The following is a 112,531-nucleotide window of genomic DNA, read 5'->3' on the forward strand; positions in this document are numbered from 1 at the left end:
GCTGAATGGTGCCGTTTTTTACGAAGACACCAATGAGATGGTCTTGGTGCGCGACATCGATCTCTTTAGTTGTTGTGAGCACCATATTCTGCCAATCATTGGGCGAGCCCATGTCGCCTACATTCCCAATGGCAGGGTCATTGGCCTGTCAAAAATTGCCCGCATTTGCGAGATGTATGCGCGGCAGCTACAGGTGCAGGAGCGCCTGACCCAACAAATTGCAAATGCTTTGCAAGGACTCCTGAAACCGCAAGGGGTGGCTGTGGTTGTTGAGGCCACCCATATGTGTATGGTGATGCGAGGCGTACAAAAACCGGGCTCTTGGACGGTCACCAGTTCAATGCAAGGGGTGTTTGCTGAAGATGCCCGCACCCGCCAAGAGTTCCTAGATCTGATCCGCCACCAACCCTCCTTCCGCTAGTCTGATTACCAGACGAGGGGGAGAGGACACCTTTCTCCCCCTTTTGTGGGAAAAACTGAATCCCTAGGCCAGCTCTTGCTACTTGCCTCAATTATTTTCAGAATTTCTGCCTTTGAGCAAATTCAGCCATTCCTCAACTTGAGCCGCTGCAATTTGCCGGCATCCCAAGCCAAAGGCAAGGGCGATCGCCACCGCAATAGAACCAAAGAGCAAGCCAAAGGCTAAATTGACAATGCTCGTTGCAATGCCCATCTGCTGCAGAGCCATTGCCCCCACAAACGTCATCGTTGCTAGCCGTGCCGCCTGAGCGAGAAAACGCCCTTGGGAGGTGCCAGAACTAGCAACAAGCCGAAATACTAAATTGGCAAAGTACAACCCTACCGCTAAGATCAGCGTTCCGACCAACACCCGACCAATCACCACTACTAGGGCAGTGACAAAAGCACTGAGAGCAGGAATATCCAGTACATCAACGGCAGCGATCGCTCCAAATAACAAAACGCCAACAAAGGCAACGATGCCCATCACTTCTGAGGGCTGTCGCCAGCGCTGCTCGGGTGCCTCCGCAGGCTGAGACTCCTGAGAATCCACCATCGGACGCTCTAGACCTAGCCAGACCAACACTTGATCAAAGCCGATGGTTTGCAGGAAATTGGTAACCGTCTCCGCCACAAAGCGGCCAATTACATAGGCCAGCAGCAGAATAATGGCTGCAGTAAAAATTTTCGGCAATGCCGTCAGCACTTGGTTTAGCATTGCCGTTGCCGGTTCCGTAATGGCCACGATTTGTAGCGCATCAAGGCTAGCGATCGCCGTCGGAATCAAGATTAAGACATAGACAATCGTACCGATGACCGTTGCTAGGGATTCCCCTAAACTGGTTTGCCCTAGACCGAGGCGCTGACCAATGCGCTGAATTCCCATGGCCGTCATTAAGTTAATGACTAAACTGCGGACAATGCGGGCAATAAACCAACCGACAACCGCGATAATCACCGCCTTAAAGACAAAAGGCAGTGCGCCTAGAATATCATTCAAGAGATTTTGTACAGGCTGCAATGAGCCTTGCAGATCAAGCACCCCCAAAATTAGGGGCAGGAAGAAAAGAAAAACAAACCAATAGAGGGTATTTCCCAACATCTCAGCCACAGACATGGTGGCCGGCCCCTCTGAGGAACCATTCCCCTCAGATTCAAGGGGGAGTTGACGATCCAAATTCAAAGAACGGGCAGACTGAGTGACCACCATTTTCGATATAGTTGCTACTACCCAAGCTACATCCGCCAGCAGGATCGCTGCCCCCAGCTTTGGCAGGAAACTAAAAACTTGATTGAGAAACGCATTGAGGGGCTGTGACACTGTCGTCAAGCGCAGGGCATCTAAAAAGGCCACCACCGCCAGCAAAAGAATGACCCAGAAAACTACTGCTGCCAGAATCGCAGTCACTGATATGCTTTGGAGCGACTCATTTCCACCAAAGAATTGGGTCAATCGTTCATCAACCCGCATTCGTTTCAAAACCGAGCGTGTTATCTTTGCCAGAATAGTGGCAACAATCCAGCCAATGAGCAGCAAAGCAACTGCAATAATGACTTGCGCTAAAAGGCTCCCCAAATTGTTGAGATCAAAAGCTGGATTCACTGAATTTTCACCGACAATTTGGGAAGTTTCTTCAGTATTAACTTGAGCCAACAAGCCTTCAATAGGGTTCTTAGATGAAAACCTTAAAATAGCTAGGTTAAATGTATCACGCATTACAACCGTCCTCAATTCAGACACACCCTTATCAATGCAAAATTCAGTCCTAGGATATCTAAAAAGTAGCGTGATGTCATTGAAAAACGTTTTTAGGTACTGAGATATTGAGATATGTTAAAAAATCCTAACTGTGGTCACTAGCAAGGAATCAGTTGGCTCGCTCTGAAACAAGCAGCTACAACTTGTTATCAAACACAAAAATCCCCCACCTAGAGGCAGGGGAGCTGACAAAATTTAACTTAACTTAAGTAGATCAACCGAACTTGGCTGCGGTTGAGGCAATCAGGAAGGCCGCATAGGTCAAGATGTAGCCAACGCTGAAGTGTGCCAGACCCACCAAGCGGGCTTGCACAATCGACAGCGCCACCGGCTTGTCTTTCCAACGCACCAAGTTGGCCAAGGGAGTGCGCTCATGCGCCCACACCAAGGTTTCAATCAGCTCTTGCCAGTAACCACGCCAGCTAATCAGGAACATGAAGCCTGTTGCCCACACAAGGTGACCAAACAGGAACATCCATGCCCACACCGACAGGTTATTGGTGCCGAAGGGGTTGTAGCCATTGATGAGCTGGGAGGAGTTCAACCAGAGGTAATCCCGCAGCCAACCCATGAGGTAGGTAGAGTTTTCGTTGAACTGAGCCACATTGCCTTCCCAGACACCAAGGTGTTTCCAGTGCCAGTAGAAGGTAACCCAGCCAATGGTGTTCAGCATCCAGAACATGGCCAGATAGAAGGCATCCCATGCAGAAATATCGCAGGTACCGCCACGGCCGGGGCCATCGCAGGGGAAGGCATAGCCGAAGTCTTTCTTATCTGGCATCAGTTTGGAGCCACGGGCATCCAACGCACCTTTGACCAAAATCAAGGTGGTGGTGTGCAGACCCAAGGCAATGGCGTGGTGCACCAAGAAGTCACCGGGGCCAATCGTCAAGAACAGAGAGTTGGTGCCACTGTTGATGGCATCGAGCCAGCCGGGTAGCCAGACATTGCCGTAGTTCGGCCAAGCGGTGCTAGCAATGCTATCGGGGTTCGACAGCAGCGTATCAAAGCCATAGAGCAGTTTGCCATGGGCCGCTTGAATGAACTGAGCAAACACCGGCTCAATGAGGATTTGCTTTTCGGGGGTACCAAAGGCCACCACGACATCGTTGTGGACATAGAGACCCAAGGTGTGGAAGCCCAAGAAGAGGGACACCCAGCTTAGGTGGGAAATGATCGCCTCTTTGTGTTGTAGTACCCGATCCAACACATTGCCTTTGTTTTGGGCTGGATCATAGTCCCGCACCAAGAAGATAGCCCCATGGGCAAAGGCACCCACCATCAAGAAGCCAGCAATGTACTGGTGATGGGTATAGAGGGCAGCCATCGTGGTGTGGTCTTGGGCAATGAAGGCATAGGGTGGCAGCGAGTACATGTGCTGTGCTACCAAGGAGGTGATCACGCCCAAGCAGGCCAAGTGCCAACCCAACTGGAAGTGTAGCGAGTTGTTATAGGTTTCATAGATGCCTTGGTGAGGCATGTTGAAGGGACCTTCCACCTTCGTGCCAAAGAAGTCCTTGGCATCCATCATCTCTTTAATGCTGTGGCCAATCCCAAACTGGGTGCGGTACATGTGACCCGCCACAATAAAGAGCACCGCGATCGCAAGGTGGTGGTGCGCCATATCCGTGAGCCACAGGGACTCCGTTTGGGGATGGAAGCCACCCAAGAAGGTGAGAATCGCCGTTCCAGCACCCTGTGCCGTGCCAAAGATGTGGCTAGCCGTGTCAGGGTTTTGGGCATAGACACCCCAGTTGCCCGTAAAGAAGGGCGCCAAACCAGCGGGGTGGGGCATGGTGCTCAGGAAATTATCCCAGCCCACGTGCTGACCACGGGACTCCGGAATGGCCACGTGAATCAGGTGACCCGCCCAAGCCAAGGAGCTAACGCCAAACAGACCGGCCAAGTGGTGGTTCAACCGCGATTCGGCATTTTTGAACCAAGAGAGGCTAGGACGGAATTTGGGTTGTAGGTGCAGCCAGCCGGCAAAGAGAGCCAGCGAAGCCAGAATCAGCAGGAAGATGGCACCTTGGTAGAGGTCACCGTTGGTGCGCATACCGATGGTGTACCACCAGTGATAGACACCGGAGTAGGCAATGTCCACAGGGTTAGCAGCCCCCGCTTGGGTAAAGGCATCCACTGCGGCTTTGCCAAATTGAGGATCCCAGATCGCATGGGCGATGGGACGGGTGTTGACAGGGTCTTGAATCCATTGTTCAAAGTTCCCCTGCCACGCAACGTGGAATAGGCTACCAGACACCCACAGGAAGATGATGGCCAGATGCCCAAAGTGGGAGGCAAAAATCTTCTGGTAAAGATTTTCCTCGGTCATGCCATCGTGGCTTTCGAAGTCGTGAGCCATGGCGATGGCGTACCAAATCCGGCGTGTGGTCGGATCCTGTGCGAGGTCTTGGCTAAACTTCGGAAATTTAGTTGCCATAGTTGGTTATCTCCTCCTCGCCCCTATCCTACAGAAATAATCCGAGCTAGGAAGAATGCCCAAGTAGTGGCAATCCCCCCTAGGAGGTAATGGGCTACACCGACGGCACGGCCTTGAATAATGCTCAGGGCACGGGGCTGAATGGCCGGTGCAACTTTCAGCTTGTTGTGGGCCCAAACAATGGACTCAATCAGCTCTTGCCAGTAGCCACGACCACTGAAGAGGAACATGAGGCTGAAGGCCCAAATGAAGTGAGCACCCAAGAACAACAAACCATAGGCGGATAGGGCTGAACCATAGGAGCCAATCACCTGAGAAGCTTGTGCCCACAGGAAGTCCCGTAGCCAGCCATTGATGGTGATGGCACTTTGGGCAAAGTTACCGCCCGTGATGTGAGATACCGTGCCATCGGGAGCAACAGTACCCCAGACATCCGACTGCATCTTCCAACTGAAGTGGAAAATCACAACAGAGATGCAGTTGTACATCCAGAACAGACCCAAGAAGACGTGATCCCAACCGGAGACTTGGCAGGTACCGCCACGACCGGGACCATCGCAGGGGAAGCGGAAGCCCAAGTTGGCTTTATCGGGAATGAGGCGAGAGCTGCGGGCAAAGAGGACGCCCTTCAGCAGAATCAGCACTGTCACGTGGATGGTGAAAGCGTGAATATGGTGCACCATGAAATCGGCCGTTCCCAGAACAATGGGCATCATGGCGACTTTGCCACCGACAGCAACCACATCACCACCAAAGGCAACACTAGCGGTGGCAGCAGCATTGGGAGCCGTACCACCGGGGGCTAGGGTGTGTAGGTGTTGTACCCATTGGGCAAAGACAGGCTGAAGCTGAATGCCAGTGTCGGAGAACATATCTTGGGGACGACCAAAGGCACGCATCGTGTCGTTGTGGACGTACAGACCAAAGCTGTGGAAGCCCAAGAAGATGCACACCCAGTTGAGGTGGGAAATGATGGCATCGCGATGGCGCAGTACCCGATCCAGAACGTTGTTTTGATTCATGGCCGGATCGTAATCACGCACCATGAAGATGGCACCGTGGGCAGCACCACCCACAATCAGGAAGCCGCCAATCCACATGTGGTGGGTAAACAGCGACAGTTGGGTTGGATAGTCGGTGGCCAAGTAAGGATAGGGGGGCATTGCATACATGTGCTGCGCCACAATAATGCTCAGCGAACCCATCATGGCTAGGTTGATCGCCAGTTGGGCATGCCAAGAGGTGGTCAGCACTTCGTACAGACCTTTGTGGCCGGCACCGGTGAAGGGGCCTTTGTGGGCTTCAAGAATCTCTTTGAGGCTGTGGCCAATCCCCCAATTGGTGCGGTACATGTGACCGGCAATGATGAAAAGGACAGCGATCGCCACGTGATGGTGAGCCGTATCCGACAGCCACAGGCCACCGGTAACAGGGTTCAAGCCGCCGTTAAAGGTCAGGAAATCCGAGTAGGCAGCCCAATTAAGGGTGAAGAAGGGAATGACGCCACTCAAAAAACCCCAATCCACTTTGGGATATAGGTCGGCCATCAAGCTGGGGTTAAGGATAAACTCGTGGGGCAAGGGAATATCCTTAGCAGCAACCCCTGCATCCAAGAGTTTGTTGATGGGTAGCGAGACGTGGATCTGGTGACCTGCCCAAGCCAAAGACCCCAAGCCAAGCAAGCCGGCGAGGTGGTGGTTGAGCATGGATTCCACGTTTTGGAACCATTCCAGCTTAGGAGCGCGCTTGTGATAGTGGAACCAGCCTGCAAAGAGCATTAAGCCAGCCATGACCAAGCCACCGATTGCGGTGCAGTAAAGCTGGAACTCATTGGTGATCCCAGAGGCACGCCACAGTTGGAATAGCCCCGAGGTGATTTGGATGCCGTGGAAACCACCGCCGACATCACCATTGAGAATGCCTTGACCCACAATGGGCCAGACCACTTGAGCACTGGGCTTGATACCGGTGGGATCGGCCAGCCAAGCCTCATAGTTTGAGAATTTTGCACCGTGGAAGTACATCCCACTCAGCCAGATGAACACCACAGCCAGATGGCCGAAGTGTGCACTGAAGATCTTGCGGGAAATATCTTCAAGGTCGCTCGTGTGTGTATCAAAATCGTGGGCAAGAGCGTGGAGGTTCCAAATCCATGTGGTGGTTTGGGGTCCTCTGGCCAAGGTGCGGTCAAAATGCCCGGGTTTTGCCCATTTTTCAAACGATGTGGACACCGGGTCATTGTCAACCACGACTCTGACCTTTGGCTCTCGCTCCGGTGGACTGATGGTCATCGAGTCTCTCCTCTCTCTTAGGCAAGGAAGGAACGAGGGCATTCACCTCGGCAATATAGAAAGATCTTTAGATCAATGATTGTGAAGAATCGTGAATCTAAAGACCCAGAATGGAACGATAAAGCCCGTTCAGGAGGCGAATGCTCAATTCAGCATTATAGAAGGGGAGTACAGACTTTGCCGATAATTAACATTATTTAAGATGCTTGAATTCTTGACATGATTGTGGGGGTATAAATGCATAATATATGCGCTATCATATCCATTGATTTAATACAGGTGGCCGTGGCTCAATTCCCTGTAGAATCGGCTTTTGGGGCGATCGCCCCCGACATGTAAATTGTTTTAAGTTTTATGACAAAAGTGATTATTTGTACCACTGATGCGCCTAGGCCGGTCGGCCCCTATAGCCAAGCCGTGCGGCAAGGGGAATGGGTCTTTCTCGCAGGGCAAATTGCCCTTGATCCAAAAACGGGTGAGATTGTTGGTGGCGAAGATGTCAAGGAGCAAACCCGCCAAGTGATGGATAATCTCAGTGCTGTCCTCAAGGCCGCCGGTAGCGATTGGTCACAGGTGGTGAAAACAACCGTGTATCTTGCAGACCTCAATGACTTCGCCGCCATGAATGAAATCTATGCTCAGTACATGGATGCTGAGACAGCGCCTGCCCGTGCCTGTGTGGAAGTATCGCGCCTGCCGAAGGGAGCCAAGGTCGAAATTGACTGCATTGCCTACTGTCCTACAACGGCCTAACGGCAATCACCGAGGCACGGAAATTATACTCTTTGCCCTCTAATTCTACGGGCGTTCCCACTTTGATGGCCATATTCCCTAGCACCGGGCCATTGTTCGTGATTTGGCCTCGGCCTTCGAGGGTCAGGAGCAAGTTGCTACTGTAGGCCATCTCTGGGCGGGGATCTGGCAGCGCTTTAACCGACCCATCGGGCTGGGAAACAGTAACTGTGCGCGGCAGAACCTGGACATTTTTCACAGTAATTTGGCCGTAGGGCTGGTTGCGAATAATAAAGTTGGCGGTACTGCTCTTGGGAATTAGGTCTTGGGGAGTGGGAGTACTCAGACCCAGAACGAGAACATCTACTTCAATGGGTTGGGCAGCGGTCATTTGTGCCAACGAGGTGCCCGATCGCCCCGGCAGGAGGAACAAGCCCGCCAAAACGCACAGGAGAACAAGCCCTGCCCCAAGGTCTAGAAGACTCAGCTTGCCAAAAAGACGGCCATAGCGATCAATGAGTTTCATCGGCACTCTAGCTTAAACCCGCAGCAACATCCTACCACACGGGTTCTCCCTAACCGGCTTGCCAAACCCAGAGTTCCCCTTGGGTGCCCCCGGCGGCTAAATACGATCCCTTGGGGTGCCAAGCAAGAGTTGTGAAGTATTCTTGGGCACCTTGCAGTAACTCCTGCGGTTGAGTTTGCTGCCAATAACACAGCCATCCCTCATCGCCACTGGACACGAAGCCTTGACCTTGGGGATGAATAGAGAGGGCGCGCACAGTGCCACGGTGCAGATCCAGCACTTGGGGTTGCCAGCCGCTTGCATCCTCGCTGAGGCGCCAGAGGATAATCCCCTCTTGGGAACTGCTCAGGAGCTGGGGGGCTTGGTTGGCGGTTTCCAACCAGTGAAGATGCCGCACTTTACCGGGAAAGCCCTGCATGTGCCACGGATACTGATCGCCCCAACGCCAGACAAAAAGGGTGTGATCCATGTTGCTGGCCGCGAAATATTCCCCTGTGGCGGACCAGGCTACGCCCACTGTCGCAGACATAAACCCCAATTCTTGGGGATCGGCATCCCAATCTTTAGCCGACCACACCCGCACACCGCCATAACCGGCAACGGCCAAAGCATCACCCGTAGGTTGCCAAGCCAAAGCCAGCACTGACGAGGCCGCAAAATCAAGGGTGGCAATGACATCGGCTTGAGCCGCATCCCAAATCTGGACGTAATGACCAAGACTAAAAGCAACCCAAGGCAATGTGGGATGCCAAGCCAGTTGATCAATCCAGTGGGAACCGTAGTGGAGCACCTGAAGATTCTCAGGGTGAGCTAAGGAACCAATGAGTACCCGTCCCTGCTCTCCCGCCGCTGCCCACCACTGGCGATCGCTGGCCACCGCGAGGATCGTTAAGCTTTGATCGGTCGCCGTTTGCAAGATGAGTTGCTCACCCACCTCTGGATCAATGTGATAGACCTCTCCTGCGGCGGAAGCGGCCAACAGATGGCGATCGCCCCACGCCAAGGCGGTGACGTACTCTTGAAGTTGGGTTTGCCCTAGTGGGATCAGAGAATTCACCAGTCACGCCCCTAGTGGAGGGTGTCGAAATAGATCTGAATGCCGACAATCATGGCAAACATGAGGACAATAAACAAGCTGATGATCAGCCAGTGCCCCGCTAAATTCACGTCAAAGATCTCACCATAAATGTTGTAGAGCCGGTCAATAATGCCTTCTGCTTGGCCAATGGCTTTTTCCCGCTTCAGCATCCAGTTAGAATACCGTTCTTGCCAAATCTGCAGATCATCCTTGTAGTTGGTCATCTCCTCTTGGAAGGTGGCAAAGGCGGCTGGGGTGGTTGGCGTTCCTGGTTCCGTGGGCTTTTGCGGTTCGGCCTCATCAAGAGCTGGGGTGTAGTAGCCACGAACCCCCGGGAAGTAGCAGGTCTTAGAGAGTTGGGCACCCGTGCAACGACAGCTTTCGGGGGGATGGGTTTCATTGGGTTTCGTCCAGCAGGGATCCAAAGCGACATCCTTGCCCACTTTTGTAATTGTGACAAAGGCTTCAAAGGGCCACTTGGTTAGGGTAAAGACATTCATGACTTGGCCAATCGGATTCATCTGGGAGGGGGCAATAATCCCGCCCCCAAATGTGACTTGGGGAATAATAAAGAGAATTAACAACAGGGGGGCGATCGCCATAGACCAGACCGAGCTTACTGTCCAAGTCACGGATGCGATAGCCAGTGTCCGTCTTAACAATTTCAAAGTGATGCCGCGAAATGGTCGGATAGGAAATCACAATTTCGTTGTGGGGCGATCCCCCTACCCGTACCGTGGGTTGCAAGAGTGGAAATTCCTCGACGGAAGCGGGCGTACTCATTTGCAGAAAGGGGGATGATTCTTGATCCGAGGCTAAAACCGTTGCCTCATTGCTATGGGATGCCATGGGACACAGGATCAACACACCGACGGTTCCCCTTCACGATAACAAGTGTCCTTGAGTCTTGGGGAAGGCCTAGACTAAACCGTTACGAAGTGCAACAACCGCCGCCTGCACACGGTCATCCACCGCCAACTTGTTCAAAATACCCCGCACATGGGTCTTGATAGTATTTGGACTGAGAAACAGCTTACTGGCAATTTCAGGGTTACTATAGCCTTCCACCATCAGCTTCAGGACATCCAGTTCCCGCTGCGACAGGTGATAGTCCATTGTCGGTTGGGGCGGATGCAGGTGCTGGATCACATGGCGGGCAATCTGGGGATCAAGGTAAGTGGCTCCTTCTTGGGCAGCAGCGATCGCCATCAGTAATCGCTCAACGGTTTCTCCCTTGATACAGTAGGCATCGGCACCACTAGAAAGGGCAGCAACAGCTTCAAGAGCCGATTGGTGGGAGGTAAGCATCACCACATGAATGTCAGGAAATTCTCGCTTCAGCCGTTGGGTGGCGGCAATCCCGTCTAGCCTTGGTAGGCCAATGTCCATAATGACCACTTGCGGCTGCAACTGCCGTGTCATATCAATGGCGCCATAGCCATCTTCGGCATAACCCACCACAGCAAACTGCTCTCCTAGGGCTTGTCCTAGCCCCAGTTGCATCATTGGATCATCTTCCACAATCAGGAGCCGCAGCTTGGGTGCCATGGTGGGCGGGGAAGTGCATTAACCGAGACCCGGAACGTTCAAGCCACCTGTTAACTCTTCCATCCGTTCCCGCATGGTAGCGGTGGATTTTTGGTAGGCATCGCGCATGGCAGCGGTCACCAAATCAGAGAGCACTTCAGCCCCTTCACTCAGGAGATCTGGGCTGATTTCGACGCGGCGGGGTTCTTGGGTACCACTCATAATCACTTTGACGGCACCCCCCGCTGCTTGACCCTCAATGTCCATTTTTTCGAGGTCTTCTTGCAGCTTCTTGGCGCCTTCTTGAACTTGTTGTGCTTTCTGGATGGCTGCGGCCAGCTCCTTCATTTTGCCAAGACCGAAGCCAAAACCCTGTCCCTGTGCCATAGTGTTCCTTCTATACAGTGCGGACTATTGACTGCTATCTTATCACTGTCTTGAGAAGGGATTAGCGCGCTGCACGGGCAAGGGCATTGTAGAGACCATTGAGGACGGGAGGGGAAGGGAGGGGGGGCGAGTTCTCGAAAATTTGCATCGGAGTAAGATTGGGTCGACCATAGAAGCGGCTGCTGCTTCGGCGGTCAAAACTAATATTGGCGCCTTCTAGGGCAACGCCGGCAAACAGACCCGCACTGCGTGTGTAGGAAAAGACTTGGGGACTCGGATCCGTAGGACTGACGACTTCGCCACCCACAGGGCCTGCCGCAACGGAGACATTGCCGCCTAGACGAAAGGACTGCGCCAAGCTGCGCATGACGACGGATTTATCCATGAAGGCCAGCACCACATCCGTGGATTGGGCACCAATTTGCAGGCCAAAGCTCCCGCCGGTCATTGTGATAAAGGCGGGCTTACTCCATTCATTATTTTCATTGCGCACAAGCAGAATACCGGCCCCACGGCGGCCCCCAAAGAGAAAGCCCGCTTGAACGACATTGGGAATAATGGCAATTCCTTGAGCGCGCTGGACAATCCTCGGTGGAATGCGGTTGTTGTTGTTAAATGTAAACTCGCCAAGGACAAATGTGGCATTCTCGACCCGTTGCACCATGCGAGAATCAGGGGCATTTTGGGCAAGGGTGGTATGGGGGATGAAAATCAGGGCGATCGCCCCTACAATTGCAGCGCCGGCTCGGTGAAATCGTGCCATAGGAAAACTCAATTCCATCGCAGTTCCTCTTATTTGTGCGTCAATGCATCGTTAGACGAGCCAACCTTATCTGCCTGTTCCCTGACCTGTCATGCCCTAGTTGGCAGTAACAAACCTGAAGAAAACCTGTTTTTTGATTTTCTGCAACCGATTTCCGGCATCTGTTGTTAAAACGGATGTGGCAGAATGTAAAGGGTTTTGCCTGCACTAGTGATTCATACCTAGTTCGTCTTTCCAAGCAGGCAGCTCTCATGGAAAGTTAGGTGGCACGCATGGAACCCCTGTATCAATACGCTTGGCTGATTCCCGTTTTACCCCTGTTGGGAGCGCTGATTGTTGGCTTTGGCTTGATTGCCTTTTCAGAGACCACCTCGAAACTGCGGCGACCCAGTGCCATTTTCATCATGGCGTTGATGGCGATCGCCATGGTGCATTCTCTGAGCCTTTTCTGGAGTCAAGTCCAAGGCCACGCCCCCTATACGCAAATGATTGAATGGGCAGCGGCGGGCAATCTCCACATTGCCATGGGATACGTGATTGACCCCTTAGCGGCATTGATGTTGGTCATCGTCACAACGGTGGCCTTTTTAGTCATGCTCTACAGCGATGGCTACATGGCTCATGATGCGGGCTATGTTCGCTTTTTTGCCTATCTCAGCCTGTTTGGCTCCTCGATGCTGGGGTTGGTCGTCAGTCCCAACTTGGTGCAGGTCTATATCTTTTGGGAATTGGTGGGGATGTGCTCCTACCTGCTGATTGGCTTCTGGTATGACCGCAAAAGCGCGGCGGAAGCAGCACAGAAGGCATTTGTTACCAACCGTGTCGGTGATTTTGGCCTTTTGTTGGGCATGGTGGGGCTATTTTGGGCAACGGGTACCTTTGACTTTGGTGGCATGGGCGATCGCCTGACGGAACTGGTCAATACCGGCCTACTTTCCCCTAGTCTTGCCGCCATTCTTGCCATCTTGGTCTTTCTCGGTCCTGTGGCCAAATCTGCCCAGTTTCCCCTGCATGTGTGGCTACCAGATGCGATGGAAGGTCCGACCCCCATTTCTGCTCTGATTCACGCGGCAACCATGGTGGCAGCCGGGGTCTTCCTGATTGCGCGGATGTTCCCTGTGTTTGAGCAATTGCCCCAAGTGATGACGATCATTGCTTGGACGGGGGCCTTTACGGCATTTATGGGGGCAACCATTGCCATCACCCAAAACGACATCAAAAAGAGCTTGGCTTATTCAACCATTTCCCAACTGGGCTATATGGTCATGGGGATGGGCGTGGGTGCCTACAGTGCTGGCCTTTTTCACCTGATGACCCATGCCTACTTCAAAGCGATGCTCTTTCTTGGATCGGGGTCAGTCATCCACAGCATGGAAGGGGTGGTTGGCCATAACCCAGACTTGGCTCAAGATATGCGCTACATGGGGGGGCTGCGCAAGTATATGCCGATTACGGGGGCAACGTTTCTAGTGGGGTGCTTGGCCATTTCTGGCGTGCCTCCCTTTGCTGGCTTTTGGTCAAAGGATGAAATTTTAGGCGCGGTTTTTCATGCCAACCCGGCAATGTGGCTGCTGACGTGGCTCACGGCGGGCTTAACCGCCTTTTACATGTTCCGCATGTACTTCATGACCTTTGAGGGCAAGTTCCGTAATGTGCCCCCAGAGTTACAGGAGCACTATGATCACAATGCCCACCACGATCAGCACGCTGCTGAACCCCATGAATCTCCTTGGACAATGACCCTACCCTTGGTGGTGCTAGCGATTCCCTCGACGTTGATTGGTTTTGTGGGTACCCCCTTCAACAATCTCTTTGAGGCCTTTATCCATGCTCCCGGTGAGGAGATGGTGGCGGAGCACGCGGTGGATTTGACAGAGTTTCTCATCCTTGGCGGTAGCTCTGTGGGCATTGGCCTGATTGGCATTACCTTGGCCTCCCTGATGTATCTCAAGGGCACTCCCAGTCCGCAGGCGATCGCCAAAGCCATTCAACCGCTGTACCAGTTCTCACTGCATAAGTGGTATTTCGATGAACTCTATGAAGCGGTCTTCATTAAAGGCTGTCGTCGCTTGGCGCGTCAGGTCTTGGAAGTGGATTACAACGTGGTGGATGGCGTGGTCAACCTCACGGGCTTTGTCACGATGGTCACTGGTGAAGGACTGAAATACTTCCAAAATGGCCGTGCCCAATTCTACGCCCTCATTGTGCTGCTGGCGGTGTTGGGATTTGTCATCTTCTCGGTGCAAGCCTAACCCCGGTTATGGTTCTTTCCCAACTGCTGGAGGAGTAAACACGACTGCCATGAGTACGTTTCCTTGGCTGACAACGATTATCCTGTTCCCAATTGTGGCTTCCTTGGCGATTCCCTTCATTCCAGATGCCACAGGCAAAGGACGCCCAATCCGCTGGTATGCCCTGACGGTGGGGTTGATTGACTTTGCCTTGATTGTCTATGCCTTCACGAATTTCTATGACCTGAACACCCCCGGCATGCAACTGTGGGAAAGCTATGACTGGATTCCCGAAATTGGCCTGCGCTGGTCAGTGGGGGCAGATGGCCTCTCGATGCCGCTGATTTTACTCACGGGCTTTATTACCACGCTGGCGATTTTGGCGGCTTGGCCAGTGACCCTGAAGCCGCGACTGTTTTATTTCTTAATGCTGGCGATGTATGGTGGCCAGATTGCCGTTTTTGCCGTGCAGGATATGCTGGTCTTTTTCCTTGCGTGGGAACTGGAGCTGATTCCGGTGTACCTGCTACTGGCCATTTGGGGGGGGCACAAGCGTCAATACGCGGCAACAAAGTTCATTCTCTACACGGCTGGTAGCTCCCTCTTTATTTTGGTGGCGGGTTTGGCCATGGCCTTCTATGGCGACACGATTAGCTTTGATATGCAGACCTTGGCGGCCAAGGACTATGCCATTGGGTTTCAACTGCTGGTTTATGCCGGCTTTTTGGTGGCCTACGGCGTCAAGCTGCCGATTGTCCCCCTGCACACGTGGTTGCCGGATGCCCACGGTGAAGCAACAGCGCCGGTGCACATGCTGCTGGCGGGGATTCTCCTGAAGATGGGCGGCTATGCCCTGATTCGCATGAATGTCGATATGCTGCCGGCAGCCCATGCCAAGTTTGCCCCCGTTTTGGTGATTTTGGGGGTGGTCAACATCATCTATGCGGCGCTGACTTCCTACGCGCAGCGCAATCTCAAGCGCAAAATTGCCTACTCCTCGATTTCCCACATGGGCTTTGTGCTGATTGGGATTGCCTCGTTTACCAATTTGGGCATGAGTGGGGCAATGCTACAAATGGTCTCCCACGGCTTGATTGGGGCGAGTCTCTTCTTTTTGGTGGGTGCCACCTATGACCGTACCCACACGCTGATCCTTGAGGAAATGGGCGGTGTTGGCCAGAAAATGAAGAAGATCTTTGCCATGTTTACGGCCTGCTCCTTAGCCTCCCTTGCCCTGCCGGGGATGAGTGGCTTTGTGGCTGAACTCATGGTCTTTATTGGCTTTGCCACCAGTGATGCCTATTCGTTGCCCTTCCGCGTGATTGTGGTCTTTTTGGCGGCAGTGGGGGTGATCTTGACACCGATTTACCTGCTGTCGATGCTGCGGGAAATTTTCTACGGCCCTGAAAACAAGGAACTGGTGGAGCATGAAGCCCTTGTGGATGCTGAACCCCGCGAGGTGTTTATCATTGCCTGTCTTTTGGTACCAATTATTGGCATTGGCCTCTATCCCAAGCTATTGACGCAAATTTACGATGCCACCACGGGGCAGGTGATTGCGCGAGCGCGGGAAGTGGTACCGACACTGGCTCAGCAGGTGGATCAACCCTTAGGGACACTGGTGGCACCGAGCCTGAACTCTCCCTCTAAATGAGTTGGCTGCGAGACTGGGTACTGGGGGAGTGGAGTTGGTTGCGCTTGGGGCGATCGGCACTCCTGATTTATCTGATCATTGCGGTCTATCTCTACTTTGGCGCCGATGCCCTCATCTTCCATCCACCCCGTCCTACCTACTCCCTTTCTGAGGAGATCCGGCTGATTCCAGTGGGGCAGGGCGATCGCCTTGCGGTGCGGTATGTTGCCAACCCAGACGCTCACTTTACGCTGCTGTTTAGTCACGGCAATGGGGAAGACCTCGGCATGGTGGAACCCTTTCTACAGACGCTGCGGCAGTGGGGGTTTTCCGTCCTCGCCTACGACTATCGTGGCTACGGCTTGAGTTCGAGTCGCCCTAGTGAGCGTCATGCCTACGCAGATGCTTTGGCGGCCTATACCTATCTCACAGAGGAACTGCGAGTCCCCCCAGAGCGGGTGATTCTCTATGGCCGTTCCCTTGGCGGTGGGGTGGCGACGGAACTGGCAACACAGGTTGCAATTGCGGGGTTGGTCTTAGAAAGTACCTTTACTTCCATCTTTCGGGTGGTGGTGCCTTTCCCGTTATTTCCCTTTGATCGCTTTATCAATCGAGATAAACTGCCGCAAGTCAAGGTGCCGCTGTTGATTCTCCACGGTACTGCCGATAGCATCGTGCCCTTTCGTCATGGCCAATACCTTTTTGCCATTGCCCGTGAGCCAAAATTTTCCCTCTGGGTCGAGGGTGCCGATCACAATGATTTTGTTGAGGTGGCGGGCGATCGCCTGCGGATAGCGTTAGAGGAATTTGCTGCTTTTCTGAAGGCACAATCTGCCTAGGGTGTTTATTAAGGGAAAGCTGATGTTCCCAGTAAGGGACAGTTGTTGAGGTACGCTGAGATCGTAGCGCGAAAAGATTTTCTTATGGATGCTTTGGCTCTTTGGCAGCATTACCAAGACTGGTTGTACTACCACCCTGAGTTAGAGTTCTATGTGGATGTCAGTCGTATGGGGCTGACCCCAGAAGTGGTACGTCGCCTAGAGCCAGCTTTTGAGCGCGCCTTTCAGCAAATGAAGGAATTGGAAGCAGGGGCGATCGCCAACCCCGATGAGGGCCGCATGGTGGGGCACTACTGGCTGCGGGATGCCGATTTGGCACCAACTCCAGAACTGCGTGCCGAAATTCGCGATGCCATTGCCCAAGTGAAGCAGTTTAGCCAGCAAGTCCACAGTGGCGCCATTGCTCCACCCCAAGGGGGTCGCTTTACCGAGATTCTCTCCATTGGCATTGGGGGGTCTGCCCTAGGTCCGCAGTTTGTGGCGGCTGCCCTTGCCCCTGTGAATCCGCCCCTGAACATTCACTTTTTGGACAACACCGACCCTGCCGGGTTTGAGCGGGTTTTTGCGGAACTAGGCGATCGCCTGCGGACGACATTGGTGATTGTCATTTCCAAATCGGGGGGGACACCGGAAACCCGCAATGGCATGCTAGAAGCCCAAGCCCGCTTCCAACGTGCCGGCCTTGCCTTTGCCGATCACGCCGTCGCCGTCACCCTGCCGGGCAGTGGCCTTGCCCAAGTGGCGGAGTCCAACGGTTGGCTGGCCATTTTCCCGATGTTTGACTGGGTGGGGGGGCGCACCTCGGAACTGTCAACGGTGGGTCTATTGCCCGCTGCCCTGCAAGGGATTGACATTGATGCCCTCCTCGCGGGAGCAAAATTGATGGATCAGGCAACCCGCGTGCCGAAGATTCGCCAAAATCCCGCTGCCCTACTCGCCTTGGCTTGGCACCATGCGGGCAATGGTCGGGGTGAAAAAGATATGGTTGTCCTGCCCTACAAAGATAGTCTGCTCCTGTTTAGCCGCTACTTGCAGCAGTTGGTAATGGAGTCCCTCGGCAAGGAAAAAGACCTCGACGGCAACATTGTCCACCAAGGGATTGCGGTCTATGGCAACAAGGGAACCACGGATCAGCATGCCTATGTGCAGCAGTTGCGGGATGGCCTACCTAACTTCTTTGTCACGTTTATTGAGGTGCTGCGGGATGGCCAAGAACCCGCCATTGACGTGGAGCCGGGGATTACTGCGGGGGATTACCTCAGTGGCCTACTCCTCGGCACCCGCCAAGCTCTCTATGAAAAGAATCGCCCCTCCCTGACGGTGACGATTCCGGACGTGACCCCGAAAACCGTGGGTGCCTTGATTGCCCTCTATGAACGAGCGGTGGGTCTTTATGGCTTCTTGGTGAATATCAATGCCTACCATCAGCCGGGGGTGGAAGCGGGGAAAAAAGCAGCGGCGGCCAACTTGGCGCTACAACGGCAGATTGTTAAAGTCTTAGAACAGAGCGACGAACCCCTAGACTTGCAGGCGATCGCCGACGCTGTCAATGCGCCGGATCAACTGGAGCGGATTTACCTGATCCTGCGGCACCTTGTGGCCAATGATCGCGGCATCGAGCAACTGGGGGATCCAGGGCAGCCAAGTCAATTGCAGTTTCGGTGGCAACGCTAATGCAGCGGCGGCAATTTTGTCAGGGGTTGTTTGCCTTGGGGGCGATCGCCCTCAGTGGGTGTCAAGCCACTGCCAATACAGGACTCACCGTCTATTTACTGCGAAAATCCTTACCCCCCCAATTGATTCAGCGCTTTCGTCAACAGGCCGGCGTGGGACTTCAGCTGCGGCTGCGGGAAACCCCCCAAGAGTTAGCCAACACCTTTGCAGCGGGAATCCTCGGGTCAGCCGTCCTCAGTCTCGGGGATGCTTGGATAGCTCAGGCCGTGGCGCAACGACAGATTGCCCCTATTCCCAAACCACTGATTCAAAACCGGTGGGACTGGGCTGAACCGTGGCAGCCATTACTGCAACTCATTGGCAAAGACGATGCTCTCTGGGGTCTGCCCTATCGCTGGGGGGCAACAGTCCTCATTTATCGCCGCCAGTTCTTTGCCGATTTGGGCTGGGAACCCACAGATTGGGATGTCCTATGGCATCCAAGCGTTCAAGGCCACTATAGCCTGTTAAATCAGCCGCGGGAAGTGATTGGGTTGACGCTGAAATCCCTAGGGCTATCCTACAATGCCCCACCCACCCACCCCGAATTACGGCAACGCTTGCAGCGTCTCCGCCAAGGGTGTCGTTTTTTTAGTTCTGACGCCTACCTGCAGCCACTGATGCTGGGCAGTACACAATTAGCAGTGGGTTGGTCAACGGATGTACTGCCGCTGCTGAAGCGAGATCCGCAGACCTATGCCGCCGTGTTTCCCGCCAGTGGGACAGCGCTGTGGGTGGATTTGTGGGTCTGTGGCCAAAACCCCGATGCGGCAGCCTTGGCTTGGTTGAACTACTGGTGGCAACCGGAAGTTGCTGAGCAACTCAGCCAGTTTAGTGATGCTCCCTCGCCGCTGGTGAGCGATTTAAGACGCACTCTCTTGCATCGCTATATTCCCCTAGCGACTCCCACCGCCTTTGCCAAGAGTGAACTCCTGCTCCCCCTCGATGTGGCTGCCCAAAAACGCTATGACACCCTTTGGCAGGAAATGTTTTTGCCCCTCTCCTAAGTGTGCCGCGGTTGCCTTGAACCACCTAGGATTTCTGCCACATAGGCGAGGGCTTGGGGGCGATCGCGAATTTCTCCCCGCGCTTGCGCCGCTTCCACAGCTCGCAACAATTCACCCACACGCGGCCCCGGCGAGACCTGAAACACTTCTACCAGATCGGCACCCCGCACCAATTGGGGGGGATGGGCAATGGCATCCTTGGGGTCTAACCACCCTTTGACCAAGGGCACTAGATGCGCTTTGGGGATGCCCCGGCTCAGGGCAAGGGCAACAAAGGCTGGAAAATAGCTACCCGCCGCGCGGAATAGATAGAAGGCTTGCTCGCGGTTCAGGGGGTGTTCGAGGGGGACTAGCCAGTGGTTGAGCAATCGGCACAGGACTTGGACAATGCGAATTTCATCAGTGGTGTAGGTGAGGGCAGTTAGTTCCTCGGCAGCGCGGCGATCGCTGGCATTCACGAGGCAGGTGAGCTTGGCCAAAGCCGCTAGGGTTCGCCGTTGGGGTTCGCCGGGGGCAGTTGTTGCGGCAATAGATGTCGTTAGCGCTGGCCAAAGGGCTGGGAAGGGAAAATTCCCTAGGGTGGATTCAAGGGCATGGTAGTGGGTAATCCGCTCCTCGGTGACCGACGGCAGCCACACCGCCAACACGCCATCGCGAAAAGCAAGGGTGAGATAGGGGGCACTCTCAAGGGCACTGAGAAAATAACTGAGTTCCACCCGCACCCGTTCTGGGGCGACTCGTCGCAGTTGGGGGGCAAGGGTTTGGATCACCTGCCGCGTTTTGGGCGTAATCGTAAATTGCAGTTGGGCAGCTTGGCGATAGGCGCGTAGGAGTCGCAGGGGATCAGCAGCGAGATTTTCTGGTGCGACATAGTGAATTTGGCGGCGTTGCAGATCTTGGAGGCCACCGAGGGGATCGATGATGTGGTGGTGGTGAATGTCGTAGGCAATGGCATTGAGGCGAAAATCGCGATCGCTCAAATCGGTCAAGAGGGTTTCTCCGTGCCGCTGGGCAATATCCACCGTTGTATTAGCAAAGACTAAGCGGGCAATCTGACGCTGCCGATCCAAAACCACTAAACCAGCCTTGTACTTATCCGCCAGTTTTTGGGTCAGGGCAATCGCATCCCTCGGCACAATAAAATCCAAGTCGGGGCACGAATTGATCCGGCCTAGGAGCGCATCCCGCACCGCTCCCCCCACGAGGTAGGTATCGGCCGGTAAATCACTGACTGCGATCGGCCAGCGACTAAAATCAAAGGGTTGAAGGGCGACCATTAGAGCTGGTTGAGAGCGATCGCTTGCCCCCCAAGGGTGACCCTCAAGTTTTCCCCCTGCACACAGACGAGCCCTGCGGCGGTTTCAATGGTGAGGCAGTTATTTTCAAATTTGAGTAAGCCGTTCCAAGGCGGGACTGCTGGGGCAGAGGTGGTGGGCAATCCAGACGGGACACTTTCTAGCCAAATCAGCGAGGCATCCCCAGAAAAGTGGCGATCGCCCATCGCCGTTTTGATTATCAGACCACCGCCCGCCGACGGTGAAAAGGCAATATCGCAAATGGGCTGCCACTCCTTGCCCACCAACAGTTGCAATTGCTGTGGCTCCTGAGGTGTGGCAGTGGACTTGAGCAGTAACCACCAAGTTTTCCAAAGTTGCCGTGCCGTTCCCCAACGCACCACCTGCCCCGACGGAATGGCGACCTGTTCGTAGTGCCACGCCGGTACGGGTTCACTGACGTATTGTGTGGGCAAGAAGGAATGGGCTTGGAGGACACTGGCCACCACATCGGCAAAGGGCGCCTCGGCAAAAAGGGTTACTTTTTCATTGGCCACACTCTCACCTTCTACCACCGCCACCACCGTTTCCGTGACCGTGCGCAATTGATAGCAGTGATTGCCGAGGCTAACCACCTTCAAATCAGCACTTTGGTAGGTACTGGGCAGGGGGTGTTGTTGCAGGATCAGCATTTGAATCACCTGCTCATTCGTCCACTCAATCACGGTGGTTTCGTTCGCAGTGGCCATTGGCTTAGCCATTGGCGTTGGGGCGGGCAACGGAACCTCTTCCATTTCCCCAGCCTCAAAGACCACTTCGCCATTGGGCAGTATAGTTCCTGAGAGCTTGGCTTCCTCTAAGTCTTGGCGGCGGGCGATCGCCCCGGTCAGATCCGCCTCTGAGAGATCTGCCCCCACCACATTTGTATCCTTCAGATTACTGTCGTGGAGCACCGCCCCCTTGAGGATGGCCCCACTGAGCACCGCCTGCTGCAAATTGGCGCGTGAGAGGTAGGCACCCACTAGGATGGCGCCACTGAGCATGGCTTCCTGCAAGTTGGCATCGGTCAGATTAGCACCACTCAGATCTGCGCCAATCAGATTTGCCCCCCGCAGATTGGCATTGGCCAAGTTGGCCTTGATCAAATCCGCTCCACTCCAGTTGATGCCCTGAAGATCCGCCCCCGCTAGATCCACATGGCTCAGTTGCACCAGAGGGAACACACTGCCCGCCAAATTCACACCCCGGAAATTCCGCACCCCACGGGCAAATTCGCTTAACAAGGTTTCAAGGGTAATTGCTTTGCTCATAGCCGCTCACTAGCAGGGCACCACAGAGTTTTTCAAGCCCACTGCTATAGCTATTCTAGGTCTTGATTCCCATCCAGAGGAGCCAGTCAGCGATGCCATGGTTTGTCAAAATTGAACGCGGTATTGTGGACAAAGCCACCTTTGATCGCCACGTTCCTGCCCACCGTGCCTATGTGCGCGCCCTCATTGCCGCAGGGCATCAAGCCCGCACGGGATACTGGGCTGAGCGCGGGGGTGGCATGTTGTTGTTTCAGGCGGATTCCCGGCAAGCCGCTGAAGAAATTGTTGCCCGCGATCCCCTCGTCCAACACCAGTGTGTCCACTACGAACTCCATGAGTGGTGTATCGTCGAAGCCCCCGATTAGCCTTGGCGCAGTTTTTCTGCCCAGACACGGGTGGGTAGCCCCCACACGTAGATAAAGCCCTCGGCTGCCCTGTGATCAAATTGATCCTCGGCACCATAGGTGGCCAAATCGGGCGTGTAGAGGGAGTAGGGAGATTGCCGCCCCACCACCCGTGCGGTTCCCTTAAAGAGCTTGACGCGCACGGTACCCGTCACCCGCTTCTGGGTCTGTTGAATAAAAGCATCCAAGGCTTCCTTGAGGGGGCTATACCAAAGGCCGTTATAGACCAAACGGCTGTAGGTCTCTTCAATCCCCCGTTTGTACTGCGTCACATCGGCGGTTAAGGTCAAGCTTTCCAAATCGCGGTGGGCGTCAATAAGCACCAAGAGGGCAGGGGCTTCGTAAATTTCGCGGGATTTAATGCCGACAAGGCGATTTTCAATCATGTCAATGCGACCAAAGCCGTGGCGCCCCACCCGCTCATTGAGTTCACTCACCAGCGTTACGGGATCGAGGGAGCGGCCATCGAGGCTAACGGGAATTCCGGCCTCAAAGCCAATATCCACATACTCCGGGGAGTTGGGGGTATTTTCAATGGCTTGGGTCATCAAATAGATTTCCTCAAGGGGTTCAATCCACGGATCCTCAAGGGGGCCGGCTTCAATACTGCGTCCCAAAAGATTGCGGTCAATGCTGTAGGGGGAAGATTTTTTCACAGGCGCAGGAATGCCAAAGCGTTCGCCATAGGCAATGGTTTCTTCGCGGCTCATGCCCCATTCGCGAGCGGGTGCCAGGACCTTGAGGTTGGGATTCAGGGCGGCGATCGCCACATCAAAGCGCACTTGATCATTGCCTTTCCCTGTGCAGCCGTGGGCAACGGCATCGGCACCATACTCAGCAGCCGCATCCACCAAGAGCTTGGCAATCAGAGGGCGAGCAAGGGCCGTCGAGAGGGGATAGCGATTTTCGTAGAGGGCGTTGGCCTGAAGAGCGGGAAAGGCATAGTTGCGGATGAACTCAGCTTTGGCATCGACCACCAGCGAGGCACTGGCACCAGCATCAAGGGCTTTTTGGCGAATGGGTTCCAGTTCATCCCCCTGTCCTAAATCAGCGGCGAGGGTAATGACTTCCTTCACGCCCCACTCGTGCTTGAGATAGGGAATACACACGGAGGTATCCACTCCCCCCGAATAGGCCAAAATGACTTTTTCTGCACGCCCCATGATTCTTTCCTGAAATAAATGCGATCGCTACTATAGCGGATCTGTTTGCCAGAAACGTTATAGCAATAACCGTTTCGCCGAGCCTTACATCTGTTTCACTTCGTTTGCTAGGGGCAGGCCTTGCTCAAAACAGGTCAGATTTTCAATTGTCGTACGGGCAATATCCGTGAGGGCATTGCGGGTAAAGAAGGCTTGGTGAGCAGTAATCACCACATTGGGGAAGGATTGCAGGAGTTGGAAGGTGTCGTCTTGAATAATCGTGTCCGAAAGATCTTGGAAAAAGAGGGAGTCTTCCTCTTCATAGACATCAATGCCCAGATAACCAATTTGGCCGCTTTTAATGCCCTCAATGACTGCTTTGGTGTCCACCAGCTTGCCACGACTGGTATTGATCAACATGACACCGCGCTTCATTTGGGCGATCGTGGTCGCATTGATCAGGTGTTCATTTTCGGGGACAAGGGGGCAATGAAGAGTGACAATGTCCGATTCAGCCAAGAGGGTTTCTAGGGTTGTGTAGGTGCCTATCTGCTCAAAGTCTTTGTTGGGGTAGGGATCATAGCCGTAGAGGTGGCAGCCAAAACCAGCCATAATCTGAGCAACAATACGGCCAATTTTACCCGTGCCAATGATGCCGACCGTACAACCATGGAGGTCAAAGCCCATCAGCCCCTCTAAGGAAAAATTATCATCGCGCACGCGGTTGTAGGCACGGTGGAGTTTGCGGTTTAGCATCAGGATCAGCCCCACCGTATGCTCCGCTACCGAATAGGGGGAATAAGCACTGACGCGGGTAACTGTGATGCCCAAGCTGGCCGCTGTTGCCAAATCCACATTATTAAAGCCCGTACAGCGCAGCGTCACCAGACGCACCCCCAACGCTGCCAGCCGTTTGAGGGTCTCTGCCCCCAGATCATCATTGACAAATACACAGACGGCCTCATGTCCCTCGGCAAGGGAAGCTGTTTGAGGACGCAGTAGCACATCGTAGTAGGTGAGGAGATGGGGATGACCTTGAGCTTCATTGGCGGCATTCAGAAACTGGCGATCGTAGGATTTGGCACTGAAAACGGCAACTTTCATAGCATGGCTCTCCTAGCCCAAGTGACATTACAGCCCTTTTCACTAGGGTTGAACACTCTAGAATCCTGAGAACGTTAATGGCGGACAGCATGCCGATGTGTCCTGTCTGTTAACCCCATATTCCACAAAAGAGCTGTAGTTAGCTTAGCGAGTGTCAGCTTAAGGTTGTGTTAAGGGAGGACAAATACCCAGACAACTGCTTAGGGGATGCCCTTAGCGCTTGCGAAAAAACTGGCGAATGGTTGCGGCAATATGCTCAATGGTGGCATCGCTCAATTCAGGCCAAATGGGTAAGCTGAGAACCTCGCTGGCAAGGCGATCGCTCACCGGATTGGGTGGAGATTGCCCCTTATACATCGGACAGTGATCTTGGGGAATCGGGTAGTAAATCATCGAACTAATACCAGCCGCCTTCAGGTAAGCCGCGAGCGCATCCCGCTGGCCATTGAGCACCCGAATGGTATATTGATGAAACACATGCCCTGGTGAGACTGCTGGGGTCACCACCGCCTCAAGACCCGCCAAGGCTTGGTTATAGGTTTGGGCGACTCGCCGTCGCTCTTGATTCCAGCGATCGATATGGGGTAGCTTCACCCGCAGAATTGCCGCCTGTAGGCTGTCCAAGCGAGAATTGTAGCCAATCATTTCGTGGTGGTAGCGTTGACGGGAGCCGTGAACCCGCAGCATGCGCGATCGCTCGGCTAAATCATCATCATTGGTGGTAATCAGCCCCCCGTCGCCATAGGCACCGAGATTCTTGGTGGGAAAAAATGAAAAGGCTCCCATGGTACCGATCGCCCCCGTGAACCGATGAGCTAAAGCCTCTTGAGTTGCCGTTTCACATTGACAGTTCTCACAGGGCGGACAATAGCGGGCACCAAAGGACTGGGCACAATCCTCAAGAATGGCTAACCCATGGGCTTGGGCAATTTCAACAATTGCTCCCATAGCAGCTGGCCGCCCAAATAAATGAACCGGCAAAATCGCCTTGGTGCGGGGGGTAATGGCTGCGGCAACTTTACTGGGATCAAGGTTAAAAGAGTCCAGTTCCACATCCACAAAGACCGGGCGGGCACCCACCAAACTAATCGCCTCTGCCGTCGCAAAAAACGAAAAGGGGGTGGTAATCACCTCATCCCCAGCACCTATTCCCAAACTGCGCAGGGAAATCACCAGTGCATCTGTCCCTGAATTAACTGCTACCGCATGGCGCACCCCTAAATAGGCGGCTACCTCTTCCTCAAAGGCCTGTACCTCTGGCCCTAGAATGAACTGACCGGATGCCAGTACGCGGGCAACTGCGCGATCGATGTCTGCTTGCAGGAATTGATATTGGGCCTTGAGATCAAGAATAGGGATGGTATCCATGAGAGAGCGCAAGTCTTTATTATCATCCTCTCACGAGCGTAGTGTGGTTTTAGCGAATTAAGCTAGGCTTAGAGTGTAGAGCCGTTCTCAAGGGCGGGGTTCCAGACCCGTTTTTTTTGATGAATCCCCAAGAGTTGTTAAAACGCTATGCCAGCGGTGAACGGGACTTTAATCGTGCCAGTTTGACAAATGGCGAGTTTATCAACGCTGATTTACGGGGGATTATTCTCTCCCGTGCCGACATGGAGTGGGTCAACCTGAGCGGAGCCAATCTCAGTGGTGCGGTGCTGTGTGGCGCAGAAATTGTTAATGCCATGCTCATCAAGGCAGAATTGGTGGATGCCAACCTCGCTGGCGCAAACCTTAGCCGCAGTGATCTCAGTTGGGCAAACCTGACGCGAGCCAATCTCAGCCGCGCTGAACTTAGTGAAACCACCCTGCGGGGAACGGTGCTTCAGGGTGCCAATCTCTCTCGTGTGGACTTGGCGAATGCGGATCTACGGGGATTGACACTCGACGGCGTTAACCTTTCGGGGGCAAATTTACAGGGCGCGAATTTGCATGGCACGGATCTAAAGCAGGCGAACCTAACCCGTGTGGATTTAATTCAGGCGGATGTCAGCAATGCCAATCTCAGTGGTGCGAACCTCAGCGGTGCCAACCTGAGTGGCGCGAACTTAACGGCGGCGAATCTCACGGGAGCCAATCTCAGCCGCGTTGATCTCACGGAAGTCAAGCTCAGTGAAGCCAACCTTGCCAAGGCCAACCTTGTCGGCGCGGAACTGGCCAAGGCGGATCTGTCCTCCCTAGAACTTTCAGATGTCAACCTCAGTGGTGCCAATCTCAGTGGCGCGAACCTGAGCCATACCAACCTTAGCCGTGCGGATCTCAGTGGGGCAAATTTACGGGGCGCCAACCTCAGCCATGCCAAACTGGTGGGCACCAATCTGCAGGGGGCGAATCTCCAAGGGGCAAACTTGCAGGGGGCATTGCTGGACAATGCGGATTTGAGTCAAACGGATCTACGCAGTGCCAATCTCAGTGGCCTCGTCTTTAATGGCGTGAAGCTGCGGGGTGCCAATCTCAGTGGTGCCAATCTTCGCGAAGTGGAGTTAACGGAAGCCAACTTTAGCCGTGCCGACTTGGTAGAAGCGAATCTCAGCCGTGCCCGCTTGGTGGGAGCCAACCTGAGTCGTGCTACTCTCTCAGAAGCGAATCTCAGCCGCGCCACCCTCAGTGGAGCTACCCTGAGCCGGGCAACGTTTAGTGGCAGCTTACTGGGAACTGTAGATCTCAGCGGTGTTAACTTGAGTGGGGCAGACTTAGGGGACGCCAACCTCTCAGGCTCTAACCTGTCGCGGGCGGATTTGACGCGGGTGAACCTGACTGCTGCGGATATGAGTGGTGCCAACCTCAGTGAAGTGGATTTGCGGGGTACGATTATGCCCGATGGCCGACGGCGAGCTTAGGCGGGGTCTTTTTCGGGGACGGCTTCTTCGGCAGCTTCAACCGGCTGGGGTCTCGGTGGCGCTTGACGGCCAAAGAGGTGCACCAAGTGCTTCAAATGAGCGGCAAGTTCAGGGGTAAGTTGACCCGCAGTTAGGCGCCACGCCCAGTTGCCTTCGCTCGTACCGGGGAAATTCATGCGGGCATGACTATCGAGACCGAGCAAATCTTGAACGGGAAGAATGGCTTGGTTGGCAACGGTTCCTAGGGCCATGCGAATCAAAGCCCAGTGGGGTTCGCTGGGGGTATAGCCCAAATAGTCAATGAGGCGCTGCTGTTCCCAGTCACTGAGGGTGCGGTACCAGCCGACAGTTGTGTCATTGTCATGGGTGCCGGTGTACACCACACAGTTGCGCTCTTGATTAAAGGGTAAAAAGGGATTATCCGAACCACCGCCGAAGGCAAACTGGAGAATTTTCATCCCCGGAAACTGAAACTGATCCCGTAGGGCAATGACATCGGGGGTAATATCCCCTAAATCCTCGGCGAGAATAGGCAGTCGTCCCAAAGCAGCTTGCAAGGTTTCAAAGAAGGCAGCACCAGGACCCAGTTGCCACTCACCGTTGACGGCTGTTTCCTCCCCTTCGGGCACTTGCCAGTAGCCCTGAAAGCCGCGAAAGTGATCCACACGGATAATGTCCATGTAGGAGAGCAGGGCACGGAAGCGCTCAATCCACCAAGAGTAGCCATCGGCAGCAAGGGCTTTCCAGTTGTAAATGGGGTTGCCCCAGAGTTGTCCTGTGGCACTGAAGTAATCTGGAGGCACACCGGCCATGAGGGCAACCGCACCCGTTTCTGGATTGAGTTCAAAAAATTGGGGAAAGGCCCAGACATCGGCACTGTCGTGGGCAACATAAATGGGAATATCACCAATAATCTGAATCCCCTGTTGATTGGCGGCTTCCTTGAGGGCGTGCCACTGCTGGTAAAAGAGAAATTGCTGAAACTCGTACTCAAAAATGCGCTCTTTGAGAACGGCTTGGATCGCGGCAAGGGCGGTTGGTTCGCGATCGCGCAAAGGGGCGGGCCATTCATACCACGGCTGTCCCTCGTGGTGATCCTTCAGCGCCATAAAGAGGGCATAGGTGGGCAGCCAGTAGTGGGCAAGGGCTTGAAAGTCGCGAAAGGCCTGCCAGTCTTCTGGGGTGGCTTGATTCTGAAAGCGTTGAGCAGCAAGGCGCAGCAGGGGGAGTTTTTGGCTAATGACAGCCTCGAAATCGACGCGATCGCTATTCTCAAGCGTGAGTCCTGCCAAATCTGCTTCCGTTAACCAGCCCTCCTTGACCAGTTCATCCAAGCTGATCAGCAGTGGGTTGCCGGCCATCGCGGAGTAGCACATATAGGGGGAATTGCCAAAGCCCGTTGGCCCTAGGGGCAAGACCTGCCAGTACTGCTGATCACTGGCAACCAAAAATTCAAGGAACTCACGAGCTGCCGCACCCAAGTCACCAATGCCATGACCACCAGGCAGGGACGTGGGATGAAGCAGTAAACCACAGGAGCGGGGAAAGTGCATTATTTAAGCCACGGGGAAACTTGAGCTAATTATCGCCCAATTCTGGATCGGCAATCTCGCTGGATTCCGCTAGAATTTCTGCTTCAAGGGCGGCTAGCTCCTCTGGCGACATCCGCGCAAGGCGATCGCTCATCACGGCCTCCTCATAGTCTTTGAGTTGCTGATGGTAGGTCATCCGTCCCGTAAAAACCCGCAGGAGATAGGTGGAGAGCCAACCCAGAACCACCAAGACAAAAATGGCTTGACTCCAAATCCCTGCTTGAAGCGGCTCAATCCCCGCAATGCGCAACAGCAGATAAACCAAGCCGCCCGTAAAGAAAACACCAATACCAATCCCTAGAACATCAATGCGGCGCATAGCACCTAGAAATCGAGAGAGCGCGGTTGGGGACGAAAGTTAATAAAGGGAGCCAGCAGGAGTAATCCCGGAAAGAAGAACGTCACCAGAAAGTACATAAATGCCCGCTCAAAGGAGCCAGCCACATACCAGCGAGCATTCAAATAGGCATAGACGATCGCCGGCACCACCAGCAGATACAGCCCTGCCAAGGCGCCATAGACACCGAGTACCAAAAGCTCTGTTGAAACTGCCATAATTGCTACCTCTTCACCAACGATGACCAAACTACTCTGCAACGGTGCGGGTTTCGCTCACGGCTTCCCCAAGGGCAGGAACGGCCATTCCCATGGCTTGCGCAAGGGCTGGAGGCGGCGCTTGGCGGCTGGGGGCATTGAGATATTGACCGGTGAGAATAGGGGGCACCGGCTTCATCTTGTGCTTGGCGGTAAAGAGGCGATGGGTTTGGGCAAGGTTGCCGCGCTCACTGATATGCTCATTGGCAATTTTCTTGCGCAGCTTGACGATCGCATCCATGATCGCTTCTGGACGGGGCGGACAGCCGGGCAAATAGACATCCACGGGAATCAGCTTGTCCACACCACGCACGGCGGAATAAGAATCAGAGCTAAACATCCCCCCTGTGATCGTGCAGGCACCCATGGCAATCACGTACTTGGGATTGGGCATTTGATCGTAGAGGCGCACCAAGGCGGGTGCCATTTTCATCGTGATGGTGCCAGAGGTGATGATCAAATCCGCCTGACGGGGGCTGTTGCGGGGCACCAAGCCAAAGCGATCGAAATCGAAGCGCGAGCCAATCATGGCCGCAAACTCAATGAAGCAGCAGGCAGTGCCATACATGAGCGGCCATAGGCTCGATAGCCGTGCCCAGTCATAAACATCGTTGAGGGAAGTAAGGATGATATTTTCCGCAAGTTCTTGGGGAACTTCAGGACGAGCAATTGGATTGAGGATGGCAGGCGAGGTCGTATTGGTCATAGGGTTCCCTCAAGGGACATCGGCCAAATGTAAAAACACTTAAAATTATAGGCCTTTACCCTAACAGATGCAGCCAATTGCATTGAGCTGGCAATAAAAAAACTTGACAGCAAGGATAAATTATTTTTGGCCGCCCACCTGCAGGCCGGGGGGTAGGTCTAAGGTGTCACCAATGGTGATGCCATTCCAGTAGGCCGCCAGCAGGACATCACAGGTTTTGCCCCAGGCGATCGCCCCTTGATGGTCGAGGCCAATGGCGCCAAAATCCCGTTGCCGACTCGCGGCTTCCCGAAAGGATTTTTCAAAGGCCGCCTCAAGGGAAAGCCCATCGGTGACGCGCACCACAATCCGCGTGGCCAGCGCCTCATCCAGAATATCCTCACCAATGCCAGTACAACTGACTGCTGCTAAGCTGTTGGCATAGGTGCCGGCTGGCGTTGCGGAGTCACTGACCCGCCCAATACGCTCAAAGCCCTTGCCGCCAGTGGAAGTCCCCACGGCCAAGTGTCCCTGCTGATCTAAAACCACAACACCAATCGTGCCCCGCCTTGCCTCCTCAGCCACGACTCCGGCCATCGATGTTTGGAAATTGCCTTTGCGTTCCTCGAGCCACTCGTAGAGTCGCTGATCCGTGAGGGGTTGATACACAGGAAGCTGCAATTCACGAGCGAGCTCTGCTGCTCCCACATCGGACAGAATACGGTCAGGGCACTGTTGCAACCAATGCGCAAGGTCAATGGGATTTTTCACCCGTGAGACATTAATGACACCGCTGAGGCGCTGCCGCTGCCCATCCATGAGCGAGGCACTCATGCGAATTTGACCGTCGGATTGCAGCACAGACCCCGTGCCTGCATTAAAGCGCGGTTCATCCTCTAGGAGCCGACACCCCAAAACCACTGCCTCAATCGCCGTTGCCCCTTCTTTTAGGGTCTGAACCACTTGGCTGACAATGGCATGCAGGGATTGGCGGACGGGAATGAGACCGCCTTTGTCTTGGAGCGAGCTGCCGGCGCCGCCATGGAGAATCACAGTGGGTTGGGGCATCCTGAATAGGCGAGATAGAAATCAATGGACTAAATTCACGATACCCCGCGGCGAGGGTCTAAATCCACGGGCTGCCCTAAGCAACTGCTGCCGCTGGCATGGTCTCTGTCTGAGTCGTGGCTTCCTCAGTATCCAGTAGCGCTTGTAGTTCTTGGATGGCTTGTTGGGTATCTTCCACTTGACTGAGGAGCGATCGCGCGATTTTTTCCCCAGAGGCGGTGGACTCTACAACCTCACGAATGTGATGGCGAAAATGATTGGCCATTTCCTCTACTTGTTGGTTGGCAAAGACCACTTGGTTGGCCAATTTGTTAATTGCCTCACTGATAAAATCGAAACCAGCCATCTGCTGGCCACTGCGACTGGCAATCAGCCCCGCCTGCACCGCAAGGTGTTTCACCTGACGGGTAATCTCAGCAATTTGATGGGTGGCTTGGTCGATAATTTCCACGTCCTGTTTTAGCCGTTCGCTGAGGCGATAAACCTCCGCTGTGTGACGGCTAATTTGGTTAACCCCGGTGAAGGTTTGCTGAAAGGCTTTGCGCCCCCGCTGGGAAAGAACTTGGCTAATGGAGATGAACCGTTGATTGAGTTGGGCAATCCGCTCCGCTTGCTCACGCACAGAGCGCTCCTGCTGCTCTAGGGCTTCGTTCATCTGTTGGGTGCGGGTCAGCTCGCTTTCAAGGCGCTTGGCATAGTCTTGGTTCCGCTCTTTTTCCACCTTTAACTTCTCAAGGAGTTGCTGGGTGTGGAAGTGCTGCTGCTGAATGAAGAGATTTTTCTTGCTCAGCACTTGCGCTTGGGCAATCAGGATCAGCCGCATATCCACCAACACCAGTTGCTTGCCCTTACGCACGACCACGGGTTCGTAGACAAAGGCGGGGGGGCGACTCAAGGCCTGTTCCACGGCTTCTTCCACAGGAGTGCGTGCCATCAAAACAAGGGGAGGTACTTGGGGGGCGGCAATTTCTGGAATCAATTTGATCGGGCGCGGCAAGTAGAGATCGCGACCAAACTGCTTGCTCATGCGCTCAAAAAACTTGACCTTGGAGATCATGCCGATGACGCGATCGCCTGCCACCACCAGTACCCCCGGTAGCTCAGGATAACGTTGAAATTCATCAGCCACTTTTTCAGAGATGGTTTCAGGGGAAACCTGATAGGAAAAATAGGGTAAGTCAGCCAATGTAGCGGCTGCAGACAGTTGGATATTGACTGTCTCATTCATTTGATTGTCCCCCAGAATGAGTATTCAATTGTTTTAGCGTGAAGACTGTACTCTGCTTTACCTCACTTAAATTATCTCGACTTAAGAGTAGGAGGAAATTATTTTTTGGTTATCTTTTGGTTAAGTTCGATTCCCACTAGATTTCAAAATACCCGAATTTTTCGTTTATTCCAGATTCACTGACTTCGGATTAAATTTAAGACGTATGGCAAATGAATGTTATGTAGAATACACTTTTTATTTTCGAGGCTATGAATTTTCAGCATACCACTGCTGCACCTGCTGTTGAATGGCTGCCGTTTCTGTGGCACTCAGTTTATCCAAATTTTTGAGGATAATGCTCATGCGTCCTTGGCGACTCAAGATTTTGCGGTGCCGGGCTAGAAAGTGCCAATAAAAAAAGTTAAAGGGACAGGCGCGATCGCCCACTCGTTGCTTGGGATCATAGGCGCACCCTTGGCAATAATTACTCATGCGCTGAATGTAGTTAGCAGACGCCGCATAGGGCTTGGAGGCCAAGCGTCCGCCATCGGCAAATAAGCCCATTCCCAAAACATTGGTTTGCATCACCCAGTCGTAGGCATCAATAAACACGCTGTGGAACCAGTTTTCCACTTCTTGCGGAGACAAGCAAGTAATCAGGGCAAAGTTGGCGAGGATCATCAGCCGTTGAATGTGGTGGGCATAGCCTGTGCGCTCAATTTGCTGCAGAACGTGGCGCAGACAGTTCATGGTGGTGCGATCGCTCTGCCAAAAGAACGTCGGTAAGGGGTGAGTGTGCTGAAAGAAATTATGCTGGCAGTAGTCAGCACCAAGGTAGTGATAGAGACCATACATATACTCACGCCAGCCGAGAATTTGGCGAATAAAGCCCTCCACACTGTTGAGGGGCAGCGGCCGTTCCCTATAGGCGGCTAAGACAGCATCGATCACTTCTTGGGGGTGCAATAGCCCTAGGTTCAAATAGGGGGACAGCAAACTGTGCCATAGGGTCTCTTCTCCTGCCACCATGGCATCTTGGTAGGGGCCAAACTGGGGCAAGCGGTATTCAATAAAGTTTTCCAAGACCTGCAGCGCTTGGGCGCGGGTGACTCCCCAGTCAAAGGGTTCGATGTGGCCGTAGGTGTCAAAGTTGCCTTGGCGCACTGTCTCAATGACTTCTTGGCTGATCTGATCGGGAGAAAAGCGCAGCGGTGGTGGCGGTTTGAGGCGAGTAGGCGGCGGTTGGCGATTTTCGGCATCGTAGTTCCACTTGCCACCCACGGGGGATTTGCCGTCCATGAGAATTTGAAACCGTTGGCGACCGGCGCGGTAGAAATACTCCAAGACCAGCGTTTTGCGACCCTTCGCCCAGTCCTGAAATTCTGCTTCTGACCAGAGAAAGTGATTGTTGGGCAAGAACTTAATGGTACAGGGGAGATCGAGGGTAGCGATCAGATCCCGAAAGGGGCGATCGCTGGGCTGCATGATCCGCAGTTCGTGGATATGGTGAGCTTCAATCCACTGTCGCAAGGGGGTAGCAAAGTCGGGGGCGATCGCGTAAGTCGCCGGCCAACCGGCTGCCTCGAGTTCTTGGGCAAAGTGGCGCATGGCCGACCACACCAGCACGAGTTTTTGAGCATGGTAGCGGCGTTGTTGCACCCATTGGCGGGACTCAATGAGGATGACGGGCACAGGGGTTGGACAGCTTTGCAGGGCTGATTGCCCTTGCCACAGTTGATCGCCTAAAACCCAAACGCCAATGGCCATCCGAACTCAGATTGTAAATAAGGACTAAGGGAGAATGGTTTAGTACAGCCAATGTGATTTATCTTAGTGTTCAACTGTTGCAACTCCATACGACACTCATCATGCAAATTCGCCGGCGTCCCCCTAATCCCGCTGTAACCGTTCGCAACCTCCACTACCAAGTACCGGTGGCCGATGAGGCTCCCCGCAATATCCTTGAGAAAATCGTTTGGCACAAGGAACAGGAGGTAGAGCAACTGCGGGAAGTGCTCCCCCTGCCGGACTTGCAACGTCAGGTACTCGATGCACCACCCGTACGCTCCTTTTTCGCCGCGCTGCAAAACCCTGTCACCCAGCCAGCACTGATTGCCGAGGTCAAGAAGGCCTCTCCCAGTAAAGGGGTGATTCGCCCCAACTTTGACCCGGTGGCGATCGCCCAAGCCTATGTTGCCGCTGGCGCGACTTGCCTTTCCGTCCTAACGGACAGTGAGTTTTTCCAAGGCAGTTTTGAGTACCTGGCTCAAATTCGCCAAGTGGTGGACGTGCCACTGCTGTGCAAGGACTTTATCATTTACCCCTACCAAATGTTCTTAGCGCGGTTGCGGGGCGCTGATGCGGTTCTCTTAATCGCTGCCATTCTCTCGGATCGCGATCTGCGTTATTTCCTGCGCATTGCCCATGGCTTGGGGCTAACCGCATTAGTGGAGGTGCACAGCGCCGAGGAGATGGAACGGGTACTTGAGCTGGAGGACGTACAGTTGGTGGGCATCAACAATCGCAATTTGACGGATTTTAGTGTTGATCTAGCCACCACTGAACAGCTTTTGGCCACCTATGGGGCGCAACTGCGCGATCGCGACATCCTCGTGGTCAGTGAATCGGGCATTCATCAGCGCGCTGATGTTGAGCGGGTGACCCAAGCGGGAGCCAAGGCAATTTTGGTGGGAGAATCCCTCATGCGACCCCCAGCAGAGATGGCGCACCTCAGCGCTGCGGAGCAACTCCAAGCACGGATTCAGCAGTTATTCCCAGAGTTGGCACACAAGTAGCGCAGTTAACTATGCCCCTGAAGGCAGTCTTATTGGATTTCAATGGGGTGATCCTTGATGATGAGGCGATCCATGCCGCCCTCATTGATGAGATTCTGCTGCAAGAGAACTTGCGACCCCAGCGGGGGGAATACGATCTCTTTTGCTTGGGACGCAGCGATCGCGCCTGTTTGGATAATCTCCTCAGTCGCCGCGGCCGGGCAGTGACCCCGGCCTATCTCGACAAACTGGTGGCACAAAAGGCAGCTGCCTACCGCGCACGCCTAGCCAATATGGAGCCTTTTCCCTTCTTTGCGGGGGCGATCGCCCTGCTGGCGAAACTCCATGCTGCGCAATTGAAAATTGCCATTGTCACCGGTGCCCTGCAATCCGATGTGGACTTGGCTCTTGAGCGGGGAAACTTGACTGGCATTGTGGACTGCATTATCAGTGCCGAAAGCGTAGAACGCGGTAAACCCTATCCCGACCCCTATCTCCGTGCCATTGCAGCCTTGCAAGCCCTAGGGGGCGATCTCACAGCCGCTGATTGTCTGGCGATCGAGGACACCTTGGTGGGGGTGCAATCCGCCCGTGAAGCTGGTGTCAAAGTCTTGGGGGTCGCGCACACCTATCCCTTTCACATGCTCCAGCGTCGTTGTCACTGGGTGCTCGATCGCCTTGATCAGTTTGACCTAGCAGAAATTGCCCCTGTTTTTGACCGTCGCGTGGCTAGGGCAACTGCCTAAAGGTGTTTGACCTCAGCAATGAGTTGATTGAGCACTTCCTTGGCATTGCCAAACAGCATCAGCGTTCTGTCCTTGTAGAACAACTCATTGTCAATACCGGCAAAGCCCGGATTGAGACTGCGCTTGATCACAATCGTGTGTCGTGCCCGATCCACATCGAGAATGGGCATCCCATAGACAGGGCTACCGGGGTTCGTGCGCGCGGCTGGATTCACGACATCATTGGCACCAATGACCAGTGCCACATCCACATGCTCAAACTCTGGATTAATGTCCTCCATGTCCTTGAGTTGGGGGTAGGGGACATTGGCTTCGGCAAGCAGCACATTCATGTGACCAGGCATGCGACCTGCCACCGGGTGGATCGCGTATTTGACATCCACACCCAGCCGCTCCAGTTGATCTGCCAGTTCTTTGACACTGTGCTGCGCTTGGGCAACCGCCATCCCATAGCCGGGAACAATGACCACAGATTTGGCATAACCCAGCATCATCGCACTTTCTTCGGGGTCAATGGTGCGCACTGACTTCGCGGTGGCATGAACACTACCCTCAGCACTGCCTGTGGTCGAGCTACCAAAGCCACTAAAGAGCACATTGGCCAAGGAGCGATTCATGGCCTTGCACATAATTTGGGTCAGAATCAGCCCCGCAGCTCCCACCAAGGCACCCGCGATAATCAGCATACTGTTGCCAACGATGAAGCCCGCAGCACTGGCAGCCAAGCCCGAAAGGGAGTTCAAAAGGGAAATCACAACCGGCATATCAGCACCGCCAATGGGCAGGACAAAGAGCACCCCCAAAATGCTGGCGATCGCCACTAGGCTCCAGAAAATCGGCATCTGACTTGGATGCAACCACACCCAGCCACTGGCCACCCAGAAAGCCACCAGCAAGCCGAGGTGAATCGCCTGCTGCATCGGGAAAATGATCGGGGTTCCCGAAATCAATCCCTGAAGCTTACCAAAAGCAACAAGGCTACCAGTAAGGGTGACACCCCCAATCAGCACCCCCAAAAGAATGGTGATCAGCGTACTGGGGGTCAGCGGTTCACCCAACGCAACGATGCGGCAAAATTCCCCAATGCCCACCAAGGCAGAGGCCGCCCCTCCTAAGCCATTGAGTAACCCCACCATCTGGGGCATGGCCGTCATTTCCACTTTGTAGGCAGCGATCGCGCCAATGACACTGCCGAGGCCAATGGCCGCTAGGATGCCCGTATAGCTAATAATCTGGCGATCGAGGAGCGTGACCACAATCGCAATCAACATCCCCAAGGCGGCAAGGCGATTTCCTTGACGGGCCGTGGCCGGAGACCCCAGTTTTTTCAAACCGAGGATAAAGAGCGCCGCAGCACCCAGATAGCTCAATTCTTCAATGCGTGTTAGCCAATCCATGGTTCCTACCGCTTAAACATCTGCAACATGCGATCCGTGACCAAAAAACCGCCCACCACATTAATCGTGGCGAGCACTGTCGCAATAAATCCCAAGACCACCGTTAAAGTGGTGTGCCCACTCCCCGCCATCAGTAGGGCACCAATTACGGCAATCCCCGAAATGGCATTGGAACCAGACATCAAGGGGGTATGCAGGGTGGGGGGAACTTTGTTAATCACCTCAAAGCCAATGAAACTGGCCAAGACAAAAATCATCAGACCGACAAGAATGGGATCTGTCATAGAACGAATCCTCTAGGGACATCTCTAAACCGTTGTTGCCAAGGTTTGGGCAGGATGCAGCAGTTGCAGTACCCGTGGGTTGCGAACCTGCCCTTCATGGGTGACACAGGCGGCATCCACAATGTCATCGCCAAAGTTCAAGACCAATTCCCCTTGGGGGGTGAGGTACTTCAGAAGGGTCGAAATGTTTTTGGCATACATTTGACTGGCATGCACCGCCATTGTCGAGGGCAGATTAATTGGGCCAATAATGGTGACCCGCTGATGACAAATAGAGCGCCCCGGTTCTGTGCAGGCACAGTTGCCCCCCTGCTCAGCGGCTAAATCCACAATCACCGAACCCGGTTTCATGCTGGCCACCATCCGTTCTGTCACCAAAAGAGGGGCAGGCTTGCCGGGAATTTGAGCAGTGGTAATGACCACATCGGCACTGTGGACATGGGCAGCGATCGCCTCTTGGGTTTTGTGCTTCGCCGCCTCAGAAACCTCTTTGGCATAGCCGCCGGCAGCAACCGTATCCTCCTCAAGGTTAACTTCGACAAATTTGGCACCGAGGCTTTGTACTTCCTCCTTGACCGCTGGGCGAATATCAAAGGCTTCAACCACGGCTCCCAAACGCCGCGCGGCGGCGATCGCCTGCAAGCCAGCCACCCCTGCCCCAATCACAAACACCTTGGCGGGGGGAATCGTACCCGCTGCCGTCGTCAACATCGGGAAAAAGCGCGGCAAATGGGAAGCGGCCAATAACACCGCCGCATACCCTGCCACTGCTGCTTGGGAAGACAAAGCATCCATACTCTGGGCGCGACTCGTGCGGGGAATACACTCGAGGGCAAAGGCAGTAATCTGCCGCTCTGCCAAGTGTTGCATCTGCCATGGATTGCCCAAGGGATTGAGAAAACTAATTAAGGTGGTGCCGGGTCGAATCCACTCCACCTCGCGATCGCGCAGCGGCGCCACTTTGAGCAGCACATCCACACCGCCCCAGACCTCTTCAATGGAGTAACCAATTTCCGCACCTGCTGCACGGTAGTCATCATCGCTGAAGTGAGCCATATCCCCTGCACCAGACTCCACACAGAGGTGATACCCCTGCTGCACCAGCTTGGCAACGACTTCGGGAATCAGGGCAACCCGTTGTTCACCCACTTCGCGTTCCTTAACGACCCCAACTTTCATAGGCACTCTTGGATAGGGTTTGCAGTCTTGACAGAACAATTCCTTGGTGTACTCATCCAGGCATTTTTATAACCGCCCGACACCGTCACAACACATTCACCTGCTGTCCTGTACTGATACTCAAGCTACTGCGATCCCCTTAGGAATGCGAGGAAATGTCAGCATTTGATGGGGATTCTCCACAAGTCTTATGATCCCCAGTAACGTTTGTAACAAATGTTGACATTATCATTGAGTACTTTTACTTAATTTCCCCTCGTCATCCTTTTGTATGCTCAAAGGAGCTATACCTCATTTGGGGTTGCCGATGGAATTTCCTAGTAATAGCGACTAATTGCCTTATCAAAGGGATTACGTTCAAAGCAAAACTTAAAGTAGTTATGCCAAATGTCGGGATTAATCGCGTTGTTAACTTCGGCAGCCGTGAAGTGATTGTTACACTTGCGCTTAGACCCCTGATAAAAGAGAGCGAGCCAGTCTGACAACCGATAGTCAACCAAGGGAGCACGAAAATTGCGAGGCTCTGGATAACCCAATTGACGACGGATGCGCTCATCCTGCCAGCGAATCGGTGTGATGACATCCTGACTACCACAAAACTGGGAGAGGGCAATTTCAATACTGGTGCCAGCAGTTTTACGAGTTTTCAGGAAAATAAACCGATAGGTGTGGTTAATAATCATTGCGAATAGCTATCCAGAAGGGCAGTTTGACCGCTACTTGCGCTCTTGTGGCAGACTAGGAGATTGCAAGTACAGAGTCACAGGCATGTTCAAAACAATTTTAGTGGCACTCGATACCAGTGAGTTATCGGCACGGGTGATGGCAGCGGTGGCACAGTTAAATCTTGACCCAGATGCCCAAGTGATTCTCAGTCATGTGATTTCACCGGTGGAGTCGGGGTTTGGGGTCAGTGCCGATCGCCCCTCGTTGCATCCGCAAATGGGCACCTACCGCAGTATTGAGCAGCATTTACAACAGTTCCAAAGCCACCTCCCCTGTGACTCGGAAATTGAAATTGTTACCGGTGACCCCGTCGAGGAAATTTTACGCTTGGCCAATATCTATGGGGCAGACCTGATTGTGCTGGGGAGTCGCGGCCTCACGGGGGTTGAGCGGGTTGTGCAAGGCTCAGTAAGTGGCGCCGTTGTGGCGGATGCCCCCTGTTCGGTGTTTGTGGTTAAATCAGCGGAAACTTAGGGTATGACAGCACCATTGACGGGTCTGACAGCGGCGGAAGTGGCGGAGCGGCAAGCCAGAGGTCGCATTAACCGTCAAGCGAGTGAAAGCAATCGCACCTATGGCGACATTTTGCGGGAAAACCTCTTCACGTTTATCAATGGGGTTTTTGCTTTTATTAGCGTCATTTTGCTCTTTTTAGGTCGTCCGGGAGATGTGGCCGCCATCATCGTGGTGGTGTTTCTCAATGCCATCATTAGCATCCTGCAAGAAATTCGCGCCAAACGGCAGTTGGATGAAATTAGCCTCCTCACCCGTCCCCGTGTCAAGGTGCTGCGCGATCGCCAAGAGGCCATTATTGATCCGGCAGAAGTCGTAGAAGGGGATATTCTCCTTTTGGAGCCGGGGGATCAAATCGTTGCCGATGGCACTGTCGTTGGTGATGGACAGATCCAAGTGGATGAGTCCTTGCTCACAGGGGAGTCGGATCTCATCTCCAAGCAAGCGGGCGATCGCCTGTACTCTGGGAGCTTTTGTGTGCGCGGTGCCGCTGCCTATGTCGCCGAACAGGTGGGGGAAGCCAGTACCGCCCATCAACTAACTGCTGCCGCCAAAACTTACCACCACAAACTGACCCCCCTGCAACGGGAAATTAACCTGATTATTCGCGTCATCCTTGCCCTTGCCATTTTCCTGTGGCTATTGGTGTTGCTTTCGCTGTTGGTACGCCTGACCACCCTACAAATGAGTGTGCAAACGGCGGCAGTGGTGGCGGGTCTTGTCCCCGTGGGCTTGTATCTCACCATTACCCTGACCTATGCCTTGGGGGCATTGCGCATCTCCCGTGCCAATGTCTTGGTGCAGCAGGTGAATGCCATTGAGTCCCTCAGTGGCGTCGATATTCTCTGCCTTGATAAAACAGGAACCCTTACAGCCAATGCCCTTGAACTCCATAGCTGGTACGCCCTCACCGAGACAGAGGAAAAGACAAAAGCAGCTCTTGCCACGTTTACCGCCAGTGTTAGTGCTCCGAACCGCACCCTTGTTGCCCTCACAGAGGCCTTTGAGGGAACTCCCCAACCCCTACGCCTTGAGATTCCCTTTTCCTCGGTCTATAAGTGGAGTGCCGCAGCGTGGCAGGACTCGGAAACGTTTATCTTGGGGGCACCGGATGTTCTCTTTACAACCGATGATCTTCCTTCTGGTACGACTGAGTTGCTGCGGCGCGGACGGCAGCAGGGACTGCGGGTGCTTCTTTTTGCCCGTAGTCGCAGTGATCCGCAATGGAATGAGCGGCAGGAGACTGCCCTCTTGCCCCCAGACCTAGAACCCTTAGCAGTGATTTGGGTGGGCGATCGCCTGCGACCCCAATCCCGTGAGGTTCTAGAACGCTTTCAGCAAGCCGGAATTCAAATCAAAATTATCTCCGGCGACCACGCGGAAACCGTTGTTGCCCTTGCGAAACAAGTGGGTCTCGATGATGGGGCGATCGCCATCTCCGGCGCAGACTTGGCCGCCATGGATGATCCCAGCTTTGATCAAATGGCCGAGAAAGCCACGGTCTTTGGTCGCATTACCCCCGAGCAAAAGGCGAAACTCGTGACTCGACTACGCGCCCTTGGGCATCAGGTGGCCATGATTGGCGATGGTGTCAATGATGTGCTGTCCCTGAAGCAGGCCAACGTGGGAATTGCTATGGAAAGTGGCAGTGCCATTACCCGGAATGTGGCTGATATTGTATTGCTTGCGGATTCCTTTGCCGCCTTACCAGCCGCCTTTCGGGAAGGACAGCGCATCTACAACGGCATTCAAGATGTCACGAAGCTCTTTCTGGTGCGGGTGTTTAGCTTTAGTTTGCTTTGTCTAGTCACCGTTATGGCAGGGCGCGCCTTTCCGCTGTTGATTAAGCACAATAGCCTGCTCACCCTGTGGGGAGTGGGTCTGCCGACCTTGGCGGTGGCTTTTTGGGCAGTGCCGGGGCCGCGTCCCCATCGATCGCTGATTCGTTCATTGTTGCACTTTGTCATCCCCGCCACCCTAAGCCTCGCACTGTTGGCCATTTTCATGTACTTGGGGGTGTTAGCACGGGAACTGACGCCCCTTGTGGAATTGCTCCAAGGACGCTTTGATCCAACGCTGTTGAATGGCCGCGAGGTGCTCTTAGAACTGGGGCAGAGTGTGGCGATCGCCCGCACGGCCTTGGTGACGACCCTGATGCTGGCCTCCCTTTGTTTAGTCCTGTTTCTCAAACCTCCCCATCCCACATGGGTTGGCGGTTCGCCTTTAGTGGGCAACTGGCGTTATGTTGCTGTGGTTTTAGCTCTGCTGGCTGCCTTCCTGATCATCAGCTTCTCGCCGACCCTACGGGCAGTGGCCGAGTTGGAACCCCTGTCGTGGTCACTATGGGCATTGATTGTGCTGATTGTCTTGCTATGGGTGGTGGTCTTGCGGGCTTTTTGGCGCTATCGGCTTTTGGATCGCTTCCTTGGTGTCGATCTCAGTTAGGCATGGGGGGCGCGATCGCGCTGAATCGAGTAGAGATGGGCATACAACCCCCCTTGGGCGAGGAGTGTCTCATGGTCTCCCTGCTCGCGAATCGTCCCTTGATCCAAAACCACAATTTGATTGGCGTCCCGTACCGTACTGAGGCGGTGGGCAATCACAATCATTGTGCGAGTGCCGGTAATGGAGCGCAGGGCCAGTTGAATTTCCCGCTCCGATTCATAATCCAGACTTGAGGTCGCTTCATCAAAAATCAACACATCGGGATCCGCCAAGAGGGCACGGGCAATCCCTAGGCGCTGCCGCTGTCCCCCCGAAAGCCGCAACCCCCGTTCACCGACAATTGTGCGATAGCCCAAAGGCAACTGCTGCACAAATTCATCCACCCGCGCAATGGCACAGGCCTCATAGACGGCGTCGGCACTGACCTCGGGGTTGGCATAGGTGAGGTTATCCCAGAGGGTGCCATTAAAGACATCCACCTCTTGGTGGACAATGGCCAAACGACGGCGATAGGCGCGGACATCGAGGGTTTGAATATCTTGGCCATCAATGAGAATCTGCCCCTGATCCGGCTGGAAGTAGCGAAAGAGCAGCTTGATCAAGGTGGATTTCCCGGAACCCGATCGCCCCACCAAGGCCACCGTTTGGCAGGGTTCAATCAGTAAGTTAATATCCCGCAGAATGGGACGCCCTGGCGTGTAGCTAAACCAAACGTGCTGAAAATCCACTTTGCCCGAAAACTTCAGGCTAGGAATCTCCTGTTGCTCCAGATCAATGGCATCGCGACCGGGGGGCAATTCCATAAATTCATGGAAGCGCAAAATGGAGGCATAGCGGCGCGCAAACACCTCCGACACCTGCGAGAGGGGGGTAATTTCGGCATAGGCCATACTGGCAAGGGTGTAAATCGTAATAAAGTGACCAATCGAGACCCGGCCGGCGATTGTGGCTGCTAGGGAAAACCCCAACAAACTGAAAAGACAGAACTGGACTACGGTTCCCTGCCAAGTAATCAGGTGCATATAGCCGCGATGGATGCGGTCAATGACCATCTTGAACTCACGATCGAGGCGCTGCTGTTGACGAGCGAGTTCACGGGCTTCCGTGGCAAAGGCCTTGACGGTTTTGATATTGGTAATGATTTCTGAGGTGCGGCTTTCTGTGCTTTCGATGTGGCTGTCGAGAATTTCTTCCTTTTGAATGATCCGTCGCAGGGTGCGCAGGGTCAGCACCAGAATCACAGTAAAGGAGGTCAACAACCCAAGGGCGATCGGCCAATCAAGCCACCAGACAATCACGCCAATCCCCAGCACCCGTACCAGTTTGGGAATCAGTTGACCGGCAATTTCGGGATAGCTCCACGTATGGTTGGAAATCCCTTTGCTAACACGATTGGCAATGCGACCCGGGTTGTTTTCCTCAAAGAATTCTAGGGGCAGCGTCAGAATTTTCTCGACGGCTTTGCGAGTGTGGTCGCGGCGGGCAGCCAAGGCAATCCACCAGTGGAACCATACCCCCAGCCACGGTTGAATTGGGGCACGCACCACAGTGGCCAAAAAGACAATACTGCCGAGAACGGTGAGATTGACGCCAAAGGCATTGTTCCAGCCCGTCCATGTTTGCAGCGTATGGGCGATCGCCACCACTGGCGGATCGAGGGGTTGTTGCGAGAGCAGGTTGAGAATTTGACCAATGGCATAGGGCACGAGCAAATCCACCAGTTCGCAGAGACTAGCTGCGGTCATACTGGCGATCGCCATCCCCCGATAGGCGCGATAGTAACCCAGAATGGAGCGAAACGTGGCCATAAAAACAGGACAAGCACTGTTCCTATTTTAAGATTTCTTAAAATTTTCTGCCGTCGCTCTTGGGTTGAGAATGCCCTTAGACCTTCACAGAGACTGGGGTGCGATTGAGGCGCGTTTCATAGGGGGCACTGGCAATCAGCGATCGCCCGGTCATCTCAGGGGGTTGAGGCAGCCCCAAAATTTCCAGAATTGTTGGCGCAATATCCGCCAGACACCCATCCTCTCGCAGGCTCACATCTGTAGCATGGCCGGGGATTTTGCGTTTCTCCCCTTCCACCAAGATGAAGGGAACGGGGTTAGTGGTGTGAGCCGTCCAAGGGTTACCGTCCTCGTCAATCATGTACTCAGCGTTGCCATGATCAGCGGTAATCAGCAGCGTGCCCCCCACCTTTGTTGTTGCTTCCACCAATACGCCTACACAGTGATCCACGGTTTCAATGGCTTGAATTGTTGCCACTAATTGCCCCGTGTGCCCCACCATATCGGGGTTAGCAAAGTTCACCACAATTAGGGCATATTCCTGTTTCTCAATAGCCTCCTTAACCGCTTCTGTGACGGCAAGGGCAGACATGGCTGGCGCTTGATCGTAGGTGGCCACCATTGGACTGGGGATGAGAATGCGATCTTCGCCAGGGAAGGGTTCCTCAAGGCCGCCATTGAAGAAATAGGTGACGTGGGCATATTTTTCTGTTTCCGCTGCCCGCAATTGCTTCAGGCCATGCTCGGCAATCACTTCCCCAAGGATATGATTGAGGTTTTGGGGCGGGAAGGCGACACCACAGTTAAAGTTGGCATCGTATTGGGTGAAGGTCACGTATTCCAAGGGCGTAATTAGCGTCCGCTCAAAGCCACTAAAGTCAGGGTCAATAAAGGCTTGGGTGAGCTGGCGGGCGCGATCGGGACGGAAATTAAAGAACACCACGCCATCGCCGGGTTCAACGGCTCCTTCAGCAATGCGCGTGGGGACAATAAATTCATCGCCAATATCTTGGGCATAGGACTTAATGGCGACATCCACCGCCTGCAGGGGTTGAATATTTTCATTGCTGGTCATGACGCGGTAGGCCGCCTCGGTACGATCCCAACGGCGATCGCGATCCATGGCATAGTAGCGACCACTCACCGTCACAATTCGTCCGCAGCCAATGGTTTTCAGGCGTTGCTCCAATTCCTCAAGGACACCTGCGGCATCGCGGGGGGGTGTATCGCGACCATCGGTAATGGCATGAATACAGGCCGGTAACTCATAGCGCTTGGCCAGTTCCACCAAGCCGTAGAGGTGATCAATGTGGGAATGCACCCCGCCTGCAGAACACAGACCGATAAAATGCAGCTTGCCCTTGCGCTCCTTCACAGTTTGGCAGAGCTTCACAAGGACGGGATTGCTAAAGAGGCTACCATCTTCAACGGCATCGGAAATGCGCACCAACTCTTGGGGCACAATGCGCCCAGCACCGATATTTAAATGCCCCACCTCGGAGTTACCCATTTGACCTTTGGGGAGTCCCACCGCCTTCCCAGAGGTGTAAATCAATGTGTGGGGGTAGGCTTGCCACAAACTGTCCATAACAGGCGTATTGGCGCTAGCGATCGCATTACCGTAGGTCTCTTCGCGATAGCCCCAGCCATCCAAAATCATCAAAACAACGGGCGCAACAGGAGACGATGCCATGTGAATGCCCTACCTTAAACTTCTCTGGGAAATGGTGTAAGTTTTACAACCTCGCAAATGATACCATTCTCCACCGCGAGAGACAAATTGGGTAGCTTCTGCTACAGTCCGCACGCTGGATCAATTCTGAATCCATAGATAGATCTATCCTAACGGATCAACGATGGCCAAATGTTGAAAACTGTTACAGATGCGGCTTTTCGGGATTAAATCCTTGAAGACAAAAAATTGCCGTGATAGTATCCAAACTGTTGTTTGTTAGCCAAAATTGGGAGTCGTCCGTTGTCACTTCGGGTAGCAGTGGTCGGTGGTGGTCCAGCGGGTTCCTCAGCCGCCGAAACCTTAGCCAAAGCCGGAATCCAGACCTATCTCTTTGAACGTAAATTAGACAATGCCAAGCCCTGTGGCGGTGCGATCCCCCTGTGCATGGTCAGTGAATTTGACTTGCCGCCGGAAATCATTGACCGCCGCGTGCGCAAAATGAAGATGATTTCCCCCTCCAATATCGAGGTGAACATTGGCCATACCCTCAAAGACCACGAGTATATCGGTATGTGTCGCCGCGAAGTCCTCGATAGCTTTATGCGCAATCGGGCGGCGGATTTGGGCGCCAACTTGATCAATGGCACCGTCTTTAAGCTGGAGCAGCCCGCCACCAGCGATCAGCCCTACACCCTCCACTATGTCCAAGAGGATGGCACAGCTCAGACCCTTGAAGTGGATGTGGTGATTGGTGCCGATGGGGCAAATTCCCGCATTGCCAAGGAAATTGATGCCGGCGATTACAACTACGCCATTGCCTATCAGGAGCGCATCCGCCTGCCTGAGGACAAAATGACCTACTACAACGAGTTGGCAGAAATGTACGTGGGGGATGACGTGTCCCCAGACTTCTATGCATGGGTTTTCCCGAAATATGACCATGTGGCCGTGGGCACCGGCACCATGAAGATTAACAAAGATCGCATTCGGGAGTTGCAAGCGGGAATCCGCGCCCGTGCTGCTGCCAAACTGGAAGGGGGGCAAATTATTAAAGTGGAGGCTCACCCCATTCCTGAGCATCCGCGGCCGCGACGGGTGGTCGGTCGCGTGGCTTTGGTGGGAGATGCAGCCGGTACGGTCACCAAGTCTTCTGGGGAAGGCATTTACTTTGCCGCCAAGTCAGCCCGCATGTGCGCTGAAACCATTGTCGAGACCTCCAACAGCGGTCGCCGTATCCCCACCGAAGCAGATCTCAAGCTCTACCTGAAGCGCTGGGACAAAGCCTACGGCATGACGTACCTAGTGTTAGATCTGCTGCAACGGGTCTTTTATCGCTCCGATGCCACCCGTGAGGCTTTTGTGGAGATGTGTAGCGATATTGATGTACAGAAGCTGACCTTCGATAGCTACCTCTACAAGACGGTGGTGCCGGCTAATCCCTTAGTGCAGTTGAAAATTACGGCAAAAACGATTGGTAGCCTGATGCGGGGCAATGCCCTTGCGCCCTAAGTGAGTTGCGGATCCGCCCTCGCCCTTAGAGGGCTTGGATCCACTCATGAATGCTGTACTCTATCCACACCTGATGCTGCCAGTAGGGGTCGTTTTCAATCAATTGGCGCACGGTCTCTTCGCTATCCGCCGCGTAAATGGCAAAAAAGTAGCGCAGGTCTTTCGTAGGACCAATGGTGATGAGCACCCCTTGGGCTTTTTGAGCCGCAAGGCCGTCGAGGTGTGCTTGGCGATGGGGGGCACGCCGTTCGAGGACATCCTCACAGTAGCGTCCCCAAGCCACAAATTTGGTCATTTGATCCTCCTAGGCTTGTTCGGCAGCCAGTTGTGCCAGTTGTTCCTGCTGATCACGGCTGATGCAGGCTTGAATAATGGGTTCTAGATCCCCTTCTAGGACACTGCTGAGGCTAAAGTTCTGTCCCAAACGGTGGTCGGTGACGCGATCGTCTTTGTAGTTGTAGGTGCGAATTTTTTCGGAGCGATCGCCCGTACCCACTTGGGAGCGACGCATTGAGGTAATGGCTTCCTGCTGTTCCCGCAGCTTCATTTCGTAGAGTTTTGCCCGTAGGATTTGGAACGCGCGCTCCTTGTTTTTCAGTTGGCTACGCTCTTCGGTGCAGAAGATGCGAATACCCGTCGGCTTGTGGAAGAGGTCAACGGCTGTTTCTACTTTGTTGACGTTTTGGCCACCAGCACCTCCGGATCGCGCTGTGGTGAGTTCAATATCCTTGGGATCAATTTCTACTTCCACTTCATCCACTTCGGGCATTACCGCCACGGTGGCCGTAGAGGTGTGAACTCGGCCCCCCGCTTCGGTGACAGGCACCCGCTGCACGCGATGGACACCGGATTCAAACTTCAGCTTGCTATAGACGCGATCGCCCTTGATTTCGAGGATGGCTTCCTTGAAGCCCCCCATTTCTGCAAGGGATTCACTGACTAAGCTCACCTGCCAGCCTTGGCTTTTGGCGTAGCGGGAGTACATTCGCACTAAATCCCCTGCCCAAATTCCCGCTTCATCGCCCCCAGCACCCGCTCGAATTTCGAGCATGATGTTTTTATCATCATTGGGGTCACGGGGCAGCAGCAGAATTTTTAGGCGTTCCTCCAGTTCAGCAATGCGGCGGCTGAGATCCGCGACTTCTTCTTCAGCCATCTGGCGTAGCTCGGGTTCATTGACTGCTTCTTTAAGCAGTTGGCGGGCATCCACCAGTTGCTGATTGAGGGACTGCCATTCGTGATAGGCGTTCACCGTCTCCTCTAGGGCAGCACGGGAGCGAGCCACCTTCTGAAATTCGGTTGGGTTGACCGCCACATCGGGATCCGCCAAGCGACGGGTAAGTTCTGTAAAGGTTTGCTCGACAGTGCGGAGTTTTTCCAGAAGATAGGCTTCTGCCATAGGAAGGGCGGCGATACTCTAGACTTTGCGGGAGTAGTACTCAACCACGAGGAGTTCATTGACTTGGAGAGCAACCCATTGCCGTTCGACAATACCAGTGACTCTGCCGGTGAGGGTGCTTTTATCCAGTTCCAAGTGGCTGGGAAGATTGGCAAGACCGGGATTTTGAAGGTTGGTTTCCACCAAGCGGCGCGATCGCTCATTATCGCGGACGGTAATCACGTCCCCCGGACGGCACTGATAGCTGGGAATAGACACACTGCGGCCATTGACCAGAATATGGCCATGATTCACCAGTTGGCGGGCTGCTGGAATCGTTGGTGCCATCCCAAGGCGGAAAACAGTGTTATCCAGCCGCATTTCCAACAACTGTAGAAGGGTTTGCCCCGTGGAACCACTGACCCGACGGGCTTTGCGCACATAGCGTACAAGTTGCCGCTCCGAGACCCCGTAGTTGAAGCGCAGTTTTTGCTTTTCGTCAAGGCGCAGGGCATATTCCGAACGCTTTTTGCGGGCTTGGCCGTGTTGACCGGGGGGATAGCTCCGCTTGGGGGCTTTGCGGGTGAGACCAGCCAGTTCACCCAGACGACGGACAATTCTCAAACGAGGGCCACGATATCGAGCCATGCAACTATACCCAACCTACAGTGATGATGGTGTCCAACCAAAAATGTGCAAAAAATACACTGATTTGCCGAGGGCAACTTAATCAGCTTGCCTAGTATATCAAGGGGATGGGCGCGATCGCAACCCTAGGACGAGGATTTCTAGGGCAAACGCATAGTAGAAAAGTAAGCCAATCGTTTGTGGGAATGCCACCATGCCAACCCTCTGCCCGTCTGCTCGACCACGTCAAAACCCTAGAAGACCCCCGCGCAGAACACTTGCTAGAGCATCAACTCCTTGACATCATTGGTCTGACCATCTGTGCCGTCCTCTGTGGTGCAGAGGTGTGGGTGGCGATTGAGGATTACATGACTGGACTGTAGTGTACGATAAAGACTTAATCTCGTCCCCATCGTAGCTGGCTTCCGCGTCGCGGTGGCGAATCGATAAGTGCGGGGAGTCCATGTAGCTCACCTTTTAGGTAGAGCGCGGGACTGATAGCTCCCTGAACCCCTCATTAAGTTAGAGCAACAGGTGTAACCCAATCTCTTCGATGGAACTGATCCAAGCTGCCCTGCCGGCCTTTTTGCGGGGAGCACTAAATACACTCATTTACTATTGTCAGTGTGATTGCCGGCGTGGACTTAACCTCAGTGATGCGGGTGTGGGTGATTCGCAACAGTAGCCAGCCATTTCCTCTGTATGCGCTGGCCTTAATTCTCTACCTGCTAATGAGTTTGCCGATCGCGTGGTGGGGACGGCGTTTGGAGCAGCAGCTAAAGGCTAAAATATCTTAAGGTCTGCACATTCTGGAGCCGCTTTCCCTGTGAGCGATCGCCTGCACCTGACCCACTTACCCAGTCTCGCCACAGAACGGGACGGCCAAGATGTTATCCGAGGTCTGACTCAGCAACCCAAGTCTCTTCCCTCCTACTACTTCTACGATGCTGCGGGATCACGCCTCTTTGAGCAAATCTGTGAGCTGCCGGAATACTACCCCACCCGTACAGAATTGGGCATTTTAGAGACCGCCGCCGGGGCGATCGCCCAACTCACGGGCGCCTGTGAACTGGTGGAACTGGGCAGTGGCAGCGATCGCAAGATTCGCCTTCTCCTATCAGCCTATGCCCACATACAACCTCGGCTGTACTATCGTCCCATTGATGTCAGTGGCTCGATCCTCAAAACCAGTGCCATGGCTCTTCTTGCCGACTATCCGCAGCTCAGTATTCATGGTCTTGTCGGTACCTATCAAGTGGGATTAGAGCACCTACCGCCCCCCTTGGCACCTCGGCGCTTGCTCTGCTTTCTCGGTAGCACCATTGGCAACCTCTCCCCCAGCGAATGCCAGACCCTTTTTCAACAGATTCATCGGGTTCTTAGGGACGGGGACTATTTCCTGCTGGGCGTGGATCTGATCAAAGACACGAGTATTTTGCTCCCTGCTTACAACGATGCCCAAGGGGTGACGGCTGCCTTTAACCGCAATCTCCTCCATCACCTCAACTGGCGCTTTCAAGGAAATTTTCAGCCCGCAGCCTTTGCCCATCGCGCCATCTATAACCCGATTGCCCAGCAAATTGAAATGTATCTCGATTCACAGCAGCGGCAAACCGTTACCTTGGCTGCCCTTGATTTTCAGTGCACTTTTACTGTGGGTGAACCGATTCTCACCGAAATTTCCCGCAAGTTTGATCTTGCTGCCCTCAAGGCGGCATTAACGGCTGCTGGATTTCGATGGATCAAGGCCTTTACCGACCCTCAGCAGTGGTTTGCCCTCTGCCTCTGCCAAGTTTAGAGCGAAGGCCTTTGGAATAGGTTAGAATCAGGGAGAAAAGCCGCCTTCATGGCTCAGGTTGCGGCATTGATAGCTCAGCGTGGAAGGATTCTATGCCCATCGGAGTACCCAAAGTCCCCTACCGGATGCCCGGTGAACCCTACACCCAGTGGATTGACATCTACAACCGTCTCTATCGCGAGCGGATTATTTTCCTTGGTAAAGAAGTCGATGATGAGATTGCCAACCAAATTGTGGCGGTGATGCTCTACCTTGACTCCGAAGATCCGGGCAAAGACATCATGCTCTACATCAACTCCCCCGGTGGCTCCGTCACCGCTGGCATGGCAATCTATGACACGATGCAACATATTAAATCCGATGTCGTCACCATTTGTGTGGGTCTGGCTGCCTCGATGGGGTCTTTCCTCCTTGCAGCCGGTACCAAAGGCAAACGGTTGGCATTACCCCACTCCCGCATCATGATTCACCAGCCCTCTGGTGGTACCCGTGGCCAAGCAACGGATATTGAGATCGAAGCTCGCGAAATTTTACGGGTACGGCGACAACTCAATGAGCTATACGCCCACCATACCGGCCAGCCCCTCGAAAAAATTGAGCGGGATATGGATCGTGACTTCTTCATGTCCGCCGAAGAGGCAAAAAACTACGGCTTGATTGATCGGGTGATTGAGGAGCGTCACAGCTAGTTTGCTGGCACATTGGCTGAGAGTTCAAATGAACATGAGGTTGAACATGTTGCAATTGCTCAAGTCGGCTATCGGCATTCCCCTTGTGATAGGTGGCATCCTTGTCCTAGGAGTAGGTCAACCAGCGCGTGCCCAAGGCGCCAGCCCGCTGCCTCCGGAAATGATGAAGACCATGGTTGAGCAGCTGAGTGATTCCTTGGCAAAATATGTGTCACGGGCAAGTTGTACAGATATCGCCCAGTTGCTCAAAATGCTACCCACCAATGGTACTAACCCAGCTCCCGATTCCGGTTCCATCATCGGTGCTGCTATCCTGTCAGTCAGAAATAATCCGGAGCTGCAAGGGATCATTGTCTCGCGAGTGGGGCCACCGCTGGTCAGTAAAGTTGTGGAATGCAACATGATTTCGGCGGATCTACTGCTGAAGGTCATGAGTCAATCCCCCTCCAACCCCTAAAAGGAGCAACCCATGACTTGGCGTGCCACGACCACTGCGTTAGATCGTATCTTTGCCAGCTTAGCGTATCTGCTGCCGCTCTTCTACGTCATGCCCTTTGGTGGCTTTTTGTTTGATTTGTTTCCACCACTGCAAGCACTGGTGTTAGTGGTTTTACCGGTAGCCTTGATCTACTCCATTCCCTTTGCTGGCCTAATTGTTTTTATGCTGTTGTACCTGCTGGTGGTGCGCAACAGTCGTATCAGCCTTTTTATTCGCTATAACACGATGCAGGCACTGTTGATGGGGATTGTGCTGTTTATTGTCCAACTACTGGTACAACTGCTGATCCGCGTTGCTAGTTTTGACCTGCTGATTAAAGTGCTCTTCAACTTTGTCTTTATTGCCACGGTGATTGGCGTCGTCTATGCGGTGGTGCAGTCTGTACGCGGCATCTATGCCGAAATTCCCACGCTGTCGGATGCCACAAAAAGCCAAGTGTTTTAGGGGATGCGAGGGAGTCCCTCATCCCGTATGATCAGAAGGTGACGCTACGAAAAACGACAACATCATGGAAACACTCAAAATTACCGTTTATATCGTTGTGACCTTCTTTGTCCTGCTCTTTGTTTTCGGGTTCCTTTCGGGTGACCCAGCTCGTAACCCCAAGCGTAAGGATCTCGAGTAATCCTCGCCAAAGGGGGTGGGCATCGGGTAACGTAACTAGGCAGTGGTCGTGAGGAAGTTTGGCCGTTGTTGTTTTTACCCCTTTTTGCTAGTCTGCCCCCCCCTGCACAACCCGCAGAAATGACTGAGGTCAGCGGCGCATCACCAGCGGAGCTACTTGGAACAACGGTAGCTCCTGATCTTAGCAGTACAACGCCGATCAGCCCTAGGCCAACACCGAATTTTACAGCCCCCCTCCGTCTTGGGGAGGCCAATGCTGAAACGCCCGTTGTCCGTGATCAACCCTTAGAGGTGACGGCCGATCGCCAAGAGTTCGATCTGATGCGGCGCTTGTTTAATGCCATTGGCAATGTTTTCCTCCGCTTCAAGGAAGCTGAACTCACCGCTGATCGCATTCAAACCGATATTGACGCCCAAATTCTGGTGGCGGAAGGTAATGTGACGATTACGCGCGGCGATCAAGTCTTGCAGGGCGATCGCTTGGAATATAACCTCAGACTCGATCAAGGCTCTCTCACCAATGCTCGCGGCGTCGTCAATACCGCTAGGGTGGATCAAGACCTGAGCCTGACCCGCTCTCCTAGCCCCCCACCCCTTAGCCCTCTCCCCGGTCTTGACGAACAGGGCACAGATCTCCAAGCAGAAGTGACAGAAACCTTTGATCGGTTGCGCTTTGAGGCCGATCGCCTAGAGTTTGATGGCCGCCGCTGGTTGGCGACAAACCTGCGAATCACGAATGATCCCTTTAGTCCGCCAGAGCTGGAGGCACGGGCTCAGGAAGCCACCGCCGAACCCCTCAGTGCCGATGAAACCCTGCTCAAGGTACGACGGGGTCGTGTGGTCTTTGATCAGCGGGTGGCCTTACCCATTGTGCTGCGGCGGTTTGTTGTAGGTCGTCCCTACGAAATTCTCCCCTTTGAGTTTGGCTATGATGAACAAGATCGCGGCGGCGTATTTCTCGCCTATCGGTACAGAGCAATCAATACCCCCAATACCCAAATCACCTTCCTGCCATCCATCTATTTAGAACGGATCATCAACAATGACTTTGATGTTTTTGATGCTAAAAGCTACGGGGCGGCGATCGAGCTAGGCCATCGGTTCACGCCGCAGACTCGTGTGCGCGGTTACGGCTTCTTGAATACGCTCAACCCTAACGACTGGCCGAGTACGTCACGCGCAGGGGTAGACTTGTTCCACAATTTTGATGCCCGCAATCTCCTAACGGTTTCTGCCCTTTATCGCCAACGGGTTTTTAATCGTTCCCTTGGGGAGCAGGAAATTACCAGTAGCTTTGGCGGCATGTTCAGTGGTACAGGTATTCCCTTAACTCAGGGCCTAACACTCAGTTATCTTCTGGGAGGTCAATACGTCACGGCAGCCAGTGATGATCCCTCCTTACCCCCTAAGCCAAGCCTAGGTCGTCTTCAAGCTGCCGCAAGTCTTAGCTGGGTGATGCCCATTTGGCGGGGCACTCCCTTACCGCCGACGCGAACCCAAGGCCTGCGCTATAGCCCCCGTCCTGTACAACCCTTCTTGCAGTTCTATAGTCAGGTAGGCGGTGTAGCGAACTACTATACCAATGGCAGTACCCAACCCGCGTTAGTTGCAGGGGCAGGGTTTCGGGGTCAAGTGGGTCATTTTTCTCGTCATTGGTTTGACTACACCAGTTTTGATGTGGGATTTACACAGACATTGAGTGAGCCATCCTCGCCCTTTCTCTTTGATCGGATTACTGACTTTAGTGTGCTCAACGTGGGATTGTTGCAGCAGATTTACGGTCCGCTGCGAGCGGGTACCCAAATGCAAATTAATGTGGACACAGGGAGAGTTTTTGATACAAACATTATTGTTGAATATAGCCGTCGCACCTATGGGGTGGTGTTTCGCTATAACCTCGATCGCCAGTTGGCGACGATTCTTTTGCGCATTAATGGGTTTAACTGGCGCGGCAATGCTGATCCCTTTTCCAGTCCCGGACTGGGTACGGCGACCGATGGTGTGATTCGCTCCAATTAGGATGATGCTTCTATGCCAACACCCAATGTACGTGTTTTTCCAGATTTGGCTGCCCTGACGGCGGCGGCAAAGCAGTTTGTTCTTGAGCAGGCCACTGGGGCGATCGCCCAACGGGGGCAATTTATGCTTGCCCTTGCCGGCGGCAACACGCCTAAACCGTTGTATGAAAGCCTTGTCTGTGCGGATACTCCTTGGTCACGGTGGCACATTTTCTGGGGTGATGAACGCTATGTTCCCCTCGATCATCCCGACAGCAATGCGGGGATGGCCTTTCAGGCGTGGCTCAATCATGTACCGATTCCCAAAAATCAGATTCACCCAATGCCAACGGCGGATGCGGATCCGCAGACCGCTGCCGATCGCTATGAGCAAATCCTGCGCCAAACCTTTGGCATCCGTGAAGGAGAAGTTCCCAGCTTTGATCTGATTTTGCTCGGTATGGGATCCGATGGCCATACAGCCTCCCTGTTTCCCCACACAGCAGCCCTGACGGTGGGCGATCGCCTGATTACCGTGGGCAACAAGGATGGCCAGCCCCGCCTCACCTTCACGGTGCCCCTGATTAACCATGCCCGTCAAATTCTCTTTCTTGTGACAGGTGCCAATAAACAAACTGCTCTACGTCATATTTTCTCTGGGACGACTGATCCCCATCTCTATCCGGCACGGCTGATTACTGGCAATGCCCTTTGGTTTTTGGATGCGGCGGCGGCTGAGGGTGTCGTTGCAAACACCTAGGCTGTGGGTCTGCCCCGTTCGTGAATGGCCTGAATAATTGCAGTATTGGCTTTCGGAAAGGGAAACTGCTCCAATTCCTCAGGGGTCACCCAACGGATGGCATCGCACCCCAAGGGCTGAGGACTTCCTGAAAGATGCTGGCAGTAATAGACATGGAGCGTCACCCGAAAATGGGTGTAGGCATGATCAATGTCAATCAAATGCTCACCAACACTAATCTCAATGCCCAATTCCTCACGAATTTCCCGCTGAATACACTCCTGAACCGTCTCATTGGGTTCAATTTTGCCCCCCGGAAACTCCCATAGTCCCCCCAATAGACCTGTTGGTGGCCGCCGATCAATGAGAATCTGACCTGCCGCATTCCAAATCACCGCGACACCAATCTTTTTATGGGGTAAGGGGGAACGGTTCATTTTGCGAGGAATCTCATGGGTTAACTGCTGTTGGTAAGCGACGCAATGGTGTTGCCAAGGACAAGCATGACACAGGGGTTGGTGGGGTGTACAGATCGTTGCCCCCAGATCCATCAGGGCTTGATTAAAATCGCGGGGGGCTTGGGGACACAGCAGTTGCGCCGACCACTGCCAGAGTTGGGCTTCCGCTTGCTTGGGGGGGATCGTGAGTCCATAGAGACGGGCAAGCACCCGTTTGACATTGCCATCGAGAATCGGCTGGGGCTGATTAAAGGCAGCACTGAGGATCGCACCTGCGGTACTGCGACCAATTCCCGGTAATGCCACCACGGCCTCGTAGGTGCAGGGAAATTGCCCCCCATGATCGGCCATGATCTGTTGAGCCGCGCGGTGCAAATGGCGTGCCCGTGCATAGTAGCCCAATCCCTGCCACAGTTTCAAGACGGTTTCCAAATCGGCAATCGCTAAGTCGGCGATCGCGGGAAAGGTGGCTAGCCAACGCTGATAGTAGGGAATCACCGTGGCCACTTGGGTTTGCTGGAGCATGATTTCTGAGACCCAGATGGCATAGGGATCGCGCGTGTGCCGCCAAGGTAAATCCCGCCCCTGCTGCTGATACCACTGTAAAAGTGCAAAACGAAGGGCAGGTAGTGTGTACCCGCCCCCACTGTCCTGTACCGTTGGCATGGGTTATTTGCTGTCTTCCGCTTGGGCAGCCGCTTGGAGCGATCGCTCGAATTCAAGACGTTGCTCGGCACCGCGCAAGAAGTAACCGCTCATCATTGCCGAAGCCAAGAGACGCCCAAGGTGCTCCCGATTCGTGGTAATGGAAACCTCAAACCCCTCCGGTGGCAAGTAGCCCAGCAGGTTACCAATGTGGCGTTCCATCACAATGGCCATTTCTGGCGACGCGGGACGGGACAGGCGAGCCACCACTTCTGCATCCAAACTTTGCAGATAGTTCCAGAGGGAATCAGCACTTTCTTGAAGATTGCGAGGGTTCATGGTTGGCTCCATAGAGTGTCCTCCCAAAAAGGTAGTCTGGCCAACAGGTCAGCGTGCCTGTGATAGCCTAGTTTTAATCTAGCAAGGGTGAATTTTCAGTGGGGGGTGGGAGAACCGATCTCCCAAGGTCTCATTTTCCGTCCCCGTTTTTATTATTATTTAGCTAATAAAAATAGGGTTGTTCTGGGTGAATTCCTATGACGGAACGTGATTTGTTTGACCTTGCGCCCTACATTGATCATACCCAGCTTGACCCCTTGGCAACCACAGCAGAGATTGAACGATGCTGTGCTGAAGCAGAACAATGGAAATTTACCGCCGTCTGTGTCATGCCCGTCTGGGTGAAGACGGCAGTCCAGTTGCTCCACCGCACACCCGTAAAAGTGTGTACTGTTATTGGCTTTCCCAGTGGTGCCCACACCAGTGCCACGAAACTCTATGAGGCGCAAGAGGCGGTTGACAGTGGGGCAACTGAGTTGGATGTGGTCATTAACTTGGGTTGGCTCAAGGAGGGAAACACCGAGGCCGTCTATCGCGATATTGCCCAAATCTGCGCGGAAACGGGGGTGACCGTCAAGGCAATTTTGGAAACCACGGTGCTGACAGAGGAAGAAAAACAACTGGCCGTGGATATTTGCTTGGATGCGGGGGTGGCTTTCCTGAAAACCAGTACGGGCTGGCGCGGGGGTGCCACGGTTGCCGATGTGCGTCTGCTCAAGCGCCTGAGTCGCGATCGCGTGGGCATTAAGGCCTCTGGCGGCATTCGTACGCGGGAGCAAGCCCTTGAACTGATTAATGCGGGTGCCACTCGCTTAGGTACATCCCGCAGCCTCGACTTGATGCAGGTTTAGCTATTCCCCTGTAATCGCAAGGGGACTCACCCACACTGGCGGACAACAACCATAGGGGGTGACTTCAACTTCAGTGCCCAGATGGAGAATACCTTTCAGCAGGCTGCGAATATCGCCGGCCACGGTGGCCGCTTCAATGCTGATGGCTTCGCCGTTGCGCAACAGCCAACCGTCAAAGGGGAGGGAAAATGAGCCTTGAAGGGCTTTCACGCCCGCGTGGAGGGCATGGAGTTCGTCAATCCAGACAAGACCATCGGCGCGATCGCCCCCTTCACCCGCTGGGACATCGTAGAAGTGACCACTCACTGTCACCTTTGCCCCTAAGTTGGCATGCCCCGTGGGCTGGGTTTGAAAGCGACGCGCCGTACCGGCACTGTGGTAGAGACCCGTGAGAATGCCCTGCTCAATCAGAGGGGTGCGGCGGGTGGGGGTACCTTCGCCATCAAAGAGGGGCTGACCCACATTCTGGGGATGGCGGGCGTCGTCGTACACGCTCAAAAGGGAGCTGGCGATCGCCTGATGGAGGGATTCTGGCGTCGAAAGGCTCTGGCGATCCAAAATGTTTTGGGCATTAAAGAGATTGCTAAAGGCACTGAGCAGGCTGAGGAAGGCAGCGGGTGAAAAAAGCACTGGGTACTGGCCAGAGGCAATCGGTTCATAGGCCAAGTGGCGAATGGTTTTGTCGGCCACTTCATCAATACAGCCCGCAATGTCTAAGTGCTCAAGATCGGGACTGATGCGAATGGCACCCGCACTGCGGGGTTTGCGACCCGCCTCATCGGTTTTGCTGTAGAGATAGAGCGTGGTTGTGGTGCTGGTTTGCTGGCGATCGGCTCCCTCGCTGTTGAGATAAAACCGTTCTATGCGCCGCTGGCTGAGACCATTGTAGGGAACACTAGCGATCGCTGGATGTCGCCCCAACAGCTCCCGCTCGGCGGCAATCAGTTGATCTAGGAGGGTTTTTGCCGAGGCAAGGGGCAGATCCGCCGTTGTAAGTGTTGTGTCACCAAGGGGGGCGGTGGCCAAGGGACTAAAGTCGGGAATATCCTCTGTAACACCAAAAGCACTGGCTTCTTTGGCCATTTCTAGAGCCGTCTCTAAACCGCGATCGTCCAATTGGGTGGTGCTGGCAACCCCTAGGCGACCCGTTGAGTTCCACACCCGCACGGTAATCCCCGATCGCTGCGAGGCCTTCACCTGTTTGGGTTCCCCCTGCTGCACTTGGACACTCACCTCATCCACATGGGAGCCACCAAGGTCAAATTTCTCAATGCCAAGGCGGCGGGCGATCATCGCGACCCGCTCGTGGAGAGTGGATGCAGGGGTCAAGGTTACCGTCATGGTGTTCGGTTCAATGTAATTAACAAATCTTAAAACCATTCTAGCCCTATCCTCGGCGTGGTGGGCGATCGCCTAGGTAGGTTAAAAATCACATCATTTCTCGCTAAGATTTTTGGAGCAATGTTGATCGCGAGAAGAAAGCCATGGTGCAACCATCCTTGGGGCTTGATGGTAACGGCGAGTGGTTGGGGGGAAAATCACCCCAGTGGTCTGAGCGCCGCGCCCGCCTTGAAGAACTAATTGCGACCCTGCGAATTGCCGATGAACTGGCGGCTGGGAAGTATTTGATTACCAGTGGCGAATTAGCAGAGTTAATGGATGTCCATACCAGTGCAGTTACTAGCCGCGGTGAAGAATGGATATGGCGTAACTGGCAAATTTCCCGCGTGCGCCGCGAAAGCAATCAAATTCTCTGGCAGTTGGAACGCATTGATATCGCCAAAGAGCAGCCCTCAGAATTGCCCTCGAGCTAGATTGTGAGCCAGTCATGGATCTCGATTTTCCTTTGGAGTGTTTTGACCACGATTTAAGTGCGACGGCCTTGGCCCACTTTCTCAATGCGGATCAGTTGGCCGTAGATACCGAAACCATGGGCTTGAATATTCCCCGCGATCGCCTATGTTTGGTTCAGTTGTGCGACCCAGAGGGACAAGTAGCAGTGATCAAGATTGCCCGTGGCCAGAAAGAGGCTCCCCACCTGCAGCAACTCTTGGAGCACCCCCGCATTACCAAAATTTTCCACTATGCCCGCTTTGATTTGGCCACGTTGCGCTACCACTTGGGGATTCGGGTTCACCCTGTCTTCTGCACCAAAATTGCCAGCAAGATTGCCCGTACCTATTCCCCCCGCCACGGCCTCAAGGACTTGGTCTTGGATTTGTTGGGCATAGAAATTGATAAATCCGCCCAAAGTTCCGACTGGGGCAATGCCATGGCCCTGCGGGAGGATCAAATCCGTTATGCCGCTAATGATGTGCGCTATTTGATTCCCCTGCGACAGCAGCTCACAGCCATGCTGAAACGGGAAGAACGCTTTGAGTTATTCCAAACCGCCCTGAGTTGCCTACCCGCGATCGTCGATCTGGATTTAGCGGGCTACACCCAAGTCTTTGAGCACGGCTAGAAACGGCTCCATGGTCGAGACAGTGCTTGGCTGGCCACGCTGGCACCGTTCACAAAAGGGGCACTCATAGCAGTATTTCCGAATCTGGGCTGGGGGCACTTGGGGCAGCTCCTGTCCTTGCTCATAGGTTTGTAACCATTGGCGCAGTTGGTTAAGGCACTGCTCTAGGGTGTGGTGGATTTGCTCGTGGATGGCCTCACTGTAGGGAAAGGTGTAGAAATTTGCTCCCTTCTCTCCTTGGGCAAACCAATAGGTCATGGAAATTTGGCTGGGGGGGTAGGGACTAGTGGCTGCTAGGAGATAACAGTAAAGGCGAGTCTGCCAATGACGGGCTAAGGTGTCTGGGGCGGGTGGGTGGGCATAGGTTTTCCAATCGAGAATCTGCGCTTGCCCTTGGCCAAAAATCACGTAGTCATACACGCCCACAAGGGTGAATTCCTGCCAGCCCAGACTGCGGACATGCTCTGCTTCCCCTTGACCCTCAATCATGGGGGGTGGCATGGTTTGAAAGGCCGCAAACCACGGTTGTAATTCGGGCTGCGCCTCAAGAATTGGGCGGATATCGAGTCCTTGAAAGTGCTGTTGCATCAGGCGGTGGAAGTCGCGACCCTGCTTTTGGGCAGTGGTTTCCGTTAATTGTGTGGCCTCTGGCAGTATCAAGCTGTCAAGATAGCGGTACTGATATTGCCGTGCACAGGTTTGCAGGGTGCGTAGATGGGCTTGGGAAAGTTGCATCGTCTAGATCCAACCCAATAGTGTCATGAGGCCGTAGAGGATCCAGAGCGTGGCCACTGCCGTTGCCCAATAGGGGGCAGCCCAAGATTGCTTTTGCTGTAAATCTGGGGAGTGCCACTCACTCACCTCAACAAAGGGAACTGTCCCACGTCGAAACCAGCCACGTACCACTAGCGATCGCCCCGCCAAGGTTTTCAGATAGGCTGGCTCAAGGATTGGCCAAATCGGCCCCCAAGCTCGATGGCAGCGCAGGGGAAACAAGCCCTGATCCGTCTGCAGCCACAGGTGCTGTCCTAGACCATTGCGCAAGCCTGTCACTGCCCGTAAATGCCCCTTTAGTTCGACAACGGGACTATCAAGGGGCAAAAGACGATGAAGAAGCTGACCCAAGGTGTAGGTTTGGGGTGGCCGAGGCGGGTAGTAGGCATTCAGGCGTAAAAAGAGACCTAACCCAAGGCCAATGGGAATGAAACCCCGTGCCAAGGTAGACCAATCCGCCAACCACCACAGAGGAAAGGCGATCGTCCCCGCCCGCAGTGCAAATTGACCAACGCCCGTGAGGATAATCGTCGTGATGACTCCTGCGATCGCTCCCCAGAAGGGAGCCAGTTGTTGCCCAGCCCGTTGACAGCGAAGGGAGGAAGTCGAGGGCAGGGAAAGCAGGGGTTCCAGTCGCCATTGCCGCGCATAGGTCATCAGGGCTTGCAGGCGTAGCCCAAGGGGACGATGGGAGGAGGTCAAGCGAAACCAATACCGCAGGGGATGGGCGGTATCCCAGCGGAGCAGCATTGGCCAATCGAGGGGTTGATTGCCCCACAGGGCAGCTTGGGTTGGATTTAGGGGTAGAAGCAGGCGCAAGGATTCTAGGGGGATACCAATTTCCCCTTGGGCACACACCGTCGTTGCTGTGGCTGCCATGAGGCGAAACCAAGCCATCACAAGGGTATTGGGATTACCGATCAAGGCTGCCCCTTGGCGATCGCTATAATACTGCCGCAACTGATTGCTCCAGAAGCAGAGCATCTCCAGCCCACGAAAGAGAAGATAACTCCCCTGACCCACCATGGCACAGAGGAGATAGAGGGTACCCCTGATGATCCGCCGTTTCCAGTGCTTGCCATAGGGAGGGGCAAAGCGATCGCCCCAACGGCTGCACCAACAGTACAGGTCATAGGGCAGTTGCAATAGCAGTACAAGGGGGGTCACTAGGGTATTTAGCCCCAGCCGTAGTTGGGCAATTTCACTGGCCATTAAAGCCAGCAGTTCCTCGCCAGAGAGCGATCGCAATAGACCTTCGCTGACAATAATGCGGCGCTGCCAGCGCCCATAGCTAAAAATGATCGGTGCTGCCGTCATCAAGCAGCCTATTTGGGGACGGGGTTGCCACCACGACCACGACAAACGCCCCAAGAGCATCACCGTTTCGGGACTATACTCCTCAAGTTCGCCAAGACTCACAGGACGCAAACCATAGCCAGCTCGCAATCGCCATGACCACAGCCAACTGCCACCACTGAGTAACCCCAATCCCAAGCAACCCACTAAAAACCAAGCTATTACCCCTTCCCAGCCCCGCAGGAGTGCCAGTGGATCATTGGCGTAGTTGAGGAGGCCTGCAATCAAAACCTGTAGCGGTTTTTGGAGTAGCCACGCGATCAGCAGCAGTGTTGCCCCCTGACTTAGCCAGAGATAAATGCGAGGCACCGGTCGCAGTTGCATAGGCGGCCTTGAACTCGGCGCTGAAACACACTCAAGGTAGGAGGAAGTGGGTTCCTCATCCAAATAGCGTTCTAACTCTGGCAGATGTTTTTGCGCCCAAGCCCGAATGGAGGGGAGGGGCGATCGCGCTAGGAGTTGACACAGATCAATGGCCTCTTGCCACTGGCGGGTGTGGGCATAGGCTTTAATCAGGTGCAGATGAGCCTTGAGACCTTCGCGGCGTTGACCGTGGCTGGCAATGACGGCTTTGAAGGCGGCGATCGCCAGTTGATAATCTCCGCGATTAAAGGCCGCTAAACCCGCAATATAGCGAGGATCTAAGCGAAAATCGGATTCTGGATCGGGCATACTTGAGTATTCCCCAGATCACGGTTGCTGGTTACCACCAAGGGCGTGGGCTTTCAAATCCTCTAGGGAGACATACTCAAGGGCACTGACATGGGTTGCTTCCAGAATTACTGGGGGAGCTACGTCAGCCTCTAGGGCTTCCCGCCAACGGGAGGCACACAGACACCAGCGATCGCCCGGTTTCAGCCCCGGAAATTGATAGGCGGGCACTGGCGTCGAAAGATCATTGCCCCGCGAACGGGTAAAGGTGAGAAATTCGGCGGTCATTTCCGCACAGACCACATGGGCACCGACATCTCCTGCCCCCGTCCGACAAAAACCATCGCGATAGAATCCTGTGAGTGGATTTTGACAGCAGCACACCAAGGGTGTTCCCAACACATTCATTGCCGTCATTATTGATGCCCCCAAGTTTTTCACCCTAAGTCTAGCTATAGCATAAGCCTGTGCCCAAGAGGCCTATTGCAGCCAGTCCCCGGCCAATGCGCTAAACTAAAACTCAGAAATAGTATTGTTGTTGTTTTGTTTGGCCTATGCCTAGCGTTGTTCCCCAAGAGCGGCAACAGGTTATTCGCAAGCACTACCCCAACTACAAAGTCATTGTCCTCAACGATGACTTCAATACCTTTCAGCACGTTGCTAACTGTTTAATGAAATATATTCCCAACATGACCAGCGATCGCGCGTGGGAATTAACGAATCAAGTTCATTACGAAGGCCAAGCCATTGTTTGGGTGGGACCCCAAGAACAGGCGGAACTGTACCATGAGCAACTTTTGCGGGCGGGGCTGACAATGGCACCCCTTGAACCCGCATAGGCATTGCCCTTTATAAACAGTGTTATCACCGCTATTAAAAACTTTGAATCCTGTTACCTTTCTTCATGTGTCACTATAAAAGGTAGTTTCATAAGGTTGAGGAACTGCCAATGGCCGTCACGACTGCCAAGCGTCCGCCGCGCTTAACCCTGCAGGTGTTGGAGATCGCCGCTGATACGACGGCAATTCGCTGCCTAGATTGGGATCGCGATCGCTTTGATATTGAGTTTGCCCTTGAAAATGGCACCACCTACAATTCCTTTCTGATCAAAGGGGAACAGATTGCCCTCGTAGATACGTCCCATGCCAAGTTTGGCGATCGCTACCTCGAGCAACTCTGGCAACGGGTGAACCCCAGTGACTTGAACTATCTCATCGTCAGCCATACCGAACCTGACCACAGTGGCCTCGTCAAGGACGTATTGGCAAAAGCCCCCCATGTAACCGTGGTGGCCTCAAAGGTGGCGTTACAGTTTCTGGGGGATCTGATCCATCAGCCCTTTAGTCAGCGACAGGTGAAAAATGGCGATCGCCTTGACTTGGGGAAAGGGCATGTCCTTGAGTTTGTGATGGCCCCCAATCTCCACTGGCCCGACACCATCCTCACCTATGATCACGGCACCCAGACCCTCTTTACCTGTGATGTTTTTGGTGCCCACTTCTGCAATGATGATCCCTTTGACACAGAACCTGAACTGCTAGCGCCAGATTTCAAGTTTTACTACGACTGCCTCATGGGACCCAATGCCCGCTCCGTCCTCTCCGCCTTCAAGCGCTTGGAACCCCTGCCTCCCGTGCAACTAGTTGCCACAGGTCATGGCCCACTGCTGCGCCATCATCTCCCGCAGTGGCTAGATTCCTACCGCAACTGGAGCCAAGAACAGGCCAAAGCAGCAACAACGGTGGCCATTTTCTATGCTGCTAACTATGGTTATGCCAATGCTCTGGCAGAGGCGATCGAACGGGGAGCCGCCAAAACTGGGGTTGTTGTTGAAAAAATGGATCTGCTCACCGCTGAACCCCAAGATATTCGCGAACTCACCGAGATTGCCGCTGGGATCATTATCGGTACACCGCCCACCACTGCCGTTGCTAAAACTGCCCTGAGTACGATTCGTGCGGCTGCCCATGCCAAACAGGCCATTGGGGTCTTTGAAAGTGGTGTGGCCGACGCTGAACCCGCCTATCCCCTGCTCAACCAGTTTCGGGATGCCGGTCTGACGCCCTCGTTTCCTGTGATTCGGGTCACAGCAGCACCCACTGAGGCACTGTTCCAAGAGGCGGAAGAAGCGGGTACTGACATGGGTCAATGGCTGTTGCGCGATCGCACCGTCAAGCAGATGAAAGCCTTGGATACTGACCTCGATAAAGCCTTGGGTCGCCTGAGCGGTGGGCTATACATTATCACCGCCCAAAAAGGTGCCATTAACAGTGCCATGTTGGCCTCTTGGGTGGCCCAAGCCAGTACCGAACCTCTTGGGGTTTCCATTGCGGTGGCCAAGGATCGGGCCATTGAGTCCTTTCTACACGTGGGGGATACCTTTGTCCTCAATGTTCTTGAAGAAGGGAACTACCAGCCCCTGATGCGCCATTTCCTAAAGCGATTCCCACCGGGCGCCGATCGCTTTGCCCATGTGAAAACCTATCCAGCCAGTAATGGCAGTCCCATTTTGGCCGATGCCCTTGCCTATATGGAATGTACCGTTGTCAGCCGTCTGGATGCCCACGATCACTGGATTGTCTATAGTACTGTGGATAATGGTCGCGTCTCAAAGCCCGATGGCATGACTGCTGTGCACCATCGCAAAGTGGGGAATCACTACTAAACTTGGGCACTCCCTACCCAAAGTGCGCTAAACTAAGTTTGCTGCGGACGTGGCGGAATTGGCAGACGCGCTAGATTTAGGTTCTAGTACCGCAAGGTGTGTGGGTTCAAGTCCCTCCGTCCGCATTCAAAAGCTTAGCAATTGAGGGCACAGTTTGCAGTTCGCAGCCAAGAAAGCATTGGCAAAAACCTTTCCCTAAATCTTTTTGGGGACTTGACTGGGATGTTTTTCTTTGAAGTGAAGAATTTTAGGAGGATGGACACAACTGGACTCGAACCAGTGACCCCCACGATGTCAACGTGGTGCTCTAACCAACTGAGCTATGCGTCCTCGGAATTCCTAATATAGCATACACAAGGCTAACCTTTAAGTAGTTTGACCGTCACATTTGTATCGGTGCGATCGCTCAACGAACGAGTGGCCACCCCTAAAACCACTGGCTCAGTCACCCCCGGTTCAGGATGTTCGATGGTTCGTGCAATCACGGTCAGGCGATCGCTCCCTCGGCCGAGCCGTCCCAAGGAAAATAAATCATTCGCTGCCTGTACCAGCGTTGCCTCAAGGGTACTGCTCTCAATGTCCGGGGGCACTGTGATCACAACTTGCGTTGCCCCGTTGTCATAGACGAGGGTGTATTTGCCAGCACCGGGCACTGGGGAGTGCACAATCGGTACAATACTCAGGGCAAAGAGTCCCACTGTCACAACACCGAGAAACCCCGTAATACCAACAAAGCGAAAGCGCACACCCCAGCGAAAAACAAATGTGAGTGCGGTTAGGCCAGCCATGACAAGGGTGGCAATGCCAGCCCAGCGGCTATAGGTGGCAAAATCGGCGGGGGTCAGCACTACTCTTCCTCCTCATTACTGACAAAACCATTCACAGGGGCTTGATCCTGCTGCAACGCTGCCCGGAGGGTATGCCATGTCAATGTCGCACACTTAATCCGCACCGGGAACTGAGCCACCCCCTGCATGACATTGAGCTTGCGAAACTCTCGAGGGAACTCAAACTGCCCCTTCATCATCGCTTGGAACTGCTCCACCATTTGGAGGGCACGACTCACGGGTTGCCCCCGCAGGGCATCGGCCATCAAATCCGCTGAGGCCATGGCGATCGCGCAGCCTTCCCCCTCAAACTGAATATCCTGAATGATTGTCTCCCCCTGCTCATTGGTGCCTAGGGCAACGGTTAAATCAATGGTGTCGCCACAGGAAGGGTTATGTCCCCGCTGCTGACGATCCACAGGCTGCGTGCGGCCACGGTGGCGAGGTTTCTTGTAGTGCTCTAGGATGACTTGCTGGTAGAGCGTGCGGAGATGATCAAGAGACATTTAGAATACTCTATGCTCAGTGCATTTCCTCAAGGATTTTATAAACTATATTAACGGCTAAGGGCGGTGAGACTTTGCCAAAAAAGCGTCAAGGTGGCTGCTGTGCCGACACCAAACATGAGGGAGCGACCAAGGGGAAAGTTGGCAATATAGCAGATGCTGTACAAAAAGCGAGCCGCGACAAAACTCAGGCTGGCGATCGCCACCGTTGCATTATCCACCCCGGCAAAAAGGGTCAGCAACACTGCTGCTGCAAAGGGCATAAAGGTTTCAAAGCTATTTTCGTGTGCCCACACTGCCCGCTGCGCAAAGGGGGGCAGTTTCTCAAAGAGGGCACGGGGAGCCGCCATATCAAAGCCCGCCTGCCAGCGCCCCACCACAACAAAAATGTAGGGGAAATAGATCAGCAGCGTTGCTGTCAGTAAACTGGCGGCTAGTAGCCAAGGGATATTGCTCAACATCACCTAGACTCGCTCCAACACTGGCAGCGCACCACTGAGCACCCCATCGCGAGGGGGCAATTCCTCACAGAGAATTTCGCAAGAGTTATTGGGACTTTCAATCAACTTCACCTTATGCAGCGTCGCCCCCAACTGGCGAATCGGCTCCTGCAATAAATGCGCAATGTAAATGGCGATGTTCTCTGCTGTGGGCACCACCGTCGCAAAATAGGGAATATCTTTATTCAAAAACGTGTGATCCAAAGGTTCAATCACCTGTTCCTTGAGCACCTCCTCGAGCTTGACCAAATCAACAATCATGCCCGTCCGCGGATGGATTGCCCCCTTGACCGTAATCTCCACGTGGTAGTTGTGGCCATGGCCGTGGGGGCGAGCACACTTGCCATAGATGCGGCAGTTTTCTTCGTAGCTGAGATCCTCAAGGGCTAGACGATGCGCCGCACTAAAGTGAGCACCAACAGAAAGATAGGCTTCCATAGGGTCTCCCGTGTAGTCCGCCCAAAGGCGGGGGTGTTCAAACAGTTGAATGCGCACAAGGGGTAAATGGGGAGAGAGTCGATCCCAAATCACCCGTGCAATATGTTCAGTCGTGGGTAATGTGGCTTGAAACTCTGGCCACACCTCATTGAGATAGGAAAAATTCAGGGGTTCAATGACTTCACGGCGAATGATGTGCTTGACATCCGATAGGTTCAACACCATGCCAAAGTCATCAACAACGCCGCCCATTGAAACAAACAACTCATAGTTATGACCGTGGCCGGGAAAGCGACTATTGGCACCAAACCGAGCCAAATTCTCTGCTTCAGACCATTCTGGCAACCAGTAGCGATGACTGGCGGCAAACTCAGCACGGCGGTGAATAATACAATTCATGTCAAGTTATGAAGATTTGCAACAATTCAGCAATCTCCCCCTATCCTAACGAATTCTGGTTCCCCCAACCATTGGCTTTTTTGGCACATTTCCCTAAAGTCCGCCAAGGATGAAAGGCTTTTGCCGTACTTGGCCAATCAGCCAGCGCAGACTGTGGTTACTGAGAATCGATAAAGGCCCCATGACCATCAGGGATTTCACCTCTGCACGGCTAATTTTAACTACCCCTCCCGGTTGCAGCATCGCCGTCGAGTGAGTGAGTTCCCGCAGGGTGGCATAGGCAAAGAGCAGCGGCAGCACGCAAAAGAGGCGAATCGGAATTGCCGCCTTGGGCACGGATAGCAAGTAGGCTTGAGCTTCATCGAGATCATGCCAAGCAAGGGCAATCAATTCCTTAATGGCGGCATGATTTTGCTCAAGATGTTCAGCACTGAGGATGGACTGGTGGCTACTGCCTTGGAGCAGCAGAGATTCATTGGGGATATAGATCGAGTTTTCGTGCTCCGCATCCCAAGCAATATCCTTGAGAATGTTCACCGTTTGCAGCGCTTCACCAAAGGCAGCGCAGCGCTTGAGGAGTACTTGGTATTCATCGGCACCAATGCTGGGGGAATGCTCGTACCACAAATCCGTCAGGAGATAGCCAACGGTACCCGCGACGTAATAACAGTACTCTTTATATTCATCGAGGGTTTGAATGCGAATGCCATTGGGATAGAGGTTAATAAACTTTTTCATCCCATGCACCATTTCGCTCACCCAGCGTTGGACGTGCTGTTGGGACGTGAGGGGCAAAGAACGGTAGAGGGCAAAGACGAGTCCCGTATTTTTCACCAGTTGCACATGGGCTGGCTCCCCCTGAACCCCCCGTGCGGTTTCACCATAGCTATTGGCTAGATCGGCACTGTCAAAACACTCCAGCAGATGATCCAAGAGAGCGGTTTTTGCGGGGATACTGGCAACCGGATCATCCTCAACGGTATCGGCAATGCGACAGATGAGATAGGCCACCAGAACCGCCCGACCCAAATTTCCGGGGAGGAAGCGAATACTGAGGGCAAATGTGCGCGAGACTTGGGGGAGTATCTCTTGGCAAAAGCGCTCAGCATCCTTGACGGAAACTGGGTTCTCCAGCACCATTTGAATCATATGGGGGTTCACTCCTACACGCATTGATCGATAGTTGAGTCAATCCTCGACCGTTCCTCAGGCCAACACTCTAGGGCAGTCAATTCACGATTCTCCAAAAGGGTCTCGCGATCGCAACCCAGCAGGGGACGACTTCCACAAACAAGGATTGAGCAAAATCTATAGCTATCATACTCATTTTTGTTTGTCTAGGTGGCCTGTGACAGTTGCCGAGATTGCCTGAGGTACAATGGTGGATAGCTCACAATTTGCCAGAACAATAACATAGCTTCAACAATTAACAACAATTAACAACGGTATCAGATTTGGCGGAAAATGCCTCTCGTCCACCATAGCGGACGCTTGAGTGTGACACTCTTTCCATTGGTCAGTTTCTAAATTGCCCGCGATCGGTCTATCCAAAAGTTAAGACGGTAATCAGCTCGAAAATGTGTACTCCCAGCGTAGCGGTTGTGTCAACAGGCCAGCACAGCAAAGTTCATTAACAATGACTCCATGCCTCGTCCTTGTGCCCCAAGGGGCAGAATATCAAGCGGTACAACGAGGGCTACAGGCGTCCAATGTGGTGATTATTCCGATCCGAGCAGGGGCAGCCACAGTGACCACACCGGCATTGATCAGTGCCCTTGAGGAATCGCCTGCCATGGTTCTCATTTTGGGGGTTTGTGGGGGCTTGCATCCCGATGATCGGGTGGGTGAAGTGGTTGTCTATACTACTTGTCAGGATGAAGCAGGGCAAACGTATTCTTTAGACCAGACGTTATCGGCGAAATTGGCGCCTGCGTGGCGACGGGTGAAAGGCATCACAACGGCGAAAACCGTTTCTAAGGCCCAGGAAAAACAAACCCTTGCGGCTCGCGGGGGGGTGGAGGTGGTGGATATGGAAGGGGTGCCACTCCTCAAGGCTTTAGCGGGAATGCCGGTGGTGATGGTGCGGGTGATCAGTGATGGTGGCGATCGCGACCTCCCCGATTTGAGTCAAGCCTTTGATGCTCAAGGCAATTTGCGGCCGGGGCCACTGGCTATCGCAATGCTGCGCAACCCCCGTGCGGCGGCACACTTGATTCAAGGTAGCCTCAAAGCCCTCAAGGTGCTCACAAGAATTGCCCCAGAGATTGTGCAGCAACTCAATGGCTAAGATAGGGGTAGCCAGCTTGGAGAACGCTGTGGCGCAGCTTATTGGTCAAATTTTGGGCGATCGCTATGAACTCCTGCGCGAACTGGGGTCTCATCCGGGGCGGCGCACCTATCTGGCGTTGGATCGGCGGCGCTATGAACAGGTGGTGCTGAAGCTGCTGCTTTTTGGTGGCGGCATGACATGGGACGACTTTAAGCTCTTTGAACGGGAAGCGGCTGTGCTGCAACCCTTGGATCATCCGGCCATTCCCCGCTATCTCGACTACTTTGAAATCAATACCCCTGATCTCAAGGGCTTTGCTTTGGTGCAAACCTACATTGAGGCAAAATCCCTCGCCACATGGCAAGCAGAAGGGAGAGTGTTTAGTGAAGAGGATTTGCGGTTACTGGCCGATCGCCTGCTGGATATTTTGATCTATCTCCATGGCCGTCAACCGCCGGTGATTCACCGCGATATTAAGCCGACAAATATTCTTTTGGGCGATCGCTCCGGTCATGATCTTGGCAAGGTCTATCTTGTGGACTTTGGGGCGGTACAAACGGCGATCGCAGGCAGCACCCGAACCGTGGTGGGTACCTATGGCTATATGCCCCCGGAACAATTCGGCGGTAAAACCCTACCCGCCAGTGATCTCTACGCCTTGGGCATGACCCTCATCTACTTAGCAACCGGCACTCCCCCCGATGAGCTGCCGCAAAAGGAACTGCGGGTTCAATTTCAACCCTTGGTCTCCTTGAGTCCCCCTTTTATCCGCTGGCTCGAAAAAATGGTCGCGCCCGCCCTTGAGGAGCGATTTGACTCTGCGACTGCGGCTCGCCAAGCCCTAAAGCAACTGGACACATCACCCCACGAGGCCTCACTCATAACAAAAACGCCGCCCTACGGTTCCCGCCTACAGGTGAGAGAAACACCCCAAGGGCTACTGGTGCAAATTCCCCCCGTTGGATTTAATGTCAGTCTCTTCTTCCTGATTCCCTTTGCAGTGGCTTGGAATGGGTTCTTGGTCGTCTGGTACAGTCTAGCGATTAGTTCTGGCTTTTGGCTGATGGCTGTTTTTGCTACTGGTCATCTTGCTGTCGGTTTAGGCCTCATTGGCGGCATTCTTTACATGCTATTGGGATGGCAGGTGTTGATGGTCACCCGTAAGGATCTGCGCTTCTATGAACATATCCTTGGTTTCCGCTGGCGTCGTCCTAAAGTCCTGCCGCTTGAAGTGATTGAACAGATTGAATTTCAGCCCCACAGCACGTACCGCGATCGCGAGGGCGATCGCCAAGAGCTATCGAGCAAACTGGTGATTCGTGCCGGTAGCCAAGCGATCGAACTGACTGAAAATGCCCTTAGCGTGACCTCAAGGGATCTGGAATGGTTGGCCTACACCCTTGGCCGCTATCTGGGGCGACGGGTCACACAGGCTTGTCAGGATGTCCGAAGTGCTTGAGAACATCACCACTGAGGCGGCAGATACGCCAGTCAGGTAGCACAGTCGCACCCATGCGCTCATAGAATTGAATCGCAGGAGTATTCCAGTCCAAGACGCTCCACTCGATACGGCCATAGTCGCGATCGCTGGCTAGCCGGGCTAATGCCTTCAGCAGAGCAGTGCCCACCCCTTGACGCCGATAGGCAGGAAGGACAAACAAATCCTCTAGCCAAAGGCCGGGGCGGGTGAGGAATGTGGAGTAGGTGGTGAAAAACAGGGCGTAGCCAATAACGTCTGTGGGGGTATGGGCAAGAAGTACCTCGGCGTAGGGGCGATCGCCAAACAAATGCTGCCGTAGCGCCTCCTCTGTGCCCGTTACTGCGTGGCTGAGCTTTTCATAGGCCGCAAGCGCTTGGATCAGTTGGAAGATGATTGGAACATCCGCCGGGGTCGCTGCACGAATCGCAAAGGAGAAAGACACGCTAACCCAAACTAAATTGAGCGCAGCCAACCGGCACTCAGAGCAACGGTAAGCGCCATAAACAACACTGTCAAAGTCCACGTGGCACGGTTTAAGGTCGCTTCTGCACTTTTGGTGCTGGTAAAGAGCTGGGCTTGACCGCCAATACCACCGAGGCCATCCCCCTTGGGACTGTGGAGCAAGACCAATACAATCAGGCCAACTGCTGAAAATGCCCACAGACCAATGGCAATTTTTTCAATCATCCTTAACCTCGCTGGCGATGCGAATCTATACAACTTGACCTCTCCCTCATCTTACCGCAAGCCTAGGAGCCAATGGCACAATACAAGATAGGCGTTTTGAACGTGCCCCATGAACCAGCAAAATCTGCTTCAGCAATTGCTTTTAATTGGTGTTGGCACCACCTCCCTTGTGGCCGAGAAGTTGCGTCAAGTGAGCGACCAATGGGTGAAAGAGGGACGCCTCAATGCCGATCAGGCCAAGGCAATGGTGGATGAAGTCCTTGCTCACCTCAAAGAAGATGCCGCCTCCCTCGATGAAGCGGTGCAACGACAAACGCGCCAGTTTCTAGAGAGCTTGGGTGTGCCACAACAGTCAGAAATTGATGAACTGCGGGGACGCATTGATCGCCTAGAACGGGATGTTAGGGAGTTAAAAAATCGCTCATGGTAAGACAACGGGTGCATCGGGTCTATGGCTGGCTCCTCTGTGGTATTGTCCTAGTAGTGGTATGGTTGGTGGCCGCTCCGATTGCGATCGCCAGTGTGCCGCTAGAGGCGTCAACGGAGGCTGCGGGACTTATGGGGAATCCAAAGGTGGTGACCACTCCTTCAGGTTTGCAATACGAAGATATGGTTGTCGGCTCAGGGGCGCAGCCTCAAGTGGGCGATCGCGTGACGGTACACTATACGGGCATGCTCACTGATGGGCGCATTTTTGATAGCTCCCGCGATCGCGGTCAGCCCTTCCAATTTCAAATTGGTGTCGGTCAAGTCATCAAAGGCTGGGATGAAGGGGTTGGCTCAATGCACGTCGGGGGGCAGCGGCGGCTGATTATTCCGCCGAACCTAGGCTATGGTGCACGCGGTGCGGGTGGGGTCATTCCCCCCAATGCGACGCTGATTTTTGACGTTGAACTTTTGGGTGTGCAATAGGATTGAACTCGGCAAGGGATGCCCAAGGCCAAGGTACTGTACATCTGCCGCGAGTGTGGTGCCGAGTCTGTGCAATACTTTGGTCGCTGTCCCAACTGTGGTCAGTGGAATACCCTTGATGAGCAGGTGGTTAGCCCTGTAGAGACCGCTGCTCGACGCACAACCCCCCGAAAATCGACCACTCCCCACCCCCGCAGTGCCAAGGCCCTAGGAGAGATTAGCGAACAGACACAGAGCCGTTCTGCCTCCGGATTTGCCGAGTTGGATCGGGTTTTGGGAGGGGGGATTGTGGTTGGCTCCCTCGTGTTGGTGGCTGGCGAACCGGGAATTGGCAAGTCCACGCTTTTGTTGCAGATGGCAGCCACCTTAGGGCAACAGCAGCGGGTGCTCTATGTCTGTGCTGAGGAATCGGCGCAGCAGGTGAAATTGCGATCGCAACGACTGGGCATTGCCGCCTCCCCCTCGCTCTATCTTTTGGCGGAGACGAATTTGGAGGTGATCCTGCAGGAGCTGACCCATCTGCAACCCCATCTGGCGATTATTGATAGCATCCAAGCGGTGTATCTGCCCCAATTGACGGCTGCCCCCGGCTCGGTGTCTCAGGTTCGTGAGGGCACAGCCGCCTTGATGCGCTTAGCCAAGCGGGAGCAGATGAGTCTCTTTATTGTGGGGCATGTTACAAAGGAGGGGGCGATCGCCGGTCCGAAGGTGCTGGAACATTTGGTGGATACCGTGCTCTACTTTGAGGGCGATCGCTTTGCCAGTCACCGCCTCGTACGCGCTGTCAAAAACCGCTTTGGGGCTAGTCAAGAAATTGGCGTTTTTGAAATGGGCGCGCAGGGCTTAGCCGAGGTCACAAATCCTTCGGCGCTGTTTTTGGGCGATCGCGAGCCAACCCCCGGTACCGCCACCATTGTGGCCTGTGAAGGCACCCGTCCGCTTGTGGTTGAGTTGCAAAGTTTAGTTAGCCCCACCAGTTATCCCTCTCCACGCCGCACGGCCACGGGCATTGAGTACAATCGCTTTTTGCAAATTCTGGCCGTCCTAGAAAAACGCCTAGGGGTGCCCCTCTCGAAGCTAGATGCCTATGTGGCGTCCGCTGCCGGGCTGAATGTGGCGGAACCCGCTGCTGATCTGGGGGTGGCAGTGGCTGTTGTGGCTAGTTTTCGCGATCGCTGGGTGCACCCCCAAACGGTGATCATTGGCGAAGTGGGCTTAGGGGGACAGGTGCGAGCGGTTTCCCAGTTAGAATTACGGCTGCGGGAGGCGCTGAAGTTGGGATTTCGCCGTGCCATTATTCCCGAAAACCAAGCCTGTGCGATCGCGGGGCTAGAGATTTATCCTGTACGTCGTGTCACCGATGCCATTGTGGCTGCCCTTGCCCCCATGACCACTGAGGAATCCCCCTGAGGGCTATCCTTGCGAGTCCAATTTATCCCTAAGATGTCTGAGACAGATACCCCATTGGTGGAGCGGCAGTGCAAAGCCAGCTGTGACAAGATACACTTCCGCCATCAACGGACTCAATTGCTGACACAGTTCGCCAAGGCGATCGCGAAAACAGCGACCACTGGCATAGGCAGGAACAACTCCCCAGCCCACCTCTTCAGCAACAAAAATGAGTTGAGCGGCACACCCTTGCACACTCGCTAGGAATTCAGTAACGGTTGCTTGCCATTGATCTTGAGATTGATCTAGGCAATTGGCCACCCATGTTCCCAAGGAATCCACAAGGGCGCAATGATCAGGCGGCAGGTCACGCAGCAGGGCAGCTAGTTCGAGGGGGCACTCCCGCAATTGCCACTCAGCGGGGCGGCGAGCACGGTGCTGTGCAATCCGCTGCAACCATTCTGTATCCTCTGGGGGGGCGATCGCCGTCGCAACATAAATCACTGCTTGTCCGCTGTGGGTAGCAACGGCTTCTGCCCATTCACTCTTGCCACTGCGACTCGGACCGGTCACCAAGACATGATCAGGCATGATTAGGCACTGTTGGTTAACTCAACTGTCGGGGATCAAGACGTTCTCCCAAGCCCTCACCAAGGAGCGACAGACCCACGACCAGCAATGTCATGGCTAGACCCGGAAAGAGCGTCGTCCACCAGATGCCCACCGACAACCCATCCAAGGCCTGTCGTAGATCCTGCCCCCATTCGGGTACCTGCGGCGGCAACCCTAAGCCCAAGAACCCCAGCCCTGCCAAGGTCAGGATGGCATCGGCGGCATTGAGGGTAAAGAGCACGGGGATACTGGGAAGCACATTCACCAAAAGATACCGCTGTAGAATGCGGGGGGTCGAGGCGCCAAGGGCGCGGGCAGCTTCGATAAAGACCTCATTTTTTAGGCTCACCGTGTGGTTGCGCACAACGCGATAGTACTGGGGAATATAGGCGACACTAAGGGCGATCGCGGCATTGAGCACCCCCTTGCCGACCACAAAGGCCACCGTCACCGCTAGGAGTAGCCCCGGCAACGTGTAAATCGTATCCATCAAAAAGAGCAACCCGCGATCGAGCCAGCCCCCGCGGTAGCCACTCAATAATCCCAAGGGCACTCCCACCACCAAGCTCAACAGCGTTGCCACCAAGACCACCTGCAAGGCTGCTTGGGCACCAAAAATCGTGCGGGAAAAGACATCATAGCCCAAGCGATTCGTGCCAAACCAGTGCTGCGGCGAAGGCGGCGCGTGAATCGGAAAGTCAAGAAATTCTTGGGGATTGGCAATCCAACCAAGAGCCTGAGCAAGGGGAGCAAGAACCGCCAGCAGCAGAAACCCCCCACAAATAATTGCCCCCACCAGCAACAGCCGATCCGAGAGGCTATTCATGCATGCCCTATCCCAACAAACTGGCTAGCAAAGCTTTCTGCGCATGGAGACGATTTTCCGCCTGCTCCCAAACGCGAGACTGCGGCCCTTCAAGGACACTGGCGGTAATTTCCTCCCCACGGTGAGCCGGCAGGCAGTGGAGAACGATCGCCCGTGGATCCGCAAGGGCTAGCAGTTGATCATTAATTTGGTAGGGCTGAAAAATGGGCTGGCGATCGCCCGCTTCTGCTTCCTGTCCCATACTCGCCCAGACATCCGTGTAAAGCGCATGGGCACCCTTAGCCGCGGCCTGCGGATCCGTGAGAACAGTCACTTCACTCTTACCGCCACTCAATGCCTTGGCTTGCGTCACAATATCGGGCAAAGGGGCAAACGGCGGTGGCGAAGCCACCCGAATATTCACCCCCAAGAGGGCACAGCCCAGTAGTAAGGAATGCGCCACATTATTGCCATCGCCAATGTAGCAGAGGGTCAGTCCCGCCAATGTGCCAAAGGATTCCCGTAGCGTCAGCAGATCCGCCAAAATCTGACAAGGATGCTCGCGATCAGTGAGGGCATTAATCACGGGTATGCGGGCATAGTCGGCAAACAGTTGCAGTTCTGCCTGACCATAGGTGCGAATCGCCACCGCATCCAAATAGCGATCCAATACCCGTGCTGTATCGGGCAACGGTTCACCACGCCCCACCTGCATGGATTGGGGGTTCAGGTCAATGACTTGGCCGCCCAGTTGGTACATCGCCACCGTAAAGCTGACACGGGTACGGGTCGAAGCCTTCTGAAACAGCAGCCCCAAGACCTTAGGACACTGGGGAGCCACCTTGCCGATTTTCATCTGTGCTGCTAAATCCAGCAGATATTCTGCCTCTGCCCGTGAGAGGTCGGCGATGCTCAGCAAATCACGCCCCCGCAGTGTTTCCATCACAAATCTCCCCACCAAAACTGGTATCCACTCATGGTAGCAACCTCAGAGGCCTTCCAAATGTACAAATACAACCCTTTTCTCAAATCTGGGGGGCATTAAGGAACGCCGAACCCGTCCAAAAGTCACCTTCTAAGAGGTCTATCCTTCCGAGGCGCCCAACCGTGGCTCTGTCCCTGCAAGGAGGCGTTGGATATTACTCTGGTGTCGCCAAATCACAAAAGCACCTGCAATCACACTAAAACCGACAAACGGCCACGACTGCGTAAAGAACCAAAACCAGAAGGGCAAGGAGATAGCAGCAGTGATTGAACTCAGGGAGACAATGCGGCTGACTGCCAAGACCACGAGAAACACCGCAAAGGTGGCCAAAGCCGTGGGGGCATTGAGGGCAAGGAGCACCCCTAAACCAGTGGCAACGGATTTGCCGCCGCGCCAGCCCAACCAAATCGGCTTACTGTGAGCCAAAACCGCAATGAAGGCGATCGCCAGCAGGACAAATTCCAACCAAGTGGTCGGTACTGTACTCCAAGATTGCCCCAGAACCCAACGCGCCAAAAGAACTGCCCCTAGTCCCTTGCCCACATCGACTAAAAACGTCACTAGGCCGGGGCCTTTGCCCACTACCCGCAGCACATTGGTCGCCCCCGTTGAGCCAGAGCCATGCTCACGAATATCAATCCCGCGCAGCGCTTTGGCCAAGAGGTAGCCCGTGGGAATTGAGCCGAGCAGGTAGCTAATGAGCGCCAGCAGTCCAAGGATGAGTGCAGTGGTCACAGGAGCCTCCCTACTCAAAGAAATCAGAACTACGGCTAGGACGCAACTGGGGTTCAGGGGCAAAGCCCAAGAGCAAGGGATATTGCAGTAGTGAAAGGCTGACTTGGGGTTGGGAATCATCAATAAGAATCAGAGGGATGTAGTCCTCCTGCTCGAGGCGATCGGCACGAAAGGCCAAGGCATCCGCAGATTCAAAGAGCGCCACCCCCTGATCAGGGCCAAAATCTTGGCGACTAATGCCCAAGCAATCCTGCAATCCCCGTCGCCAGTCCCCCAGCCGCTCAGGGGAATCGGCCAAGACCAACACCCGCAACATATCGCCATAGAAGTCCCGCAGGATTGAAATGATTGCCGAGGCAACAAGGATATTTTGCAACCGACTGGGGAGCGATCGCAGGGCACCCCGTCCCCCGAGATCAAAGAACCAACTTTCTACCCGCTCAGCATGAACTTGCTCAAACGTACGTCGCAACTGCCAAGGAGGGCCATAGTAGTTGGGGCTACTCCGATATTGCTCTAGCAAACGGCGAATCCGATCCGCTTCCTCCTGAAATCCCTCATCAAGAACTAACTTGGGCGGCGTTGTCGCTGTTGCTGCTGGGGCAGAGGCAGTTTCCACGACAGCGGGCGTCGGGGGCAGCAATTCCATTTCCTCAACGGTGGCCGCCAACTCCTGCATGCTCTTGACGAGAAATTCCTTGAACCCCTGCACTCGAATCGCGAGTTCTTGGGAGGCACCCACAAAGTTGCGGCGGAGCTCCTGTTCGATGCGTTCCTTGCGCCGTTCTAGTTGCTCAATGGTGAGTTGCAGACTTTGTTGCCGCTCTTCAAGGGACTTGAGGCGATCGTGCACAAGACGATGAAACTCAGCATCAAGGGCTTGAATTTCAGCTTTGAGGGCATCCCGTTGAGCTTTGAGGGCAGTTAGTTCCTCTGGGGTAGGTTCAGAGGCATCAGTCACCGTAGGGTCATCCGTCATTGCGAACCGTGGAAATAAAGGCTGTGCGTGGGCAGCGTTCTTGGAGGCATTGTACTAAAGTTTTGGCGTCAAACAGAATCGGCAGAAAGTGGATATTCTTGACCTCCCGAAAATAAAAGAGCACGGGAAAGGCTGGCCAAAAGACCTCCCAATGCTGCCATTGCTGATAGGGAAAGTGGCGAATTTGTCGGCTGCCGCGATAGACATCTAGTGCTGTTGCCGTAAATTCTAGTCGCAGGGTAGCCGCCTGCACAGCCAAGAATAGCGCAAACAGGGAGATGGGCAAGCCCAGCCACCAGCGCAGCCACCACAGGGGCAGACTTAACAGCAGAACCCCCAGCGGAACAGCAAATGAGGGTTGAAGACGTACTGTGGCCAGTGAGGTTCCTTGCATGGTTTTACTCTACTCCTGAGGGGGCGTCGGTTCTTCTAATTGTGGCAAATCCTCTGGAGTGGGAGGAGTTTCCTGTTCAGTGACTTCAGGTGCAGTGGTCTCTAGAGTCGGTTGCTCCAAAGGTGGGGACGGCTTGGATGGCACTCGCGGGCTAACGAGAACAGAACGAGTCGGGCTTTCTGCTTTCTTAAAGGGATTCAGGCGCTGCCAGAAGGACTGTTGCGGCGTGGGGGGCGGTGTCTCTTCGGCTGCTTTGACGGTGGGTTCTGGGGTTGGCTCTGATGCAACGGGCGTTTCCTCTACAGGTTCAACGGTGGGTGTTGGTGCCTCTACTGCCGACGTTGGTGTAGGTTCCTCAGCAACGGGGGTCTGAGTGGCAGATTCTTCAACAACAGCTGTTGGCTCTGGGGTCGGCTCGGAGGGAGCGGCGGATTCCTCAACAATAGGTGTTGGCTCTGGTGTCGGTTCAGGAGGGAGGTTGCTGGGGAGATCCGGACTGAGGCTACTTTGAAGATTTTTGGCGGCCAGTTCTCCCCGCAGCAGGCGCGAGAGGACATCCTTGCCATTGGGTTGATAGGTCACAAGGCGGGTAATGGGATTGTAGGGAGAGGGGATACGCTGACCATTGCCATCCAGAAGTTCGAGCCGTACCCAGTTATCCCCCGGCTGGAGTCCAGTGAGATAGTAGGCCTGCCAGCGATCGACCGTGAAGGATTGACCATTGATCGTGCAGCGCACCTGCCAGACTTTCTCATTGTTTAATTGTTGATCCAACGGCAGGTTGCTGAGATAAAAATCAAGGAGCACTGGTTCAGCGCCATAGGTGCCGCTGGGCTGATTGTAGGTGAGCAGGGGAAGACTAGCAGATCGAGTGTCCTCATCTGCAGTGTAAAGATGAAAGGCCGTTTGAGCATAGGCAAGGGGATGTTTCAGACTTTCACCCCAAGGGTACACAACAAAAGCACGCAGAAGGTGTGTTCCCGGCTCAAGGTTCGTAAATTCAATGGGGGTGTTCAGGTCATAGACACTGCGGCTGGGCAGATCATCGAGCACCACCTCCACATGGGGGCCTAATCCTGTGCGCTGATCTTGAAACAGGCGTAGCCCTTGGACACTCAGCTTGACGGTGACGTTGCGGCTTTGGAGGGTTTGGTTGGCTTCGGGGGTGAGAATTTTCAGCCGCGGTTCATAGCGATCGAACCAATCCTTCATATCCTCAATGGCCACAGGAGCCGCCACCTCTGCCAGCGAGCCACTGGCTTTTGCCGCGGCGATGTCCCCCACTGACCACAGGAGAACGATACTGAGAACCAAAGCGATCGCCCGTTGCCAACAGACCTGCCAACCCTTCATGCACACCTCAGATGGTTGTAGTACCAAGGACAATTTTCGCAGATGGGCTACCCACTTCAGCAATCCCGATCTAGGGAGCACGATCGCTGCTGTAGAGGACATGACCACTGCTAAATTCTCGCAACTCCCCAGTGTTCAGACGTACTTGCAACGTCCCGCGATCGCTAATGCCCACACCGATGCCCTGCCACCTTTGTTCTCCTTGGACAAGAGTGAGCGATCGCCCCCGCAAAAAATCCTGCTGCGCTGTGATCTGAACCCCCTGGGACTGTTGCCAACACCACAGAAGCTCAGCGCGAATCGCCGCTAGCAGTTCCAGATCCGTAGGCACCGCTTGGGGAGAATAAAGCAGCGTGTGGAGGCTAATGGCCTGGGGAAGACCCATTGCTTCAACGTCAACACAGCGGTTCAGTCCCACCCCCACCACCAGCCAAGGGGAACGGCGTTCACAGAGAATTCCCGCCAGTTTCTTGCCCTGAGCCATCACATCATTCGGCCACTTCAATTGCAGATGGCGTTCCACCGTTGGTCGCAGCCCACTCAACGCCCGCATCACGGCTATCCCGGCTTGGACACTGGGCGCAACGATCGCCGCCGACTGCGGCAGGATAAAGGAGGCTGTCAACACCCCCTTTGGGGACTGCCAAGTACGGTTGTACTGACCTCGCCCCCGTGTTTGTGCCTGAGTGTAGATGACTTGACCGCCATAGAGTTGATTGGCATGGTGCAATGCCCAGGTATTCGTGCTCTCACAGGTCTCTAGCCACACTAACCAAGGAAACTCCATGGCGATCGCTTACTTGGGTACAGAAACAGATGGCTCAATGAGTGCCCGCAACAGTTCTGGTTTCGGATGCGCCCCTACCCGTTCAAAAAACACCTGAAGGGTCTGATCTAGCCACTGCGCCAGTGCTGCATAGCTTGCGGGAAGGGTTGTGATTTTCGCAGCAACGAAATAGCGATCGCCACTGTGGGGAGCTGGCACAAGAATATTGGCCGCTTGGCAGTTATTCAAGGCACTTTCAATTTGACTGCGACCAATCTCCGCTGGGGCGGTTTGCTCAATCATGGTGGCCAGTTCTTCTAGGGTGGCAGCGCAATCGCGATGGTCAAGGAGCCACGCTAAAACATAGGCTAAGGCTGGGGGTTGGGCGATCGCCACCCGTTCGTGACTGAGCAAAGCGCGATAGGTTGCCAGACTATGGAGGGGACGCTTTTCAAAATTGGCCATCACCACAGCACTGGGGGGAAGATGCTCCCGTAGGCCAAGACGCAGTTGATTGGCACTGCCCTGCCGATGAAAGACGCAGAAGATCGTGTTTTTACAGACGTAGCGCAAGTATTCCGAGAACTTGACCATCCCCAACTGCAAAATGTCAAAGTTGGGCAGCAGGGCTTGTACCGCCCCTTGGACTTTACTAATGGGTAGCCCTTCCTCCCGCAGGAGCTTGCCACACTCCGAATCACGGCGGTACCAATCGAGAATCTGCCGCGTTTTGGCGATCGCCCCCTCGGCATGGCGAGCCAAACTGACACTCAAGTCCGCACACAAACGACGATTATCAGGATCTAAGGGAATGGCGGAGGGTGGGATGCTGGGCGGCGGCGCTTCAATGGGGGGAGCGGGACTGGCGACAGGTGGGCGGGGTTTTACGGTTGGATCAGGGATGTGGACAAAGGCATCACAAATGGCCTGAAAACTCTTGCCAGCCGCATCTTCGTAGGCGCAGCCAATGACTGTTTTGCCGTACTGCCGTAACTTCTTGGCAAGGGAGCCAAAGCCACCATCGCCGGAGACAATCACAAACGTATCAAAGCGGTCATCTTGAAAAATCAAGTCCACCACATCAATCGCCAATTGAATATCAGCAGCATTTTTGCGATTTTCGTAGGAAAAACCAAAGACCTGTACAGGCTCAATGCCCAATTGGTGCATTTCCCGGCGCAGTGACCCAAGGCGAGCATCACTCCAGTTGGCATAGGCACGTTGCAGCAGCACCCGCTCGATGGGGTAGGCTTGGCGAATATGGGCTTGGATGGCAGCGAGGGAAATTTTGGCCACATCTGCGGCTTTGATGTTGTAGCCTTTGATCAGGTTTTCAATGTCGTAGAAAATAGCGGTACGACGCGAGCCATTCCCAGAAGTGCGGGTTTCAAGGTGTTGCAGTCTTTCCTCTAAACGTTGGAGGAGGTCTTCGATCTGGGGGGTTAGGGAATGACGTTGACGATCTTGCACCCAAGTGCCCACCAATGCCCCCGCAGAACTGACCGCCACCACAGGAAGCGGTTCACGGGTAAGGGTGACGGCGAGGGAACCCGCCACAATCGCTCCTAAAGGAGGTATGCACCAGTTCTGCCATGCCATAACTTATTTTACGAATTCTTGGAAAACTCCCTCTCAAACGCTGTTTTCTTGCAACAGTGCCATCCCGCGATCGCAAATCGTTTTTGCATAGTCTGTCCAGCGGCCACTGCCCCAGTAGCGAAAACAACTGGTTTGCGATGTCAGCACATAGAGGAGCGCTTCGCGGTAGGCAGGGCTTTGGGTCACTTGCGGGTCAGCCGCCACCAAAGGATCATAGATGCGGTGAAACTCGGCACTCAGGCGTTCCATCGGTTGCAGAACGGTCTCATAGCCCTTGACCCAACTGAGGTGATTCGTCCAAGAGGCACCCTCCATGGAGAAGTGGGGATTGGTTTGTTCAAGGTGGGCGATCGCTGCCGCAACCCTTTCTGGCGTTATCGGGCTATCCCCTAAGGTCTGCCAGAGTAGATGTTGGTGTACCGCTTGACAGCGAGGAAAGCGATCGCTAGTCACCCCCTGAGCCGCCAAGAGGGCAAGGTACTCACTGCCATTGAGACCCACCACCCCCGCCTGCGGATTCGCTTTTATCTCATGCCACACCGGCATAAAATCGCGGGGATATTCATTCATCATCACACCACCGTTTTCACCATCGGCAATTTGACTCACACAGGGGGGACCGAGGGGAGCCTGCCAGTGAGTGGCCAGATGCTTAGCTTCGTGATAAGGCTGCATTTGCGCCACAAGTTTCGTATCCGAGCCTTGGGTTTTAATCAGCACCGTTATTTCCGCCACCTCTCCTTGGGAGTTGCGCGCCACAAGGACATTCGGTACATACTTGGCAGCGTAGGGTAGCGGCGACCCATCCAACTGTTCAACACTGTGCTCCTGTACCAGCAACCAACTGTATCCACAGCGTTTGAGGCAGGTCACCAAGGTAAAGAGCGTATCCGGATGGTTGGGCAAATGCATTTCTGGCAGTGAAAAGCCCTGTACCCTTTGCAGCGCTTCAACGCCAAAGAGGGCTACAAATTGATGCTGCCAAGCGCGAATATGCAACTCAATGTCAGCGATTGGAGTGGAGGGAATCACCGCATGTCCCCAGCAGGTGCCCAGCCATTCCACGTAGGGAGCATAGGCATCCACAGTAATCCGCCGCAGGGCGTCCAGTACCTCCTCCTGTCCCATCTGCTCCAGCCCCCAGAGGAGGTTGCCGGAGTAATCGAGCATAATCCGCGGTTGACAGCCCTCAGCCACCAACTGGGGAATCCAGTCCCCCATGCGCCGATAACACCAGAGAAATTGGGTCACGTTGTGATTGTCCCCCTCGTGGGGATGCATCAGCATATACTGCAAGTGACTGATGAGGCTGCCGCCCTCCCCCGCTGGAATGGTCGGCTGGTGCATATGGAGGGCACAGGCAAAGGCGGCGCGAATAGAGGGGAGCATTTGGGGGGGCAAGGGGGGGCAACGGGGCACTTCACTCAACGCCTGTTCCCAACCACTGAGGACAGGTTCTCCTTGAGGCGGACAGGTTGACCAAGGGAGGGTAGGGCGGGGCATGATTCAAGCTCGAAAAACTTGGGCGGGATCAAGGCGCATCACTTTTTGAATCGCCAATAGGGAAGCACTGACACACATGGCGACGGTGGCACTAAAAACGGCGAGGGCAAGTTGGGGAGTCATGATAATTTGGATGGCACGGGCTTGCATGGTCCACATCCCCAGTCCCCAGCACAGGCCTAAACCGGGCAGATAACCCAGTACGGCCATCCACAGGGCTTGCTCAATAATAATGCGATACAAGTACCCGTCAGAAGCCCCCATTGCTTTGAGGGTGCCATACTCCTGTAGGCGATCGCTCACCGAAGAATAGAGAATTTGACTGACAATGACCACCCCTACAACCACGCCAACCCCTGCCCCCAGTCCTAAGATAAACCCCACACTGGTACTGGCTAGCCAATAGCGCCGCGTCATTTCAGTCAGGGCAGCACGACTGAGCACTTGATAGTTGGGAAAGGCTGCCCGTAAGCGTTCCTGCACCTTTGCTAAATCCTCCCCCGACTTGGCTTTCACCATGACATAGGTGATGCGGGTACTGGGGGACACCAACGGCAGAAATTCGGGTACCGGCTCACTGGTATCAAACCGAGGGAAGTTTAAGTAAAGGTTCGCAGTTTCCAGCGAAGTAAAGACATAGGGGCTAGAGACAATGGATTTGACACCGCGCGTCCAGCCAATGACCGTCGCTGGGTAGTTATTCACGCGACCTTGCTCCCCTAGAGCCGTAAGGGAAAGGGCATTGAGGTCAATGCGATCCACGATGACACTGTAGGGTTCTTCTAGCTCCGTCAGGGTTGCACCAGCAACTGTCGTCAAGGGCAGCAAGGTGCCTGTCGGTTCAATACCCACCACCTGCACTGGATCGATCGCCTCTGTCTCTGAACGGCGCCACATCGCTGACTGGATCAACAGAGGTTCTGCGGCTGCAACCCCTGCAACTGCCTGGGCATCGAGGACAACTTGATACTCAATAGGCAACGTTAAGCCAAAATAGCGCAACTCACTGGAGGCAATCCAGAAATCCGCTTGACTTTTGTTCACCAAGAGTGTGGCCGATCGCCCAAAGCCCTCAAGGAGTCCAGTTTGAACTGTGACCAGACTGACGGCAAACGTGATGCCTAGTTGAGCCACGAGAAAGCGGCTAAAGTCTTCTAAGAGATTTTTGCGGGCAAGGGAAACCATTTTTCTATCTTAAGTTTGCGATGGGGGCATGTCTAGACCGTGCTAGGCAGTTGGGGAAAAAACGGCCACCTTAGGCGGCTAGTAAAAAATCCCTAGTTAAAAACTCTGCTGGTACCTCTTGTTCTTGGGGCAAGTAAATAGCCACTTGAATCTGTATTTGTGAAAGATAACGACACATCAGTGGTCCTATTTCCCGCCAGTCTAGACCCCCCAAGCCACAGCCAAGGGCGGGAACAGCAAGAGATTGAATGCCTTCTGCTTGATAGCTATCCACTAACCATTGCAAACCTCGCTCAATTCCTGTAATGTCAGACGATTGTTTCCAGTGAGTTTTAGTCGGAAAGAGTAAAAACCATTTATTGGCATTCAAGTTGGGTAAGCTCAAAGGTTCATCCGCTAGATCGCTGTCTAGAGAAGCTTCACGTTTATACAAATATGGTTTCCCCATTGTAAGTTGCTTTTTCTTGCAGACATCTTGATAGACGACGTACATATCCGGAAATTGATATTTTGCCCGTGAGGCTAATCCCTTACCCATTACACCGACGGTATTGACACTGATTGTTAAGGTTTGCATTTGGGAGAAGAACATATCTCCATCCACCCAAGATAGATGACTCGTAATTGCAGCACGTCGTCGGGGTTGGAAAAACATGTGGGGTTCAACTATGACTTCAACAGAACTGAACTGTTGTCGAAGGCGCTCTGCCATCTCCTGACTTGCAACATAGATAGAATGAATCTCAGTGGGGGGAACCACTTTTGGAACCAAGCATTCCGCCATAATTTTTCGCTTTGTACCATCTTCAGTTTTCCACCAGTCATTATTGAGAATGCTCCAATAATCGCGATGGATGATTTGTAGTCCAGTTTTAGCATCGCGGATTTCAGTAACGGAGTGGGCTGCATTCCCTAAAGCAATGAAGGTTCCTTTGATATCTAGGACACGGGGTTTAATTCCTAAAATGACAACATTGTTTTTATTGATTTCACTTAATACTTTATAAAGCATGGGATTTCGGGGTTGAAAATAGAGGTTGGCATATTGCCATAGACTCTGACCATTTGGTGCGAGGCGGTGTTGCCGACGCACAACGATGTCTGCGTTATAGATAGGTGTCGGGGAAAGACCGCGTTCTACGACTTGCTCATGTGCAAGAATTCTGTGTTGGAATATAGAGGAGAGGTTGTTCACATGGGTAATGTAATATAAGCTTTTGATCTTGGGTTCAGGCATTCTTAACCTCTAGAGATTTTTTGAGTTTGTTCTTTGACCCAACTCAAGTAAGCAGGAGAACCGGCAATAATGGGTAGGGCAATGATTTCTGGAACTTCATAACTGTGTAATGCCAGCAGGCGATCGCGCACTTGCTCAAACAGGGCAGTGCGGGTTTTAATGAGCAGTTGCCATTCGGGATCGCGATGTACGGTTCCTTGCCAGCGGTATATTGATTGAATAGGCAGAATTTGCACACAGGCAGCGAGGTGCTCAGCCACGAGTTGATTGGCTAAAGAGAGTGCTTCAGTTTCCGTAGCAGTGGTAACCATCACCACACAGTACTCTGTTGCCGTTTCCAAGCCCGCTGTCCTCACGTCACGCTTGATGATGTCGATCATATCCTGAACAAATCTTGAATAAAATCGTGCAGTGAATGTTGTTATTACCGGTATTGGGCTGTGGACAGCTCTGGGGGAGAGCGCGATCGCCACGTGGCAGCGCTACTGTCAGGGGAAAACGGCACTCATCGCCACGCCTGACGGACTGGTGGGAGCAACGACCTTGCCAGTCGAGAAAATTATTGCAACGACAACGACTCAAGCGCTCAACGATGCAAAATTAACCCCTCCTCTAGACAGTGCTGGGGTAGTGGTCGGGTCAAGCCGTGGCTTTCAAGCACAGTGGGAAACATGGTTACGGCAGCCTTCTCTTTCGCGACAAACATGGTTACAAACCTTACCCGCCACTGTATCCCAGCAAGTGGCACAAATTGCCGGCACCCAAGGGATAGTTCTCAACCCCACAGCGGCCTGCGCGACGGGACTGTGGGCGATCGCCCAAGGGGCACTGTTGATTGAGCAGGGTTATTGTGATCTGGTGTTGGCGGGAGGGGTCGAGTCCGCCGTCTCGCCCTTAACCTTGGCCGGGTTCCGCCAGTTAGGGGTGTTGGCTCAGGCGCGGGCGGCTCCCTTTGATCGCCAGCGGCAGGGATTTGGCTTAGCGGCCGGTGGTGCCATTGTCGTCCTAGAATCCGAGGCACGGGCGCGATCGCGGGCTGTTACACCCTATGCGCGAATTGCTGGGGTAGGTCTCAGTGCCGATGCCGAGCATATGGCTGCCCCCAGTGTCCAGCAAACCGGTGCTCTCCTAGCCATTCAAAAGGCCTTGGCTCAGGCGGGGTTAACACCGCACCAGATCGACTGTATCCATAGTCACGGTACGGGCACACGGCGTAACGATGCCGCTGAAGCCACTTGGATTCAAACCCTTTTTGGTCAAGGGGTTGCGGTCACCAGTCACAAAGGTGCCCTTGGGCATACCCTAGGTGCTGCTGGCGCGATCGCGATCGCCCTCTCCTGTCTGTCATTACGGGCACAGGAGATTCCCCCCTGTGTTGGCTGTGAGACTCCCGACTTTGACCTCGACATTGTCCAACACAGCCGCACTGCCCCTTTAGGCCACATTCTCTGCTGTAGCTACGGCTTTGGTGGTCAGAATGCCGTGATTGTTCTAGCGCATCCCTAGGAGGCAGTGACCACCCTTGGTTGAGCAACCCCAAACTTTTGCATGATCGTTTTAGCCATTTGTGGGGGTGTGAGTCCTAAGTCAGCTTTTGATTCCTCAGGACTAGCGTGCTCAACCAAGATATCCGGTACCCCCAAACGCAACACAGGCAGCAGAATATCCGCCTCTTGGAGTGCCTCGAGTACCGCCGAGCCAAAGCCCCCCATCAGGCAGCCTTCTTCTAAGGTGACCACGCGGCCAATTTGTTTCGCCAAAGGCAGAATCAACTCAGTATCTAGCGGTTTGGCAAAGCGGGCATTGATCACTGCGGCACTCATGCCGTGTTCCTTGAGGATTTCTGCCACTTGCATCGCCGGATAGACCATTGAGCCGTAGGCCACCAAGAGAATATCTTCACCGGGGCGCAGGAGTTCCCCTTTGCCGATTTCGAGGGGTTCCCAGCCTTCCTCCATGAGGGCGACACCATAGCCATTGCCCCGGGGATAGCGTAGGGCGATCGGGCCATCGGTGTAGTTGATGCCCGTTACAATCATGCGTTGCAATTCCGCTTCATCCTTGGGTGCCATCAGCACCATATTGGGTAGGCAGCGCAAATAGGCAATGTCGTACATCCCTTGGTGGGTCGGGCCATCAGCACCGACAATCCCCGCTCGATCCATGCAGAAGAAGACGGGTAGCTTTTGGATGCAGACATCGTGAACAATTTGGTCGTAGGCGCGCTGCAAGAAGGTGGAGTAAATCGCCGCTACGGGGCGCATGCCTTGGGTGGCCATGCCGGCGGCCATTGTTACGGCGTGCTGCTCGGCAATCCCGACATCAATGTATTGGTTGGGCACCCGTTTTTGGAGGATATCTAGCCCTGTACCCGTGGCCATCGCCGCTGTAATGCCAACAATGCGCGGATCGTTTTCTGCGAGTTTAGTCAGGGTTTCGCCAAAGACTTTGGAGTAGCTGGGGGGCTTGGGTTTGCTGGAGGGTTTGGCCTTACCAGTGACGAGATCAAAGGGGTTTTGCGCATGGTAGCCCACTTGGTCTTTCTCGGCGATCGCGTAGCCTTTGCCCTTAACCGTTGCCACATGAACCAAGACAGGACCGGGAATCGTATGGGCATGTTGGAATGTGGTAATGAGTTCTTCCAAATTGTGGCCATCCACCGGACCAACGTAAGTAAAGCCCAGTTCCTCAAAGACGGCGCCCACCTTAGGAACCGCAAGGCGTTTCATGCCCTCCTTGATGCGCTGCATCTCCGGGGTTAGGTTTTCACCAAAGAAGGGGATATGTTTGAACTGCTCTTCGAGGTTATCAGTAATAAATTGCACCTGCGGTGAGAGGCGGATTTTATTCAGATAGCGGGGAATCGCGCCCACATTGGGGGAAATGGACATCTCATTGTCGTTCAGCACCACCATCAGGTTGGTGTGGGGCAAGTGGCCGGCGTGGTTAATCGCTTCTAGCGCCATCCCCCCAGTTAGGGCACCATCACCAATAATGGCCACGACTTTGAACTTCTCTCCCTTGAGATCGCGGGCGATCGCCATCCCCAAAGCTGCCGAAATACTCGTGGAGGCATGACCAGCGCCAAAGTGATCAAAGGGACTTTCGCGGAGGTTGAGATAGCCAGCAATTCCTCCCTTTTGCCGTAGGGTATGGAAGTTGTTGTAGCGACCCGTCAACATTTTGTGGGGGTAGGCTTGGTGCCCCACATCCCAAATCACGCGATCTTTATCTAAGTCAAGGGTTTGGTAGAGTGCGAGGGTGAGTTCGACAACCCCCAAGCCTGGCCCAAGGTGTCCTCCCGTGGCCGCCACCGTTTCCAAATGTTTGTCGCGGATTTGGGCGGCAATTTGACTCAATTGGGCAATGGACAACCCATGCAACTGGTTGGGATGGGTGAGTTCACTTAAGTGCATAGAAACCCGACCTCGCAAGATACCTAGGAGCGATAGCCTACCGCTGACCACAGAAAAACTATCTGTTGACTGATTCTAGCAAAGTCCCCGACCGAAGTTGGGCATTATTTCGCCCCTAGACGCGGTGAAAAGCCGCAATAATCCCGAAACAGTTGATCATAAATTTCTAACGCTGTTTCATAGAGTTCGCTCAATTCACGAATTTCTTCCGTGGATTCATTGGTGTAATTTTCCACCAACCAAATCACCCATTGGTAAAATCGCTCCCGACCCCACTGTTGCCAATAGTTGGCGAGAATTCCCCGCGCAAGGTCAGTTCCCAACCGTTTGGGGTAACCGTGGCTTGTGGCCAAGTCCTGGAGATCCCCTAGGAAGCGTTCGGTCATCGCACTGAGGTGACTCAGGGACATCTGAGCACATTGACAAGCCCGCTCAAAGGCGGCGTTGGTCTCTAGGGAACTGGGCTTGACCGTTTCAGCCATCAAGCGACCATGACTATCTACCTGACGCTCGACAGCGCAGTGGGGAACTTTAGTGAGGGGGTAGCCTTCACAGGCGAGATACACCCGAAAGTTTTTCTCTAAACAATCCACTTCCTTGGGACTGAGGTGGATGTCGAGTTCAAGCAGGAGTTGACCAAAGGTACGCTCATCAGTGGTGGTGGTGGTTTGCGAGTAGGTCATCGCGAAGTCCCTCACAGGTCGTCAAAAGATTATCCTGTGATCTTTTTTTCGTTATGCACCTCAGCCAAGAAGGCAGCCTACAAAGCTCCCAACACCGTGTCCTCGAAAGTCATTAGTTCATCGCGGTGTCCCTCTAGGGTGACTTGGGTACCGATCGCATGGGGTTGCAAAGAGAGTTTGACGGTTTCGAGCCGCTGGGCACCTCGCCAATAGAACCAAGGGGCAATGGGGGTTAGACCAATGAGACCAAAGGCCAAAATACCGCGATCGGGAAAGAGGACGGTCAACACAAGGGCGATCGCTGTGGCACCGGAGACGGCAAGGCCAAAAAGCAATGCGGCCAAAAAGGGACTAGCGGCAACATTTCCCTGAAACGTCACTTCACTGCCATCAGCACTGACACTGTGCAGGCGGTAGCCCCGCTGCTGGAAATACTGCTTGAGGCGGGGAGCCAGTTCGGCAATGGGCTGGGCAATGAGCCATTCTTTGGTTTCAATGCGTTCTTTGGTGGAGGCACGAATAAAAAACACAAAGCCGACGGCCAAGAGACTCGTGAGTAAGAGAGTGGAAGGATAAGTTAAATCGCTGGACATGTTGAGGGGGTCTGAACGGATGGGCTTGCTACCCTCATTGTCGAGGATTTGTTGTGGTCTGCAAAGAGATATTGCACCGCGATCGCCCCTTGGGGTTCTGCGGAATACTAAACCCTAGCCATTGTTGTTGTGTTGCGCCATGATGCGGTCTCACACGTCTCCCCGCGATATTCGGGCACCCCGCTGCCGTCGGATGTGGTTGCGCTCAGAAACGGTCTTTGCCCTACTGCTATTGACCAGTGACCTCGTGGGGTTGGTGTTGGCTTGGAAGTTGGGCTTACAACTCAATCGCTTCTATGCGCCGTTGCCCCCTGATTTAGCAGCGTGGTACTGGCTGGGATTGCCCAGTGTCTTTTGGCTCTTTGCCACTGGTCTATTGTTTTTGATTGCTGTGAGTGGGCTGTATCACCCGCGCGGCCATTGGAAAAATTATCTGCGCCTTGCCAAGGTGCTGAGCTTGGGCTATTTGTTGGCGCTGGCGATCGCCTACTTCTATGACCCCACCGTAGATTTACCCCGCTCGCTGTTTTTTAGTGCTTGGGGTCTCAGTGTGGTTTTCGCGGTGATCTTGCGCTTAGCCGTGAGTCTGGCGTTCAAAATTTGCACCCTACGGCAACCGATTCGCGCTTTTCTGGTGGCGCCCCCGGAGCGACAGGAGCATCTCAGCCGCCTACTAGAGCAACGCTCGAACTATAAGATTGTCGGCAGGGCGATCGCCACCATGGCCAATGAACCGGAAACCCTGACCGAGATTCTCAACTGTCAAGCCCAAGAGGTGATTGTAGAAGGCCTCCCCCCAGCCCATCTCGCTTCAGCCCTCTATTGGCAACTACGCCAACATGGCATTGCCCTACGGTTGATTCCCTCCAGCTTGGAAATGCTTTACCGCCGCGGCACCCCGGAAATTGTGGCGGCTTTGCCCACCCTGCGGGTAGATATGACGTATCTCAATGGTTGGGAATATCGGCTGAAGCGCTATTTGGACGTGATTTTGGCACTCTTTGGCATCGTGGTGCTGGCACCCCTCTTTATTGTGGTGGCGATCGCCATCAAACTCACCTCCCCAGGGCCTGTCTTTTTCCGCCAAGAGCGGGTAGGACTCCACGGCCAAGTCTTTCAGATGTGGAAATTTCGCACCATGCGTGCCGATGCCCCGCAACTCCAAGCGCAGTTGGAAGCGCAAAATGAATCCGCCGATGGCATTCTCTTCAAGCTAAAAAACGACCCTCGCCGCACGCGCCTCGGCAGTTTCCTGCGCAAGACCAGCATTGATGAACTGCCGCAACTGTTTAATGTCCTTTGGGGAGATATGAGCTTAGTGGGGCCGCGTCCGCTACCCCTGCGGGATGTTGCCCGTTTTCATTCTTGGCACCATATTCGCCATCAGGTGATGCCGGGGATTACCGGGCTGTGGCAAATTTCTGGCCGCTCTCAAATTGGCAATTTTGATGAAGCCGCCCGCCTTGACCTTTACTACATCGATAACTGGTCTTTGAATCTGGATTTGGAAATTCTAGTGGAGACCGTGCACATTGTGCTCTTTGGTAGTGGGGCGTATTAGGTGCGGCAACAATTGGCTGGCAAATAACTGTTCCACCTGTTGAGCTGAGAGGGGGCGGGCAAAGAAATAACCTTGGCCATAGTTACAGCCGAGGGCTTGGAGCACACGATATTGTTGACGGGTTTCGATGCCCTCCGCCACCACCTTTAGTCGCAAAGAATGCGCCAGCATGAGAATCGTGTGCACAATTGTCGCCGAAGATTCCTCACTATTGAGGGCGGAAATAAACGTGCGATCAATTTTTAGTGTATCAATGGGAAAACGGTGCAAATAACTCAGGGAAGAATAGCCCGTGCCAAAATCATCCATATACAGGCCAATGCCCATGGCGCGAATTTCCTCAAGGGTGGCGATCGCCACCTCCTTGTTGTCAATCAAGATGCCCTCGGTCACCTCAAGGCGCAGTCGCTCAGCGGGAAATTCTGTTTCTGACAAAATTGATCTTAAGTTGAGCAGCAGATCCGCTTGCTGGAAATGACGACCGCTGAGGTTGACACTAATGCTTAAACTGCGACTGCGGGGAAACACCTTTGACCAGCGTTGCATTTGCCGACAGGCTTCTGCCATCACCCACCAACTAATGGGTAGGATCAGACCCGTTTCTTCGGCGACAGTCATGAATTCACCGGGGGAGACGATTCCCCGTTCGGGATGTTGCCAGCGCAGCAGCGTTTCAAAGCCGACAATATTGAGCGTTGATAGATCAACAATCGGTTGATAGTACACCAAAAATTCATCGCGCTCTGCCGCCCGTCGCAGATCAGTTTCCATTTGCATCAGGGCAATGCTCTGGGCACGCATCGTCATGCTAAAGACTTCATAGCGAGCTTTGCCCAAGGATTTCGCGCGGTACATGGCGGTATCCGCATCCCGCAACAAGTCCTCAGCCGTTTTGCTTTCCTCGCTGGGGAAGGCAATGCCAATACTGGCACTGGTAAAGACTTCATGCCCCTCAAGGAGAAAAGGACGGCTCAGAGCCACTAGCACTCGTTCTGCCACTTCGATCGCTTGGGCGGGAGTCGTTAACTCCTCCAAGAGAATGGCAAATTCATCACCCCCAAGGCGGGCGATCGTGTCCTCAGCGCGGGTACAGGCCGTCAGTCGCTGGCCAATGCCAATCAGGAGTTGATCCCCAGCTAAGTGCCCCAAGCTATCGTTGATCACCTTAAAGCGATCCACATCTAAAAACAGCACCGCAAAGAGGGAGTTGGGGCGCCGCACGCGACGGGTAATGGCTTGCGTCAGCCGATCCATAAAGAGCACCCGGTTGGGTAGCCCCGTCATGGCATCGTGGAGGGCATCGTGGAGAATTTGCTCCTGAATCAAGTGGTACTCTGTGACATCGGTCATCGAACCGGCCATGCGATAGGGCTGTCCCTCTTCATTGCGCAGGGCTTTGCCCCGCGATCGCATCCAACGGTAACTGCCATCGGCGTGTTTAATCCGAAACTCACACTCAAAATGGGGACGGGTACCGAGAAGATGCTCCTTCATGCTCTGGCGTAGCCGCTCTAGGTCATCGGGGTGGACACGCCGCCACCATTCCTCGATGGTGGGTTGTAGGGTACCGGGGGTTTCGCCAACCAGCAGTTCCCAGCGGGGAGAATAATACATCGAGCGATCGCTAATCTGCCAATCCCAAAGGCCATCATTGGCGCCCTCAGCCGCCAGAGCATAGCGTTCTTCACTAATGCGCAGGGCGAGTTCAGAACGTTTGCGTTCAGTAATATCGGTAATGTAGCAGCGAATTAATTGGCTCTCCCGCAGCAGATGGATTGTCACTTCGTAGGTGCGATCGCCAACGTTGATTTCTTCAACAGAAAATCGCTTTTCCTGCAACGACCAGCTTTTGAGGCGCGATAGCAGCGGATGCTGCACATCTGGTTCCCCAAGATCGGGAAATTCCTGAATGGCCGCTGGGTTGAGATAGGTAATTTGGCCATTGGGAGCCAGTTCAATGATCGGATAGGGACTTAACTCTGGAAAGGAGGACAACCGCAGCAGTTGGATTTCGGTCACCTCAGACATTTCACTGCTGACGAAGGCACCCCCCCAAGAGGCCACGTCTTGATCTGAGATACTTGATGCTTCGAGGGCGCGGGTGTAGCGATTGAACCCGGAGTCAGAAATATTGGCGATCGCGTGGTAGCGGGCGCGCACATCACCGCCAAAGACGATCAAATCCTTATGCTGAAGAATGTGGGATTGACAGGGCTTGCCATTGACCGTCAGACCATTGACACTGCGCTTCCCTTGTAAATCGCCATCAATGAGGCGAAAGAAAAAATTACCACTGCTGGGATCCAAAACCCGTAGCAAAACAGCGTGCTGACGGGAAACCATTGGCGACTTAAGAACAATCGTATTGCTAGGATGTCGCCCAATTGTATAGGTACTGGCTTCCAAGGGAATGGTACGCCGACCCTCCTGATCCTCAATAACGAGGAGATGGCGCCACTTCTTCGGCGGATCAGACTTCACATCAATGGCCTCGGCAAATTGTCATGAGGAAACGGTTTTCACTAGAAACTCCTCAATCAAACCGGTATTGATGAAGAGACTCACTTGCTATTCTAGGACGTGAGATTTTATCCTGTTTACAGAAAATTTACTGGGTTGCAGTGCAGTCTTTATCCTGACAATACTTAGAATAAGTTAAGCATTTCTTAACAGTGTAATGTGATTTTCATGGGTGGCAGTCTTTTTCACATCGATGGAACACACTTAAAACTGTGAAAGCTGCTCTGGGAGAGGATGATATCCCCCTCACATATCCCATAATTTGGAAAACCGTTATATGTTGGCTTCATCCTATCGGATTATTTTTATTCTTTTTCTCTCGATGGCTGTCTGGCTCCAAAGACGCCGTCCAGTGGGGCGATCGCTTTGCCTTGGACTCGTAGCGGCTCTCCTGCTATGGTTGATCCCACCCTCTTTGGCAGCAGCCATGACCCCCAAGCACTACACTGAGCTGACATTTCCCCCCTTACCGGAAATTCAAGTGCCGGCCTATGAACGCCGTCAGTTGGCCAATGGGATGGTGGTCTATCTCCTAGAGGATCACGAGTGGCCCTTGGTGCGAGGCACCTTAATCTTTCGGGCAGGTAGTCGTTGGGATCCGCCGGCTCAGGTGGGTTTGGCAGAAGTCAGTGGCGACCTGATTCGCACGGGTGGCACCCAAGTTCATCGTGCCGCTGAAATTGACCAATGGCTTGAGGATCGAGCAGCAGCCATTGAATCGGGTGTCGGCAAAAGTTTAGGGCGGATTAATTTCAACAGCCTCAAGGAACACAGTGAAGCGGTTCTAAGCCAACTAGCGGAGATGCTCCAAGCGCCAGCAGTAGAACCAGAGCGATTTGAACTGGCGATTCGGCGCCGACAGGGGATCATTCAACGCCGCGATGATCAACCCAATGCCCAAGCAGAACGGGAATTTTACAAGCTGATCTACGGTGCGGAGAGTCCCTATGCCCGCACCCAAGAGTTAGAAACCCTTGCCAAGATCACACCGGCGGATGTGCAGCAGTTTTACCGCAGGTACCTCGCTCCCTCCCGCTGTATTTTGGGCTTGGTGGGCGACTTTGATGCCTCACAAATGGGCGATCGCCTTGAAGCAATTTTTGGCTCATGGCAAGATCCACCGAATTTACCTCCTTTGCCCCCCTTACCTAGGGTAACAGTTGATACGTCGCCAACAACGGTGGTGATTAATCGCCCCCATCTCTCCCAAAGCTACATCTACACGGGACAATTGGGGGGGACGCTCAAAGATCCGGACGTGTTTAACCTCTATGTTCTCAATGGGGTTCTCAATGGCTTTGGCGGGCGTCTTTTCAATGAAGTGCGATCGCGCCAAGGCTTGGCCTATAGTGTTTATGCCGCTTGGAGTCCCGAATTTGACTATCCAGGGGTCTTCTATGGGGTGGGACAAACCCAAACCCAGACTACAGCCAAGTTTCTCAGCGCCCTACGGCAGGAAATCCAGCGACTGCAACAGGAACCCGTTAGTGCCGCAGAACTGAACTACGCCAAAGACAGTATTCTCAACTCCTTTGTCTTTAATTTTCGCGATCGCCTGCAAATTCTCAATCGTCTCCTGCGCTACGAATACTACGATTTGCCCAAGGATTTTATCTTCCGCTATCAGCGAGCCGTTAAAGCCGCAACGGCAGCAGATCTGCAACGGGTGGCACAAACCCGCCTAAAACCAGAACAGTGGCGTACCCTGATTGTGGGCGATCGCATCCCCTGCCCTACGACAAATTGCCAGCAACGACAATCTCAATCCTAAGAGCAAGATGAGCTTTCGCATTCAGAATATTGCGCGGCTGCGCCAAATCAAGCAATCATCGTTAGACTAGCGATACAGACCTTTTCCAAAATCAAGTAACAAGTTGTGAGGAAACCCTATGTCAGCTTTGCGTCTCGCTCTTTTAGTCAGCCCTACCTTTTTGGCATCCGTCCTGAGCTTGGTCCCATTGATTGCACCTGCCCATGCCCAACTCAGTACCCCCATTCCCGTGCCACCTCCAGAAAGCAGTGAGTGTGTCACTAATCCCCACCAGAAGTTTCAACTGGTCTGTACTCGCCTAGGCGCTCAGGAAACGAAACTGCAAGCTAGCCGTGATAATGGTTCGCTGCCCCCTCCTGTACTAGAGTTTACTGAGGAAGAAAGTAATACCGCGATCGCGCTATTTGGCTGTGATTGTCCCCTGTGTCTAAATGCCCTACGGCAAATGCGTGGCCAGCCTCCCCTCAATCAACTGGGTTAATACTGGATACAAGGGAGTAGGATCCAAGTATGAGCCGCTGGATTAACCTGCTTGCCCTACTCCCTAATACCATCCTCACAATTTTATTTAGTCATCCCTCGCCCCACAATCGAGAAGTGAGGTTGAGAACCGTAGGGTCAGCGTCGGGAGGATGTCACACAATCCCAATTTGGGTCTGTTGATCATTCCATATTTTCCATTTTTCGTAGATGCGGCGTAATGTGCCGTCCTTCTTGAGGATGTCGATGGCTTGATCAACTTCTGTTTTGAGGGTTTCTCCTTTGGGGTTGTTCTTATTAAAGGCAATCACATAGTTATCCAAAAAGATCGGGACACCAATTGGGCGCAGGCTATTGTTCACTGTGCCCCCCGGACCGGCACCAAGAACGTAGTAGGCCACTATCGGGAAGTCGACGAGCAGAGCATCAACATGCCCGATGGCTAGAGCATTCATAAACCCCGTTGCATCATCATAGAGACGGGTTTTGATGCGGGGGTCTTTCTCTAGAATTTCCTGCGCCTTGTAGCTCATACCAGTGCCAACGGTCATGCCAGCCAGATTGGCTAGGGTAACTTCACTGGTGGCAGTGTATTTTTCGAAGCGGGGGTCATCTGCTCGCACTACAATCTGTTGGCCGTAGCGGTAGTAGGGCTGGGAAAACCATTGGATGCGCTTGCGATCAGTGGTGATTTCCCAACCGTTAAGAATCATGTCAAAGCGATTGGCGGCAAGGGCAGCGAACAGTTGATCATAGGACACCTCAAAAAAAAATGCCCTGACTCCCATCAGGCGTGCGATTGCTTCAGCAATTTCCACCTCAAAGCCAATCAACCTGCGGCGATCCGCTGGATCGTAAAAAACGTAGGGGGCACCCTCAATCGGATCCGCCCCCCAAGTCAATGTACCGGGGCTGAGCAGGCCATTGCTTGAGATGATCCCTGTCGCCGTAGATCCAGACAAGGAATCCCCCTTCCCGCCACAGGCCGTCAGCAGGCTCTTGCTGGCTGTGGCAATTATAGATATCGCGATTCCTTGAGAGACATGGCGCAAAAAGGTACGACGCTGCCATCCCATACCGACTTTCATCTTTGCAGTTGATCGGGCTTGAGGCTACCCATTGCTCAAACCCAACTCAGTTTAGCACATCGGCAGGCAGCACCCCCCGCCAGAGAATCCATGGAGGCTAAGGGGTGCTACTTTTTATCGCTACTGCCGCCAAGACTACGCCGTTTTGTTACTGTTTGGAAGGCGTAAATAATATCTCCTTCCTGCCATTGTTGAAAATCATCCAAGCGCACACCACATTCGTAGCCCGCCGCAACTTCGCGGACATCGTCCTTCATGCGTTTTAGCGAACTCAAGATGCCTGTGTGAATGACGCTTTGCTGGCGCAGCACCCGTACTTTGCAGTTGCGCACGAGCTTGCCATTGAGGACATAACAACCGGCCACAGCTCCTTTGCTCAGGGGGAAGATAGCCCGCACTTCGGCTTGACCCAGTTCTTCCTCGACCAGTTCGGGTTCCAGCATCCCCTCCATTGCCCCTTGAATATCATCGAGGAGCTTATAGATGATGTTGTATTCGCGGACATCAACGTTGTGCTGCTCAGCCGCTTGGCGTGCCCCTGAGGCAAGGGTGGTATTAAAGCCAATGATGACGGCACTACTGGCGGCGGCAAGGTCAACATCGGTTTCAGTAATTTCGCCGGGGGCAGCCAACAAGACTCGTAACTGTACTTGATCTTGGGGCAGTTGGTTGAGAGCCGCCAAAATCGCCTCGACGGAACCTTGAACGTCGGCTTTGAGAATGAGATTGAGTTCCTTGAGTTCCCCTTCGCGGGCTTGACTGGACAACGAGGTAAGGGAGACCCGCCGGGCGGCTGCGGCTTGGGCAAGGCGGGATTGGCGTTGAGCGGCGGCTCGCTCCTCCGCAAGGGCACGGGCGGCTTTTTCATCGCTGAGGACTTCAAATTCATCTCCGGCAGCAGGGACATCCGCCAGACCCAAGACTTCGACAGCAAAGGAGGGGGTTGCTGCCTCGACACGCTGCCCGCGATCGTCAATCATGGCGCGAACCCGACCAAAACAGGCACCTGCCACCAGAATATCGCCGACCCGCAGGGTACCGTTTTGTACCAGCAATGTGGCCACAGGTCCTCGTGCCCGATCCAAGTGGGCTTCAATGACGGTGCCTTTGGCGGGGCGATCGGGATTGGCGTAGAGATCCTCCACCTCAGCCACCAGCAGGATCATTTCTAGGAGCGTATCGAGATTTTGCTGTTGCAGGGCACTGACAGGTACCATAATCGTGTCGCCGCCCCACTCTTCGGGCACCAAGCCGTATTCAGTGAGTTCCTGCTTGACCCGCTCCGGTTGGGCAGACTCTTTGTCAATTTTGTTAATGGCGACAATGATCGGCACTTTAGCTGCTTTGGCGTGGCTAATGGCTTCAATGGTTTGAGGTTGCACCCCATCATCGGCAGCAACCACGAGAACAGCAATATCGGTGACCCGTGCCCCCCGTGCCCGCATGGCGGTAAAGGCTTCGTGACCGGGGGTATCGAGAAAGACTACCTGATGTTTTTCGCCGTTGTGTTCGACATCCACGTGGTAGGCGCCAATGTGTTGCGTGATGCCGCCTGCTTCCCCTTGAGCCACTTTGGCATTGCGAATGGCATCGAGAAGGCTGGTTTTGCCATGATCCACGTGACCCATAATCGTGACCACGGGTGGACGCCGTTGCAGGTGATCGAGGTCGCTTGACTCCAGCATTTCGGTGACTTTTGTGGCCTCGGCTTTCTGCTGTGCCGTTTCCACCGTAATCCCCAATTCCTTGGCCACGAGTTCAATTGTTTCCACCTCAAGGGTTTGGTTGATGGTGGCGGCAATTCCCTTAAAGAAGAGAATTTTAATGATTTCCGCTTCGGGGCGACGCACTAAACTGGCCAACTCCTGCACTGACATCGGGCCTTCAATCGTAATGTGATCGGGCGGTGGTGCTTCGGCTGGCTCTTCGTGACGGCGATCGCGATGGCGGGGTTGTTTTTTCTCGCTGCTTTTTTCGGTTTTCGCCGCTGGTGTAACGGGACGGGCGGGACGAGGCGCCTTGGGCTTGGGTGGCCGTTGCAACGATTGGCTGACATCAACGGTTACTTGGTGTACCCCGACCAAACGGCTGGTGAGTTCTAGTTCTTCCTCTTCGTCAATGACTTCTTCACGCAACTTGACGACGCGGGAGGATTTCCGTTTGTTCTCCTCATCATCAAAGTCTTTGTGACGGTGGCGGTCTTTGATGACTTTGCTAACGGACTTGTCATCGAGTACCTCAACGGTTTCGGTGACGGGCTTGGGTGGATTGGGTGCCCGCAGGACTGGCGCAACGGGTTTGGGTGGCGGTTGTAGCTCTGGTAAAGCTGGCTTGGGCGCCATTTCCGGGGGGTTGACGGGTGCCGGGGGAACTGCCCGCTGGACAATTTCAATGCGATCTTGACTGCTGGGTTTCGCAGGAGCGATCGCCACCTTTTCTTTTTTGGGGGGTTCCTTTAGCTCTTTGCGGGGCGGGGGAGCCGCAGCGACTTTTTCCACTTTCTTGGTGGGGCGGGCGGGCGGGGGGACTAAAGTAGGCGCTGGACGCGGTGGTGTCGGTTCGGGTTTTGCGGGAGGTGTAGGGGGTTTGGGCGCCACAGGTTCCACTGCCTTGGTGGCAACTGGTGCAGGGGGTGTGGGTCGCGCAGGGGGCTGCGGTGCTTGGGGACGAGCGGGAGGTTGTTGTAATTGAGGCTTGGGCGCTTCCGGCGTCCCAGAGCGGGGTTGAGTGTGGACAGCAACAATTTGCTGCGTTTTTGGAGGGGCTGGGGCTTTCTTCACAGGAGGAGGTGTTTTTGAAACTTTACGGGGTGAGGCACTATGGGGTTGATAGGTTTTGGCAGCTTCGCGAATGCGATCGGCATCGGCATCGGAAATTGTGCTGCTGTGACTTTTATAGGCAATTCCCAACTGTTCACAGATGGCCAATAAATCTCGATTATCCAGGTTGAGTTCTTTTGATAGGTCATAAATGCGAACTTTACCAATGCTCATGCTGTCTCTCAAAGGCTCTGAAATCTCTACGAAGGGGCAAACGGTAGGGCGATCGCGATCGCTCAGGTAAAGGCTACCGTCAAGGTGGAATTAATGGGTTTTAAGGGATGGGTTGGGGCAACTCACTCAACAACAATCTCAAGAGTCGGGGCTAAAAAAATAGAAGTATCCCTATTATTAACGATTTTGGTAGGGATTGATCAGGGCAACAGCCCTAAGGGGGGATCAATTTCAATTCTGCGGGCTGCTAGATCAACCACCGGCACGATGGCTGGCACAAAGGGAATATACACTGATCGGCGGGCTTCTTGCGCTGGGTCGAGTAACTGCACTTCTAGTAAGTCATTGCCGGCATTGACCAAGCCCACCACTTCGCCAACTCGCTCACCGTGGTGATACACGGCAAGTCCAATCAAGTCCATGAGGTGGTATTCATTTGCGGCAAGGGGTGGGCGATCGCTGGCGGGGACTAAAATTTCTGCCCCCTTGAGTGCCTCCGCTGCGGTGCGATCGCTGACTTCGGCAAAGGTAACCACAAACTGTTCGGCACGGGGTAAAAATCGCCCGCGCACGAGGGTCACCGCATGGGGTTGGGGCTGCCGGGGCGATCGCAACCAACGAGAACCCGCCACGGTAAAGCGTTCGGGAAAATCGCTAAAGGGCTTGACCTTGACCTCCCCCCGCAGGCCGTGGGCACCGACAATTTGGCCGATACAGAGCCATTCACTTGTCTCAGGGAAGGGGGTCACCATAGGCCGTCCAAGCCAACTTGAGTAAACCGTTCATAATTGCTGTGGCAACGCTCACGCCCCCCTTGCAACCCTTAATGGAGATGTGGGGCACCCAAGACTTTTGCAGGCGATCCAAAATGGGGGGGAGAAAATTGGGGGCAGCGTCAATAATTAAGGCAGGGCGAATTTCCTGAGCCTCCACTAAAGTCAGGAGAGGTTCTAGGGCTGAATGATCACTACTGAGGACAAAAATAGCCGTGGGATGGCGTCGTGCCAAGGTTTCTATGCCAAAAGCAATGCGGGACTTTTCCTGCTGCGGACGGGTGAAGGTTTCTGCCCCACAGTAAATGGGATTGCCAAAGGTGTTTTGGGTGTAGGAGAGCACCCCCACCTGCACCATCGTCACATCCACCACAATCGGGGTATGAGCGGCAAGGGCAGCCACACCGGATTGCAGGGCCTGCTCTGAGTAAATAATCAAATTCAGATACTCTAAATCCCCCGTCGCATAAATCACACGGCGCGTAATATCGTACTGTGCTGGACTCAGGTTGTGCCCGGCCAGCAACTGGTCAATAACCCGTAGTTGTGCAACGTCAGACTGGTGCCATTCCATCAAAGGTGCCGCAAGGGAGCTAGGGAATAATCAATATACCAACAAAATTTCTGCCCCACTAGGCGAGGTGGAGCCGTGACATCCTCTAGTGTACGAGGCGATCGCCCGATTTCATGCATGGTGTGGCGATCCACGATTTCAGCGAGACTGGTATGCTGGAAACAGCGTCCTTGAACTTGTGCCACTGTGTCTCAGATTTTCTGTCCTGTCCCGGCAGATCAACGACCGATCAACGAATATCGTGACCTCAAAGCCTCTTGGTTTTTTGAATGGTCGAGTTGGCCGCGGCCGCGTTTTCAAAGGCGTTTGCTACTGCTGTGGGGGATGGCTTGGCTCATTAGTGGTTCGGTGGCGATCGCCAGCTTTTCAGTGCAAGAGGCACCCCTACATGTTTTCTTCGCTGGGGTGCTAGGAGCAAACTTCCTGCTGTTGCTGATTCTTTTGCGCCTTGTACTCGGTTGGGCTTATGTGGGCGATCGGCTGCACCGTCCCACGGTCATTTATGAGGAAACGGGCTGGTACGACGGTCAAGAGTGGCAAAAACCCGAAACTGAATTGGCTCAAGATCGCCTGATCTATACCTACGAGTTGCGCCCGATTTTACAACGGTTACAGGTAACCCTTTTGGCGCTCGTGATCTTTTCTTTGGGACTGACCCTTGCTTGGGCACTCCTGTAGCTGCTGCTGATATTGTTGCTCATTGACCTGCATGACCGAACCTATGTCCAAACGCACCCAAGCCCCTCTGCTCGATGTTTGCTTACTGCGGGAAGGGATTGTTGAGTCGCGCCACCATGCCCATGCCGTGGTCTGTGATGCCCGTGGCCGAATTCTTGCCCTTGCAGGAAATGCGGAAACCGCTGCTTTTATCCGCTCTGCCCTCAAGCCCTTTCAAGCCTTGGCAGTGACAACAACGGGAACGATGGAGCGGTTTGACCTGAGCGATCGCGACCTCGCGATTATCTGTAGTTCCCACCAAGGGCGTATTGAGCAAGTCCGCCAAGTCTTTAACATCCTCTGGCGTGCCGATGTGGATCCCACTGCCTTGCAATGTCCCGTTCCCCCCGGCCGCCAAGGGGCACTGCAGCACAACTGTTCGGGTAAACATGCGGGGATGTTGGCGGTTTGTCAACAGCGCAATTGGCCATTGGCAAGTTATCTGCACAAAAATCACCCCGTCCAGGCTCTGATCCTCTCCAAGGTGGCAGAACTACTGAAGATGCCCGCCGCAGAATTTATCTGTGCCCACGACGACTGTGGGGCGCCCACGTACTTGATGCAACTGGTGCAGATGGCCACCCTTTACGGCCAACTGGCCTCGGGCAATGACTGGGCAATGGAGCGCGTCGTTCGTGCCATGACCCACCACCCTGATTTTGTTGCCGGTCCCGGTGCCTTTGATAGCGAGCTGATGCGCCTCACGGAGGGGGAAATCCTCAGTAAGTCCGGAGCTGAGGGGATTCAGTGTGTGGGTCGTGTGGGCGAAGGGATGGGATTGGCGATTAAGGTGAGTGATGGTGCGAAGCGTGCTAAGTATGCCGTTGCCATTCAATTGTTGAAGCAACTGGGCTGGATTACTCCCAGTGTGGCGGAAGCCTTGGGGGAGCAGTTTCTGATTCCCAACCAATTTACCCGTCTCGAGGTGAATGGTGAACTGACCTTTGCCTAGGGGGCTAAATTCTAGCCTGAATAGGTTCTCCCTTGGGTTATGATTTGTATTCAATTTTAGTGAGCACGGAGGCTGTTGTGGCTGTCACAGCAAATGTCGGAACCATCTTTCCTGTGGTGTGGGCGGGCGATCGCGTGCAGTTAATTGACCAAACCCGCTTGCCAGAACAGTATGAACTCAAGGACATCACCACCGCAGCGGAGATGGCCACCGCCATTCGGACAATGGTTGTGCGCGGTGCGCCAGCGATTGGGGTTGCCGCTGCCTTTGGCATGGTCTTGGGGGCACGGGAATACACAGGGAGCGATCGCAAGGGCTTCTTGGCTCACCTAGAGAATGTCGCTTCCGAATTGCGGCAAACCCGCCCAACGGCAGTGAATTTATTTTGGGCCATCGATCGCATGCTTGGGGCAGCCCAGCAAGCCACAGCCAGCCTTGAGGAACTGCAGCAGCACCTTCTTGAAACCGCCCAAACCATTGCCCGTGAAGATGTGCAAACCTGTCAAGCCATTGGTGAAAACGGCCTTAGTGTCCTGCCGAAAACGCCCGAGAAGTTGCGCCTGCTTACCCACTGCAATGCCGGTGCCCTAGCGACAGCAGGCTATGGAACAGCGTTAGGGGTGGTTCGTGCGGCTTGGGCGGCGGGTCGCTTGGAGCGAGTCTATGCCGATGAAACTCGTCCTCGTCTTCAGGGAGCGAAATTAACCGCTTGGGAATGTGTGCAAGAGGGCATTCCTGTCACCCTGCTGGCGGATACGATGGCGGCGCACTGTATGCAGCGGGGGATGATTGATGCGGTGGTGGTGGGCGCCGATCGCATTGCCCTGAATGGGGACATGGCCAACAAAATTGGTACCTATAGTGTTGCCCTCGCCGCCAAAGCCCACAACATTCCCTTCTTTGTCGCTGCACCCCTTTCTACAATTGATACTAAAATTGCCACTGGGGCGGAAATTCCCATTGAGGAGCGCCACCCCCAAGAAATTTATCAGGTGGGGTTTAGCCGCATTACACCCGCTGGGGTAGATTTTTACAATCCGGCTTTTGATGTCACCCCTGCCCATTTAATTAGTGGCATTATTACGGAGCTAGGGGTTTTTGCTCCCGCTGACCTTGCACAGGGTATTGGTGCAGCAGCAGGTTAACGGCGGCAGACTGCACGGGCAATATCACCCGCTATCGTACCGGGAGGATAGCTTTTGGTTCCCGTCCAATCCCAACCGTAATAATCACTCTTAACATCGTAGGGATTACAGGACGCCGTTGCCCGATGCCAGTAATCGTCGCCAAGGGTCGAGAGGCTAAAATCCACTTGGATAATGCCATTCCTATTTCTATAAAAGCGACGGGAATCCATATCCACAGTGTAAACACGGCCTCTACTGTCGCGAGCCACTTCCACTTCCATTTCTGCGAAACTAGGCGGGGCGATCGCCAGACTGAGGCTCAACGTTGCTGCCCCCACAAGGGCAACAGGTGTCCGAAACATGGTCACAAAACCTCTTTTTTTGCTAACACGATCGTAGCAACTGTGGTAGAAAATCGTTATTCCCAATTCAAAAAGCTTTATAGAAAAGATGATTTCCTCGCCATCCTCTTTAAGTACAACCGACCTCAACGCCCTTGCTGAACGGATCCGTATCGCGGCTGAGCGAGCCAATGGAAATGTCCATGACCTGTTGGCATTGCTGCGGCTTTTAGAGCAATTGCATCGCGAAATTTGTGACAATCAGTTTCAAGCGGCCTTGCCCACCAACCGCCAAGCGCTCTATCAACTACTGCGGGATATTGAAACCAATGGCGGCTGGCCCTACATTCCCCGCAAACGCCTAGAGTCTTTTTTGGGGGCAATTCAAGAGGAATCAGATAGTCATGAATGTTGAACGCTGGCTGATCCGCCAAGAGCCGCAGTGGCTAGAGCTAGAACACCTCCTCAACCGTGCTGAGACAGAGGGGATTCAAGCGCTATCGGCAACGGAGATTTGCCGCCTCAGTCAGTTGTACCGCTTGGTTAGTGCGGATTTAGCGCGGGCAAAAACTCGCCGCTTGGGCAGTAGCATCGTCAACTATTTGCAGGGTCTCACCTTGCGGAGCTACAGCCAAGTCTATCAGGGTCAGCGCTCCCAAGATTGGCGCAAAGTTTGGTGGTTTTTCCAGCGGGGCTTCCCAGCGGTTGTCCAGCAAACATGGGTCTATACGGCCTTTGCCTTGGGGGTATTTCTGGTGGCGGCGGCGATCGCTTGGTGGTATGCGTGGAGCGATCGCCAATTTTTGGAACTAGTGGTACCCGCAGACATCCTTTCCCTTGTGGAAGAGGAGGGCAAGCTCTGGATGGGATCGATCGTCGGGGTTGAACCCCTAGCCTCCAGTGCCATTATGACCAATAACCTGAGTGTGGCTTTTGCAATGCTAGCGGGAGGTATCCTAGGGGGGCTAGGGACGCTTTATATCCTCTGGAACAACGGTCTGCACATGGGGGCGATCGCTGCCTTGGTGGCTCAAAACAATCTAGGGTATCCCTTTTGGGCTTTTGTCAGTCCCCATGGTGCTTTGGAGCTGCCTGCAATTTTTCTGGCCGGCGCTGCGGGTCTGTTGTTGGGGCAAGCGATTCTCTTGCCGGGGCGTTACCGTCGCCTGAGCGCACTCAAAGGCAATGGCGCCTTGGCAGCACAACTGATGTTTGGCATTGTTCCCCTCTTGGTGATTGCCGGTATTATCGAGGGCTTTTGGTCGCCCAATCCGCTAATTCCCAACAGCGTTAAATATCTTTCTGGCTTAGGGTTATTTGCGGCTTTAGTGCTCTATTTGGCTTGGCCGCTAGAGCGATCGCCCACGGGTGAGGGAAAATAGAAGGATGCTTTATTGACGTTTAGGCCGATCGCGAGAACACTATGGCAGAAAACTGGCGCAGTCGCATCATTACAGAAGGCGTTCAACGCACCCCCAACCGAGCCATGCTGCGAGCCGTGGGCTTTGGCGATGAGGATTTCAACAAGCCGATTGTTGGGGTGGCCAGTGCCCACAGTACGATTACCCCCTGCAATATGGGGATTGCTGCCCTTGCCAGTCGTGCCGAAGCAGGCATTCGGGCAGCGGGGGGAATGCCGCAGTTGTTTGGCACAATTACGGTCAGCGATGGTATTTCCATGGGCACGGAGGGGATGAAATACTCTCTCGTCTCGCGGGATGTGATTGCTGATTCGATTGAGACCGCCTGTAATGCCCAAAGTATGGATGGGGTGCTGGCGATTGGTGGCTGCGACAAAAATATGCCCGGCGCGATGATTGCCATGGCACGGATGAACATTCCCGCCATTTTTGTCTATGGGGGCACGATTAAGCCCGGTCATTGGCAGGGTCAAGACCTGACGGTGGTTAGCGCCTTTGAAGCGGTGGGTCAGTTTAGTGCCGGCAAAATGGATGAGGCGACGCTCCATGCCATCGAGCACCATGCTTGTCCGGGGGCGGGTTCCTGCGGCGGTATGTTCACGGCCAACACAATGTCCTCAGCCTTTGAAGCCATGGGCATGAGCCTAATGTACTCGTCAACAATGACAGCGGAGGATGCTGAAAAAGCCGACAATACAGAGTTGGCGGGCAAGGTGCTGGTGGAGGCGATTCGTAAGAATATTCGACCCCGTGATATTATCACCCGCAAATCCATTGAAAATGCCCTCAGTGTGATTATGGCGATCGGTGGCTCGACAAATGCCGTGCTGCACTTTCTGGCGATCGCCCACAGTGCCGAGGTTCCCCTCACCATTGATGACTTTGAAACCATTCGCCAGCGGGTGCCCGTCCTCTGCGATCTCAAGCCCTCGGGTAAATACGTGACTGCGGATCTACATCGGGCAGGGGGCATTCCCCAAGTAATGAAAATGCTCCTCAATGCTGGCCTACTCCACGGGGATTGCCTCACGATTACGGGGGAAACCATTGCCGAGCGGCTGCGGGATGTGCCCGATACCCCCGACCCCAACCAAGAGGTGATTCGTCCGTTTGACAAGCCTCTCTACGCCACCGGCCACCTGACCATTCTCAAAGGGAATTTAGCCACTGAGGGCGCTGTCGCCAAAATCTCTGGGGTAAAAAATCCGCAGATTACCGGTCCGGCGCGGGTCTTTGACTCTGAGGAGGCCTGTTTAGAGGCCATTTTGGCCGGTAAGATCAACCGCGGCGATGTCATTGTCATTCGCTATGAAGGCCCTGTGGGTGGTCCGGGGATGCGAGAAATGCTGGCTCCCACCTCTGCCATTATTGGTGCCGGTTTAGGGGATAGTGTTGGCCTCATTACCGATGGTCGCTTCTCTGGTGGAACCTATGGCATGGTCGTGGGTCACGTTGCCCCAGAGGCGGCAGTGGGTGGCACGATCGCCCTTGTGGAAGAAGGAGACTCGATCACCATTGATGCCCATCGGCGGCTGCTGCAACTGAATGTCAGTGAGGAAGAACTGGCAGCGCGGCGGGCTAAATGGCAGCCCCCGGCACCTCGCTATACCCGTGGGGTATTGGCCAAGTATGCCAAACTCGTGTCTTCTAGTAGTCTGGGGGCAGTGACTGATCGCTTTGTTTAGAGGTGGCTAATTCCTGCAAAAAGGCCTCGATACCGGCGCGATCGCTCGTTTGGCGCGGATAGACCAGAGCAGGGCGTTGCAGGGTAATCAGCTTCACCCCCAGCTCACGGGCAAGGGTCTGCTTGATCTGCTCACTCTCGGTACCCGAGGCCTTGGTCACCACCGTTGTAATCTGCCACTGTTGCCAGAGGGCACGCTCTAACTCTCGCGATACGGGGGGGAAAATGGCAATTAAGCGCTGGCGATCGAACCCCGCCGCCAAGGCAGCCTCCAGTGCGCTTGTTGTGGGCAAAATCCGTGCAAAGAGGGTAGCCTGACGCTGGAGGGGCGCAAAAGCTGCCAAATGTTTGACTCCTAGGGTCAGCAACACCCGCTCACCCATGAGGAGATCCCCTTGCAGCAGTGTTGGCAAATCAGTATAGATGCCAAGAGCTGGCGGAAATGCTGGGCGTTCAAAGCGCAGGTAGGGCAAGCCAAATTCTTGGCTGATGGCAATGGCAAGGGCAGAGATTGCCACCGCAAAGGGATGGGACGCATCCACCACGGCTTGAATCGAATGTTGCTCGATAAACTCACGGGCACGCTCAGGGGTCAAGCGCTCGATATGGCAACTCAACAACGGATGCGCGTCATAAAGATGGCAGGCCGCCGCTGTGGTCACGCTCACCCAGCAGGGAAACCCTTGGCAGACAATTAATTGGGCAATCCAGCGACTCTCTTGGGTGCCGCCAATCAGCCAAATCGCTCCAGTCACCTAGCCCAGCAACGCTCGGCGAAAGTTTTCTCGATAGGACTTATTCATCAGTAGCGGTAGCCACAGCACGCTGAGAACAAAGCGCGATTGTGTGTAGTAGGTGCGGTGAAACCCTTGCCAAAAGCGCAGCGCAATCAAGAAGTAGAGAACAATTGCACCCAGACCGAGGAGTTCCATAAAGACGTTAGTGGATCTGAACTACCACTTCCACATTACTGGATTCTCCGGATCAAGGGTAGCAATGACCGGCCGGCTAATTTCATCGAGCATGGCCAAAATGGACTTATCTAACTGAAGGTCAGCCGCTTTGATATTTTCTAGCACTTGTTCCGGATGGCGGGCACCAACAATGGCACAGGTTTGCGGTTGATGCAGTAGCCAAGCCAACGCCAAATTCCCGACACTGCTGCCCAAGCTCTGGGCAATCGGTTTCATCAACTCAATCGCTTCAAGGGCACGGTCGTAGGTTTCTCCCTGAAAGAGCTGGTTTTTAGCACGGTTATCCTCAGGGTCAAACTGGTGGCCGGGACCAAAGCGACCCGTGAGCAACCCTTGGGCGAGAGAGGAGTAGGCCAAAACGGTAATCTCATGCTCAATACAGAAGGGGATGAGTTCTGTTTCTGCCCAGCGCCAAAAGAGGGAATAGGGGGGCTGGACACTCTCAATGCGTCCGTACTGCATCGCCTCCGCCAGTTGAGCACGGGAAAAGTTGGAGACCCCAATGGCACGGATTTTGCCCGCCACTTGCAACTCCACCATGGCTTGCATGGTTTCCTCGATGGGCACGATTTCTGAGCCAAAGGAGCCGGCAGGCCAGTGAATTTGGTAGAGGTCAATGTAATCAGTGTTCAGGTTGCGCAGCGATCGCTCGCAGGCGGCAATGACCTCCTTGTAGCGCAAGTGGTTAGCAAACACCTTTGTTGCATAGACACAGCGATCGCGCAAATCACCGACCGCTGCGGCCACAATCCGCTCTGAATGCCCATCGCCATAGACCTCAGCCGTATCAATGGTAGTCATCCCTGCTTCCACAGCCGTGCGGATCGTGCGAATGGACATCTCATCTTCTATACCGACCCACCAACGCTTGCCCGCTTGCCACGTGCCAAGAATGAGTGGCGTAATTTGGATATCTGTACGACCAAGGGGACGAGTTTGCATACAATCCTTCTCTTAAAGGAACAGCTAGGGGGGATGGTGGGAGACTGCACAATGGGTTTGACGATGACGTGATTGCGCTCTTGGTGCTTGGCTTCATAAAGCGCCTAATCCGCTGCATTAAACAGCTCTAAGGGGGAATCATTTCCCCGCGGAATCAGTAAGGCCAC

At 54.0% G+C, this 112,531-nt stretch carries 113 protein-coding genes, 2 tRNA genes and 1 pseudogene (2 of these 116 only partly in view); 44 read left to right on the forward strand and 72 right to left on the reverse strand.

All coding sequences use genetic code 11. The annotated features are described in order from the left end of the window. Positions 1-421, forward strand: partial view of a GTP cyclohydrolase I FolE gene (folE, locus tag RHH27_RS01290; RefSeq protein ID WP_310437911.1) — the 3' portion only. The gene continues 230 nt to the left of window position 1, outside the view; 421 of the gene's 651 nt are visible here — the last part of the coding sequence; its start codon lies beyond the left edge, outside the window; its stop codon occupies positions 419-421. A gap of 87 nt (positions 422-508) precedes the next feature. Here the strand turns inward: folE and RHH27_RS01295 are convergent, their stop codons facing one another. From RHH27_RS01295 to psaA, 3 genes are all read right to left on the reverse strand, one after another. Further along, on the reverse strand, positions 509-2,176 hold the full coding sequence (locus RHH27_RS01295; protein ID WP_206200732.1) for a mechanosensitive ion channel: 1,668 nt from the start codon (positions 2,174-2,176) through the stop codon (positions 509-511). Positions 2,177-2,432: 256 nt separating this feature from the next. Next, the gene (psaB, locus tag RHH27_RS01300; protein ID WP_206200733.1) at positions 2,433-4,658 is read right to left on the reverse strand and encodes a photosystem I core protein PsaB; all 2,226 of its coding nucleotides are present in this window, start codon (positions 4,656-4,658) and stop codon (positions 2,433-2,435) included. 23 nt (positions 4,659-4,681) lie between these two features. Continuing rightward, positions 4,682-6,889, reverse strand: a complete 2,208-nt coding sequence (psaA, locus tag RHH27_RS01305) for a photosystem I core protein PsaA (RefSeq protein WP_399373354.1) — start codon at positions 6,887-6,889, stop codon at positions 4,682-4,684. 414 nt (positions 6,890-7,303) lie between these two features. On the opposite strand from psaA, the gene RHH27_RS01310 reads away from it, so the two are divergent. Continuing rightward, entirely contained in the window at positions 7,304-7,702 is a 399-nt protein-coding gene (locus tag RHH27_RS01310) for a RidA family protein (protein ID WP_302678649.1), read from the forward strand. Here the strand turns inward: RHH27_RS01310 and RHH27_RS01315 are convergent. The 7 genes and pseudogenes from RHH27_RS01315 to RHH27_RS01340 all read right to left on the reverse strand — a co-directional run bounded on the left by RHH27_RS01315 (position 7,689) and on the right by RHH27_RS01340 (position 11,962). Further along, positions 7,689-8,207, reverse strand: coding sequence for a DUF4330 domain-containing protein (locus RHH27_RS01315; protein ID WP_206200736.1), 519 nt, complete (start codon positions 8,205-8,207; stop codon positions 7,689-7,691). The two genes, RHH27_RS01310 and RHH27_RS01315, sit on opposite strands and share 14 nt — an antisense overlap. Positions 8,208-8,256: 49 nt before the next feature. Beyond that, complete coding sequence (locus RHH27_RS01320; protein ID WP_302678650.1) at positions 8,257-9,264, reverse strand: WD40 repeat domain-containing protein; 1,008 nt, start codon at positions 9,262-9,264, stop codon at positions 8,257-8,259. Positions 9,265-9,275: 11 nt separating this feature from the next. Continuing rightward, positions 9,276-9,917, reverse strand: coding sequence for a hypothetical protein (locus RHH27_RS01325; protein WP_302678651.1), 642 nt, complete (start codon positions 9,915-9,917; stop codon positions 9,276-9,278). A gap of 28 nt (positions 9,918-9,945) precedes the next feature. After that, a pseudogene (locus RHH27_RS13350) lies at positions 9,946-10,134 on the reverse strand (hypothetical protein); the annotation flags it as partial. 69 nt (positions 10,135-10,203) lie between these two features. Next, positions 10,204-10,833: a response regulator transcription factor gene (locus RHH27_RS01330; protein WP_302677081.1), complete on the reverse strand. Its 630-nt coding sequence runs from the start codon at positions 10,831-10,833 to the stop codon at positions 10,204-10,206. 18 nt (positions 10,834-10,851) lie between these two features. Continuing rightward, positions 10,852-11,199 (reverse strand): YbaB/EbfC family nucleoid-associated protein, encoded by a 348-nt coding sequence (locus RHH27_RS01335; protein WP_206200739.1) that lies wholly within the window; start codon positions 11,197-11,199, stop codon positions 10,852-10,854. A gap of 61 nt (positions 11,200-11,260) precedes the next feature. Beyond that, the gene (locus RHH27_RS01340; protein WP_225901613.1) at positions 11,261-11,962 is read right to left on the reverse strand and encodes a lipid-binding SYLF domain-containing protein; all 702 of its coding nucleotides are present in this window, start codon (positions 11,960-11,962) and stop codon (positions 11,261-11,263) included. A gap of 272 nt (positions 11,963-12,234) precedes the next feature. On the opposite strand from RHH27_RS01340, the gene RHH27_RS01345 reads away from it, so the two are divergent. The 5 genes from RHH27_RS01345 (at position 12,235) to RHH27_RS01365 (ending at position 19,385) form a co-directional block, all read left to right on the forward strand. Further along, positions 12,235-14,214, forward strand: coding sequence for an NAD(P)H-quinone oxidoreductase subunit 5 (locus tag RHH27_RS01345; RefSeq protein ID WP_302678652.1), 1,980 nt, complete (start codon positions 12,235-12,237; stop codon positions 14,212-14,214). A 49-nt stretch (positions 14,215-14,263) separates the two neighbouring features. Beyond that, the gene (ndhD1, locus tag RHH27_RS01350; RefSeq protein WP_302677084.1) at positions 14,264-15,847 is read left to right on the forward strand and encodes a photosynthetic/respiratory NAD(P)H-quinone oxidoreductase subunit D1; all 1,584 of its coding nucleotides are present in this window, start codon (positions 14,264-14,266) and stop codon (positions 15,845-15,847) included. Next, a complete protein-coding gene (locus RHH27_RS01355; protein ID WP_302678653.1) occupies positions 15,844-16,665 on the forward strand; it encodes an alpha/beta hydrolase in 822 nt (273 codons plus the stop codon). Before ndhD1 ends, RHH27_RS01355 begins: the two co-directional genes overlap by 4 nt. Positions 16,666-16,749: 84 nt before the next feature. Then, positions 16,750-18,339 carry a glucose-6-phosphate isomerase gene (locus RHH27_RS01360; RefSeq protein WP_302678654.1) on the forward strand — a complete coding sequence of 530 codons (1,590 nt, stop codon included), beginning with the start codon at positions 16,750-16,752 and terminating at the stop codon, positions 18,337-18,339. Beyond that, positions 18,339-19,385 (forward strand): extracellular solute-binding protein, encoded by a 1,047-nt coding sequence (locus RHH27_RS01365; protein WP_286625878.1) that lies wholly within the window; start codon positions 18,339-18,341, stop codon positions 19,383-19,385. The genes RHH27_RS01360 and RHH27_RS01365 overlap by 1 nt, the downstream gene beginning before the upstream one ends. Here RHH27_RS01365 and RHH27_RS01370 read toward each other — a convergent pair. Both RHH27_RS01370 and RHH27_RS01375 read right to left on the reverse strand, forming a co-directional pair. After that, positions 19,382-20,662, reverse strand: a complete 1,281-nt coding sequence (locus RHH27_RS01370) for a CCA tRNA nucleotidyltransferase (RefSeq protein WP_302678655.1) — start codon at positions 20,660-20,662, stop codon at positions 19,382-19,384. The two genes, RHH27_RS01365 and RHH27_RS01370, sit on opposite strands and share 4 nt — an antisense overlap. Continuing rightward, complete coding sequence (locus tag RHH27_RS01375; RefSeq protein ID WP_206200746.1) at positions 20,662-21,969, reverse strand: pentapeptide repeat-containing protein; 1,308 nt, start codon at positions 21,967-21,969, stop codon at positions 20,662-20,664. Before RHH27_RS01375 ends, RHH27_RS01370 begins: the two co-directional genes overlap by 1 nt. A gap of 92 nt (positions 21,970-22,061) precedes the next feature. On the opposite strand from RHH27_RS01375, the gene RHH27_RS01380 reads away from it, so the two are divergent. Further along, positions 22,062-22,334, forward strand: a complete 273-nt coding sequence (locus tag RHH27_RS01380) for a YciI family protein (RefSeq protein WP_302677089.1) — start codon at positions 22,062-22,064, stop codon at positions 22,332-22,334. On the opposite strand, the gene RHH27_RS01385 is transcribed toward RHH27_RS01380, so the two are convergent. The 3 genes from RHH27_RS01385 to RHH27_RS01395 form a co-directional block, all read right to left on the reverse strand. Continuing rightward, positions 22,331-23,536 carry an argininosuccinate synthase gene (locus RHH27_RS01385; protein WP_302678656.1) on the reverse strand — a complete coding sequence of 402 codons (1,206 nt, stop codon included), beginning with the start codon at positions 23,534-23,536 and terminating at the stop codon, positions 22,331-22,333. The two genes, RHH27_RS01380 and RHH27_RS01385, sit on opposite strands and share 4 nt — an antisense overlap. 84 nt (positions 23,537-23,620) lie before the next feature. Then, positions 23,621-24,619, reverse strand: a complete 999-nt coding sequence (locus RHH27_RS01390) for a 2-hydroxyacid dehydrogenase (protein WP_302678657.1) — start codon at positions 24,617-24,619, stop codon at positions 23,621-23,623. 213 nt (positions 24,620-24,832) lie between these two features. Continuing rightward, positions 24,833-25,987, reverse strand: a complete 1,155-nt coding sequence (locus tag RHH27_RS01395; RefSeq protein WP_302678658.1) for a DegT/DnrJ/EryC1/StrS aminotransferase family protein — start codon at positions 25,985-25,987, stop codon at positions 24,833-24,835. 119 nt (positions 25,988-26,106) lie between these two features. On the opposite strand from RHH27_RS01395, the gene RHH27_RS01400 reads away from it, so the two are divergent. Further along, positions 26,107-27,456 carry a pentapeptide repeat-containing protein gene (locus RHH27_RS01400; RefSeq protein ID WP_302677093.1) on the forward strand — a complete coding sequence of 450 codons (1,350 nt, stop codon included), beginning with the start codon at positions 26,107-26,109 and terminating at the stop codon, positions 27,454-27,456. Here RHH27_RS01400 and malQ read toward each other — a convergent pair. From malQ to RHH27_RS01435, 7 genes are all read right to left on the reverse strand, one after another. Next, the gene (malQ, locus tag RHH27_RS01405; RefSeq protein WP_302678659.1) at positions 27,453-29,009 is read right to left on the reverse strand and encodes a 4-alpha-glucanotransferase; all 1,557 of its coding nucleotides are present in this window, start codon (positions 29,007-29,009) and stop codon (positions 27,453-27,455) included. The two genes, RHH27_RS01400 and malQ, sit on opposite strands and share 4 nt — an antisense overlap. Positions 29,010-29,034: 25 nt before the next feature. After that, on the reverse strand, positions 29,035-29,367 hold the full coding sequence (locus RHH27_RS01410) for a DUF3007 family protein (protein WP_302678660.1): 333 nt from the start codon (positions 29,365-29,367) through the stop codon (positions 29,035-29,037). Between the two features lie 5 nt (positions 29,368-29,372). After that, the gene (ndhL, locus tag RHH27_RS01415; RefSeq protein ID WP_302678661.1) at positions 29,373-29,603 is read right to left on the reverse strand and encodes a photosynthetic/respiratory NAD(P)H-quinone oxidoreductase subunit L; all 231 of its coding nucleotides are present in this window, start codon (positions 29,601-29,603) and stop codon (positions 29,373-29,375) included. Between the two features lie 31 nt (positions 29,604-29,634). Beyond that, the gene (ndhK, locus tag RHH27_RS01420) at positions 29,635-30,348 is read right to left on the reverse strand and encodes a photosynthetic/respiratory NAD(P)H-quinone oxidoreductase subunit K (RefSeq protein WP_302677095.1); all 714 of its coding nucleotides are present in this window, start codon (positions 30,346-30,348) and stop codon (positions 29,635-29,637) included. A 120-nt stretch (positions 30,349-30,468) separates the two neighbouring features. Further along, a complete protein-coding gene (locus tag RHH27_RS01425) occupies positions 30,469-31,395 on the reverse strand; it encodes an isoaspartyl peptidase/L-asparaginase (RefSeq protein WP_302678662.1) in 927 nt (308 codons plus the stop codon). A gap of 76 nt (positions 31,396-31,471) precedes the next feature. After that, positions 31,472-32,623, reverse strand: a complete 1,152-nt coding sequence (locus RHH27_RS01430) for a hypothetical protein (RefSeq protein WP_302678663.1) — start codon at positions 32,621-32,623, stop codon at positions 31,472-31,474. A gap of 249 nt (positions 32,624-32,872) precedes the next feature. Continuing rightward, positions 32,873-34,372 (reverse strand): cryptochrome/photolyase family protein, encoded by a 1,500-nt coding sequence (locus RHH27_RS01435; protein WP_302678664.1) that lies wholly within the window; start codon positions 34,370-34,372, stop codon positions 32,873-32,875. A gap of 101 nt (positions 34,373-34,473) precedes the next feature. Between RHH27_RS01435 and trpC the strand changes: the two genes are divergently transcribed. Together trpC and RHH27_RS01445 are read left to right on the forward strand one after the other, a co-directional pair. After that, entirely contained in the window at positions 34,474-35,400 is a 927-nt protein-coding gene (trpC, locus tag RHH27_RS01440; RefSeq protein ID WP_206200758.1) for an indole-3-glycerol phosphate synthase TrpC, read from the forward strand. An 11-nt stretch (positions 35,401-35,411) separates the two neighbouring features. Then, complete coding sequence (locus RHH27_RS01445; RefSeq protein ID WP_302678665.1) at positions 35,412-36,125, forward strand: HAD family phosphatase; 714 nt, start codon at positions 35,412-35,414, stop codon at positions 36,123-36,125. On the opposite strand, the gene RHH27_RS01450 is transcribed toward RHH27_RS01445, so the two are convergent. From RHH27_RS01450 to RHH27_RS01465, 4 genes are all read right to left on the reverse strand, one after another. Beyond that, positions 36,122-37,522 (reverse strand): NAD(P)(+) transhydrogenase (Re/Si-specific) subunit beta, encoded by a 1,401-nt coding sequence (locus RHH27_RS01450; protein WP_302678666.1) that lies wholly within the window; start codon positions 37,520-37,522, stop codon positions 36,122-36,124. The two genes, RHH27_RS01445 and RHH27_RS01450, sit on opposite strands and share 4 nt — an antisense overlap. A 5-nt stretch (positions 37,523-37,527) precedes the next feature. Next, positions 37,528-37,806, reverse strand: a complete 279-nt coding sequence (locus RHH27_RS01455; protein WP_206200761.1) for an NAD(P) transhydrogenase subunit alpha — start codon at positions 37,804-37,806, stop codon at positions 37,528-37,530. Between the two features lie 24 nt (positions 37,807-37,830). Beyond that, the gene (locus RHH27_RS01460) at positions 37,831-38,985 is read right to left on the reverse strand and encodes a Re/Si-specific NAD(P)(+) transhydrogenase subunit alpha (RefSeq protein WP_302678667.1); all 1,155 of its coding nucleotides are present in this window, start codon (positions 38,983-38,985) and stop codon (positions 37,831-37,833) included. A gap of 317 nt (positions 38,986-39,302) precedes the next feature. Next, on the reverse strand, positions 39,303-39,668 hold the full coding sequence (locus tag RHH27_RS01465; protein WP_206200763.1) for a sulfotransferase family 2 domain-containing protein: 366 nt from the start codon (positions 39,666-39,668) through the stop codon (positions 39,303-39,305). Between the two features lie 85 nt (positions 39,669-39,753). On the opposite strand from RHH27_RS01465, the gene RHH27_RS01470 reads away from it, so the two are divergent. Both RHH27_RS01470 and RHH27_RS01475 read left to right on the forward strand, forming a co-directional pair. Next, positions 39,754-40,185 carry a universal stress protein gene (locus tag RHH27_RS01470; RefSeq protein WP_206200764.1) on the forward strand — a complete coding sequence of 144 codons (432 nt, stop codon included), beginning with the start codon at positions 39,754-39,756 and terminating at the stop codon, positions 40,183-40,185. Between the two features lie 3 nt (positions 40,186-40,188). Next, complete coding sequence (locus RHH27_RS01475; protein WP_302678668.1) at positions 40,189-42,669, forward strand: HAD-IC family P-type ATPase; 2,481 nt, start codon at positions 40,189-40,191, stop codon at positions 42,667-42,669. On the opposite strand, the gene RHH27_RS01480 is transcribed toward RHH27_RS01475, so the two are convergent. Beyond that, positions 42,666-44,477 carry an ABC transporter ATP-binding protein gene (locus RHH27_RS01480; RefSeq protein WP_302678669.1) on the reverse strand — a complete coding sequence of 604 codons (1,812 nt, stop codon included), beginning with the start codon at positions 44,475-44,477 and terminating at the stop codon, positions 42,666-42,668. The genes RHH27_RS01475 and RHH27_RS01480 overlap by 4 nt on opposite strands. Positions 44,478-44,553: 76 nt before the next feature. Further along, positions 44,554-46,149 (reverse strand): 2,3-bisphosphoglycerate-independent phosphoglycerate mutase, encoded by a 1,596-nt coding sequence (gpmI, locus tag RHH27_RS01485; protein ID WP_302678670.1) that lies wholly within the window; start codon positions 46,147-46,149, stop codon positions 44,554-44,556. Between the two features lie 282 nt (positions 46,150-46,431). Between gpmI and chlP the strand changes: the two genes are divergently transcribed. Continuing rightward, a complete protein-coding gene (chlP, locus tag RHH27_RS01490; RefSeq protein ID WP_206200768.1) occupies positions 46,432-47,640 on the forward strand; it encodes a geranylgeranyl reductase in 1,209 nt (402 codons plus the stop codon). A 25-nt stretch (positions 47,641-47,665) separates the two neighbouring features. Here the strand turns inward: chlP and RHH27_RS01495 are convergent, their stop codons facing one another. Genes RHH27_RS01495 through rpsD form a run of 3 tightly spaced genes read right to left on the reverse strand, consistent with a single transcriptional unit; the run spans position 47,666 to position 49,666 of the window. After that, positions 47,666-47,935: a YciI family protein gene (locus RHH27_RS01495; RefSeq protein ID WP_302677106.1), complete on the reverse strand. Its 270-nt coding sequence runs from the start codon at positions 47,933-47,935 to the stop codon at positions 47,666-47,668. A gap of 9 nt (positions 47,936-47,944) precedes the next feature. Beyond that, positions 47,945-49,039, reverse strand: a complete 1,095-nt coding sequence (gene prfA / locus RHH27_RS01500; RefSeq protein ID WP_149821148.1) for a peptide chain release factor 1 — start codon at positions 49,037-49,039, stop codon at positions 47,945-47,947. Positions 49,040-49,057: 18 nt separating this feature from the next. Next, complete coding sequence (gene rpsD / locus RHH27_RS01505) at positions 49,058-49,666, reverse strand: 30S ribosomal protein S4 (RefSeq protein WP_181495092.1); 609 nt, start codon at positions 49,664-49,666, stop codon at positions 49,058-49,060. 185 nt (positions 49,667-49,851) lie between these two features. Here rpsD and RHH27_RS01510 point away from each other — a divergent pair, with 185 nt between their 5' ends. The 9 genes from RHH27_RS01510 to pgl all read left to right on the forward strand — a co-directional run bounded on the left by RHH27_RS01510 (position 49,852) and on the right by pgl (position 56,012). After that, positions 49,852-50,028 carry a transposase family protein gene (locus RHH27_RS01510; RefSeq protein ID WP_225901682.1) on the forward strand — a complete coding sequence of 59 codons (177 nt, stop codon included), beginning with the start codon at positions 49,852-49,854 and terminating at the stop codon, positions 50,026-50,028. Between the two features lie 255 nt (positions 50,029-50,283). Further along, the gene (locus tag RHH27_RS01515) at positions 50,284-50,442 is read left to right on the forward strand and encodes a hypothetical protein (RefSeq protein ID WP_302678671.1); all 159 of its coding nucleotides are present in this window, start codon (positions 50,284-50,286) and stop codon (positions 50,440-50,442) included. Between the two features lie 29 nt (positions 50,443-50,471). Further along, positions 50,472-51,443, forward strand: a complete 972-nt coding sequence (gene egtD, locus RHH27_RS01520; protein WP_206200773.1) for an L-histidine N(alpha)-methyltransferase — start codon at positions 50,472-50,474, stop codon at positions 51,441-51,443. A 92-nt stretch (positions 51,444-51,535) separates the two neighbouring features. After that, entirely contained in the window at positions 51,536-52,132 is a 597-nt protein-coding gene (locus RHH27_RS01525) for an ATP-dependent Clp protease proteolytic subunit (RefSeq protein ID WP_225901614.1), read from the forward strand. 46 nt (positions 52,133-52,178) lie between these two features. Beyond that, positions 52,179-52,589: a hypothetical protein gene (locus RHH27_RS01530; protein ID WP_310742752.1), complete on the forward strand. Its 411-nt coding sequence runs from the start codon at positions 52,179-52,181 to the stop codon at positions 52,587-52,589. 12 nt (positions 52,590-52,601) lie between these two features. Further along, a complete protein-coding gene (locus tag RHH27_RS01535) occupies positions 52,602-53,075 on the forward strand; it encodes a Tic20 family protein (RefSeq protein WP_206200775.1) in 474 nt (157 codons plus the stop codon). Between the two features lie 64 nt (positions 53,076-53,139). Continuing rightward, positions 53,140-53,256 carry a photosystem II reaction center protein I gene (locus tag RHH27_RS01540; RefSeq protein WP_011056917.1) on the forward strand — a complete coding sequence of 39 codons (117 nt, stop codon included), beginning with the start codon at positions 53,140-53,142 and terminating at the stop codon, positions 53,254-53,256. Positions 53,257-53,375: 119 nt separating this feature from the next. Next, entirely contained in the window at positions 53,376-55,274 is a 1,899-nt protein-coding gene (locus tag RHH27_RS01545) for a DUF3769 domain-containing protein (RefSeq protein WP_310745006.1), read from the forward strand. 12 nt (positions 55,275-55,286) lie between these two features. After that, on the forward strand, positions 55,287-56,012 hold the full coding sequence (gene pgl / locus RHH27_RS01550) for a 6-phosphogluconolactonase (RefSeq protein WP_302678674.1): 726 nt from the start codon (positions 55,287-55,289) through the stop codon (positions 56,010-56,012). Here the strand turns inward: pgl and mutY are convergent. After that, a complete protein-coding gene (gene mutY, locus RHH27_RS01555; protein ID WP_302677112.1) occupies positions 56,009-57,115 on the reverse strand; it encodes an A/G-specific adenine glycosylase in 1,107 nt (368 codons plus the stop codon). The two genes, pgl and mutY, sit on opposite strands and share 4 nt — an antisense overlap. A gap of 3 nt (positions 57,116-57,118) precedes the next feature. After that, the gene (locus tag RHH27_RS01560; protein WP_024124133.1) at positions 57,119-57,445 is read right to left on the reverse strand and encodes a DUF760 domain-containing protein; all 327 of its coding nucleotides are present in this window, start codon (positions 57,443-57,445) and stop codon (positions 57,119-57,121) included. A gap of 185 nt (positions 57,446-57,630) precedes the next feature. On the opposite strand from RHH27_RS01560, the gene deoC reads away from it, so the two are divergent. Further along, positions 57,631-58,284: a deoxyribose-phosphate aldolase gene (gene deoC / locus RHH27_RS01565; RefSeq protein WP_302678675.1), complete on the forward strand. Its 654-nt coding sequence runs from the start codon at positions 57,631-57,633 to the stop codon at positions 58,282-58,284. On the opposite strand, the gene RHH27_RS01570 is transcribed toward deoC, so the two are convergent. Beyond that, complete coding sequence (locus RHH27_RS01570) at positions 58,285-59,577, reverse strand: TldD/PmbA family protein (protein ID WP_302679140.1); 1,293 nt, start codon at positions 59,575-59,577, stop codon at positions 58,285-58,287. It lies immediately after the preceding gene. Positions 59,578-59,768: 191 nt separating this feature from the next. On the opposite strand from RHH27_RS01570, the gene RHH27_RS01575 reads away from it, so the two are divergent. Further along, positions 59,769-60,098: a hypothetical protein gene (locus RHH27_RS01575; protein WP_206200779.1), complete on the forward strand. Its 330-nt coding sequence runs from the start codon at positions 59,769-59,771 to the stop codon at positions 60,096-60,098. A 14-nt stretch (positions 60,099-60,112) separates the two neighbouring features. Beyond that, positions 60,113-60,748 carry a ribonuclease H-like domain-containing protein gene (locus RHH27_RS01580; RefSeq protein ID WP_302678676.1) on the forward strand — a complete coding sequence of 212 codons (636 nt, stop codon included), beginning with the start codon at positions 60,113-60,115 and terminating at the stop codon, positions 60,746-60,748. On the opposite strand, the gene RHH27_RS01585 is transcribed toward RHH27_RS01580, so the two are convergent. From RHH27_RS01585 to RHH27_RS01595, 3 genes are read right to left on the reverse strand one after another with little or no spacing between them, the layout of a single operon-like run. Then, on the reverse strand, positions 60,713-61,483 hold the full coding sequence (locus RHH27_RS01585; RefSeq protein ID WP_302678677.1) for a PD-(D/E)XK nuclease family protein: 771 nt from the start codon (positions 61,481-61,483) through the stop codon (positions 60,713-60,715). The genes RHH27_RS01580 and RHH27_RS01585 overlap by 36 nt on opposite strands. Positions 61,484-61,486: 3 nt before the next feature. Beyond that, positions 61,487-63,550, reverse strand: a complete 2,064-nt coding sequence (locus tag RHH27_RS01590) for a zinc metalloprotease HtpX (protein WP_302678678.1) — start codon at positions 63,548-63,550, stop codon at positions 61,487-61,489. Between the two features lie 18 nt (positions 63,551-63,568). Next, positions 63,569-63,949, reverse strand: coding sequence for a DUF2237 family protein (locus tag RHH27_RS01595; RefSeq protein WP_149821117.1), 381 nt, complete (start codon positions 63,947-63,949; stop codon positions 63,569-63,571). 134 nt (positions 63,950-64,083) lie between these two features. Here RHH27_RS01595 and clpS point away from each other — a divergent pair, with 134 nt between their 5' ends. The 3 genes from clpS to RHH27_RS01610 all read left to right on the forward strand — a co-directional run bounded on the left by clpS (position 64,084) and on the right by RHH27_RS01610 (position 66,319). After that, positions 64,084-64,368: an ATP-dependent Clp protease adapter ClpS gene (gene clpS, locus RHH27_RS01600; protein ID WP_206200784.1), complete on the forward strand. Its 285-nt coding sequence runs from the start codon at positions 64,084-64,086 to the stop codon at positions 64,366-64,368. 110 nt (positions 64,369-64,478) lie between these two features. Beyond that, on the forward strand, positions 64,479-66,194 hold the full coding sequence (locus RHH27_RS01605; protein WP_302678679.1) for a diflavin flavoprotein: 1,716 nt from the start codon (positions 64,479-64,481) through the stop codon (positions 66,192-66,194). A 43-nt stretch (positions 66,195-66,237) separates the two neighbouring features. After that, a tRNA-Leu gene (locus RHH27_RS01610) sits at positions 66,238-66,319 on the forward strand. Positions 66,320-66,450: 131 nt separating this feature from the next. Here RHH27_RS01610 and RHH27_RS01615 read toward each other — a convergent pair. From RHH27_RS01615 to RHH27_RS01640, 6 genes are all read right to left on the reverse strand, one after another. Continuing rightward, positions 66,451-66,524 (reverse strand) — tRNA-Val (locus tag RHH27_RS01615). 29 nt (positions 66,525-66,553) lie between these two features. Then, positions 66,554-67,042 carry a Ycf51 family protein gene (locus RHH27_RS01620; protein ID WP_206200786.1) on the reverse strand — a complete coding sequence of 163 codons (489 nt, stop codon included), beginning with the start codon at positions 67,040-67,042 and terminating at the stop codon, positions 66,554-66,556. Then, positions 67,042-67,527 carry a Fe-S cluster assembly sulfur transfer protein SufU gene (sufU, locus tag RHH27_RS01625; RefSeq protein ID WP_302678680.1) on the reverse strand — a complete coding sequence of 162 codons (486 nt, stop codon included), beginning with the start codon at positions 67,525-67,527 and terminating at the stop codon, positions 67,042-67,044. Before sufU ends, RHH27_RS01620 begins: the two co-directional genes overlap by 1 nt. A 50-nt stretch (positions 67,528-67,577) precedes the next feature. Beyond that, on the reverse strand, positions 67,578-67,988 hold the full coding sequence (locus tag RHH27_RS01630) for an MAPEG family protein (RefSeq protein WP_302677119.1): 411 nt from the start codon (positions 67,986-67,988) through the stop codon (positions 67,578-67,580). A gap of 3 nt (positions 67,989-67,991) precedes the next feature. Next, positions 67,992-68,864: a 6-carboxytetrahydropterin synthase gene (locus tag RHH27_RS01635; RefSeq protein WP_302678681.1), complete on the reverse strand. Its 873-nt coding sequence runs from the start codon at positions 68,862-68,864 to the stop codon at positions 67,992-67,994. Positions 68,865-68,957: 93 nt separating this feature from the next. Further along, positions 68,958-70,013 carry a phytoene/squalene synthase family protein gene (locus RHH27_RS01640; protein ID WP_181496817.1) on the reverse strand — a complete coding sequence of 352 codons (1,056 nt, stop codon included), beginning with the start codon at positions 70,011-70,013 and terminating at the stop codon, positions 68,958-68,960. A 487-nt stretch (positions 70,014-70,500) separates the two neighbouring features. Here RHH27_RS01640 and RHH27_RS01645 point away from each other — a divergent pair, with 487 nt between their 5' ends. Together RHH27_RS01645 and RHH27_RS01650 are read left to right on the forward strand one after the other, a co-directional pair. Then, a complete protein-coding gene (locus RHH27_RS01645; RefSeq protein ID WP_302678682.1) occupies positions 70,501-71,151 on the forward strand; it encodes a phosphorylase in 651 nt (216 codons plus the stop codon). A gap of 28 nt (positions 71,152-71,179) precedes the next feature. Continuing rightward, the gene (locus RHH27_RS01650; protein WP_225901616.1) at positions 71,180-72,592 is read left to right on the forward strand and encodes a serine/threonine-protein kinase; all 1,413 of its coding nucleotides are present in this window, start codon (positions 71,180-71,182) and stop codon (positions 72,590-72,592) included. On the opposite strand, the gene RHH27_RS01655 is transcribed toward RHH27_RS01650, so the two are convergent. After that, positions 72,558-73,055 carry a GNAT family N-acetyltransferase gene (locus RHH27_RS01655; protein ID WP_206200793.1) on the reverse strand — a complete coding sequence of 166 codons (498 nt, stop codon included), beginning with the start codon at positions 73,053-73,055 and terminating at the stop codon, positions 72,558-72,560. The two genes, RHH27_RS01650 and RHH27_RS01655, sit on opposite strands and share 35 nt — an antisense overlap. Positions 73,056-73,066: 11 nt before the next feature. Beyond that, positions 73,067-73,300 (reverse strand): preprotein translocase subunit SecG, encoded by a 234-nt coding sequence (secG, locus tag RHH27_RS01660; RefSeq protein ID WP_149821094.1) that lies wholly within the window; start codon positions 73,298-73,300, stop codon positions 73,067-73,069. A 109-nt stretch (positions 73,301-73,409) separates the two neighbouring features. Between secG and RHH27_RS01665 the strand changes: the two genes are divergently transcribed. The 3 genes from RHH27_RS01665 to radA are packed head-to-tail and all read left to right on the forward strand — an operon-like array spanning position 73,410 to position 75,622. Further along, positions 73,410-73,730 carry a phasin family protein gene (locus RHH27_RS01665; RefSeq protein WP_149821092.1) on the forward strand — a complete coding sequence of 107 codons (321 nt, stop codon included), beginning with the start codon at positions 73,410-73,412 and terminating at the stop codon, positions 73,728-73,730. Beyond that, positions 73,724-74,212, forward strand: coding sequence for an FKBP-type peptidyl-prolyl cis-trans isomerase (locus RHH27_RS01670; protein ID WP_302678683.1), 489 nt, complete (start codon positions 73,724-73,726; stop codon positions 74,210-74,212). The genes RHH27_RS01665 and RHH27_RS01670 overlap by 7 nt, the downstream gene beginning before the upstream one ends. Before the next feature lie 18 nt (positions 74,213-74,230). After that, entirely contained in the window at positions 74,231-75,622 is a 1,392-nt protein-coding gene (gene radA, locus RHH27_RS01675; RefSeq protein ID WP_302678684.1) for a DNA repair protein RadA, read from the forward strand. A gap of 3 nt (positions 75,623-75,625) precedes the next feature. Here the strand turns inward: radA and cobU are convergent, their stop codons facing one another. The 13 genes from cobU to cutA form a co-directional block, all read right to left on the reverse strand. Then, positions 75,626-76,192, reverse strand: a complete 567-nt coding sequence (gene cobU / locus RHH27_RS01680; protein WP_302678685.1) for a bifunctional adenosylcobinamide kinase/adenosylcobinamide-phosphate guanylyltransferase — start codon at positions 76,190-76,192, stop codon at positions 75,626-75,628. 16 nt (positions 76,193-76,208) lie between these two features. Next, positions 76,209-77,039 carry an ABC transporter permease gene (locus RHH27_RS01685; protein ID WP_302678686.1) on the reverse strand — a complete coding sequence of 277 codons (831 nt, stop codon included), beginning with the start codon at positions 77,037-77,039 and terminating at the stop codon, positions 76,209-76,211. A 7-nt stretch (positions 77,040-77,046) separates the two neighbouring features. Beyond that, the gene (argF, locus tag RHH27_RS01690; protein ID WP_302678687.1) at positions 77,047-77,961 is read right to left on the reverse strand and encodes an ornithine carbamoyltransferase; all 915 of its coding nucleotides are present in this window, start codon (positions 77,959-77,961) and stop codon (positions 77,047-77,049) included. 141 nt (positions 77,962-78,102) lie between these two features. After that, positions 78,103-78,738 (reverse strand): glycerol-3-phosphate 1-O-acyltransferase PlsY, encoded by a 636-nt coding sequence (plsY, locus tag RHH27_RS01695; protein ID WP_302678688.1) that lies wholly within the window; start codon positions 78,736-78,738, stop codon positions 78,103-78,105. Positions 78,739-78,748: 10 nt separating this feature from the next. Next, on the reverse strand, positions 78,749-79,717 hold the full coding sequence (locus RHH27_RS01700) for a DUF3086 domain-containing protein (protein WP_206200799.1): 969 nt from the start codon (positions 79,715-79,717) through the stop codon (positions 78,749-78,751). After that, positions 79,707-80,111, reverse strand: coding sequence for a DUF3119 family protein (locus RHH27_RS01705; protein WP_206200800.1), 405 nt, complete (start codon positions 80,109-80,111; stop codon positions 79,707-79,709). The genes RHH27_RS01700 and RHH27_RS01705 overlap by 11 nt, the downstream gene beginning before the upstream one ends. A gap of 9 nt (positions 80,112-80,120) precedes the next feature. Continuing rightward, positions 80,121-81,464, reverse strand: coding sequence for a hypothetical protein (locus tag RHH27_RS01710; protein ID WP_302678689.1), 1,344 nt, complete (start codon positions 81,462-81,464; stop codon positions 80,121-80,123). Between the two features lie 70 nt (positions 81,465-81,534). Beyond that, a complete protein-coding gene (locus tag RHH27_RS01715) occupies positions 81,535-82,251 on the reverse strand; it encodes a biotin--[acetyl-CoA-carboxylase] ligase (RefSeq protein WP_302678690.1) in 717 nt (238 codons plus the stop codon). A 9-nt stretch (positions 82,252-82,260) separates the two neighbouring features. Then, positions 82,261-83,787 (reverse strand): NYN domain-containing protein, encoded by a 1,527-nt coding sequence (locus tag RHH27_RS01720; RefSeq protein ID WP_302678691.1) that lies wholly within the window; start codon positions 83,785-83,787, stop codon positions 82,261-82,263. A gap of 75 nt (positions 83,788-83,862) precedes the next feature. Continuing rightward, positions 83,863-85,332, reverse strand: coding sequence for a glycosyl hydrolase family 57 (locus RHH27_RS01725; protein ID WP_302678692.1), 1,470 nt, complete (start codon positions 85,330-85,332; stop codon positions 83,863-83,865). A 3-nt stretch (positions 85,333-85,335) separates the two neighbouring features. Then, a complete protein-coding gene (locus RHH27_RS01730) occupies positions 85,336-86,517 on the reverse strand; it encodes an ABC transporter permease (protein ID WP_302677132.1) in 1,182 nt (393 codons plus the stop codon). A 70-nt stretch (positions 86,518-86,587) separates the two neighbouring features. Then, entirely contained in the window at positions 86,588-87,754 is a 1,167-nt protein-coding gene (locus RHH27_RS01735) for a DarT ssDNA thymidine ADP-ribosyltransferase family protein (RefSeq protein WP_310437931.1), read from the reverse strand. 2 nt (positions 87,755-87,756) lie between these two features. Further along, positions 87,757-88,134: a divalent-cation tolerance protein CutA gene (gene cutA / locus RHH27_RS01740; RefSeq protein ID WP_315863339.1), complete on the reverse strand. Its 378-nt coding sequence runs from the start codon at positions 88,132-88,134 to the stop codon at positions 87,757-87,759. 31 nt (positions 88,135-88,165) lie between these two features. Between cutA and RHH27_RS01745 the strand changes: the two genes are divergently transcribed. Next, entirely contained in the window at positions 88,166-89,260 is a 1,095-nt protein-coding gene (locus RHH27_RS01745; RefSeq protein ID WP_206200808.1) for a beta-ketoacyl-ACP synthase, read from the forward strand. Here RHH27_RS01745 and dxs read toward each other — a convergent pair. The 3 genes from dxs to RHH27_RS01760 form a co-directional block, all read right to left on the reverse strand. Next, the gene (gene dxs / locus RHH27_RS01750; protein ID WP_206200809.1) at positions 89,257-91,170 is read right to left on the reverse strand and encodes a 1-deoxy-D-xylulose-5-phosphate synthase; all 1,914 of its coding nucleotides are present in this window, start codon (positions 91,168-91,170) and stop codon (positions 89,257-89,259) included. The two genes, RHH27_RS01745 and dxs, sit on opposite strands and share 4 nt — an antisense overlap. Before the next feature lie 104 nt (positions 91,171-91,274). Beyond that, positions 91,275-91,853 (reverse strand): hypothetical protein, encoded by a 579-nt coding sequence (locus RHH27_RS01755; protein WP_206200810.1) that lies wholly within the window; start codon positions 91,851-91,853, stop codon positions 91,275-91,277. A 77-nt stretch (positions 91,854-91,930) separates the two neighbouring features. Further along, positions 91,931-92,446 (reverse strand): cofactor assembly of complex C subunit B, encoded by a 516-nt coding sequence (locus RHH27_RS01760; RefSeq protein ID WP_206200811.1) that lies wholly within the window; start codon positions 92,444-92,446, stop codon positions 91,931-91,933. A gap of 142 nt (positions 92,447-92,588) precedes the next feature. On the opposite strand from RHH27_RS01760, the gene RHH27_RS01765 reads away from it, so the two are divergent. After that, complete coding sequence (locus RHH27_RS01765; protein ID WP_399364947.1) at positions 92,589-94,007, forward strand: sugar transferase; 1,419 nt, start codon at positions 92,589-92,591, stop codon at positions 94,005-94,007. Here RHH27_RS01765 and RHH27_RS01770 read toward each other — a convergent pair. Further along, positions 93,960-96,488 carry an EAL domain-containing protein gene (locus RHH27_RS01770; RefSeq protein ID WP_302678694.1) on the reverse strand — a complete coding sequence of 843 codons (2,529 nt, stop codon included), beginning with the start codon at positions 96,486-96,488 and terminating at the stop codon, positions 93,960-93,962. The genes RHH27_RS01765 and RHH27_RS01770 overlap by 48 nt on opposite strands. A gap of 316 nt (positions 96,489-96,804) precedes the next feature. Between RHH27_RS01770 and RHH27_RS01775 the strand changes: the two genes are divergently transcribed. Together RHH27_RS01775 and RHH27_RS01780 are read left to right on the forward strand one after the other, a co-directional pair. Next, positions 96,805-98,298, forward strand: a complete 1,494-nt coding sequence (locus RHH27_RS01775) for a pitrilysin family protein (protein ID WP_225901617.1) — start codon at positions 96,805-96,807, stop codon at positions 98,296-98,298. Positions 98,299-98,416: 118 nt separating this feature from the next. Continuing rightward, positions 98,417-98,779: a hypothetical protein gene (locus RHH27_RS01780; RefSeq protein ID WP_302677141.1), complete on the forward strand. Its 363-nt coding sequence runs from the start codon at positions 98,417-98,419 to the stop codon at positions 98,777-98,779. 154 nt (positions 98,780-98,933) lie between these two features. On the opposite strand, the gene RHH27_RS01785 is transcribed toward RHH27_RS01780, so the two are convergent. The 5 genes from RHH27_RS01785 to RHH27_RS01805 all read right to left on the reverse strand — a co-directional run bounded on the left by RHH27_RS01785 (position 98,934) and on the right by RHH27_RS01805 (position 104,391). After that, positions 98,934-99,740, reverse strand: a complete 807-nt coding sequence (locus RHH27_RS01785; protein WP_225901618.1) for an ABC transporter substrate-binding protein — start codon at positions 99,738-99,740, stop codon at positions 98,934-98,936. Positions 99,741-99,973: 233 nt separating this feature from the next. Then, positions 99,974-102,859 carry a translation initiation factor IF-2 gene (gene infB, locus RHH27_RS01790; RefSeq protein WP_302677143.1) on the reverse strand — a complete coding sequence of 962 codons (2,886 nt, stop codon included), beginning with the start codon at positions 102,857-102,859 and terminating at the stop codon, positions 99,974-99,976. A gap of 200 nt (positions 102,860-103,059) precedes the next feature. Next, on the reverse strand, positions 103,060-103,611 hold the full coding sequence (gene rimM / locus RHH27_RS01795; RefSeq protein WP_302678696.1) for a ribosome maturation factor RimM: 552 nt from the start codon (positions 103,609-103,611) through the stop codon (positions 103,060-103,062). Beyond that, positions 103,592-104,206, reverse strand: a complete 615-nt coding sequence (locus tag RHH27_RS01800) for a precorrin-8X methylmutase (protein ID WP_302677778.1) — start codon at positions 104,204-104,206, stop codon at positions 103,592-103,594. The genes rimM and RHH27_RS01800 overlap by 20 nt, the downstream gene beginning before the upstream one ends. Next, positions 104,206-104,391: a hypothetical protein gene (locus tag RHH27_RS01805; RefSeq protein WP_302677145.1), complete on the reverse strand. Its 186-nt coding sequence runs from the start codon at positions 104,389-104,391 to the stop codon at positions 104,206-104,208. Before RHH27_RS01805 ends, RHH27_RS01800 begins: the two co-directional genes overlap by 1 nt. Before the next feature lies 1 nt (position 104,392). Here RHH27_RS01805 and RHH27_RS01810 point away from each other — a divergent pair, with 1 nt between their 5' ends. From RHH27_RS01810 to mtnA, 3 genes are all read left to right on the forward strand, one after another. Further along, on the forward strand, positions 104,393-104,884 hold the full coding sequence (locus tag RHH27_RS01810) for a CGLD27 family protein (protein ID WP_302678697.1): 492 nt from the start codon (positions 104,393-104,395) through the stop codon (positions 104,882-104,884). A gap of 43 nt (positions 104,885-104,927) precedes the next feature. Beyond that, positions 104,928-105,875 (forward strand): asparaginase, encoded by a 948-nt coding sequence (locus RHH27_RS01815; RefSeq protein WP_255451666.1) that lies wholly within the window; start codon positions 104,928-104,930, stop codon positions 105,873-105,875. Positions 105,876-105,952: 77 nt separating this feature from the next. Continuing rightward, the gene (mtnA, locus tag RHH27_RS01820) at positions 105,953-107,020 is read left to right on the forward strand and encodes an S-methyl-5-thioribose-1-phosphate isomerase (RefSeq protein WP_302678698.1); all 1,068 of its coding nucleotides are present in this window, start codon (positions 105,953-105,955) and stop codon (positions 107,018-107,020) included. On the opposite strand, the gene RHH27_RS01825 is transcribed toward mtnA, so the two are convergent. Further along, complete coding sequence (locus RHH27_RS01825) at positions 107,017-107,364, reverse strand: hypothetical protein (protein ID WP_206200820.1); 348 nt, start codon at positions 107,362-107,364, stop codon at positions 107,017-107,019. The genes mtnA and RHH27_RS01825 overlap by 4 nt on opposite strands. Before the next feature lie 88 nt (positions 107,365-107,452). On the opposite strand from RHH27_RS01825, the gene RHH27_RS01830 reads away from it, so the two are divergent. From RHH27_RS01830 to ilvD, 3 genes are read left to right on the forward strand one after another with little or no spacing between them, the layout of a single operon-like run. Beyond that, positions 107,453-107,758: a hypothetical protein gene (locus RHH27_RS01830; protein WP_206200821.1), complete on the forward strand. Its 306-nt coding sequence runs from the start codon at positions 107,453-107,455 to the stop codon at positions 107,756-107,758. Continuing rightward, a complete protein-coding gene (locus RHH27_RS01835) occupies positions 107,748-108,725 on the forward strand; it encodes a stage II sporulation protein M (RefSeq protein ID WP_206200822.1) in 978 nt (325 codons plus the stop codon). The genes RHH27_RS01830 and RHH27_RS01835 overlap by 11 nt, the downstream gene beginning before the upstream one ends. A 41-nt stretch (positions 108,726-108,766) precedes the next feature. Next, a complete protein-coding gene (gene ilvD, locus RHH27_RS01840) occupies positions 108,767-110,449 on the forward strand; it encodes a dihydroxy-acid dehydratase (protein ID WP_206200823.1) in 1,683 nt (560 codons plus the stop codon). On the opposite strand, the gene RHH27_RS01845 is transcribed toward ilvD, so the two are convergent. The 4 genes from RHH27_RS01845 to RHH27_RS01860 all read right to left on the reverse strand — a co-directional run. Further along, positions 110,412-111,203, reverse strand: coding sequence for a cobalt-precorrin-6A reductase (locus RHH27_RS01845; protein WP_206200824.1), 792 nt, complete (start codon positions 111,201-111,203; stop codon positions 110,412-110,414). The two genes, ilvD and RHH27_RS01845, sit on opposite strands and share 38 nt — an antisense overlap. Continuing rightward, on the reverse strand, positions 111,204-111,380 hold the full coding sequence (locus tag RHH27_RS01850) for a hypothetical protein (protein ID WP_206200825.1): 177 nt from the start codon (positions 111,378-111,380) through the stop codon (positions 111,204-111,206). It lies immediately after the preceding gene. A gap of 21 nt (positions 111,381-111,401) precedes the next feature. After that, the gene (locus RHH27_RS01855; protein ID WP_206200826.1) at positions 111,402-112,364 is read right to left on the reverse strand and encodes an aldo/keto reductase; all 963 of its coding nucleotides are present in this window, start codon (positions 112,362-112,364) and stop codon (positions 111,402-111,404) included. Between the two features lie 104 nt (positions 112,365-112,468). Beyond that, positions 112,469-112,531, reverse strand: partial view of a hypothetical protein gene (locus tag RHH27_RS01860; protein ID WP_206200827.1) — the final stretch only. The gene runs 123 nt beyond the window's last position; the window shows 63 of its 186 coding nt (coding positions 124-186); the start codon falls outside the window, past its right edge — the gene reads right to left on this strand; it ends in the stop codon at positions 112,469-112,471.

This window comes from Thermosynechococcus sp. PP555 (assembly GCF_031583225.1).
Taxonomy (GTDB): Bacteria; Cyanobacteriota; Cyanobacteriia; order Thermosynechococcales; family Thermosynechococcaceae; genus Thermosynechococcus.

Excerpts from the sequence above, each read along its gene's own strand:
- RHH27_RS01365 (WP_286625878.1), top strand. The coding sequence starts at position 18,339 with ATGCAGCGGCGGCAATTTTGTCAGGGGTTGTTTGCCTTGGGGGCGATC.
- ilvD (WP_206200823.1), top strand. The coding sequence starts at position 108,767 with ATGGCAGAAAACTGGCGCAGTCGCATCATTACAGAAGGCGTTCAACGC.
- rimM (WP_302678696.1), bottom strand. The coding sequence starts at position 103,611 with ATGGTGACCCCCTTCCCTGAGACAAGTGAATGGCTCTGTATCGGCCAA.
- RHH27_RS01760 (WP_206200811.1), bottom strand. The coding sequence starts at position 92,446 with ATGTCCAGCGATTTAACTTATCCTTCCACTCTCTTACTCACGAGTCTC.
- RHH27_RS01530 (WP_310742752.1), top strand. The coding sequence starts at position 52,179 with ATGTTGCAATTGCTCAAGTCGGCTATCGGCATTCCCCTTGTGATAGGT.
- RHH27_RS01465 (WP_206200763.1), bottom strand. The coding sequence starts at position 39,668 with ATGATTATTAACCACACCTATCGGTTTATTTTCCTGAAAACTCGTAAA.
- RHH27_RS01590 (WP_302678678.1), bottom strand. The coding sequence starts at position 63,550 with ATGCCCGATCCAGAATCCGATTTTCGCTTAGATCCTCGCTATATTGCG.
- RHH27_RS01460 (WP_302678667.1), bottom strand. The coding sequence starts at position 38,985 with ATGAAAGTTGGGGTCGTTAAGGAACGCGAAGTGGGTGAACAACGGGTT.
- RHH27_RS01375 (WP_206200746.1), bottom strand. The coding sequence starts at position 21,969 with ATGAGCAAAGCAATTACCCTTGAAACCTTGTTAAGCGAATTTGCCCGT.
- RHH27_RS01315 (WP_206200736.1), bottom strand. The coding sequence starts at position 8,207 with ATGAAACTCATTGATCGCTATGGCCGTCTTTTTGGCAAGCTGAGTCTT.
- malQ (WP_302678659.1), bottom strand. The coding sequence starts at position 29,009 with ATGCACTTTCCCCGCTCCTGTGGTTTACTGCTTCATCCCACGTCCCTG.
- RHH27_RS01380 (WP_302677089.1), top strand. The coding sequence starts at position 22,062 with ATGCCATGGTTTGTCAAAATTGAACGCGGTATTGTGGACAAAGCCACC.
- sufU (WP_302678680.1), bottom strand. The coding sequence starts at position 67,527 with ATGTCTCTTGATCATCTCCGCACGCTCTACCAGCAAGTCATCCTAGAG.
- RHH27_RS01370 (WP_302678655.1), bottom strand. The coding sequence starts at position 20,662 with ATGGTCGCCCTTCAACCCTTTGATTTTAGTCGCTGGCCGATCGCAGTC.
- RHH27_RS01430 (WP_302678663.1), bottom strand. The coding sequence starts at position 32,623 with ATGAATGAGACAGTCAATATCCAACTGTCTGCAGCCGCTACATTGGCT.
- RHH27_RS01685 (WP_302678686.1), bottom strand. The coding sequence starts at position 77,039 with ATGAATAGCCTCTCGGATCGGCTGTTGCTGGTGGGGGCAATTATTTGT.
- RHH27_RS01705 (WP_206200800.1), bottom strand. The coding sequence starts at position 80,111 with ATGCAAGGAACCTCACTGGCCACAGTACGTCTTCAACCCTCATTTGCT.
- RHH27_RS01425 (WP_302678662.1), bottom strand. The coding sequence starts at position 31,395 with ATGCCCCAACCCACTGTGATTCTCCATGGCGGCGCCGGCAGCTCGCTC.
- RHH27_RS01635 (WP_302678681.1), bottom strand. The coding sequence starts at position 68,864 with ATGAATTGTATTATTCACCGCCGTGCTGAGTTTGCCGCCAGTCATCGC.
- trpC (WP_206200758.1), top strand. The coding sequence starts at position 34,474 with ATGCAAATTCGCCGGCGTCCCCCTAATCCCGCTGTAACCGTTCGCAAC.
- RHH27_RS01475 (WP_302678668.1), top strand. The coding sequence starts at position 40,189 with ATGACAGCACCATTGACGGGTCTGACAGCGGCGGAAGTGGCGGAGCGG.
- RHH27_RS01385 (WP_302678656.1), bottom strand. The coding sequence starts at position 23,536 with ATGGGGCGTGCAGAAAAAGTCATTTTGGCCTATTCGGGGGGAGTGGAT.
- RHH27_RS01825 (WP_206200820.1), bottom strand. The coding sequence starts at position 107,364 with ATGTTTCGGACACCTGTTGCCCTTGTGGGGGCAGCAACGTTGAGCCTC.
- RHH27_RS01570 (WP_302679140.1), bottom strand. The coding sequence starts at position 59,577 with ATGATCGCCCGCCGCCTTGGCATTGAGAAATTTGACCTTGGTGGCTCC.
- radA (WP_302678684.1), top strand. The coding sequence starts at position 74,231 with ATGCCCAAGGCCAAGGTACTGTACATCTGCCGCGAGTGTGGTGCCGAG.
- RHH27_RS01295 (WP_206200732.1), bottom strand. The coding sequence starts at position 2,176 with ATGCGTGATACATTTAACCTAGCTATTTTAAGGTTTTCATCTAAGAAC.
- RHH27_RS01780 (WP_302677141.1), top strand. The coding sequence starts at position 98,417 with ATGTCAGCTTTGCGTCTCGCTCTTTTAGTCAGCCCTACCTTTTTGGCA.
- RHH27_RS01640 (WP_181496817.1), bottom strand. The coding sequence starts at position 70,013 with ATGATTCAAATGGTGCTGGAGAACCCAGTTTCCGTCAAGGATGCTGAG.
- RHH27_RS01360 (WP_302678654.1), top strand. The coding sequence starts at position 16,750 with ATGGATGCTTTGGCTCTTTGGCAGCATTACCAAGACTGGTTGTACTAC.
- RHH27_RS01700 (WP_206200799.1), bottom strand. The coding sequence starts at position 79,717 with ATGACGGATGACCCTACGGTGACTGATGCCTCTGAACCTACCCCAGAG.
- RHH27_RS01775 (WP_225901617.1), top strand. The coding sequence starts at position 96,805 with ATGTTGGCTTCATCCTATCGGATTATTTTTATTCTTTTTCTCTCGATG.
- RHH27_RS01670 (WP_302678683.1), top strand. The coding sequence starts at position 73,724 with ATGGTAAGACAACGGGTGCATCGGGTCTATGGCTGGCTCCTCTGTGGT.
- RHH27_RS01495 (WP_302677106.1), bottom strand. The coding sequence starts at position 47,935 with ATGACCAAATTTGTGGCTTGGGGACGCTACTGTGAGGATGTCCTCGAA.
- deoC (WP_302678675.1), top strand. The coding sequence starts at position 57,631 with ATGACGGAACGTGATTTGTTTGACCTTGCGCCCTACATTGATCATACC.
- RHH27_RS01800 (WP_302677778.1), bottom strand. The coding sequence starts at position 104,206 with ATGGAATGGCACCAGTCTGACGTTGCACAACTACGGGTTATTGACCAG.
- mutY (WP_302677112.1), bottom strand. The coding sequence starts at position 57,115 with ATGCCAACGGTACAGGACAGTGGGGGCGGGTACACACTACCTGCCCTT.
- RHH27_RS01730 (WP_302677132.1), bottom strand. The coding sequence starts at position 86,517 with ATGGTTTCCCTTGCCCGCAAAAATCTCTTAGAAGACTTTAGCCGCTTT.
- RHH27_RS01580 (WP_302678676.1), top strand. The coding sequence starts at position 60,113 with ATGGATCTCGATTTTCCTTTGGAGTGTTTTGACCACGATTTAAGTGCG.
- RHH27_RS01525 (WP_225901614.1), top strand. The coding sequence starts at position 51,536 with ATGCCCATCGGAGTACCCAAAGTCCCCTACCGGATGCCCGGTGAACCC.
- RHH27_RS01395 (WP_302678658.1), bottom strand. The coding sequence starts at position 25,987 with ATGGATACCATCCCTATTCTTGATCTCAAGGCCCAATATCAATTCCTG.
- RHH27_RS01735 (WP_310437931.1), bottom strand. The coding sequence starts at position 87,754 with ATGCCTGAACCCAAGATCAAAAGCTTATATTACATTACCCATGTGAAC.
- cobU (WP_302678685.1), bottom strand. The coding sequence starts at position 76,192 with ATGCCTGATCATGTCTTGGTGACCGGTCCGAGTCGCAGTGGCAAGAGT.
- RHH27_RS01850 (WP_206200825.1), bottom strand. The coding sequence starts at position 111,380 with ATGGAACTCCTCGGTCTGGGTGCAATTGTTCTCTACTTCTTGATTGCG.
- prfA (WP_149821148.1), bottom strand. The coding sequence starts at position 49,039 with ATGGCAGAAGCCTATCTTCTGGAAAAACTCCGCACTGTCGAGCAAACC.
- RHH27_RS01480 (WP_302678669.1), bottom strand. The coding sequence starts at position 44,477 with ATGGCCACGTTTCGCTCCATTCTGGGTTACTATCGCGCCTATCGGGGG.
- RHH27_RS01765 (WP_399364947.1), top strand. The coding sequence starts at position 92,589 with ATGCGGTCTCACACGTCTCCCCGCGATATTCGGGCACCCCGCTGCCGT.
- argF (WP_302678687.1), bottom strand. The coding sequence starts at position 77,961 with ATGGAAACACTGCGGGGGCGTGATTTGCTGAGCATCGCCGACCTCTCA.
- RHH27_RS01585 (WP_302678677.1), bottom strand. The coding sequence starts at position 61,483 with ATGCAACTTTCCCAAGCCCATCTACGCACCCTGCAAACCTGTGCACGG.
- RHH27_RS01645 (WP_302678682.1), top strand. The coding sequence starts at position 70,501 with ATGACTCCATGCCTCGTCCTTGTGCCCCAAGGGGCAGAATATCAAGCG.
- dxs (WP_206200809.1), bottom strand. The coding sequence starts at position 91,170 with ATGCACTTAAGTGAACTCACCCATCCCAACCAGTTGCATGGGTTGTCC.
- ndhL (WP_302678661.1), bottom strand. The coding sequence starts at position 29,603 with ATGGCAGTTTCAACAGAGCTTTTGGTACTCGGTGTCTATGGCGCCTTG.
- ndhK (WP_302677095.1), bottom strand. The coding sequence starts at position 30,348 with ATGACCAATACGACCTCGCCTGCCATCCTCAATCCAATTGCTCGTCCT.
- secG (WP_149821094.1), bottom strand. The coding sequence starts at position 73,300 with ATGATTGAAAAAATTGCCATTGGTCTGTGGGCATTTTCAGCAGTTGGC.
- RHH27_RS01545 (WP_310745006.1), top strand. The coding sequence starts at position 53,376 with ATGACTGAGGTCAGCGGCGCATCACCAGCGGAGCTACTTGGAACAACG.
- RHH27_RS01725 (WP_302678692.1), bottom strand. The coding sequence starts at position 85,332 with ATGCCCCGCCCTACCCTCCCTTGGTCAACCTGTCCGCCTCAAGGAGAA.
- RHH27_RS01435 (WP_302678664.1), bottom strand. The coding sequence starts at position 34,372 with ATGGCCATTGGCGTTTGGGTTTTAGGCGATCAACTGTGGCAAGGGCAA.
- RHH27_RS01355 (WP_302678653.1), top strand. The coding sequence starts at position 15,844 with ATGAGTTGGCTGCGAGACTGGGTACTGGGGGAGTGGAGTTGGTTGCGC.
- RHH27_RS01345 (WP_302678652.1), top strand. The coding sequence starts at position 12,235 with ATGGAACCCCTGTATCAATACGCTTGGCTGATTCCCGTTTTACCCCTG.
- RHH27_RS01540 (WP_011056917.1), top strand. The coding sequence starts at position 53,140 with ATGGAAACACTCAAAATTACCGTTTATATCGTTGTGACCTTCTTTGTC.
- RHH27_RS01560 (WP_024124133.1), bottom strand. The coding sequence starts at position 57,445 with ATGGAGCCAACCATGAACCCTCGCAATCTTCAAGAAAGTGCTGATTCC.
- cutA (WP_315863339.1), bottom strand. The coding sequence starts at position 88,134 with ATGATCGACATCATCAAGCGTGACGTGAGGACAGCGGGCTTGGAAACG.
- RHH27_RS01340 (WP_225901613.1), bottom strand. The coding sequence starts at position 11,962 with ATGGCACGATTTCACCGAGCCGGCGCTGCAATTGTAGGGGCGATCGCC.
- RHH27_RS01855 (WP_206200826.1), bottom strand. The coding sequence starts at position 112,364 with ATGCAAACTCGTCCCCTTGGTCGTACAGATATCCAAATTACGCCACTC.
- RHH27_RS01450 (WP_302678666.1), bottom strand. The coding sequence starts at position 37,522 with ATGGATTGGCTAACACGCATTGAAGAATTGAGCTATCTGGGTGCTGCG.
- RHH27_RS01390 (WP_302678657.1), bottom strand. The coding sequence starts at position 24,619 with ATGAAAGTTGCCGTTTTCAGTGCCAAATCCTACGATCGCCAGTTTCTG.
- RHH27_RS01815 (WP_255451666.1), top strand. The coding sequence starts at position 104,928 with ATGTCCAAACGCACCCAAGCCCCTCTGCTCGATGTTTGCTTACTGCGG.
- gpmI (WP_302678670.1), bottom strand. The coding sequence starts at position 46,149 with ATGGCATCGTCTCCTGTTGCGCCCGTTGTTTTGATGATTTTGGATGGC.
- RHH27_RS01715 (WP_302678690.1), bottom strand. The coding sequence starts at position 82,251 with ATGGAGTTTCCTTGGTTAGTGTGGCTAGAGACCTGTGAGAGCACGAAT.
- pgl (WP_302678674.1), top strand. The coding sequence starts at position 55,287 with ATGCCAACACCCAATGTACGTGTTTTTCCAGATTTGGCTGCCCTGACG.
- RHH27_RS01830 (WP_206200821.1), top strand. The coding sequence starts at position 107,453 with ATGATTTCCTCGCCATCCTCTTTAAGTACAACCGACCTCAACGCCCTT.
- clpS (WP_206200784.1), top strand. The coding sequence starts at position 64,084 with ATGCCTAGCGTTGTTCCCCAAGAGCGGCAACAGGTTATTCGCAAGCAC.
- RHH27_RS01330 (WP_302677081.1), bottom strand. The coding sequence starts at position 10,833 with ATGGCACCCAAGCTGCGGCTCCTGATTGTGGAAGATGATCCAATGATG.
- RHH27_RS01535 (WP_206200775.1), top strand. The coding sequence starts at position 52,602 with ATGACTTGGCGTGCCACGACCACTGCGTTAGATCGTATCTTTGCCAGC.
- RHH27_RS01410 (WP_302678660.1), bottom strand. The coding sequence starts at position 29,367 with ATGCGCCGCATTGATGTTCTAGGGATTGGTATTGGTGTTTTCTTTACG.
- RHH27_RS01605 (WP_302678679.1), top strand. The coding sequence starts at position 64,479 with ATGGCCGTCACGACTGCCAAGCGTCCGCCGCGCTTAACCCTGCAGGTG.
- RHH27_RS01755 (WP_206200810.1), bottom strand. The coding sequence starts at position 91,853 with ATGACCTACTCGCAAACCACCACCACCACTGATGAGCGTACCTTTGGT.
- RHH27_RS01710 (WP_302678689.1), bottom strand. The coding sequence starts at position 81,464 with ATGAAGGGTTGGCAGGTCTGTTGGCAACGGGCGATCGCTTTGGTTCTC.
- RHH27_RS01510 (WP_225901682.1), top strand. The coding sequence starts at position 49,852 with ATGCCACCATGCCAACCCTCTGCCCGTCTGCTCGACCACGTCAAAACC.
- infB (WP_302677143.1), bottom strand. The coding sequence starts at position 102,859 with ATGAGCATTGGTAAAGTTCGCATTTATGACCTATCAAAAGAACTCAAC.
- RHH27_RS01630 (WP_302677119.1), bottom strand. The coding sequence starts at position 67,988 with ATGTTGAGCAATATCCCTTGGCTACTAGCCGCCAGTTTACTGACAGCA.
- RHH27_RS01400 (WP_302677093.1), top strand. The coding sequence starts at position 26,107 with ATGAATCCCCAAGAGTTGTTAAAACGCTATGCCAGCGGTGAACGGGAC.
- RHH27_RS01455 (WP_206200761.1), bottom strand. The coding sequence starts at position 37,806 with ATGACAGATCCCATTCTTGTCGGTCTGATGATTTTTGTCTTGGCCAGT.
- psaB (WP_206200733.1), bottom strand. The coding sequence starts at position 4,658 with ATGGCAACTAAATTTCCGAAGTTTAGCCAAGACCTCGCACAGGATCCG.
- RHH27_RS01445 (WP_302678665.1), top strand. The coding sequence starts at position 35,412 with ATGCCCCTGAAGGCAGTCTTATTGGATTTCAATGGGGTGATCCTTGAT.
- rpsD (WP_181495092.1), bottom strand. The coding sequence starts at position 49,666 with ATGGCTCGATATCGTGGCCCTCGTTTGAGAATTGTCCGTCGTCTGGGT.
- RHH27_RS01575 (WP_206200779.1), top strand. The coding sequence starts at position 59,769 with ATGGTGCAACCATCCTTGGGGCTTGATGGTAACGGCGAGTGGTTGGGG.
- ndhD1 (WP_302677084.1), top strand. The coding sequence starts at position 14,264 with ATGAGTACGTTTCCTTGGCTGACAACGATTATCCTGTTCCCAATTGTG.
- RHH27_RS01310 (WP_302678649.1), top strand. The coding sequence starts at position 7,304 with ATGACAAAAGTGATTATTTGTACCACTGATGCGCCTAGGCCGGTCGGC.
- RHH27_RS01335 (WP_206200739.1), bottom strand. The coding sequence starts at position 11,199 with ATGGCACAGGGACAGGGTTTTGGCTTCGGTCTTGGCAAAATGAAGGAG.
- RHH27_RS01470 (WP_206200764.1), top strand. The coding sequence starts at position 39,754 with ATGTTCAAAACAATTTTAGTGGCACTCGATACCAGTGAGTTATCGGCA.
- RHH27_RS01665 (WP_149821092.1), top strand. The coding sequence starts at position 73,410 with ATGAACCAGCAAAATCTGCTTCAGCAATTGCTTTTAATTGGTGTTGGC.
- RHH27_RS01835 (WP_206200822.1), top strand. The coding sequence starts at position 107,748 with ATGAATGTTGAACGCTGGCTGATCCGCCAAGAGCCGCAGTGGCTAGAG.